Source organism: endosymbiont of unidentified scaly snail isolate Monju, from assembly GCF_000801295.1.
In the GTDB taxonomy this organism is placed as follows: domain Bacteria; phylum Pseudomonadota; class Gammaproteobacteria; order Chromatiales; family Chromatiaceae; genus MONJU.
On the sequence record NZ_AP012978.1, the window covers coordinates 111,415 to 222,519 of the forward strand.

The window sequence follows — 111,105 nt, forward strand, 5'->3', positions numbered from 1 at the left end:
CCTGCAGCTGGCCGTTGGCGGCGTCGAGCAGGGTCTGCTCGACTTCGCGTGCGCGCGTCTCGTCGGTGATGCTGAACTGTTCGAGCTTCTCGCCCTGGTAGCGGCTCAGCTTGGCGCTGAAGGCCTGCCCGTCCTTGGCGCAGTCGGCCTCGATGGTCCAGTACTCGCGCGAGACGAAGGCCTCGATCTCGTCCTCGCGCTCGCAGATCATGCGCAGCGCCGGGCTCTGCACGCGGCCGGCGGACAGGCCGCGGCGTACCTTCTTCCACAGCAGGGGCGAGAGGTTGAAGCCCACCAGGTAGTCCAGGGCGCGGCGCGCCTGCTGGGCATTGACCAGGTCCATGGACAACTCGCGCGGGTGCGCCACGGCGTCCTGCACCGCCTTCTTGGTGATCTCGTTGAACACCACCCGGTGCACCGGCTTGTCCTTGAGTACCTTGCGGTTCTTGAGCAGCTCGTAGAGGTGCCAGGAGATGGCCTCGCCCTCGCGGTCGGGGTCGGTGGCCAGGTAGAGGGCGTCGGCGTTCTTGAGCTTCTGGGTAATGGCCTTGACGTGCTTGTCGTTGCGCTCGATCACCTGGTACTTCATGGCGAAGCCGTGCTCGGGATCGACCGCGCCCTCCTTGGGCACCAGGTCGCGCACATGGCCATACGAGGCGAGGACATCGAAGTCCTTGCCCAGGTATTTCTTGATCGTCTTCGCCTTGGCTGGCGACTCTACGACAACGAGGTTCATGGGGTTTGGTCTGCTCTCCGGAAGGGTGAGGGGCGCCCCGGCGGGTTCCTTTTTTACCGATAGCCCCGGCGGCGAGCGGGTGTCAAGTCGGCAGTGAAGCGGGTCGGACCCGTCAGTGCAGGTGCGGTGGCTCGCCGTTGTAGACCAACTCCTCCATCAGGGCGAAGGCGTTTTCCTGCCCCGGCTGGTTGAGCAGCACCAGCAGCACCACCCACTTTACGTCCTCGGGGGTGAGTTCCTCGGTCTCGATGGCCATGCAGCGTTCGATCACCAGCTCGCGGCTCATGGGGTCGAGGATGCCACCCTGTTCCAGGCTGAGCAGCAGGCCCTGGATCTCGAGGTCCATCTTCTGCTGTTCCTCGGGGCTGAAGATGCGCATGCTGTAGCCGGGGCGGGCAGCGCCGTATTCGATCAGGCTGCCCTGGCGCCAGGCCAGTTCGTCCAGCCAGTTGAAGGCCTTGCGCACCTCGCCCTGCTGGAAGCCGGCCTGCAGCAGTTCTTCCTCGAGGGTGATCTGGTCCATGGGCACGGACTCTTCGCTGTCCATGTAGTTCTCGTAGATGTAGATGAGGACGTCGATGAGGTTTTCAGTCACGGCAGTTTTCCTGGACGGGGAGGGTGCAGGCTAGCAGGATCCCGGTGGATGGCCGGTCAAGGCGGGATACGGGTTCACGATAGCGGTTTTCCCAGTCGAGTGAACAATCCACCTGGTCCCGATGATACATGACCCTGCAATTCCAGCAACAGCAGCATGGAGGAGATTTCCGCGGCGGAAAAGCGGCTATTGGCCACCAGCCAGTCGCTGCTGACCGGGTCGAAGCCCATCAGTTCGAGCAGTTCCGCGTGATCGGGATCGAGGGCTGGCGTCTTGGCTGGCGGCTCCTCGGCCGGGGCGGTGGCAGGTGGGTTGAACAGGAGTAGCGAGAGCAGTTCCTCGATGACGTGCTCGCTGGTTTCGAGCAGCTTGGCCCCCTCGCGGATGAGGGCGTGGCAGCCGCGCGCCAGGGGGTTGTGGATGGAGCCGGGGATGGCGAACACCTCGCGCCCCAGCTCGGCAGCGAGGCGCGCGGTGATCAGCGAGCCGCTCTTGAGGACCGCCTCGACCACCAGGGTCCCGAACGTCAATCCGGCGATGACGCGGTTGCGCCGCGGAAAGTTGCCGGGCAGCGGCGGGGTGCCGGGCGGGAACTCGCTCACCAGCAGGCCCTGCTCCGCGATGCGATGGGCCAGCTCGCGATGCTGTGCGGGGAAGACCCGGTCCAGCCCGGTGCCCAGCACCGCCAGGGTATGACCACCTTCCAGCGCGCCCTCGTGGGCGGCCCCGTCGATGCCGGCGGCCAGGCCGCTGGTGATGGGAAAGCCTTCGCCCGCCAGATGACGGGCAAAGGCGCGGGCATTGTCCAGCCCGCCACGGCTGGCGTGGCGGCTGCCGACGATGGCGATCTGTTGCTGCCCCAGCAGCTGGGCGTCGCCGCGCAGGAACAGCAGGACCGGCGGGTCGGGCAGCTTGCGCAGCAGCTCGGGGTAGGCCGGGTCGGTGCAGGGCAGGGCCTGGTTGCCGCTCTCGCGCAGCCAGTCGAGGTCGCGCGCGGCCTGCTCCCGGTCGGCCTCGCGCAGGGCCTTGCGGATCTTCTCCGGGGTGTCGGGTGGCGGGGCGTCCAGCAGGGCCGCGGGATCAGGGCAGCGCTGCAACAGCGGCCAGAGGCCGCGTGGTCCCACGCCGGGCGCACGCAGCAGGGTGAGCCAGGCCAGCAGGGTCTCGTCGGAGGGGTTCACGGCATCCATGTCGTGATCATACCGGGTTGCAGGGCCCGCCCGGCTGGGGCGGGCGGCGGGCCTCAGGGGGTGCTTACCCGGTCGCGGAGGTGGATCGGGCGGATGGCGTTGAGCACCAGGCCGAAGCTCACGTGGTCGAAGGTACGAAACACCATCAGCAGGCCGGCCTCCTCGTCGGGCAGGCGAACCGTGTCGCTGGAGTCGGGGGTGACCACGTCGCGGATGGTCTCGCCCTTCTGGTCGATGCGCAGCACGTGCCCGGCCTCCAGGCCGTCCTGTGCGCCGCGGTCGATGACCACCACGTTGTACTGGCCGATCTGCGCCACGCCGTTCATCACGCTGATGATCGAACCCCGCACCTCGCCCTTGGGATGATGCGGTACGAAGTCGGTCCAGGCCGTTTCCTCGTTGACGGGGAGCAGGCGATCGCCGATGACCGCCTCGCGCTCGGAGCTGTTGAAGAACACCGTGGCCGGGTCGCCGGCACGCAGGGCCTCGACGGTGCCGACGTAGAGCGCCTCGTAGCCCAGGATCTCGCCGGTTTCCGCGTCGCGGTAGGGGTCGCCGGGGCGTACCACATGGTACTTGCCGCCCGATTCGGCGAGCGAGCGCACGTAGGCCCGTACCCCGGTGCCGCCCAGGATGTGGTCGTTGCCGAAGCTGACCAGGTAGGGAGCGCTGTCGGCCTGGCCCGGGTCGAGCACGTAGGGGCGGGTCAGGAAGGGCGCGATGTCGCCGATGGGGATGGTGGGGATGGCGCCGTCCCAGGGGCGGGAGCGCACGCGCGGTGACAGCCTCACCGGGCCGCGATTGAGCATCAGCCGGGGCTTGCCGTCGATGTACACCAGGTCCAGGCGGTCGCCGGGATAGATCAGGTGCGGGTTGGCGACCTGCGGGTTGACATACCAGATCTCCGGCCAGCGCCAGGGGCTGCGCAGGAACCGTGCGGAGATGTCCCAGAGGGTGTCACCCTTCTTCACCACGTAGTGGGCCGGATGGTCGGCGCGCAGCAGTTCTTCGGCAAAGGCCGTGGAGCCGGCAGCGAGCAGACCGAACACCAGCAGGATGACAGTACGGCGGATGAATTGGCTGGCTCTCTTCATGGGATTCCCTTGACGTTATCCTCGGTTCCTGTCGGTCGAATGCATGGACATTAAGGTATTATTGACCTCTCTGTCCGGCCGCCGATGTGGGCGCATGCCTCGAAAGTCTAGCGCAAACAGCGGCCTGGCGACGATTTTTGAAACTTTACTATAGAACGCGGACGGGCTCATGGCGATTCTCGACATTCTGCACTTTCCCGACCCGCGCCTGCGCAGCAAGGCCAGGCCGGTGACGCAAGTCGACGACAAGGTGCGCCGGCTGGTGGACGACATGTTCGAAACCATGTACGCCGCGCCCGGCATCGGCCTGGCGGCCATTCAGGTGAACGTGCCGCTGCGCGTGGTGACCATCGACATCTCCGAGGAGCGCGACCAGCCGTTGGCGCTGATCAATCCCGAGATCCTCGAGCGCGACGGTGTCGAAGAGATGAACGAGGGCTGTCTGTCGGTGCCTGGCGTCTACGAAAAGGTCAGGCGCGCCAACCACATCCGTTTCCGCGCCCTGGACCGCGAGGGCCGGCCGTTCGAAAGCGAGGCCGAGGGCCTGCTGGCGGTCTGTATACAGCACGAGATCGATCACCTCGACGGCAAGTTGTTCGTGGACTACCTCTCCAGCCTCAAGCGCCAGCGCATCCGCAAGAAGCTGGAGAAGGAGGCGCGCCAGGCGAGCACTCCTGCCTCGGCTGGCACCGCCATTTGAGATACTCCGGCCAGCTTAGTCGGCCTTTCATCCACGCTTTGTGATCCGGTTCCTACCTTCGCCATGACGACGCCTCTGCGAATTGTGTTTGCCGGCACCCCCGATTTTTCGGTGCCGCCCCTGCGCGCCCTGCTGGGCTCCTCGCACGAGGTGGTCGCGATCTACACCCAGCCCGACCGCCCGGCTGGCCGTGGTCGCAAGCTGGTTGCCAGCCCCGTCAAGGAGGTGGCGCTGGAGGCGGGCGTGCCTGTGGAGCAGCCGGCGAACTTCCGCGACCCCGACAGCGTGGCGAGACTGGCGGCATACCGGCCCGATCTGATGGTGGTGGTCGCCTATGGCCTGCTGCTGCCGCCCACGGTGCTGGCCGTGCCGCGCCTGGGCTGCGTCAACATCCATGCCTCCATCCTGCCGCGCTGGCGTGGGGCGGCCCCCATCCAGCGCGCCATCGAGGCCGGCGATTCCGAGACCGGGGTCTCGATCATGCAGATGGACGAGGGCCTGGATACCGGGCCGGTGTACCTAGTCGAGCGTACCCCCATCGCCGAGGACGAGACCGGTGGCAGCCTGCACGACCGCCTCTCGGAACTGGGAGCAACCGCCCTGATGAAGGCCCTGTCGGGTATTGCCGATGGTTCCCTGCAGCCCCGGCCCCAGGACGATGCCCAGGCCACCTATGCACACAAGCTGAGCAAGCAGGAGGCCTGGATTGACTGGACCCGACCGGCCGAGGCGATCGAGCGCCAGGTACGCGCCTTCAATCCCTGGCCGGTGGCGCAGACCCGTTACGAGGACGCCAACCTGCGCATCTGGGATGCCTGGGCCCTGCCCGGAGAGACCGGCGAGCCCGGCATGGTGATGGCCGCCGGGCGCGAGGGCATCGACGTATCCACCGGGGACGGCCTGCTGCGCATCACCGAGCTGCAACTGCCGGGCAAGCGCGCCATGAGCGCACAGGACTTCATCAACGCCCATCCCATCCAGGGCATGCTGCTCGGCAACCCGTGAGCACGCCCGATCCGCGTCTGCTCGCCGTGCGCAACCTGGCCGCCGTGCTCGATGGCCGCTCGCTCGACGAGGTGTTGGCGCTTCCCGTGCAGGGCCTGGACGGGCGCGACCAGGCCCTGGTGCGCGAACTCAGCTACGGACTCTGCCGTTGGTACCGGCAGCTGCACGCCCTGGTCGCATCGCGCCTGCGCAAGCCGCTGCGCGCACGCGATCGCGAGGTCCAGCTGTTGATGCTGCTCGGGGTCTACCAGCTGATGCACACCCGCATGCCGCCCCATGCCGCGGTAGCCAGCGTGGTCGAGGCGACCCGCCGGGCCGGGCAGAGCTGGGCGGTGAAGCTGGTCAACGGGGTGTTGCGCGGCATCCAGCGCGAGCTGGCCGACCCGCAAGCGTCCCTGCACGCCATGCTCGCGGAGGACCTGTCACTGCGCTTTGCCCAACCCAAGTGGTTCGTTCGCGCCCTGACCCAGGCCTGGCCGGGAGAGCACGAGGCCATTCTCGATGCCCTGCAACAACGTGCGCCCATGACACTGCGGCTGGACACCCGGCGCCTGTCGCGTGAGACCTATCTGGTACGGCTGCACGAGTCGGGTATCGAGGCGGCCGCACTCGAGGCGGTGCCGGACGCGGTGGTACTGGAGCGTCCCCTGCCGGTCGAGCGCCTGCCCGGCTTTGCCGAGGGGCTGGTCTCGGTGCAGGACGCCGGGGCGCAGCTCGCCGCCCGGCTGCTCGACCCGCGCCCCGGTCAGCGCGTGCTCGATGCCTGTGCCGCGCCGGGCGGCAAGACCGGTCATCTGCTGGAGCTGGTCGACGACCTCGATCTGACGGCGGTGGACGTGGATACGCGCCGTCTCGAGCGGGTGCGCGAGAATCTGCAACGACTGGGCCGGCATGCAACCCTGCAGGCAGCCGATGCCGGCGCGCCGCCACCGGCCTGGCGCGAGCACCCTTTCGACCGCATCCTGCTGGATGCGCCCTGCTCGGCCACGGGGGTGATGCGCCGCCACCCGGACATCCGCCTGTTGCGGCGGCGTGAGGACATCGAGGCCCTGGCCGTACGCCAGGCGCGCCTGCTCGAGGCCCTCTGGCCCTGCCTGCGCCCGGGGGGCAAGTTGTTGTACTGTACCTGTTCGCTGATGCCGCAGGAGAACGAGCAGGTGGTGACGGCGTTTCTGCGCGCCCACCCGGAAGCGCTGTCCCTGCCGCTGCCGGACACCTGGGGTCATGCGCGGGAGACGGGGCGGCAGACCCTGCCCGGGGAATCGACAATGGACGGCTTTTACTATGCCTTGCTGGAGAAGCAGGATGGCTGAATGGCGTCTCCCCTTGTGGATGACGTTGCTGGTGTTGTCTGGCCTCTCGCTGGCCGCTGCCCTGGACTTCAGCCAGGTCACCATCACCCTGGGCGAGGATGACCGTATCTATCTGGATGCACAGATCCGCTACGAGCTCACCTCCACGGTCAGCGAGGCCCTGGAGAACGGGGTGCCGCTGACCTTCGTCACCCGCGTGCAGATGCGCGACACCAAGGCCTGGATCTGGCAGCCGGACGTGGCGGAGTACCGTCTGCACAGCGTGCTGCGTCACCGACCGCTGTCCGGAGTGTACGAGGTACGCAATCTGGAGAACGACGACAAGCAGGTGTTCGCCACTCGCGAGGCGGCCCTGCGTTACATGGGGAGAATCCGCGACTTTGCGATCATCGAGCGCTCGCGGCTGGACCTCGACCGCGAATATCTGGTCCGCCTCGAGGCCTACCTGGACATCGAGGCGCTGCCGCTGCCGCTGCGGCCGCGCGCCTATCTTTCCGCCGAGTGGCACCTGGCGGCGGAGGCATGGGAATGGCGGATAAGACCCTGAATCGCCACAAGCGCCGGCTCGACCTGATCGCCACCATCATGCTGGTGGTGTTGCTGCTGGCCGCGCTGCACATCATGAGTGGTGCGGTACAGCGTTCCGAGGCGCTGGATGCCTGGTTCATCCCCCTGTTGGTGTTCACCGTCTCCGGCCTGGTGATTCTGGTCGGCCTGGTCGGCTGGAACCTCTGGACCCTGCTGCAGGACTACCGTCGCCAGGCTGCCGGCGCGCGTCTCAACCTGCGCCTGGTGGTGCTGTTCGTGGTGCTGGCCCTGGCGCCGGTGAGCGTGGTCTACATCTATTCGCTGCAATTCCTCTCCAAGGGCATCGACGGCTGGTTCGACGTGCAGGTGGACAGCGCCATGGACGATGCCCTGGCGCTGAGCAAGGTCTCGCTGGACCTGCACAAGCGCGAGATGCTGCGCCTGACGCGCAACCTGCTGGCCACCCTCGAGGAGCCGGAACAGGGTGGCCCGCTGAATGTGGGCAGCGTGCGCGAGGCGGCCGGCGCCTTCGAAGTATCGGTGTTCACCCGCGAGGGCAAGGTGCTGGGCCTCAGTCACCAGAACCCCGAGGTGCTCACCCCCAGCCCGCCCACCGCGCACATGATCAAGCTGGTGCGCGCGGGCAAGGACTTCGTCAGCCTGGTGCCCCTCAAGGACGGGCAGATGGTGGTGCGCCTGATGGTGGTGGACCCGCGCGGTCGCGACCTGGTGATGCAGGCCATCTTTCCGGTGCCCGAGCAGCTCAGCGAGCTGACCCGGCGCGTGCAGGCCGCCTACGAGGCCTACCGCGAACGTGCCTACCTGCGTGGCTCGATCAAGTTCAGTTTTGCACTCACCCTGTCGCTGGTCATGCTGCTGGGACTGTTCGCCGCCGCCTGGGCGGCGTTCTATACCTCGCGCCTGCTGGTGCGCCCGATCAAGCACATCGCCGAGGCCACCCGCTCGGTGGCCGCCGGGCACTACGACGTGCGTGTGCCGTTGCCACGGGTGCAGGATGAACTGGCCTTTCTGGTCGATTCCTTCAACCAGATGACCCGTCGCCTGGCGCAGGCGCACAATGTCGCCGAGGCCAGCCGCCGCGAGCTAGCGGCGCAGCACCAGTATCTCGAGACCGTGCTGGGGGCCATCTCCTCGGGAGTGATGGCGCTCGACGAGGGCGGCGTGGTGCGCACCGCCAACCCGGCCACCGAGGCCATCCTGCAGGTGCCGCCGGCGGACATCGAGGGCCGCAACCTGCGTGAGCTGGCGCAGATCGACGCCACCCTGGCGCCCTTTGTGGAGCGCACCCTCGAGGCGCTGGCGAGCGGCCAGCAGGAAGGCAAGATCGAGATCCGCCTGCAACGCGACGATCGCCGCCAGGTGCTGCTCTGCCAGTATTCCCGGCTGCAGCTGCACGAAGGCGAGAGTGGAGGCCACGTGCTGGTGTTCGACGATGTGACCGAGCTGGTGCAGGCGCAGCGCGATGCCGCCTGGGGTGAGGTGGCCCGTCGCCTGGCGCACGAGATCAAGAACCCGCTCACCCCCATTCAGCTGGCGGCCGAGCGCCTGCGCCGCAAGTACCTGAAGCAGATGAGCCCGCAGCAGGCCGACGTGCTGGAACGCGCGACCAAGACCATCGTGCAGCAGGTCGAGGCGCTGAAGACCATGGTCAACGAGTTCTCCGACTATGCCCGTCCCTGTCGCATGGAGCCGCGCTCCCTGGCCTTCGATGACTTTGTGGCCGAAGTGCTGGATCTCTACGATGGCGCCGGTCATGGTGTGCAGTTCACCGCCGGCGCGCCCGGTGCGGTGATCGAGGGCGACCCGGTGCGCCTGCGCCAGGTACTGCACAACCTGGTGAAGAATGCGCAGGAGGCGAGCGACGGCCAGGCCGCCGTGCAGATTGCCACCCGGGAGCTGGAGCGCAATGGTCGCCGCTGGGTGGAGCTGCGGGTGGAAGACGAGGGTTCGGGCTTCGACCCCGCGATCATCGACCAGGTGTTCGAGCCCTATGTCACCAGCAAGCACAAGGGCACGGGCCTGGGCCTGGCCATCGTCAAGCGTATCATCGGCGAGCACGGCGGCAGCATCCGTGCCGACAACCGGCCCGAGGGCGGCGCCCGGGTGAGCATCCTGCTGCCCATGCGCCCTGCCGGGGTCGGGGAGCCACCCGTGACGCCTTCTTCCGAACCGAAAATGCGAGGCAGCAAGTCATGAGCGCCCCTTACATACTGGTCGTGGACGACGAGCCGGACATCCGCGAACTGGTCAGCGAGATCCTGCAGGACGAGGGTTATCAGGTGGCCACCGCCGAGAACGGCGAGCTGGCGCGCCAGGCGCTGCGCGAGCGCCGGCCCGACCTGATCCTGCTGGACATCTGGATGCCTGATGTCGACGGCATCAGCCTGCTCAAGGAGTGGGCCGAGGCCGGCGAGCTGCCCTGCCCGGTGATCATGATGTCCGGGCACGGCACCGTGGAGACCGCGGTCGAGGCCACCTGCCTCGGCGCCTACGATTTCCTGGAGAAGCCGCTGTCGCTGGCCAAGCTGCTGCTCACCGTGGAGCGCGCACTCGAGGCGCATCGCCTGGCCCAGGAGAACATCCAGTTTCGTGCGCGTGATACCACCATGGTCGAACCGGTGGGCAACAGCCAGGTCATGGTGCGCCTGCGCGAGCAGGTCAAGCGCGTGGCCCAGCACGATACCTGGGTGCTGATCACCGGCGAGCCGGGCAGCGGGCGCGAGACCATCGCCCGCTACCTGCATGCGCACAGCGCCCGCCGTGACGGATCCTTCGTGGATGTGGGCGTGTCCGGCATCACCCAGGGCGGGGCGGCGCTGGAGCTGTTCGGCCGCGAGCAGGGTGGCCGCGTCGAATACGGCCGCCTGGAGCAGGCCGCCGGCGGCATCCTGTTCCTCGACGAGGTGGCCGACATGGACCTGGAAGTACAGGCGCAACTGGTGGCGGCGCTGGACACCGGTACCTTCCTGCGCGTCGGTGGCGCCGAGCCGGTGCGCCTGGACGCGCGGGTGATCGCGGCCACCCGGCACGACCTGGCCGAGAAGGTGGCCGCCGGCGAGTTCCGCGAAGACCTGTTCTTCCAGCTCAACGTGGTGCCGCTGCACGTGCCGCCGCTGCGCGAGCGCCGCGAGGACATCCCCCTGCTGCTGGCCTCGGCGGTGGATCGCCTGGTACTGCGCGAGAAGCTGCCCTACCGGCACTTCTCGGTGGCGGCGCAGAATTACCTGCGCAACCATGACTGGCCGGGCAATGTGCGCGAGTTGATCAACCTGGTGCAGCGGCTGCTGATCCTCGGTCATGAACCCGAGGTCAGCCTGGAAGAGGTCAAGGCCGCGCTGGGCCAGTTGCAGCCGGCCGGCGCAGCGCCGCAGTTTGCCGGGGTGGTGCTCGACCAGCCGCTGCGCGAGGCGCGCGAGGCCTTCGAGAAGGCCTATCTCGAGTATCACCTGGAACAGGCCGGGGGCAACATCGCGCGCATGGCGCAGACCGTGGGCATGGAGCGCACCCATCTGTACCGCAAGCTGCGCGACCGCGGCATCGAGATCAAGGGACGCTAGTCACCCCTCGAGCAGGGCCACGACGGCTGCGAACTCCGCCGGGTCGCGGTCCGTCTGGAAGGCTGTCCTTGTGCGATCGCCACCCTGACGGGGTGAAATCTGGGGGGGCGGCTGAAATATCCGGGCCGAGGCTGTCGCCGGCCGCCGTGACGCAATAGAATCGGCACCAGGATCAGGCGGGATACCGACATGAAGATCATCATTCTGGGGGCAGGTCAGGTAGGCACCTCGGTGGCGCACAACCTGGCCTCGGAGGCCAACGACATCACCGTGATCGATCAGAACGGCGAGCTGCTGCGCGATCTTGCCGACCGCCTGGACATCCGCACCGTGCAGGGACTGGCCTCGCATCCCGGCGTGCTCGCCCAGGCCGGCGCGGACGACGCCGACATGCTGATCGCGGTGACCAACAGCGACGAGGTCAATATGGTGGCCTGCCAGGCCGCCTGGACCCTGTTCCACACCCCGCGCAAGATCGCCCGCGTGCGCGCTCCGGAATACCTCAAGCACCCGGCGCTGTTCTCCCAGGGGGCCCTGCCCATCGACGTGCTCATCAGTCCCGAGCAACTGGTCACCGACTACATCATGCGCCTGATCGAACACCCCGGCGCCCTGCAGGTGCTCGACTTCGCCGGGGGGCGGGTGCGCCTGGTGGCGGTGCGCGCCTTCTACGGCGGGCCGCTGGTCGGCCACGAGATCCGCGACCTGAATGAATGGCTCAAGGGCGGCGAGGCGCGCATCGCCGCCATCTATCGCAAGGGGCGGGCCATCGAGCCGCAGGGCAACACCGTGATCGAGGCCGACGACGAGGTGTTCTTCCTCGCCGCGGCGCAGAACATCCAGGCGGTGCTCAAGACCCTGCGGCGCTCGGAAAAGCCCTTCCGTCGCCTGATCTTCGCCGGTGGCGGCAACATCGGTCGCCGTCTCGCCCAGGCATTGGAGGACAACTTTCGGGTAAAGCTGATCGAGCGTGACTCCGAGCGTGTGGAGAGCGCCGCCGAGAGCCTGCGCAACACCATCGTGCTGCATGGCGATGCGGCCGACGAGAACCTGCTGCTCGAGGAGAACATCGAGGAGACCGATGTCTTCTGCGCGGTGACCAACGACGACGAGGCCAACATCCTCTCGGCGATGCTGGCCAAGCGCCTGGGTGCGCGCAAGGTGATGGCCCTGATCAACCGGGCGGCCTACGTGGACCTGGTGCAGTCGGACGTGATCGACATCGCGATCTCGCCGCAGCACGCCACCATCGGTTCCCTGCTGACCCACGTGCGACGCGGCGACGTGGTGGTGGTGCACTCGCTGCGCCGGGGCGCGGCCGAGGCCATCGAGGCGGTGGCGCACGGCGACCGCAAGACCTCGCGCGTGGTCGGCCGCGCGATCGAGGACATCAAGCTGCCGAAGGGCACCAACATCGGCGCCATCGTACGCGGTGACGAGGTCATCATTGCCCACCACGACACCGTGATCGAGTCCGAGGATCATGTCATCCTGTTCCTCATGGACAAGCGCCGTATCCACGAGGTCGAACGCCTGTTCGCGGTGGACATCACCTTCCTCTGAAGTCATGCACCTGCAATCGGTCCAGCGCATCCTCGGCATCCTGATGATGCTGTTCAGCGTGACCCTGCTGCCGCCCATCCTGGTCGCCTGGGTGGCCGGCGACGAGGCCCTTTCTGGTGGTCTTTCTCATCATCCTCGGCAGCGGCCTGCTGATCTGGCTGCCGGTGGCGCGCAGCCGGCGCGAGCTGCGGGTGCGCGACGGTTTCGTGGTGGTGGTGATGTTCTGGAGTGTGCTGACCCTGATCGGTGCCCTGCCCTTCGTGCTCACCGAACATCCCCATCTGGGGCTCACCGACGCGGTGTTCGAATCGGCCTCGGGGCTGACCACCACCGGGGTCACGGTGATCGTCGGTCTCGATGCCCTGCCGCCGTCCATCCTCTACTACCGCCAGCAGCTCCAGTGGCTGGGCGGAATGGGTATCGTGGTGCTGGCGGTGGCGGTGCTGCCCATGCTGGGCATCGGCGGCATGCAGTTGTACAAGGCCGAGACGCCCGGCCCGATGAAGGACAACAAGCTGACTCCGCGCCTGGCCGAGACCGCCAAGGCGCTGTGGTACATCTACCTGGGCCTGACCGCGGCCTGCGCCTTCGCCTACTGGGCCGCGGGCATGAGTGCCTTCGATGCCCTGGGGCACGCGTTCTCGACCGTGGCCATCGGCGGTTTCTCCACCCACGACGCCAGCCTGGGGCATTTCGACAGCGTGGCCATCGACAGCATCGCCATGCTGTTCATGTTCCTCGCCGGCATCAACTTCTCGCTGCACTACGTGGCGATCCGCTCGCGTCATCCCGGCGGCTACTGGCGCGATCCCGAGCTGCGCTTCTACGCCGCACTGCTCGCCGGCATCACCGGGCTCACCATCCTCGGTCTGTATCTCAACGGCACCTACGAGACCTGGGGCGAGGCGGTGCGCAAGGGCGCCTTCCACGCCATCTCCATCGGTACCACCACCGGCTTCACCTCCGACAGCTGGCACGCCTGGCCGGGCTTCCTGGTGATCCTGCTGCTGTTCACCAGCACCGTGGGCGGCTGTGCCGGTTCCACCGGGGGCGGGCTCAAGGTGATCCGCGTGCTGCTGCTGGTGCGCCAGGGGTTGCGCGAGATTCGGCGCCTGATCCATCCCAATGCGCGCATCCCGGTGCGTTTGGGCGACAAGGTGGTGGCGCCGCGGGTGATCGAGGCGGTGTGGGGCTTCTTCGCCCTGTACGTGGCCAGTTTCACGCTCATGTACCTGGCGCTGGCCGCCTCGGGGGTGGACCTGATGACCGCCTTCAGCGCGGTGATGGCCTGTCTCAACAATCTGGGGCCGGGGCTGGAAGGGGTCGGGCCGCACTATGCCGACATGCCGATTCTCGGCAAGTGGATCCTGGTCTTTGCGATGTCGCTGCGAACGGTCAAGTCCGACAGGCTGCTAGGCGCGCCAGAATTCGGGGGTCATCAGCACCAGGATGGTGAAGATCTCCAGCCGTCCGAGCAGCATGGCGAACACGGCGATCAGCTTGCCCGGTTCGGACACCGAGCTGAAGCTGGTGGCCACTTCTCCCAGGCCGGGGCCCAGGTTGTTCATGGTGGCGGCAATGGCCGAGAAGGCGGAGACCTGGTCCAGCCCGGTGGCCATCATCAACAGCATCAGGATCACGAAGCTCACGACGTAGGCGGCCATGAAGCCCCACACCGCCTGTACCGTCTGCACCGAGACCACCTGATTGCCCACGTGGATCGGCAGTTGCGCGCGCGGGTGGATCAGGCGGCGCACCTCGCGCCAGCCCTGGTGGGTGAGCAGCACGATGCGCATCACCTTCATGCCGCCAGCGGTGGAGCCACCGCAACCGCCGATGAAGCTGATGAAGATCAGCAGCACCGGCACGAAGCTGGGCCAGTGCGAGAAGTCCACGGTACCGAAACCGGTGCTGGTGATCACTGAAACCACCTCGAAGATGCTGTTGCGCAGGGCGCTGTTATAGTCGGGGTAGGTCCCGGCGAAGTGCAGGAAACCGCCAATCACCAACACCACCGCGAGGATGATCAGCAGGAAGGTGCGGACTTCCACGTTGCCCAGGTAGGTGAGCAGGCTGCGTTGCCGCCACGCCAGGTAGTGCACGCTGAAGTTGATTGCGCCCAGGGTCATGAACAGGATGGCGATGCCCTCGATCAGCGGGTTGTCGAAGAAGCCCAGGCTGGCGTCGTGGGTAGAGAAGCCGCCGGTGGAGACGGTGGAGAAGGCATGTGACACGGCGTCGAAACCGCTCATGCCCGCCAGCCAGTAGGCCAGGGCACAGGCGCCGGTCATGCCCACATAGAAGCCCCAGAGATAACGGGCAGTCTGGTTCAGGCGCGGGGTGAGTTTTTCTTCCTTGAATGGCCCCGGGGCCTCGGCCTTGTACAGTTGCATGCCGCCGATGCCCAGCATGGGCAGCACCGCGATCGCGAGCACGATCATGCCCATGCCCCCCAGCCATTGCAGCAACTGGCGGTAGAAAAGGAGCGAGTGCGGCAGGTCGTCGAGGCCGCTGATCACCGTGGCGCCGGTGGTGGTGAAAGCCGAGACAGCCTCGAACAGGGCGTCCACCGGTCCGAGATGGGCGCTGAGCACAAAGGGCAGCGAGGCCAGGCTGCCCACGCCGGCCCAGAACAGGGCGACCACCAGGAAGCCGTCGCGGTTGTTCAGGTCGTGGCGCGCGCGCCCCCCGGCCAGCAGGAAGGCAAGGCCCGTGCCCAGGCTGGCGCCTATGGCCTCGAGAAAGTGCCCGATCTCGTCCTCGCCGTAGAGGGCCGCGACGGCCAGCGGCGCGAGCAGGATCAGACCGAAGCCGAGGGCGAAGAAACCGATGATGCGGGCGATGGTGCGGATGTGCATGACGGTCTTGTGCTGTCAGGGCCAGACGCCGCGTTCCAGGGTGGCGCAGCTCACCCGCTCGATGGCCAGGGTCAGTGCGGCGGTGCGCAACAGGCTGGCGTGCGGGTCATCGGGGTGGGCTTGGCGCATGGCCGCCTCGCGTTCGAGCGCCGAGTGCACCGCTTTCTGTATCTTGTTGCGGAGTTTGAGATTGACCTCGTCCTCGGTCCACTGCTGGTTCTGGATGTTCTGCACCCATTCAAAATAGCTCACGCAGACACCACCGGCATTGGCGAGGATGTCAGGCAGTACCGGGATGCCGCGTTCCTGCAGAAGATGCCGCGTTCCTGCAGAATCAGGTCGGCCTGCGGGGTGATGGGGTCGTTTGCCGCCTCGACCACCAGCCGCGCCTGGATGGCGCCGGCATTTTCTGCGTGCACCTGGCTGGCGGTGGCTGCCGGCACCAGGATGTCGCAGGGGCTGGTAAGCAATGCGGCGTTGTCGATGCTGGTGGTGCCGGGCATGCCCGCCAGGCGGCCCTCGGCGCGCTTGAAGGCGAGCGCCTGTTCCGGGTCGATGCCCTCCTCGCGATAGATGGTACCATGCGAGTCGCTCAGCGCCACTACGCGCGCCCCGGCGGCGGCAAAGGCGCGGGCCGCTGCCAGTCCCACGTTGCCGAAGCCCTGGATGGCCACGCGCAGATCTTGCAGATGGTGCTGGCCGTCGATGCCGCGCAGGCGCACGAAGTGCTCGGTGGCGAATACCACGCCGTTGCCGGTGGCGTCACGCCGGCCCAGCGAGCCCCCCTGGTCCACGGGCTTGCCGGTGACCACCGGGCGGTTGTTGCGGCCGGGGTGCATGGTGTCGTAGGTGTCGTACACCCAGGCCATGGTCTGGGCATTGGTGTACATGTCGGGGGCGGGGATGTCGGTGTGCGGACCGATGTTGTCGCCCAGTTCGGCGATGAAGCGCCGGGTGATACGCCGCAGCTCGCCTTCCGAGAGCTGCTTGGTGTCACAGGTCACTCCCCCCTTGGCTCCGCCGAAGGGAACGTCGATCAGGGCGCACTTCCAGGTCATCAGCGCGGCCAGCGAGGACACTTCTTCCAGGCTCAGGCTCGGATGGAAGCGCAATCCGCCCTTGCCGGGGCCGAGTACGTTGTTGTGCAGCACGCGGTAACCAAAGAAGCTGCGCACCGAGCCGTCGTCCATCTCTACCGGGAAGCAGGTGGTGATGGCGCGCTTGGGGTTGGCCAGGTGCGCGAGCAGGCCCTTCTTGAAGTCGGTGACATAGCGGCTGGCGTCCAGCACGCGTTGCAAACCCTGCTGGCGGGGCGAGGGGGTAGTCATGGTGGCAGTTATCCGGGTCGGTGTTCTTCGCAAAGCCGTGGTCCGATAGTATCCTACCATGATGGACAAGCAACCCCCCCTGATACTCGTCGACGGGTCTTCGTATCTGTTCCGGGCCTTCCACGCGCTGCCGCCGCTGACCAATTCGCAGGGCCAGCCCACTGGCGCTATCGTCGGTGTGGTGAACATGCTGCGCAAGCTGCGCAACGATTACCAGCCCACGCATTTCGCCGTGGTGTTCGACGCCCCGGGCAAGACCTTCCGCGACGACCTGTATGCCGAGTACAAGGCCAACCGCCCGCCCATGCCCGACGAACTGCGGGTGCAGATCGAGCGGCTGCACGAGATCATCCGTGCGATGGGGTTGCCGCTGCTGGTCATCGACGGGGTGGAGGCCGACGACGTGATCGGCACCCTCGCCCGCCAGGCCGCCGAGCAGGGCATGGATGTGCTCATCTCCACCGGCGACAAGGACATGGCGCAGCTGGTGGACGAACATGTCACCCTGGTCGACACCATGCAGGATACGGTGCTCGATCGCGAGGGGGTGATCGCCAAGTTCGGCGTGGCCCCGGAGCAGATCGTGGACTACCTGACCCTGGTCGGCGACACATCGGACAATATCCCCGGGGTGCCCAAGGTCGGTCCCAAGACCGCGGCCAAGTGGTTGCAGCAGTACGGTTCGCTCGACGAGCTGGTGGCGCATGCCGATGAGATCCGCGGCAAGGTGGGTGAGAACTTGCGCGCCAGCCTGGAACAACTGCCGTTGTCGAAGCAACTGGCCACCATCAAGCGCGATGTCGAACTGCCGCTGGCGCCACGGGACCTGGTGCCCGGTGAGGCCGACGTGGCGCGCCTGCGAGAGATCTACCGCGAGCTCGAGGCACGGCGCCTGCTCGCTGCGCTGGAAGAGGAGGCGGGCGAGGAGCCCGGTGACGATCCGTCGCCAGCGGTCGGGCAGAACTACCAGATCGTCACCGACGAGGCGGCTTTCGAGGACTGGTTGCAACGGCTGGAGGCGGCTGAACTGTTCGCCTTCGATACCGAGACCACCAGCCTGAACTACATGCAGGCCGAGGTGGTCGGCGTGTCTTTCGCGGTGGCGCCCGGCGAGGCGGCCTATGTGCCATTGGCGCACAACGACCCGGACACCCCGCAACAGCTCGACCGTGAGCAGGTGCTGGCGCGTCTGCAGCCGCTGCTGGCCTCGGGGCGGGCGCGGCTGATCGGTCAGCACATCAAGTACGACATGAACGTACTGGCCAACCATGGCATCGTGCTGGAGGATGTCGCCTTCGACACCATGCTCGAGTCCTACGTACTGGATGCCGCCGCCGGGCGTCACGACATGGACTCGCTGGCCGAGCGCTACCTGGGGCATCGCACCATCCGCTACGAGGAGATCGCCGGCAAGGGCGCGAAGCAATTGCGCTTCGACCAGATTCCCGTGGCCCAGGCCGGCCCCTATGCCGCCGAGGATGCCGACATCACCCTGCGCCTGCACCAGGCCCTGTGGCCGAAGCTCGAGGCCGAGCCGAAGCTGGCGGCCGTGCTGCGCGAGATCGAGTTGCCGCTGGTGCCGGTGCTCTCGCGCATGGAGCGCACCGGGGTGCGGGTCGATCGCGAGATGCTGGCGCGCCAGAGCCAGGAACTGGCCGAGCGCCTGCATGCCCTGGAGCAGCAGGCCTATGCCATCGCCGGGCGGCCGTTCAACATGGGCTCGCCCAAGCAGATCGGCCAGATCTTCTTCGAGGAGCTGGGCCTGCCGGTGATCCGCAAGACGCCCAAGGGGGCGCCCTCGACCTCGGAGGAGGTCCTGCAGGAGCTGGCCGAGCAGGGCTTCGAGCTGCCGCAGGTGATCCTCGAGCATCGGGGGCTGGCCAAGCTCAAGTCCACCTACACCGACAAGCTGCCGGAGATGATCGACCTGCGCACCGGGCGGGTGCACACCAGCTATCATCAGGCGGTGGCCGCCACCGGTCGCCTGTCCTCGTCGGATCCCAACCTGCAGAACATCCCGGTGCGCACCGAGGAGGGGCGGCGCATTCGCCAGGCCTTCGTGCCCGAGTCGGGCTGGATCATGCTGGCGGCCGACTATTCGCAGATCGAGTTGCGCATCATGGCGCACCTCTCGGGTGACGAGGGGCTGCTGCGCGCCTTCGCCGAAGGCCGTGACATCCACCGTGCCACCGCTGCCGAAGTATTCGGCGAAGGCGACCCCGAAAAGGTCAGCGACGAGCAGCGGCGCTCGGCCAAGGCCATCAATTTCGGTCTGATCTACGGTATGTCCGCCTTCGGACTGGCACGTCAGCTCGGTATCGAACGCGGCGAGGCGCAGCAGTATATCGACCGCTATTTCGAGCGCTATCCGGGGGTGCGCGCCTTCATGGAACGCATCCGCGAACAGGCGCGCGAGCAGGGCTATGTCGAGACCCTGTTCGGCCGTCGCCTGTACCTGCCCGAGATCAAGTCGCGCAACGGCGCGCGCCGGGCGGCCGCCGAGCGCACCGCCATCAATGCGCCAATGCAGGGCACGGCGGCGGATATCATCAAGCGCGCCATGATTGCGGTGGACGGCTGGCTGCAGCGGGAGGCCCCCGAGGTACGGCTGCTGATGCAGGTACACGACGAACTGGTGTTCGAGGTGGCGCCCGGAGCGCTGGAGTCGGCGCGTGAGCGCATCCGTGAGTACATGTCGGGGGCGGCCGAGCTGGCGGTGCCCCTGGTGGTGGATATCGGGGTCGGCGAGAACTGGGACCAGGCGCACTGAACCAGGCCCACTCGATGACTGGGAGGGGTGGAATGTACTGGTGGCAGGCGATCGTTGTGCTGGCCTGGGCGATGCTCAGTCTGGTCTTTGCCTGGGTACTGTGGGCCCTGGAGACCTTCTCCGATCCCGTGGCCTGGGGTGTGGTGATCGTTGCCGTCTTCGTCGCCGATGCCGGTTCCTACGTGTTTCATTATGTCGTCGATCACTATGGCCGTCCGCGGCCGGGCGGTGTGGTACACGCGTTCCAGCGCCATCACCTGATACCCGATGGTATCGTCCAGAAGCCGGTGGTCGAGGTGCTGTATCCGGCTGCGCGCATCGTGACGCCGCTGGAGGCCTTGTTGCTGCTGGGAGTGAGCGTCCGCGGGGAGGCCGGTTGGTGGGTCCTGGCGTTGCTGGTGCTGAGCGTCTTCTGGGTGCTGGCGCAACTCTGCCATCGCTGGTCGCATCGTCCGCCGGGGCGCCTGGTCAGGGGCTTGCAGGCTGCCGGGATACTGGTGTCCCCCTCGGCTCATCAGCGGCATCATGAGGCACCCTACGATTCGCACTTTGCGGTCATCACCGGGTGGTCCAATCCCCTGTTCGACGGGTTTGGGCTGCCCCGGCGGCTGGATCGCCTCATGCAGTGCCTGGGGTTAGAGAAACGTGGGCTGGTTCGCAATTTGCGCGAGCTCGAGGCTCGAGAGTGAAATCAGACTTGGAGCCCGTCCCGGAAGGTCGGTCCCCAGAGTTCGCCGGCCACGGATCGACCGGTCAGGTTCCCGGCTCGACAGCCCGCCGGGCTTCCATCCCTGACTTCCCAGCCGGAAGCAAGCTGACCCCGTCAGGCTCACCAGGCCGGCGGGATTTTTTTGCACACCCCTCATAAGCACCGGAACCCGGGGGGCAGGGTCTCGACGCCGTCCCGGCACACCGCCTTCGCCTCCTGACGCCTGTTCCTTGAGAACAGCCAGAAAAAAACCCCGCCGGGTCGGGCGGGGTTCGAGTGCCGGGTGTGCGTCCTTCAGATCTCGAAGGGCGGCAGTTTCTTCTCGACCGCAGCCAGCTTGAGGGTCACGTAACGCGGCATGCCGTTCTCGTCGTACTCGGGGTAGGCCTCGCCCTTGATCAGCGGGTAGAGGTATTCCTTGCACTTGTCGGTGATGCCGTAGCCATCCTCGGAGATGAAATCCAGGGGCATCATCTTCTCGACGTTGGCGACCTCGGACAGCGGGGTCTCGCCAATATGCCACTTGTAGGGCGAAGAGGATTCGCGTACCACGGTGGGCATGATGGAGTTCTTGCCTTCCAGGGCCTTCTCGACCGCGGCGGCGCCCAGCGCGTAGGCCTGTTCCACGTCGGATTCCGAGGCCAGGTGGCGCGCCGCGCGCTGCAGGTAGTCGGCCACCGCCCAGTGGAACTTGTGGCCCAGGGCGTCCTTGATCATGTTGGCGACCACCGGCGCGGCGCCGCCGAGCTGGGCGTGCCCGAAGGAGTCGCGGGTGCCCTGTTCGGCCAGGAACTTGCCGTCCGGCCAGTGGCAGCCCTCGGAGACCACCACGGTGCAGTAGCCGTATTCCTTCACCTTGGCGTCCACCGCGGCCAGGAACTTGTCCTTGTCGAACTCCACCTCGGGGAACAGGGTGACCACCGGGATGCCGTAGTCCTCGACCAGGGCGCCGGCGGCGGCGATCCAGCCGGCATGGCGGCCCATTACCTCGATAACGAAGATCTTGGTGGAGGTGGCGGCCATGGAACGCACATCGTAGCTGGCCTCCAGGGTGGAGACCGCGATGTACTTGGCGACCGAGCCGAAGCCGGGGCAGTTGTCGGTGATCGGCAGGTCATTGTCCACGGTCTTGGGTACGTGGATGGCCTGCACCGGGAAACCCATCTTCTCGGACAGTTGCGAGACCTTGTAGCAGGTATCGGCCGAGTCGCCGCCGCCGTTGTAGAAGAAGTAGCCGATGTTGTGTGCCTTGAAGACCTCGATCAGGCGCTCGTACTCGCGCTGGTTCTCTTCCAGGCTCTTGAGCTTGTAGCGGCAGGAACCGAAGGCGCCCGAGGGGGTGCTCTTGAGCGCCGCGATGGCTTCGTCCGACTCCTGGCTGGTGTCGATCAGCTCCTCGGTGAGCGCGCCGATGATGCCGTTGCGGCCGGCATAGACGTTGGCGATCTTGTCGGGGTGCTTGCGGCAGGTCTCGATGACCCCGCAGGCCGAGGCGTTGATGACGGCGGTCACCCCGCCGGACTGGGCGTAAAAGGCGTTCTTGGCGCTCATGTTCATCCTCCTGAGTTGCTTTAGGTATCCAGATCACCGCGCTCGCGGGCTGCGTGGTCGGCCTGGGCCTGCAACAGCGACACGGCACATTCGGTGAGATCGTCGTATTCGTGCACCCCGGTGCCGTATTGCTGGTAGCCCCGGTAGAAGAACTGGCAGCGGTAACGGTTTTCGCCGGTCTTGAAGATCACGAAGTGGCAGCCCTCGCTGTCTTCCCAGAAGAAGACGGGGCACAGGCTCAGCTCGCGGTCGGCGGGGCTGAGACGGATCTCGGCATCGGCGAACTCCAGCTTGGGCGGAGGGTCGCCGTAACGTTCCTTGAGCGTGGTCTCCACGATCCAGCGTTCGGTATCGGTGATGTCCGGGATATCGCTCATCGACTCGTCTCGAAAAAACGGGACACGGTTCTGTCCGGCGGGCCGCCGGCAGGGTGTGCAGCGCGTTGTGCGAACAATGCCGGTTCGGCAAAAAACGGCCTAAAAAACCGTAGAATTGCGGCGAAAGTGGCCGAAAAACCCGACTTTCGTTGACAACGCAAAAAATGTGCGATTAGCTTAGACAAGGAGGACGGGGCCAGCCAATGCAAAACACGCATGCCCCCATAGGAAATTCCTAATTTCCTGATCGAGGTTGCCGGTCTGCCGGCAGGCAGTGCCGGGAGGCGGGTCCTGCCGTATCGGTGAATCGTCTCGGAACGGACGAATAATAAAACAGGCGTGTTGCCAGGAGCCACCATGCGGATAGTTCTACTTGGCCCACCGGGGTCCGGCAAGGGCGAGTTGGCGGAAAGGATCGCCAGGACCTACGACATCCCCATCATCACCCAGGCCAGCATCGTCGATGCGGTGGCTGCCGAGCCGGGCGAGCTCGGGCGCCTGGCGGCCGAGGCGCGCGACGCGGCACGGGTCTCCGACGAGTTGCTGCTGGCCCTGTTGCGTATCCAGTTGCCCAAGCTCGACCTGAGCCGGGGCTACCTGCTGGTGGACATGCCGCGTGATGCCGGGCAAGCCGATGTGCTCGATGCCATGCTCAACGACCTGGGCAAGCCCATCGACCTGGCGATCAAGCTCGATGTGGACATGGACGAACTGATGGAGCGTCTGGTCGGCCGGGTCCAGTGCGATCATTGCGGCGCCCTGTACAACATGTACGTGAACCCCCCGCTGGTGGACGGCGTCTGCGACGAGTGCGGGGCTCGGGTGCGTCGGCGTCCACCCGACTACGAAGAGACCATCAGCAACCGCCTGCGTGTCTACGAAGGTCAGATGGGCCCCCTGCTGCAGTACTACCAGCAGGCAGGGAAGCTACACCGTTTCGATGCCACCGGCGAGGTCGAGCCCCTCTGGCAACAGGTGAAGGCGGTGATCGATGCCACGCCCAGCCTGGAGGTGGCGCCGGCACCTGGCGAGACCACCGAGGATGCAACCGGGGTGGACGATACAGAGCCGTCTGCCGCGAAGACCAAGAAGCAGGCGACGGTCAGGAAGGCCGCGAAGAAGACGGCGGCCAAAAAGGTTGCCAAGAAGGCCGCGAAGAAGACGGTGGCCAAGAAGGCCGCGAAGAAGACGGCGGCCAAGAAGGCCGCGAAGAAGGCGGCGGCCAAGAAGGCCGTGAAGAAGGCGGCGGTCAAGAAGGTCGCGAAGAAGACGGCGGCCAAGAAGGTTGCCAAGAAGGCCACGAAGAAGACGGCGGCCAAGAAGGCCACGAAGAAGGCGGCGGCCAGACGTCGTCGCTGACTTCCGTCGTATCACGGATGGCGAAGGCCCGGCGTTTCGTCGCCGGTTTCGACCGCCCCAACATCCGTTACAGCGTGCTCGAAAAGTACCGCCCCGCCGAGCAGCTGCGCGCCTTTCTCGAGCAGCGGCAAGGCGAGTCGGGCATCGTCTATGCGCTGAGTCGTCGCAAGGTCGAGGAGATTGCCCAGCGCCTGCGTGAGCAGGGCTTCTCTGCCGCTGCCTACCATGCGGGCCTGCCGCCGACGGAACGTGAGTCGGTGCAGAGCGCCTTCCTGCGCGACGAGTTGCGCATCGTGGTCGCCACCGTCGCCTTTGGCATGGGTATCGACAAGCCGAACGTGCGCTTCGTGGTGCATTACGACCTGCCGCGCCACATCGAGGGCTATTACCAGGAGACCGGCCGTGCCGGTCGTGACGGCCTGCCTGCCGAGGCCCTGCTGCTGTACGGGGCGCAGGACGTGGTTACCGCGCGTCGCCTGATCGAGAACAACGGCAACGAGACGCAACGGCGGATCGAGTCGCACAAGCTCGATGCCATGGTGGCGCTGTGCGAGAGTCCGACCTGTCGGCGCCGGGTATTGCTCAACTATTTCGGTGACTGGCTGGACGAGGATTGCGGCAACTGCGATGTCTGTGCCGATCCGCCGGCGCGTTTCGATGCCACCCGCGAGGCGCAGATGGCGTTGTCCTGCGTGTATCGCGTGGGGCAGCGTTTCGGTATCCGCCATGTCATCGAGGTACTGCGCGGGGCGGATACCGAACGCATCCGCCGGCTGGGTCACGATCGCCTGTCTACCTACGGTATCGGCCAGGAGCTGGGCGAGGCCGAATGGACCTCCATCCTGCGCCAGCTGATTCACCTGGGCTACCTGCGCCAGGACATCGCCAACTACTCGGTGTTGCAACTCACCGAGCGCGCCCGTCCCCTGTTGCGCGGCGAGATCCGCCTGGAGCTGGCCCGTCCCCGTTGTGCGGGAGGGGCCCGCGCGCAAGCGCCGCGCCCCCCTGGCCGCTGATGGCCCCTACGATGAGGTGTTGTTCGAGCGCCTGCGTGCCCTGCGCAAGCAGCTGGCCGACAAGCGCGGGGTGCCGCCCTATGTGATATTCGGTGATGCCAGCCTGGTGCAGATGGCGCGCCACAAGCCGGTCGACGAACGCGCCCTGCTGGCCATTCACGGTGTCGGGGTACACAAGCTCGAACAGTATGGTGCGGCCTTTCTGTGCGTCATCGCGGCGCACCTCACCGAGACGGTCTGAGGTCCGCCGGGTTCAGCGCGGGCGCAGAATCTCGCCGCAGCCGCGGCACTGGTATTGCCGTTGGCCGCGGCGGATGCGGTTGTGCCGGGTGGTGCTGAGCAGGTGCTCGCGGCAGGCGCAGTGGTAGGCCCAGCGGCGCTGGCGACGTGGGCTGTCGGTCTCCGCCAGGGCAAAGTCATGGCAGCGTTCGGGTTCGGCCCCCAGGTAGCGCATCATCGCCTGCCACTCGGGGCCGTGCGGGCGCACCCGCCGGTCGTACAGCCAGCCGACCAGCACGTGTGCCACTTCGTGCGGCACCGTTTGCGCCAGGAAGTCTTCAGGTTGGAGACGGGCGATGTCGAGGTTGTAGCGGATTTCGATGTGGCCGTCCGGACAGCGGCGCACCTGACCTGCCGCGCGGCCACGCAGGTCACAGCGTACCGGCACGGTCGGCATGCGCCGGCCGCGTTCGGCCAGCAGCGGTCGTGCCTGCCGCAGGCAGCCCTCGGTGGCCTGGCGCAGGCGCGCGCACAGCGGGTCGCTCATGTCTTCCTGCCGATCAGCTCGATGGGGTAGCCGTCCGGGTCCTCGACGAAGGCGATGACGGTGGTGCCGGCGTTCATCGGTCCGGGTTCGCGGGTGATCCTGCCGCCCAGCTTGCGGATGCGCTCGGCCGCCGCGTACACATCGTCCACTTCGATGGCGATGTGGCCAAAGCCGGTGCCCAGGTCGTAGTGGTCCACGCCCCAGTTGTAGGTCAGCTCGATGACGGTGTTCTCGGTCTCGTCACCGTAGCCCAGAAAGGCCAGGGTGAACTTGCCTTCGGGATAGTCCTTGCGGCGCAGCAGCCGCATGTCCAGCACCTCGGTATAGAAGGCGATGGCGCGCTCGAGGTCGCCGGTGCGAAGCATGGTGTGCAGGATACGCATGGGGTGTCCTCCCGGTTCGGATGGCGACCATTGTGCTGCCGAAGGGGGGCGGGTGCAATGTGGCTCAGGTCGTCGTTTCGGCGTCTTGCCGGGATGGCGAGAGGGGCTCCAGGGGGCGAGGTTTGCCGAACAGGTAACCTTGCAGCCAGTCGCAACCCTCGGCTCGCAGGAAGGCATGTTGTTCCGGGGTCTCCACGCCCTCGGCGACCACCTGCATGTCGAGGGTGTGGGCCAGGCCGATGATGGCGCGCACCAGGGTGGCGTCCTGTTTGTCGTTGACCACCTCCTTCACGAAGGAGCGGTCGATCTTCACCATGTCGAAGGGGAAGGCGCGCAGGTGGCTGAGCGAAGACTGGCCGGTGCCGAAGTCGTCCAGGGCGATGCGCACTCCCAGTACCTGGATGTCGGACAGTTGCAGGGTGATGCGCTCCAGGTCGCGCGCCAGGGTGTCCTCGGTGATCTCCACGATCAGGCGGTCGGCCTGCAGGCGATTTTCGGTGATCCGCTGTCTCAGTCCCTCCAGGAACCCGGGGCTGTGCAGCAGGCGGGCCGATACATTGATCGAATAGGGGGTGGGATCACCGTGCCGGGCCTCGAGCTGGTCAAGCAGCCAGTCGGTGATGCGAGGCATCAGTCCCATCTCTTCGGCCAGGGCGAGGAACTCTGCTGGCGCCAGCAGGCCCCGTGTCGGGTGTTGCCAGCGCAGCAGGCACTCGCAGGCATGCAGTTGCCGCCCCTCGATGTCGAGGATCGGTTGCACGAATACGCGCAGTTGCTCTTCCGACAGGGCCTGGTGCAGCTCGCGTTCGAGTTGCAGGTTGTGACGGCTGTTGCGCAGCATCTCGTGATGGAAGCGCGCCACGCCCGCGCGGCCTCCCGTCTTGGCCTGGTACATGGCGGTGTCGGCATGCTGGATCAGCTTGTCGGCGGTGGTGCCGTGTTCCGGGGCGATGCTGATGCCGATCGATGCGCTGGTGTGAAAGCGGATGCCATTGATTTCGAAGGGATGATCCAGGGTGTCCAGTACCTTCTGTGCCAGGTGCGCGGGTTCGCTGCGGTGCCCGAAGCGGCCGAGCAGTACCGCGAACTCGTCACCGCTCAGGCGGGCCACCAGGTCATCGTGGCGCAGTACGCCGCGCAGGCGCCGTGCTACCTGGATCAACAGCTGGTCACCGGTGAGGTGCCCGTGACTGTCGTTGATCTGCTTGAAGCGGTCCAGGTCGAGAAACAGGATGGCAATCTGGTGTCCCTTGGGCAGCTCGCTGCGCAGCGCCTCGTCCAGCCGCTCATGAAACAGGCGCCGGTTCGGCAGGCCGGTGAGCGCATCGAGGTAGGCCAGGTAGTCGAGCCGCTGTTCGCGCGCCCGTACCTGCTCACGCATGGCGCTGAAGGCCTCGACCAGGTGTCGGGTCTCGTCGATGGGTGGCAGGGCGATCTCGTCGCCGCTCTCGCCGCGCGCCTCGCGATGAAGTTGTTCGGCGATCTCGCTGATCGGACGCAGCAGCCAGTACTGGAAGGCAAGATAGCCGAGTGCCAACAGCAGGATGATGCTGCCGGCCAGCCAGCCGATGCCGCTGGCCAGGCTGTCACCGGGTTGCAGCAGGCGTTCCAGCAGGCGGCTCAGTACCGGGGTGATTTGATGTTCGAGGATCACCAGGTCCTGTCGCCAGGCCTGGCCATTGAGCATGACTCGCAGCTGATGATAACCGTCGGTCCACTGGTGCAGCGCCTCGTCGATTTCGTCCATTTCAGCGACCAGGGGATACTCGTCGGCCGCTGCGAGCCTTTCGCGCAGCGAGGCGAGTCGTCGCCGAAAGATCTCCAGGCGATCTTCGATGTTGTTCACCCGGGCCTGCATGGCGCGGTGCGCATCGGTGTCGAAGATGCCGAAGCGATTGGCAACCAGCAGGCGCAGTTCGCCGATGATGTGCTGCCAGTACAGGCGCAGCCGCAGGGTCTGGTCGTGGAGCCTGCTCGAGGGTGGAAGGGCGTCGAGTTCTGCATCCAGGTGTTGCAGGATGCCGGCGATGGTCAAGGTTGCCGGCACCATCTGCTCGCGCATCAGGTGGCTGGCGGGGATCCACGCGTTGGTATCCTGGCGCACCCTGGTCAGTTGGCGTGCGTGCCGGGCGAGTGTCTGCACATCATCGATCAGGGTGCGCACGACCTCCGGGTTGCCACTCAGTGCGTAAGAGCCCTGTCGTGCCAGGCGTTCCACCGTGAGTCGCAGGCGTCGGATCAGGATTTCCAGGGCGTCGGTCGGTATCTGTTGCGGGTCGAGGCTGAAGGCGAGCAGCGCTTCCTTGAGCTGGTGTGCCGCCTGTTCGGCATCGATGAGGGTGCTGATGACGGTGCCCTGTCGCGCGGCCAGCGAGGTGTTGGTCTCGCCGACTTCACGTACCTGGTGTTGTCCCCAGAGGACCAGTCCGACCAGGACCAGGCCAATCAGCAGTGACAACCAGAAGTAGCGGCCACGGTAACTGTCCAGGCCGAGGTTGGGGGCTTGTCGTTGGTAGGCGTCTTTGGTCATGGGCTTGTCAGTAGTGTTCGCCCAGTACGCGTGCGACGATCTTCCGCACCGAGTCGTACTCCGCATCGTTGGCAGGCCGCAGGCCGGTGAGATGGGCCAGCCCGAGCACGATGCGCCCGGCCGGGTCATCGTTGAGTGCCAGCAGAATGTTGCGTATTTGGTTGGCCAGGGTGTCGGGGACCCAGGCGGCGACAGCCCAGGGGAGTTGTGCGATCGGCGAGCTCAGGGCGATTACGCGCAGGGCGTTTGGGGGTTCCGACCAGGGGGTGTGCGAGAGCCGTACCAGGGTATCCCCGGCCCCGGCGGCGTCGGCCTGGCCGTAGTAGAGTGCGTTTACCGCGTCGATTGGCGTGCGCGCAAAACTCTCCAGGTAGTCGCCCTCGTACAGCCCCCCCCCGCGCGCAGCAGGTCACGTGCCAGGATGTGGGTCACCATGGCCCCTTTGCCACCGCCGAACAGGATCTTCATCCCACGCAGTTGAGCGATATTCCGGATGTGGCTGTCGGCAGGCACCAGGAAGGTGGCGCGTATCTGTGAGCGGCCCAGTTCCTCGTTCTTGAGGATGACGCGATGGCCAAACTCCCGGTGAGCGCGGATATAGTGGTACTGGTTGTAGTGGATCAGGGCGTAGCGCTCTGCCTTCACGCGTTCCCAGAAAGCCGCAAAGTCGGGCGCGCTCTCGAGCACCACTTCGCGTCCCAGGTGCCGGCCAAGCCACTCGGCCAGTGGCTGGAACTGGCGCAGTGTCTTGTCCTGGTTCAGGCGTGGGAAGACGCCGATGCGAAATGGTGTGGTGTCGGCAGCCACTGTCCCCAGCAGACAGCTGGTCAGCAACAGTGTGCTGATGAAAATTCTGAGCGTACGCAATGTGTCTCCCTGGAGGTGCCGATGTGGGCAGCAGGGTTATCGACAGGTCGGGTTCTCTCTTTAGGCCCCGGGTTTTCAGCCGGCGGCGCCGCCTTTGCCGCCACCCGGTCCGCGGTCGCGCGAGCGTCGACGTGGCCGCCCCTTGCTGCTCCCCTTGCCGCGTGGAGGGCGGCGCTTGCGTTCGATGTGCACGCGGCTGGCCGGATCTACCTCGGCGAGCAGCTCGCGGGTGACAGGCTTCATCGGGATCTTGTGGCCGATGTAGTCCTCGATGTCGGGCAGTGAGAAGGCATAGGTCTCGCAGATGAAGGCCACCGCGTCGCCCTCGGCGCCGGCGCGCGCAGTGCGGCCGATGCGGTGCACATAGTCCTCCGGGTCATCGGGCAGGTCATAGTTGAAGACGTGCGTCACGCCCGGGATGTGCAGGCCGCGCGCGGCCACATCGGTGGCCACCAGCACCGAGACCTCGTCGTCGGCAAATTGCTTGAGCAGGCGTTCGCGCTTCTTCTGCGGCACGTCGCCCGAGAGGATGGCCGCCTTGTGCCCATTGCCCTCCAGATAGCCCCAGACACGCTCGGCCTCGCGCTTGGTGTTGACGAAGACGATGCTGCGCGCGTCCTCGAGGCGGTTGATCAGCCCCAGCAGCAGCGGGATCTTCTCCTCGTTGGCCACCATGTAGCCGGTCTCGCGCACCCGGTCGGCGGTGATCTGCTCGGCCTCAACCTCGACCTTCTGCGGGTTGTTCATGTGCTCGTAGGCCAACTCGAGGACGCGCCAGGAGAGGGTGGCCGAGAACAGCATGCTCAGCCGTCGCTCGGGCGGTGGGCAGCGCCGCAACAGGTAGCGGATGTCCTTTATGAAGCCCAGGTCGAACATGCGGTCGGCCTCGTCGAGTAGCACTGCCTGGATGGCGCGCAGGTCGAACACCCGTTGCTTGAAGTAATCGATCAGGCGGCCCGGTGTGCCGATGAGGATGTCCACCCCGGCCTCCAGGTCCTTGCGCTGTTTCTCGTAGGCGGTGCCGCCATAGACCACGCGCACGTGGTGGCCGGTGTGGCCCGCCAGCACCTCGGCGTCGCGGTGGATCTGGATGGCCAGCTCGCGGGTCGGCGCCACGATCAGCGCACGCGGCTGGTTGGCGCGGCGGCGCTGGTCGGCCGGTTCCTGGTCGAGCAGGTGCAGGATCGCCAGCAGGAAGGCCGCGGTCTTGCCGGTGCCGGTCTGTGCCTGGCCGGCCACGTCCTGGCCGTCAAGCGCCAGCGGCAGGGTGGCCGCCTGGATGGGCGTGCAGTACTCGAAGCCGGCATCGTGGATGCCGTCGAGAAGAGCCTGAGAAAAGGGGAAGCTGTCGAAACGGGTCTTGGTCAGGTGCTTGTCGCTCATGGCTGCCAAGGATACCCCAAAAGGGCCGATCGGGCTTGAAATGCGCTGGGCATTGGGCTCAAATTGGGGTTCGTTCCGTTATTGCAGAGCCCCAGGCCCTCACCTCACGCGTTCCGGCCGACGCATTGGCTGCATGACGAATTCCGTTTCAGGTTGCTGGAGAATCTCAAGTGAGTGACAAGATCGTTCATGTGACGGACGACACCTTCGAGAGCGAGGTGCTGAAATCCGACATCCCCGTGCTGGTGGACTACTGGGCCGATTGGTGCGGCCCCTGCAAGATGATCGCGCCGGTGCTCGACGAAATCGCCGAGGAATACGACGGCCGGCTCAAGGTTGCCAAGCTGAACATCGATTCCAGCCCCAACACGCCGCCGCTGTATGGCATTCGCGGCATTCCCACGCTGATGCTGTTCAAGGACGGCGAGGTGGAGGCCACCAAGGTCGGCGCTGTCTCCAAGTCGCAACTGACCGCCTTCATTGACAGCAATCTCTGAGCGGTTTGGTCTGATCGAAAGTCCGGTCTCGCGCGCCGGGACTGGACCTTCGCGGAACCCATGCTAGAATTCCATCAACTGCCGGTTCCGGCCGTATTCCCCGTTCCTGCGCCATGACGCCCCGCGCGGCGTTCCGTTCTTTTTCGTCCAATCCCTGATTTAGCACGCCACAGGCTGTTTGTAATGAACCTCACTGAACTCAAGAAGATGCCCGTTCCCGAGCTGCAGGCTCTCGCCAGCTCGATGAAAATCGACAACATGGGTCGCTCGCGCAAGCAGGACCTGATATTCGCCATCCTCAAGGCGCATGCCAAGAAGGGTGAGGACATCTATGGTGATGGCGTGCTCGAGATCCTGCAGGATGGCTTCGGTTTCCTGCGCTCGGAAGACTCGTCCTACCTGGCCGGGCCCGACGATATCTATGTCTCGCCCAGCCAGATCCGTCGTTTCGGCCTGCGTACCGGCGACACCATCTCCGGCAAGATCCGTCCGCCCAAGGACAACGAGCGCTACTTTGCCCTGCTCAAGGTCGACGAGATCAACTTCGATCGTCCCGAGAACGCCAAGAACAAGATCCTGTTCGAGAACTTCACCCCCCTGTTCCCCAACAAGAAGTTCAACCTGGAACTGGGCAATGGCAGCACCGAGGACATTACCGCGCGTACCATCGAGCTGGTGGCGCCCATCGGCAAGGGTCAGCGCGGCCTGATCGTGGCCCCGCCCAAGGCGGGCAAGACCATGCTCATCCAGAACATCGCCCAGTCGATCGCCATCAACCATCCCGAGTGCTATCTGATCGTGCTGCTGATCGATGAACGGCCGGAGGAGGTCACCGAGATGGCCCGCTCGGTGCGCGGCGAGGTGATCTCGTCGACCTTCGACGAGCCGGCCACCCGCCACGTGCAGGTCGCCGAGATGGTCATTGAAAAGGCCAAACGCCTGGTCGAGCACAAGCGCGACGTGGTGATCCTGCTCGACTCCATCACCCGCCTGGCGCGTGCCTACAACACCGTGATCCCTTCGTCCGGCAAGGTGCTCACCGGCGGCGTGGACGCCAATGCCCTGCAGAAGCCCAAGCGCTTCTTCGGCGCGGCGCGCAACGTCGAGGAGGGCGGCTCGCTGACCATCATCGCCACCGCCCTGGTGGAGACCGGCTCGCGCATGGACGACGTGATCTACGAGGAGTTCAAGGGCACCGGCAACATGGAGGTTCACCTCGACCGGCGCATTGCCGAGAAGCGCATCTTCCCGGCCATCCACATCAACCGCTCCGGCACTCGCCGCGAGGAGCTGCTGATTCCCGAGAAGGAACTGCAGAAGATCTGGATCCTGCGCAAGATCCTGCACCCCATGGATGAACTCGCGGCCATGGAATTCCTCTACGACAAGCTCAAGGCGACCAAGACCAACCAGGAATTCTTCGACGCCATGAAGTCCAAGGCCTGACCTTCGCGTTCTTTGTGGTGGCCCCTTCCCGGCGCGGGCTTGCGCTTTCCGGCCTGCCCGGCACAATGCCGCCATGTCCGACGCCTTCCGTCCCCGTACTGCCATGATCCTCGCCGCCGGGCGCGGCGAGCGCATGCGCCCGCTGACCGATCACACCCCCAAGCCGCTGCTGGCGGTCGGTGGGCAGCCACTGATCGTCTGGCACATCGAGCGCCTGGTGGCGGCCGGGATCCGGGATCTGGTGATCAACCACGCCCATCTGGGCGGGCAGATCGAGGCGCGGTTGGGCGACGGTGCGGCCTGGGGAGCGCGTATCCGCTGGTCGCGCGAGGGGCAAGGCCGGGCGCTGGAGACTGGCGGCGGGATCTGCAAGGCGCTGCCGTTGCTCGGCGAGGCGCCCTTCCTGGTGGTCAACGGCGATGTCTGGTGCGATGTCGATTTCGCGACGCTGGCCCTGCCGGCCGGTGAGCTGGCCCACCTGTTGCTGGTGGACAATCCGCCCCACCATCCCGAAGGCGATTTTGTGCTCGATGGCGAGCGGGTGCGTGAGAACGGCGGAGTGCGTCTGACCTTTGCGGGGATCGGCGTCTATCACCCGGCGCTGTTCGCCGGTTGCCGGCCCGAGCCCTTTCCACTCGCCCCCCTGTTGCGCCGTGCCATGCGCGAGGGGCGGGTTTCCGGTACCCACCACCGGGGGCGCTGGGTGGACGTGGGCACGCCCGGGCGTCTGGTGGCGCTGGATCAGGCATTGTCCTAGACAGTTGGCCGATTCCGGCGCGGAGGGGGAGATGCGGGAGGCCCCGTGATGGCTTGCGGAGGACAAAACCCCATGCATTCGGGCACAGCATCTACCCTTTACAGGCATGGGACAGGAAATCCACTCCATCGACTTCACGCCCGAGGCCTTCGAGGAATATCGCCGCCGACTGCGGACCGAAACCGAGCTGCTGGTCGCATGGGAGCACCAGGGTCGCTTGCGCAGTGCGCCCTTCCGCCTGGGCTTCGAGCTGGAGGGCTGGCTGGTGGACGAGGCCGGTGAGCCGGCCGCGCGCAATGCCGAGTTTCTGGCCGAACTGGCCGACCCCCAGGTGGTGCCGGAGCTGGCGCGCTTCAATTTCGAAATCAACGACGACCCGCTGCCCTTCACTCCCGGCATGTTCGATTGCATGCATGCCTCGTTGCAGGCACGTTGGGCGCGTTGCGAGGAGGCGGTGCGTGCCTTCAATGCCGCCAAGGTGGTTTCCGCGGCGACCGTTGCGGTCGGTGCCAATTCGCCTTTCTTTCTGCAACGCCGCCTCTGGGAGGAGACCCGTATCCCGCTGTTCGAGCAGGCGGTGGCGGTCGGCGGTTCGGACTATTCGCGGCGCGTGACCTTTGGTATCCGCTACGCCCACGAGAGCCTGCTCGAACCCTTCATCGCCAACCTGGAGCGCTATCCGGTGTTGTTGCCCGACCTGATGGACGAGCCGCCCGAGCATCTGGCCCACTTGCGCCTGCACAACGGCACCATCTGGCGCTGGAACCGCCCTCTGGTCGGCTTCGACGAGCAGGGACGGCCGCATTACCGTATCGAGCATCGCGTGGTGGCGGCCGGCACTTCGGTGGCCGATCTGGTGGCCGACACCGCCTTCTTCGCCGGCCTGGTGCATGCCCTGATCACGGAGATCCCGCCGCCCGAGACACGACTGTCCTTCGCGCTGGCGCGCGAGAACTTCTACCGCGCGGCGCGCCATGGCCTGGCGGCGCGGGTGCGCTGGCTGGAGGATGGCGAAGGTCCACTGGATCGCCTGGTCGTGGAACGGCTGTTGCCGCTGGCACGTGACGGCCTGCACGCGGTCGGACTGGACGATGAGGAGATCGCCCGTTGGCTGGGTATCGTCGAGGCAAGGGTGCGCAGCGGGATCACCGGCTCGGCCTGGCAGCGGCACTGGATCGACGCCCATGGGCCCGACTGGCCAGGGCTGGTGATGGCCTATGCCGAGCGCCAGGCCACGGGCCGGCCGGTGCACGAGTGGCCGCCATGAGCCTGTTGCGCATCCACGAAGGCCTGCCCGAGGGACTGCTGGCGCTGGACGCCACCCAGCTGCATGAGCGCCTGGGTGGTCCAACCCTCATCCACCTGCCGGGACGGCGCGAGCCGCCCCTGTTCGTCGCGGTGTTGATGCACGGCAATGAGACCACCGGCTGGGATGTCATCCGCCGGGTGCTGCAACGTTATCTGGTGGACGGTGGCCTGCCGCGTGCGCTCAGCCTGTTCGTGGCCAACACGGCGGCTGCCGCCGAGGGCGTGCGTCACCTGTCGGACCAGCCCGATTTCAACCGCGCCTGGCCGGGTGGTGAGATCGCCGACGGCCCAGTGCCCGCGACCCTGCGCGATGTGGTCGGAGAGATGCGCGCGCGCGGCCTGTTCGCGGCGGTGGACGTGCACAACAATACCGGCCTGAACCCGCACTATGCCTGTGTCAACGTGCTCGACGAACAGGCCTTGCACCTGGCCGTCCTGTTCTCGCGCACCGTGGTGTATTTCATCCGCCCGCGGGGAGTGGCCTCGATGGCGATGGCCGCGCTCGGGCCCTCGGTCACGCTCGAATGTGGCAAGGTCGGGCAGGCGCACGGGGTACACCATACCGAGGAATATCTGGACGCCTGCCTGCACCTGGCAGCCCTGCCCGCGCACCCGGTGCCGGCGCACGACCTCGACCTGTTCCACACCGTGGCGGTGGTCAAGGTGCCGCCCGAGATCTCCTTCGGCTTCGGCGAGCAGGGCTACGACATCGATTTTCTGGTCGACCTGGAGCGTTACAACTTTCGCGAACTGCCGCCCGGCAGCGTGTTTGCCCGCGTGCGTGCTGGCGGGGTGGTGCCGCTGCGGGTACGTGACGAACAGGACGCCGAGGTGGCCGATCGCTACTTCGTGGTCGAGGACGGCGAGCTGCGTACCCGCCGCGCGGTGATGCCGTCCATGCTCACCCGCGACACCGCGGTGATCCGCCAGGACTGCCTGTGCTACCTGATGGAGCGTTACCCGCTCGATTCAAGCCGGAGAGGGGGCTGCCGTTAACCCCGGTACACAGGCAGAGGACAGCGACATGACGCCCATCATCATCGACATCCTGGCTTCGGGCCAGGATCGCGAGGCGTATCCCATCGAGGTCGGGCTGGTGCTGGCCGACGGCACCCGGCATTGTCACCTGGTGGCGCCGGCGCGCAGCTGGCGCCAGTGGGATCCGGCGAGCGAGAAGGCACATGGCCTGAGCCGTGCTCTGCTCGAGGCACATGGTCGCCCGGTCGGCGACATCGCCTGGCGCCTGAATGCCCTGCTCGGTGACAGGACGGTGTATTGCCTGCATGCCGGTCTGGTCACCGCCTGGCTGGACCGCCTGTTCGCCGCCGCCCACAGTGAGCGTACCTTCGGCGTCGCTGCACTGTCCGGCCTGCTCGCCCCGCAGCAGCAGGCGCAGTGGGATGCGGTGCGGCGCGAGGTGAGGGAGGCGTTGGCCCTGCCTCGCCGGCGCGCCAGCGGCAATGCCTGGATAGTGCAGGAGGCCTGGAAGCGCCTGAACGCACGCAAAGCGGCTTGAACCCTCGGGGCTAGCCCGGATGTTTCACCGGCATCCCGAGAGCTGGCGGAATTCGCAGCCGCTGTGGCGCCGGTTTGGAGCGAAAGCGATAGCCTGCGCTATCGCTTGAGTGAAAACCAAGCCACAGCGAGCGAGAAACCGCCGGAATCGGGATAGAAAAACGCGGGAGACAAACCGTAACCGGCGACTGGCCTTCCTTTTTGCCATTTTTGCTCGATCATTCAGCCTCTTAGGGCTAGAGCGTTGTTCGGCCGGTGAAATATTCGGGCTAGGCCTTTTTCACGAACTGTGACTTCAGGCCCATCGCGCCGATGCCGGGGATGCGGCAGTCGATGTCGTGATCGCCTTCCACCAGGCGGATGTTCTTGACCTTGGTGCCGACCTTCACCACCTGCGAGGAGCCCTTGACCTTCAGGTCCTTGATCACCGTCACGGTGTCGCCATCTTGCAGCACATTGCCCACCGCGTCGCGTACCACGGGGGCCTCCTCGGTCGCCGTTTCGGCTTCCGGAGACCATTCGTGGGCGCATTCCGGACACACCAGCAGCGGCCCGTCCTGATAGGTATAGGGCGACTGGCATTGCGGGCAGGGAGGCAGTTCGGTCATCAGTTCGTTCTCCGGGCTTCAGGTCTTGCCGAGCAGCGGGTTGGCCTGCAGGTCGGCGTGGTAGGAGGAGCGCACCATGGGCCCGCTGGCCACGCTGGAGAAGCCCATCGCCTCGGCCCGGGCGCGCAGGGCGTCGAACTCCTCGGGGGTGACGAAGCGTTTCACCGGCAGGTGGTCGCGGCTGGGTTGCAAGTACTGGCCCAAGGTGAGCATGCTCACCCCGTGCGTGCGCAGGTCGTGCATCACCTGTTCCACCTCTTCCAGGGTTTCGCCGATACCGAGCATGATGCCCGACTTGGTCGGCACCCCGGGGTGTTGTTCGCCGAAGCGCGCCAGCAGCTCCAGTGACCATTGGTAGTCGGCCCCGGGGCGGGCCTGCCGGTACAGGCGGGGGACGGTCTCGAGGTTGTGGTTGAACACGTCCGGCGGGGCCTCGGCCAGGGCGGCCAGCGCCGGCTCCATGCGTCCGCGGAAATCGGGAGTGAGGATCTCGATGGTGGTCTGCGGCGCCTTGGCACGCACTGCGCGGATGCAGGCGGCGAAGTGTCCGGCGCCGCCGTCGCGCAGATCGTCGCGATCCACCGAGGTGACCACCACGTACTTCAGCGCCATCTCGGCGATGGCCTCGGCCAGTTGCCGGGGCTCATCGGGGTCGGGCGCGAGCGGCTTGCCGTGGGCCACGTCGCAGAACGGGCAGCGGCGGGTACAGATGTCACCCAGGATCATGAAGGTGGCGGTGCCGTGGCTGAAGCACTCGCCCAGGTTGGGGCACTGCCCCTCCTCGCACACCGAGGACAGGCCGCGGCTGCGCAGGATGCGCTTGATGCGGGTCACTCCGGGGCCGGAGGGCACGCGTGCGCGGATCCACTTCGGCTTGCGCAGCATCTCGGTGGTGGGTTCGACCTTCACCGGGATGCGCGCCACCTTGTCGCGGCCGCGCTGGTGGGTTTCGGGTTGATGACGCGAGGGGGCGTCGAGATCATGCTTGTTCATCGCTGCATTGTAGCGTCTCCGGCGAGCTGGTGGTGTCCCGGCAGGTCCTGGGTGTTTCGAAACGCCCCTGATGGGTATGTCGAGGATGGGCGGGAGCGGCGCCCCGCCGCGAACGATCCGCATAGCCCGTAGGATGGGCAAAGCGCAGCGTGCCCATCAATGGTCAGGTGTCGATCGCGAGTCCGGGAGGCAGAGGCTGGTGGGCAAGGTATCGTCGGCGGCCTCCACGGCATAGCCCAGGCGGGCTGCCAGGGCGGCGACCAGGCGCTCGGCGCAGGCGTCCATGCCGAGGTCCACGCCCAGGTCGCGCAGCCGGGTCACCGGCATGCCGGCGTAGCCGCAGGGGTTGATGCGCGAGAAGGGTTCAAGGTCGAGATCGACGTTGAGCGCCAGGCCGTGGTAGCTGTAACCGCGGCGCACACGCAGGCCGAGCGCGGCGATCTTGGCCTCGCCGACATAGACGCCAGGGGCCTCGGGGCGGGCGTGCGCGACGATGCCCAACCCGTCGAGCAGGTCGATGACAGCCTGCTCCAGCGTCGAGACCAGGGCGCGCACCCCGAGCCCGGCCTCGCGCAAGGAGAGCAGCACGTAGACCACGAGTTGCCCGGGTCCGTGGTAGGTGACCTGGCCGCCGCGATCGGTCTGCACCACCGGGATGTCGCCGGGGGCGAGCAGGTGCTCGGTACGCCCCGCCTGCCCCTGGGTGAACACCGGGTCGTGCTCGACCACCCACAGCTCGGAGGGTGTGTCGGAGGTGCGCCCGTTGGTGAAGGCGCGCATCGCCTCCCAGGTCTCGCGGTAGGCGCGGCGGCCCAGGCGGCGCAGGCGCAGGACAGGAAGCGTGCTCACAGGCGCATCAGCACCTTGTCGTGGGCGGTGAGTGCATCGTAGATGGCGTCGAGCTGCTCGCGGCTCTGTGCCTCGATGGTGATGCTCACCGACAGGTACTTGCCGTTGGCACTGGCGCGGCAGCTGACGTGACGGTCGTCGATGCGCTCGCAGTGGCGGCCGACGATCTCCACCACGGTGTCGCGGAAGCTGCCGTCGTCCAGCCCCATGGCCTTGATCTGGTACTGGCAGGGGAACTCGAAGCCCGGGGCTTCGGTGTCGCCCTGCGTCTTGCGGTGCTCAGTCATCTTGCGTTTCCTCTGCCGGTCGGTTGCGCGCGGCCAGGCGGATGCGTTCCTTGGCGGCCTGGAACAGGCCGTCCATGTGGCGCCAGCACGGCCCCGGGCGACCGTCACCCACTGCCTGGCCGTCGAGCTGCACCACTGGCGCGATCTCGCGCGTCGAGCTGGTCAGCCAGATCTCCTCGGCGCGTCGCAGCTCGCTCTCGGCGATGGCCGCCTCGGCATGTGCGATGCCGGCATCGCGAGCCAGTTCCAGCACCAGGTCGCGGGTGATGCCGGGCAACAGGCATTCGCTGTTGGGCGGGGTGATCAGCAGGCCGTCGAGCACGATGAACAGGTTGCTGGCGGTGCCTTCCATGGCCTGGCCGTCACGCACGAAGATGGCGTCGTCCGCGCCGCTTTCAAGCGCCTCGGCCTGGGCCAGCACGTTCGGCAGCAGGGTGGTGGCCTTGATGTCGCAGCGTGCCCAGCGGGTGTCGGCCAGGGTGATCGCGGTGATGCCCTGTTCCGCGATGCGCGGATCGCGCGCGGTGATGGGGCTGGCGAAGGCGATCACCGTGGGTTCGACCGGCTCGGGAATGCGGTGTGCGCGTGCGCGATAGGCTCCGCGGGTGATCTGGATGTAGATCGAGAGATCCTCGCCATCGGCATCGGCGCACAGTTCGGCGATGATGGCGCGCCAGTGGGCGTCGTCGAGCGGGTCTTCCATGCGGATGGCGGCGAGGCTGCGGCGCAGGCGTGCCAGGTGTTGCTCCAGCCGGAAGGGCAGGCCGCCATAGGCCGGAATCACCTCGTAGACGCTGTCAGCGAACAGCAGGCCGCGGTCGGTGATCGGCACGCAGGCCTGCTCGGCGGGGAGAAAGCGGCCGTTGAGGTAGACCTTGTCCATCAGAAGGGCAGCCAGCGTTGCACGGTGTCCACGGCCTGGCGCCAGAGTCCCCCCTCGGGAATCTCGCGCAGGGCCACCAGCGGCACCCTGGCGATCGTCTCGCCCTCCAGTTCGACGACGACCTCGCCGAGTGCCTGCCCCTTGTGTACCGGCGCCTGGATGTCCGGTTCGATCTCGCTGCGTGCGCTCAGCTTGTCGTACTGGCGGCGGGGGATGGTGAGATACAGGTCCTCTGCCAGGCCCAGCGCGACCTTCTCCTGTTCGCCCATCCACACCCGGGCCTCGGTCAGGCGGCTGCCGCCGGCATACAGGCGATGGGTCTCGAAGAAGCGGAAGCCGTAGTTGAGCAGTGCCTGGCTGGCCTCGATGCGCGCCTTGTCGCTGGGGGTGCCCATCACCACCGAGATCAGCCGCATGTCGTCACGCCTGGCCGAGGCCACCAGGCAGTAGCCGGCGGATTTCGTGTGCCCGGTCTTGACCCCGTCCACCGTGGGATCGCGCCACAGCAGGCGGTTGCGGTTGTGCTGGCGGATCTTGTTGTAGGTGAACTCCTTCTGCGAGTACAGGCTGTAGTACTCGGGGTAGTCGCGAATGGTGGCGATGGTCACCCGGGCGATGTCGCGGGGCGTAGTGTAGTGGTCGGGATGCGGCAGGCCGGTGGCATTGGCGAAATGGGTGCCCTGCATGCCCAGCCGCGCGGCGTGTTCGTTCATCAGGTTGGCGAAGGCGTCCTCGCTGCCGGCAATGTGCTCGGCCAGGGCGACGGCCGCATCGTTGCCGGACTGGATGATCAGGCCCTTGAGCAGGTCAGCGACCGACACCCGGCTGTTGACCTCGATGAACATGCGCGAGCCCTCGGTCTTCCAGGCCTTCTCGCTGACGGTTACCAGGTCGTCCGGCTTGAGTGTGCCGTGCGCCAGTTCCTCGAACACCACGTGCGCGGTCATGATCTTGGTCAGGCTGGCCGGTTCCAGGCGCTGATCGGCATTCTTCTCGGCCAGGACCCGTCCGCTGTGCATGTCCAGCAGCAGGTAGCCAGTGGCGTCGATGTTGGGTGGCGCGGGTACGGGCGCTGCGCCAGCGAAGGGGGTGAGAAAGAACAGGATGAGGGGAATGACCAAGACAACCCCAATCAAAGTCTCACTTAGAGCGGCCCGGATGTTGCGGATCAAGGCGCGGCTCGCAGGGAATGGCAGGCCCTTGCCAAGAGCCGCAACGCGGAGCCGGGACATCCGGGCCGCTCCCTGCGGGCGGGCTTCCGGGCGTCCATCCACTGCGTTACGCCGACTTGACATAGAGTGACTATGCCTGCGCCGGCGTACCTTGTGGCCGAACGCCCAGAAGCCCGCTGAGCGTGGCTTTGATTGGGGTTGTCTTGGTAGGCACGACTTCATCGGTGGCAGGGTCCTCATCTGGGGATCGGGGTGACTGCTTGGATGCCGCAGACCGCCACGGGTTCCGCGAGCGGCCATCTTACACCTGGCCCGGTCTGGCGGGCATCAGCGGATCAGTATTCGGCTGTCGTGGATACGCAGGCGCTCGAGGGTCGCGGTGACCTGGTCGGCGACCTCGACCGAGGCCAGGGGGCCGATCTGCACCCGGTGTACCTGACCATGCCGCGAGGTTGCACGCTGGATGCGTACCTCGCGCTGCAACAGCCGGCTCAGGCGTGCGGCCAGGCGCTCGGCATTGCGACGCACGCCGAAGGCTCCCACCTGGATGTAGATGCGGGGCGCATGGTCGGGCGTGCCGGTCGGATGCCGGGCGCTGCGTTCGGGGTGCCGCGGGTCGATGGCTGCGACCTCGACCAGCGCGGTCCCCTTGCCGAGCATGCCGATCTTGCTGGCCGCGGCATAGGACAGGTCGATGATGCGGTTGCCGTGGAAGGGGCCGCGATCATTGACCCGAACCACCACGCTGCGGCCGTTCTCGAGATTGGTCACTCGCACGTAGCTGGGCAGTGGCAGGGTGCGGTGCGCGGCGGTCATGGCGTACATGTCGTAGCGTTCGCCCGAGGCGGTAGGCCGCCCGTGGAACTTGCTGCCGTACCAGGAGGCGATGCCGCGCTCACGGTAGCCGCTGGCGCTGCGCAAGGGCCGATAGGTGCGACCTGCCACGGTGTAGGGGCGCATGTTGGCCCGGCGATAGGGCTCGGCGCGCGGCACGGCATCCGGCACATGGCTGAGGTCGGGGTAGCCCGGTGGTGCGCTGTCGCGTCGTGCCCCTCCGCCGCCGCATCCGGCGAGCACCAGGACCAGCAGGGTGATGAGCAGACGATGGATCATGGCATCTTGCGATCGTGCAGGCGGCGCAGGGCGTCGGCCAGCTGGAACACGGCCATGGCATACAGCGGGCTGTGGTTGTAGCGGGTGATGACGTGGAAGTTGTTCAGTACCAGCCAGTGCTCGGTGCGTTCGCCGTCGTGCAGGGCCAGCAGTGCGGCGGGCAGGTCGTCGGGCAGGGACCGGGCAAGACGAACGCCCGCGCCACGCAGGCGGCCCACGGTGGTGTGCGGCTTGTACCCCCGGTCGATGACGGCCTGCAGCGAGGTATCGACACCCTGGATTCGCCGCGTGACGGGCTGGCCGCGCTGCCAGCCGTGGCGGGCGAAGTAGTTGGCCACGCTGCCGATCACGTCGGCGTCGTTCTCCCAGATGTCGCGCCGGCCGTCGCCGTCGAAGTCCACCGCGTAGGCGCGGAAGCTCGAGGGGATGAACTGCGGCTTGCCCATGGCCCCGGCGTAGGAGCCGAGCAGTGCGGTGGGGTCGGCATCTTCCTCGCGCGCGAGCAGCAGGAACTCGCGCAGCTCGCCGCGAAAGAAGGCCGCGCGTGGCGGGTAGTGGAAGCCCAGGGTGGTCAGGGCGTCGAGCACGCGGTAGCGTCCGGCGTGTCGACCGTAGCGGGTCTCCACGCCGATGATGGCGACGATGATCTCGGGCGGCACGCCGTATTGCTGCTCGGCGCGCGCCAGGACCTCGGCGTTGTCGCGCCAGTAGCGCAGGCCGCCGCGGATGCGTTCGCGGGTGAGAAAGATCTTGCGGTACTTGCCCCAGTCGAGGCGTTTCTCGGCAGGGCGTGCGATGGCCTCGAGAATGGATTGCCGAACCTCGGCCTGCTCGAGCAGGCGGCCGAGCGCCTGGGCGTCGAAACCGTACCGCGTCGCCATTTCGGTGATGAATTCCTGCTGCAGCCTGCCGGGGTCGGCGGCGCCTGCTGCCAGGGCGGGCAGCAGCAGGATCAGGCTCAGCAGGTATGGCTTCATCTCGGCAACAGCTTGCGGTGGGTGTGGATGGACATGAGCATACCGAAGCCGGCCATCAGGGTCACCAGCGAGGTGCCGCCGTAGCTGATCAGCGGCAGGGGCACTCCGACCACCGGCAGCAGGCCCGAGACCATGCCGACGTTGACGAACAGGTAGACGAAGAACACCAGGGTGAGGGCGCCGCCGAGCAGGCGGCCATAGGTGTCCTGGGCGCGGCTGGCGATGTACAGCCCGCGCAGGATGACGAACAGATACAGCGCCAGCAGTACGGTGACGCCGACCAGGCCGAGTTCCTCGGCGAGCACCGCGAAGATGAAGTCGGTATGGCGCTCGGGCAGGAAGTCGAGCTGCGACTGGGTGCCGGCCAGCCAGCCCTTGCCCCAGATGCCTCCCGAGCCAATGGCAATCTTGGACTGGATGATGTGATAGCCGGCACCGAGAGGGTCCTGTTCCGGGTTGAGGAAGGTGAGCACGCGCTGTTTCTGGTAGTCGCGCATGAAGTGCCAGAGTATCGGTGCGGCCGCGGCCGCCGCGCCCAGCAGGCCGAAGATCAGGCGCCAGGAGATGCCCGCCAGGAACAGCACGAAGACCCCGGCGCTGGCCACCAGCAGCGCTGTGCCCAGGTCGGGCTGGCGGGCGATCAGCAGCACCGGCACCATCATCATCAGCGCCGAGGCGAGCAGATGCTGCCAGGCGGGGGGCAGCGGCTTGTCGGCCAGATACCAGGCCAGCATCATGGGCACGGCCAGCTTGACCATCTCGGAGGGCTGGAAGCGGATCAGGCCCAGGTCGAGCCAGCGCTGTGCGCCCTTGCCCACGTCGCCGATCAGCAACACCAGCACCAGCATCAGGGTGCCGACCAGGTACAGCCAGGGGCTCCATCGCATGAGTTGTTCTGGGCGTACCTGGGCGATGCCGATCATCACCCCGAAGGCGAGCCCGAAGCGCAGGAGCTGGCGTTCCACCTGGCCCATGTCCTGGCCGCTGGCGGAATACAGCACCAGCAGGCCATAGCCGCTGAGCGCCAGCAGGCCGAGCAGCAGCGGCAGGTCGAGATGGAAACGCGCCAGCAGGCCCTGCCGGCGGTTGGGGTCGGTGGGGGTGAGGTCGCCGAGATCGGCCGGGTGCAGGCTCATGAATCGTCGTTCCCGTGGTTGGCCCCGGGGCCGTAGAGGCGCGGCAGCAGCCAGGCGTCCATCACCTTGCGCGCCACCGGTGCGGCGGTGGCCCCGCCGTGACCCCCGTTCTCGACCACCACCGCGATCGCGATCTGCGGGTCGTCGGCGGGCGCGTAGCCGATGAACAGCGCGTGATCGCGGAACTTGTGGGCCACGTTCTCCTCGTCGTACTCCTCTTCCTGGCCGACGGTGAATACCTGGGCGGTACCGGTCTTGCCGGCGATGGCGTAGAAATCGGTGCGGATGCGCCGCGCGGTGCCGCGCAGGCCCTCGACGACATGGCGCATGGCGCGCCGCACGTCGTCCCAGTTGACCTGTGAGGCGATGGGGATGGTCGTCTCCCGCGGCGGGATGGGGTAGCGCTCGCCGCTGCCCCGGTTCTGCAGGTAGTCCACCACGTGCGGGGTCATCAGGTGCCCGTTGTTGGCGATGGCCGCGGTGGCGACGGCCAGTTGCAGGGGGGTGGTGAGGAAATACCCCTGGCCGATGCCGGCGATGACGGTCTCGCCCGGGTACCAGGGTTGGTGTCGGGTGCGGCGCTTCCATTCGCGTGAAGGCAGGATGCCACGTGACTCGCCATTCAGGTCCACACCGCTGCGGCGGCCAAAGCCGAACTGGCCGAGGTAGTCGCTCAAGGCGTCTATGCCCAGGTTGAAGGCCAGCTTGTAGTAGTACACGTCACACGACTGGGTGATGGCGGCATCGAGGTCCATGGGGCCATGTCCGCCCTTTTTCCAGTCGCGGTACTTGTGCTCGTGTCCCGGCAGCTGGAAGAAGCCCGGGCAGTAGTAGCTGGTGTCGTAGCGGATCACGCCGGTTTCCAGGCCGGCCAGGCCGATGAAGGGTTTGACCGTGGAACCCGGCGGGTACTGGCCGCGCAGGGCGCGGTCGTAGAGCGGGCGGTGGCGATCGGTCTGCAGGGCCTTGTAGGCGCGCCGGCTGATGCCCTCGACGAACAGGTTGGGGTCGTAGCCCGGCTTGCTGGCCAGTGCGAGGATGCCGCCGCTGCGCGGGTCGATGGCCACCACCGCGCCGTTGTAGTCGCCCAGGGCCTCCAGAGCGATCTGCTGCAGGTCGATGTCCAGGTGCAGGTGCAGGTCCTGCCCGGGCTGTGGCGGGGTTTCCTCGAGGATGCGCACCACCCGTCCCACCGAGTTCACCTCGACCTGCTGGACGCCCACCGCGCCGTGCAGCGCGGCCTCGTAGCTCTTTTCGATGCCGGTCTTGCCGATGTGGCTGGTGCCGGCATAGTTGGAGGTGTCGATGGTCTTGAGGTCGCGGCTGCTGATGCGTCCCACGTAACCCAGCAGGTGCGAGGTGGCCTCGGCAAAGGGGTAGTGCCGCAGCAGCTGGGCCTTGATCTCGACGCCAGGGAACTGGTGACGCACCACCGCGAAGCGTGCGGCCTCCTCGAGGTCGAGGTTGACGCGGATGGGAATGCTGTCGAAGCGCCGCTTGCGCCGGCGCAGGCGGTTGAAGCGCTCGCGGTCGTCGGCGTCGATGGCGATGTAGTGCGACAGGCGCTCCAGGGTGGCATCGATGTCCTTCACCTGTTCCGGTACCAGTTCCAGGCTGTAGGCGGGTCGATTCTGCGCCAGCAGCACGCCGTTGCGGTCGTAGATCAGGCCGCGGGTGGGTGCGAGCGGGATCAGCTTGACCCGGTTGTCCTTGGACAGGGTGGTGAAGTGCTGGTGTTCGATCATCTGCAGCTGCACCAGGCGTGCGCCCAGGCCCAGCAGGGCCAGCATGACCAGCAGGGCGGCAATGATGGCGCGCCCGAGAAAGGCCTGCTCCTCGCGGATGTGGTCCTTGATCTGCATGGCCTCAGGTCACCTTGAAGCGGCGACGGACGTTGCGCAGGGTCACGAATACCCAGGGCCAGAGCAGGGCGCTCACCAGCGGGATGGCCCAGTAGCGCAGCGCCGGGGGCGCCTGCCCGGTCGCCGCCATCACCCACAGCGACAGCATGTGTTCCATGACCAGCAGCACCAGTACCGCGAAGGCCTGTTGCCACAGCGGAAAGACGCGGATCCGCGCATGCAGTTGCACCGTGAGATAGGCCACCAGCGACAGCCCCAGCGCGTGCTGCCCCAGCAGCGTGCCGGTGAGCACGTCGAGCAGCAGGCCCAGGACGAAGCCGGTGCCCACGCTGATGCGGTGCGGCAACGCCAGGCACCAGTAGATCAGCACCAGCACCGCCCACTGCGGGCGGAAGGTGCGTGCCCACTCCGGCAGGGGCAGGATCATCAGCAGCAGGGCCACGCCCAGTGACATCCAGACCACGCTGATGCCGCGTCCGTTCATGGCTGTTTCTCCGGGGTGCCCGCGGCGGGTGTCTCCGGGGTCGCATCGGGTGCGGGCGAGCGGACGGGGGCCGCCGGCACCGGCCACACCAGCAGCACTTCGCGCGAGCGGTCGAGGTGCGCCGTGGGGGTGGCGACGATCTCGGCGAAGGCATTGTCCGGCGAGCGGTTGATGCGGGTCACCGTGGCGACCGGGTAACCGGCAGGAAATTTGCCGCCGAGTCCCGAGGTGACCAGCTTGTCACCCACCTGGATGTCCGAATTGGTTGGCAGGTAGGGCAGGCTCAGCTCGTTGATGCGCCCGGTGCCCAGGGCGATGGTGCGCAGGCCGTTGCGCAGCACCTGTACCGGGATGGAGTGACTGGGGTCGGTGATCAGCAGTACCGTGGACGAGAAGGGCGTGGTCTGGATCACCTGGCCCATCACCGCGTTGGCATCCAGCACCGGCTGACCGATGAACACCCCCGAGGTGGAGCCCTTGTCGATCACCACCTGCTGCCGGTAGGGGTCGAGATCCACCGCCGAGAGCTCGGCGATGAGGATGCGGTCGCCGACCTTGTACGAGGCGTCCAGCAGGTTGCGCAGGTGCAGGTTCTCTGCGCGCAGGGCCTCGAGCTTCTGCAGCTCGGCGCGGGCACGCAGGATCTCCTCGCGCAGGCGGTGATTCTCGGCCTGCAACTCCTCGCGGGTGGTGGTGGCCTCGTCAATCCAGCGCATCAGGCTCACTGGCAGGTCGGCCAGCACCTGCAGGGGGTAGGTGACGAAGGCCAGCATGCTGCGGATCTGGCGCAACTGCTGGAACTGATGATCCACCACCATCAGGGCGATCGACAGCACGATGGCGAGCACGACCCGCGTGGTCTGGGACGGGCCCTGTGCGAAGATCGGCTTGATGCTCGTGCCCTCCGGCCGGCTGACCCCGTCTCTGCCTACTCGACGGTGAAGGCGTCACCGCCGCGCTCGTCCATCAGTTCGAGCGCGCGTCCGCCTCCCCGGGCGACGCAGGTCAGGGGGTCTTCGGCGATGATCACCGGCAGGCCGGTTTCTTCCTCGATCAGGCGGTCGAGGTCACGCAGCAGGGCGCCGCCACCAGTGAGTACGATGCCGCGCTCGGCCACGTCCGCGCCGAGCTCGGGCGGGGTCTGCTCGAGCGCCTTCTTGACCGCGTCCACGATGCCGGTGAGTGGTTCCTGCAGGGCTTCGAGTACCTCGTTGGAGGTCATGGTGAAGCTGCGCGGTACGCCCTCGGCCAGGTTGCGGCCCTTGACCTCCAGCTCGAGCACCTCGTTGCCCGGATAGGCCGAGCCGATCTTCTGCTTGATGCGCTCGGCGGTGGCCTCGCCGATCAGGGTGCCGTAGTTGCGGCGGATGTAGTTGATGATGGCCTCGTCGAACTTGTCGCCGCCGATGCGCACCGAGTTGGAATAGACGATGCCGTTGAGCGAGATGATGGCGACCTCGGAGGTGCCGCCGCCGATGTCCAGCACCATGGAACCGCGCGGCTCGTCCACCGGCAGGCCGGCGCCGATGGCCGCGGCCATGGGCTCTTCGATGAGGTACACCTCGCGCGCGCCCGCGCCGGCCGCCGACTCCTTGATGACGCGGCGCTCGACCTGGGTGGAGCCACAGGGCACGCAGATCAGCACGCGCGGGCTGGGGCGGATGATCTTCGATTCGTGGACCTTGTGGATGAAGTACTGGAGCATCTTCTCGGTTACGGTGAAGTCCGCGATCACGCCTTCCTTCATCGGCCGGATGGCGGTGATGTTTTCGGGCGTGCGGCCGAGCATGCGCTTGGCCGACTCACCGACCGCCGCCACCGACTTGTGGCCGCCGCGTCCGCGATCGTGGCGGATGGCCACCACCGAGGGCTCGTTGAGCACGATGCCCTGGTCGCGGGCATAGATCAGGGTGTTGGCGGTGCCCAGGTCGATGGAGAGGTCATTGGAGAAGAGTCCACGAATACGGCGTAGGAACATGCGATGTCATCCAGTGGCGAGCCCGTGCCCAGGCGGGGCGGGGGATTGGGATCGGTCGAGCAGCCTCCTGGCTGCGATTCAGGCGCGTTAATCTAACAAGTGCCTGCAGCCGGGGGCAAGCGAGTATGCCTCGTTTCGGGGCGCCCGTGCGCCGATGGGGGTCATCGCCGGCTGGCCGGAGCCGGGGCGGATGTGGTAATTTCCCGCCTTCTCCGAGCTGTCCCAAGGCAGATTCATGTCCCTGAGTTCCGACGACGTCCACAAGATCGCCCACCTGGCCCGCCTGGCGGTGAGCGACGAGGAGGCCGAGGCGCTGCGCCGCGACCTGTCCAACATCCTCGGCCTGGTCGAGCAGATGGCGGCGGTGGACACCTCGGCCATCGAGCCCATGGCCCATCCGCTGGCCATGCATCAGCGCCTGCGTCCCGACGAGGTCACCGAGAGCGACCGGCGTGATCTCTACCTGCGCAATGCCCCGGCGGCCGAGAACGGCCTGTTCCTGGTGCCGCGCGTGATCGAGTGAGGCGGGAGCGAGGCATGCACCACAAGACCTTGGCCGAACTGTCCGCCGGGCTGGCCGCCGGCGAATTCTCCAGCGTCGAGCTGACGCGGCATTTTCTCGAGCGCATCCGCGCCCATGACGAGCGCCTCAACAGCTTCATCACCGTCACCGAGGAGCAGGCGCTGGCTGCCGCCGAGGCCGCCGAGGCCGCCGATGCGCGCCGTGCCGCCGGCGAGGCCGGCCCGCTGACCGGCATCCCGCTGGCGCACAAGGACATCTTCTGCACCCTGGATGTGCGCACCAGCTGTGGCTCGCGCATGCTCGACAATTTCGTCTCGCCCTACGACGCCACCGTGGTCGAGCGGCTGGCCGCCGCCGGCATGGTGATGCTGGGCAAGACCAACATGGACGAGTTCGCCATGGGCTCGTCGAACGAGACCAGTTACTACGGCCCGGTGCGCAACCCCTGGGACACCGAGCGGGTGCCGGGCGGCTCCTCGGGCGGCTCGGCCGCGGCGGTGGCCGCCCGGCTCACCCCGGCGGCCACCGGTACCGACACCGGCGGTTCCATCCGCCAGCCCGCTGCGCTCACCGGCATTACCGGGCTCAAGCCCACCTACGGCCGCTGCTCGCGCTGGGGCATGATCGCCTTTGCCTCCTCGCTGGATCAGGCCGGCCCCATGGCGCGCACCGCCGAAGACTGCGCCCTGCTGCTGTCGGGCATGGCCGGTTTCGACCCGCGCGACTCCACCAGCGCCGAGCGCCCGGTGGACGACTACCTGGCTGCGCTGGACCGCCCCCTCGACGGTCTGAAGGTCGGCCTGGTGCGCGAGTTCATGGCGCAGGATCGTCTGCACTCCGGCGTGGCCGCGGCCACCGAGGCGGTGCTCGAGGAACTGAAGCGCCAGGGCGCCGAGGTGGTCGAGGTGAGCCTGCCGCATGCGCATCTCTCGGTGCCGGCCTATTACGTGGTGGCACCGGCGGAATGTTCGTCCAACCTGTCGCGCTTCGATGGCGTGCGCTTCGGTCATCGCTGCGAGGATCCGAAGGACCTCGAGGACCTGTACAAGCGCTCGCGCTCCGAGGGTTTCGGCGCCGAGGTCAAGCGGCGCATCCTGATCGGTGCCTACGCGCTGTCGGCCGGCTACTACGACGCCTATTACCTGAAGGCGCAGCAGGTGCGGCAGCTGATCGCGCAGGACTTCCGCGCCGCCTTCGAGCAGGTGGACCTGATCGTCAGCCCCACCGCGCCGGACGTGGCCTTCCCGCTGGGCGCCAAGACCGATGACCCGGTGGCCATGTACCTGCAGGACATCTACACCATCGCGGTCAACCTCGCCGGGTTGCCGGCCATCTCCATCCCCGCGCCGGCCGCCGACGGTCTGCCCACCGGTTTCCAGATGATCGGCAACCACTTCGACGAGGCCCGCCTGCTCAACGTGGCGCACCGCATCCAGCAGGCGACCGACTGGCACCGGCACGCCCCGGAGGGATTCTGAGATGCAATGGGAAGTCGTCATCGGCCTGGAGATCCACACCCAGCTGGCCACCCGTTCCAAGATCTTCTCGGGTTCGTCCACCGCCTTCGGCGCCGAGCCCAACACCCAGGCCTCACTGATCGACCTGGGTATGCCCGGCACCCTGCCGGTGCTGAACCGGCGCGCGGTGGAGTACGCCGTGCGCTTCGCGAAGGCCATCGGTGCCGAGCTGGGCGAGCGCTCGGTGTTCGCGCGCAAGAACTACTTCTACCCCGATCTGCCCAAGGGCTACCAGATCAGCCAGTTCGAGCTGCCCATCGTCGGCCGTGGCCAGGTGGAGATCGTGCTCGATGATGGCAGCGTGAAGACGGTCGGTGTGACCCGCGCCCACCTCGAGGAAGACGCTGGCAAGTCGCTGCACGAGGATTTCCACGGCATGACCGGCATCGACCTCAACCGCGCCGGCACCCCGCTGCTCGAGATCGTCTCCGAGCCGGACATGCGCTCGGCGAAGGAGGCGGTGGCCTATGCACGCAAGATCCACCAGATCGTCACCTGGCTGGGTATCTGCGATGGCAACATGCAGGAGGGCAGTTTCCGCTGCGACGCCAACGTCTCGGTGCGTCCGCTGGGCGAGGAGAAGCTGGGCACCCGTACCGAGCTGAAGAACATCAACTCCTTCCGCTTCCTCGAGCGCGCCATCGACTACGAGATCGAGCGTCAGATCGACATTCTCGAGGACGGTGGCCGGATCGTGCAGGAGACGCGGCTGTACGACGCCGAGCGCGACGAGACCCGCTCCATGCGTTCCAAGGAAGAGGCCAACGACTACCGCTATTTCCCCGACCCCGACCTGCTGCCGGTGGTGCTGGACGAGGCCTTCATCGAAGAGGCCACCCGCGACATGCCCGAACTGCCGGACGCACGTCGCGCGCGTTTCCAGGAACAGCACGGCTTGTCGGCCTACGATGCGAACGCGCTCACCGCCACCCGCGCCCAGGCCGATTACTACGAGGCCGTGGTGGCCGCCTGTGGTGATGCCAAGCTGGCCGCCAACTGGGTGATGGGGGAGCTGGCCGGCGCGCTCAACAAGGCCGGCTGCGGCATCGAGGACTGCCCGGTCCCGGCTCCGGCGCTGGGCGGGCTGCTGGCGCGCATCCTCGATGACACCATCTCGGGCAAGATTGCCAAGCAGGTCTTCGAGGCCATGTGGGCCGGCGAGGGGGATGCCGACACGGTGATCGAGGCCAGGGGCCTCAAGCAGATCACCGACTCCGGGGCCATCGAGGCGCTGGTGGACGAGGTGATCGCCGCCAACCCGCAGCAGGTGGAGAACTACCGCAATGCCGATCCGGCCAAGCGCCCGAAGATGATCGGTTTCTTCGTCGGCCAGGTGATGAAGAAATCGCAGGGCAAGGCCAATCCGCAGCAGGTCAATGCGTTGCTGCGCGAGAAACTGGGCGGCTGAGAAGGCTTTGCTCAGGCGGTGTTGGGCACGCTCTGGGTGTTCATGTCCACTGCCAGTTGGTTGCGTCCGCTCTGCTTGGCCTTGTACAGCGCCTGATCGGCGCGGTTGAGCAGTTCCATGGGGTCTTCTCCAGGCTGGCAGGTGGCCACGCCGATGGACACGGTGATGCGCCCCAGCGGCTGCTTGTTGTCGGAGCGCACCAGTTTGGCGTCGGCCATGGCGGCGCGGATCTTCTCGGCGACCACGGCTGCACCCTTCAGCCCGGTGTCGGGCAGCATCACCACGAACTCCTCGCCACCGTAGCGCGCCGCCATGTCGCTGCCCTTGGTGTGCTGCCTGAGTACCTGGGCGAGGAAACGGATCACTCGGTCTCCGATCAGGTGGCCGTGCGTATCGTTCACGTTCTTGAAATGATCGATGTTGATCATCAGCAGCGCCAGCGTATCGGGTGCCGGTCCCGACTCGGCATGCCGGGCGAGCGCCTCGGTGAAGGCGCGACGGTTGGCCAGGCCAGTGAGCGGGTCGCTGGAGGCCCGCTTGCGCTCCAGTTCCAGCTCCTCCTGCAGCAGGGTGATCTCCTGCGACTTGGCCTCCAGGTGTTCGTGCAGCAACTGGGTGGAGCGGCGCATGCTGCGGGTCTCCTCGACCAGTGAACGCAGCAGTTCGCGGATGTCCTCCAGGCTGGAGCTGCGCTGCACGTTCTCGACCACGGTGTCGAGATGGCCGCCGAAGCGGCGGGTGTCATCGTCCACGTCGCGCAGCGAGCCGGCCACGTCTTCTATCAGGTCGGTCATCTCGTTGCGGATCTTCAGAAACTGATCGACGTTGCAGCCGCTGGCGTATTTCTCGAACAGTTGTTCGTTGAGTTGGGCAGTGAAGCGGGTGCCGGCGTCGATCAGGCTCTGCAACTCGGCCTTGAGCTCGGGGTTGTCGCCACGCACATACTCGAACCACACAGCGTAGTTGCGCGGGGTGACAGGCACGTTGTGCTTGCTCATGAGCGGCAAGGTAAGGCGAAGGAGTTCAGCGGACTGCTCGGGCGTCACTTCGCTGGTCTCGGGGCGACTCATTGCGGCGATCCTGCTCGTTCGATGTTCTCTCGAGGCAGTAACGGCCGGGGAGGCCAGGACTTTAGGCGGCTTCCGGTCGAGTGCCTTCCTCGCTTGCGGGGGGGCAGGAGGAGGACTGCCCCTGCACGTGGGGAGAGAGGAGAGCGGGGTGCCTTTCTCAAAGGCCCCCGGCGCCTGCCTGGCAGTCAGCGTTTCTCGGCCATCGCCACGGTGTACTGCCGGCCCTGTTTGACCTTGGTGTGGTTGCCGAAGACTTCGCCGAAGGCGCGTTCGATGAAGCGTCGCAGGCCGCTGATCACCACCACGTAGCAGCGGCCACCGGGTTCGAGGCGATCGTGGATGTCGTGGAAAAACAGGTAATAGTGTTCCTTGCTGGTCTTGGCCGGCAGGTTGGTGGCGGCCAGGGTGAAGCGCTGGTCGGCCGGGACATGGCGCAGGCCGTCGCTGAGCATGGCCTCGGCATTGTCGATGCCGTTGCGCCGCAGGTTGGCGTTGGCATAGTCGACAGCGACGAAGTCCTTGTCCACCATCAGGCAGTGCCCCTGGGGGGCGCTGCGCGCAATCGCCATGCCGATGGGGCCGTAGCCGCAGCCGAGGTCGATGGCATGCTCGTCCGGACGGACGGCCATGTGCCGCAGCAGCAGGCGGGTGCCCTCGTCGATGCCCCTGGGTGAGAACAGCCCCCAGGTGGTGTGGAACACGAAGTGGTGTCCCATCAGTTCGTCCTCGAAGACGATGTCCTGGCGCAGGCGGTCGAGGTCAAGCGGAGCGCGGGGTGGCTTTGGCATGGCGTTCGAACCAGTGCGCGATGCGCGGCAGGTAGTCGGGGAAACAGGTAAAGCGATGGTCGCCGCCCGGGTGGACGATCAGTTCCTGGCCGGCATAGTAGTCGGCGGCGATACGCCAGTCGAGCACCTCGTCGCCTTTGGCCAACAGCACCAGGTAGCGCTCGTGGTCCCCCAGCCGTTCGCGGTGCAATGCGCGCAGTTGCGCCAGGGTGTTGCGGGTGACTTCGAAGGGTCGGTCATGACAGTCGCGGTGCCAGCCCAGCCAGTCCTCGAGCAGCAGGTACGGCGCCACGGCGGGATTGACCAGTACCGCCGGGATGTCGTGCCGCCGCTTCAGCCAGGTGGCGTAATAGCCGCCGAGCGAGGCGCCGACCAGTGCGCGCACCGGGTGCCGCTGCAGCAGGTCCTCGAGCAGGGCGATCGCCTCGGCAGGCCGGTGCGGCAGGTCGGGGGTGAGTACCCGTTCGGCGCCGAAATGTTCGCGCAGGGCGCGCGACTTGTTGCTCAGCCCGCAACTGCGAAAGCCGTGGATCCACAGGATCATGGCGAGCCGCACACCGGGCAGGCGGGGTCCGGGCGCAGGCGCAGTTCGCGCCACTGGCTGTGCAGGGTGTCGACCAGCAGCAGGCGGTTGCGCGGCGGATCGCCGGCACCGGCCAGCAGTTTGAGCGCCTCGAGCGCCTGCAGGCTGCCGATCACGCCGACCAGCGGTGCTGCCACGCCGTTCTCGCTGCAGCGTTCATCTATTCCGCCCTCCTCGCCGTACAGGCAACGGTAGCAGGCCTCGTCCTCGCTCCAGGTGAACACCGCCACCTGGCCTTCCCAGCGGATCGCCGCGCCAGAGACCAGCGGCGTGCGCCGGGCGTGGCAGGCGCGGTTGACCGCGAAGCGGGTACCGAAGTTGTCGGAGCAGTCGAGCACCAGGTCGACGGCGGCGACCTGCTGGTCCAGCCCGGCCTCGTCGAGGCGCTGCGGCAGGGTGGTGACCTGGCAGTCGGGATTGATGCGCGCCAGGCGCGCGGCCGCCGAGGCGACCTTGGCCTGGCCGATGGTCTCGGTGTCATGCACGATCTGGCGCTGCAGGTTGGACAGGTCCACCCGGTCGTCGTCCACCAGGGTGAGCCGGCCCACCCCGGCGGCGGCAAGGTACAGGGCCACCGGTGAGCCCAGGCCGCCTAGGCCGATGATCAGGGCGTGGGCATCGCGCAGACGCTGCTGGCCCTCGATGCCGATCTCGGGCAGCAGGATCTGGCGGCTGTAGCAGAGCAGGGTCTGGTCGTCCATGGGACTATTGTAAGCAGAGAGCCCGGTGTCTGCGCGACTGTGCTGGCGAAATCCGGGGGTGTTTCACCCTGACAGGATCATGGACGGCCCCTGTCTGGGTGAAGAACACACTGGCGCGGTCTTCGGAGCGGGCCGTGGCCTGCGGATTTTACAGATAACGTCGCCAATGCTGGGGGCGGTCGTCGCGGCAGCCATGGGTGCGATGAAGGTAGCGGTTGATGAAGATCTTGACGGTGCAGTTGCTCTCTCCGCCCTCGCAGCCGAGGTTGATGCACTGAGTCTCCTCGGTGTACTTGATCAGTGCGCGGCGCATGCGCGAGAGCAGGCTGTTGTCGAGATGGAAGCCGAAGCCCTAGAGGAGCTCCTCGATGGCGGCCAGGGTGGCGTGATGAATGTCGTAGGCCACGCGCAGCTGGGTATCGTCGATGCGCTCGGCCAGCAGGATGCCCTCGCAGTCACGCAGCAGCTGTGCTGCGGTGCCGGCCTGATTGCGGTCGGGGTGCAGGTGGCAGAAGCTGATTTCGCGGAGCTTCAGCGGATTGTCGGGATTGGAGCGCATGGCCAGTCCGTCACGGGGGATTCATTGTCAATCGTGGTCCCGCAAGACGGGGTCGTCAATAGGGGAATCCCTCATGTACGGCGGCGGCCGTGCGAGAAACGCGACAGGCCGGCCAGGTCGAGACCGGTGGCCACCTCGGTGTAACCGGCCTGTTCGAGCAGCTCCCGGCAGGCGGCGCCCTGGTCGTGGCCGTGCTCGAAGGCCAGCAGTCCGCCGGGGCGCAGGCGGGGCTGGGCCTGGGCGACAAGGCGACGAATGGCATCCAGGCCGTCGGGGCCGGCGGTCAGTGCCCCGCGCGGCTCGAAACGCAGGTCGCCCTGTTCGAGGTGGGGGTCGCCTTCGGCCACGTAGGGCGGGTTGCTGATGATCAGGTCGAAGGGCCCGACGATGCCCGCCAGCCAGTCGGCGTGCAGAAAGGTCACGTCCAGGCCGAGTCGTCGGGCGTTGTCGCGCGCCACCGCCAGGGCGCCTCCGCTGCGGTCGCTGGCGAGGATTTCCCAGTGCGGGCGCTCACGGGCCAGGGCCAGGGCAATGGTGCCGCAGCCGCAGCCCAGGTCGATGACCCGCTGCGGGGGCTCGGCTGGCAGCCGTTCGAGCACGAACTCGACCAGGTGCTCGGTCTCGGGGCGTGGGATCAGGGTGTGCCGGTCCACGCGCAGCGGCAACGACCAGAATTCGCGCCAACCGGTGAGGTGGGCCACCGGTTCGCCGGCGAGGCGGCGCGCGAGCAGGGCCTCGAAGCGGCCCTGTTCCTGCGTCGTGGGCGGATGCTCGGGGTGGGCGTACAGCCAGGCGCGCTCGCGCCCCAGGGCGTGCGCCAGCAGGATCTCGGCCTCTGCCGGGTCGGCAAGGCGTCGGCGCGCGTCGCGCAGCAGGTCGCCGACGGTCTTCATGCCTCCTCGCCCAGGTGGGCGAGCTGCGCGGCCTGGTGCTCTTGCATCAGCGGCTCGATCAGCGGATCGAGGTCGCCCATCAGGATCTCGTCGAGCTTGTAGAGGGTGAGGTTGATGCGGTGGTCGGTGACCCGGCCCTGCGGAAAGTTGTAGGTGCGGATGCGCTCGGAGCGGTCACCGCTGCCGACTTGCAGGCGGCGGTCGGCGGCCTCGGCGGCGCGGGCCTCGCGCTCGGCGGCGTCCTTGAGACGGGCGGCCAGCAGGGCCAGGGCGCGCGCCTTGTTCTTGTGCTGCGAACGTTCGTCCTGGCACTCGACCACGGTGCCGGTGGGCAGGTGGGTGATGCGCACCGCCGAGTCGGTCTTGTTCACGTGCTGGCCGCCGGCGCCGGAGGCGCGGAAGGTGTCGATGCGCAGTTCCTGCGGGTTGATCTCGATCGCCTCGACCTCATCGGCCTCGGGCAGGATGGCCACGGTGCAGGCCGAGGTATGGATGCGCCCCTGGGATTCGGTTTCGGGCACGCGCTGTACCCGATGGGTGCCCGATTCGAATTTCAGCCGCGAGTACACCTCCGGGCCGCTCACCCGGGCCACCACCTCCTTGTAGCCGCCGTGTTCGCCGGGGCTCTCGCTGAGGATCTCGGTGCGCCAGCCGCGCTGCTCGGCATGGCGCAGGTACATGCGCAACAGGTCACCGGCGAACAGTGCTGCCTCGGCGCCGCCGGTGCCGGCGCGAATCTCGAGGAAGACGTTGCGGTCGTCGTTGGGGTCGCGCGGCAGCAACAGGCGCTGCAGCTCGGGCAGCAGCTGCTCGGCGCGCTCGCGGGCCTCGCGCAGCGCCTCCTCGGCCAGTTCGGCCATCTCCGGGTCGTCGAGCATGGCCTCGGCCTGCTCGCGTTCGCGTTCGTTGTCCAGCCAGTCGCGCCAGGCAGCGGCGACCGGTTCGAGGCGGGCGTATTCGCGGCCCAGCTCGCGGAAGCGGTCGTTGTCGTTCTGTACTTCGGGGTCGGCGAGCAGGGCCTGGACCTCGGCGAAGCGCTCGGCGATCTGCTCGAGCCGGCGGCGGATGCTGGGTTTCATGGCTGGCTCAGGACTTGTTGCGGTCGTGGCCGAGCTGGAACAGGGTGTTGGCCGCGTCCAGCAGCTCGTGCCGGCCGCTGCTGCCGGCCAGGCGCAGCTGGGTGCTGGGGGTGTGCAGCAGCTTGTTGGTGAGGGTGTGGGCCAGGTAGTCCAGCACCTCGTGCGGGTCGCGCCCGGCTTCGATCATGCGCCGTGCCCGGGCCAGCACCTCGTCGCGCAGGCCCTCGGCATGGGCGCGGTAGTCCTGGATGAGATCCACCGCGTCCAGCGAGCCCAGCCAGGCGCGGAATTCGCGGACCTGGAAGTCGATGATCTCGCGCGCCTGCTCGGCCGCCTCCTGGCGCGAGCGCAGGTTCTCCTGGATCACCTCCTGCAGGTCGTCCACGGTGTAGAGATAGACGTCGCGCAGCTTGGCTACCTCGGGTTCGATGTCGCGCGGCACCGCGATATCGACCATGAACACCGGGCGGTGCCGGCGCTGCTTGAGCGCGCTCTCGACGGTGCCCTTGCCCAGTACCGGCAGCGGGCTGGCGGTGGAGGCGATGACGATGTCCGCCTCGGCCAGGTGTGCAGGCAGCTCGGTCAGGCCGATGGCATAGCCGCTGAACTCCTCGGCCAGCTCGCGCGCGCGAGAGACGGTGCGGTTGGCGACGATGATGCGGCCGATGCCATGCTGGTGCAGATGGCGGGCGGCCAGCTCGATGGTCTCGCCGGCGCCGATCAGCAGCGCGGTCTGGTCGGCCAGGTCGGAGAAGATCTGTCGCGCCAGGCTCACCGCGGCGAAGGCCACCGATACCGGGCTGTCGCCGATGGCGGTGTCGGTGCGCACCTGCTTGGCGGTGTTGAAGGCATGCTGGAACAGGCGCTTGAGGGTCTTGCCGGTGTGTCCGGCATCGGTGGCGGTCTGGAAGGCCGCCTTCACCTGGCCGAGAATCTGCGGCTCGCCGAGCACCATGGAATCCAGGCCGCAGGCCACCGACAGCAGGTGGGCCACCGCCTCGTCGTCACGGTGTTCGTACAGGTAGGGGGCGATATCGTTGACCACCAGGCCGTGGAACTCGGCGATCCAGCAGCGCACCTGCTCGACCTGGTCCTCGTCCACGTTACAGTACACCTCGGTGCGGTTGCAGGTGGAGAGGATCACCGCCTCGTTCACCCCGGGGCGCTCGCGCAGGTTGCGCAGGGCGCCGACCACGATGTCGGGCCCGAAGGTCACCCGTTCGCGGATGGCAACCGGCGCGCTGGTGTGATTGAGACCGACGGTGAGCAGGGTCATGGCGGGGCGGGAATGTCTCTGGCTACGGCCTTGGGACCGGAAATTTTGGATTATCAATGAGTTGAATGCAAGGCAATGTCCGATGTGTGTGATGCCGGACGCGCGATCCCTGCCGTGTGTTCGGCGTTTGTGTGAGCGGGAATGCGTGGGGGAGTGATGGTCATCGACCGACCGGAGGGGCTCCGGCCGGTCGGTGCTATGGTTCATGCCTGAAAGTCGTTGCGGGGTGGTGGAGGGGGCGGGGAGTCATTGTCCTCGCAGATCAGGTTCTGGGTCAGGCAGAGGGTGCCACCGATGATGGCACCACCCAGCAGCAGGGCCGCGCCGGTGCCGATCTCCGTGCCGCCGAGGGTCAGGTCGTTGCTGCGCGGGTCCCGCACCAGCAGGGTCATGCCGTTGAACCGCAGGTTGTGCAGCTGGCCTTCCTGGAAGCGGAAGTCGACCAGGTTGCGCTGCAGTACGGGCTGGCCAGGTCCGGTTCGCAGGGACTGGTCCAGGCTGAGGCCATAGCTTGCCGGGTGGTGGGCGCCGCCGTCGAAGGGCAGTCGATAGTAGATCGAGACCCGTGAGTCGTCGAAGCCGGCGGCCAGGCTGGCGCCGCCGAGTACGGTAGCCAGGGTGGCCGCCAGCAGTCGGGTTCCTTTCATCCTTGGTCCTCCTCACCTTGATGGTGGTTGTCGTGTTGTCGGGGCCGGGTAATCGCGCAAAAGGCGAACGCCCGTCGGGAGCCTAGCACCATTTTTTCTTCGAGGCGGGGCTTCGCGGGTCTCCCGGCCGATCGTCTCGTGAGGCCTTCGCGTTGCTTTATGGTTTCCTTCCGGTAATCTTGATCCGATGAAGTCCCCCTGCCGTCTTTTGCCGATCACCCTGTCCCTGGTGCTGAGCGCCTGTGGCGGGGGCATGCTGTCCAAGCGTCCCGATGTTTCGTCCGAAGCCGCGACAGCTGCACGGCAGGCTCCGAAGGCACTGCCGTTTCCCGCGCCAGAGCGCCCCGCGGTGTCGCTCGACCAGGATCTGTTGCTCGACTACCTGGTCGGCGAGATCGGTGCGTGCCTGGGGGATTTCGGCAAGTCGGCCAGGGCCTACCTCGAAGCGGCGGAGCGGGCCCGCGACCCTTATGCCGCCGAGCGCGCCACGCGTATCGCCTGGCATGTGCAGGATATGGGGCTGGCGCAGCGAGCGGCCCGTCTCTGGGTCGAACTCGCGCCCAACAGCCTGGCGGCCCGTCAGTTTCTAGGGCTGGCCCTTTTGCGCGCGGGCCAGTCTGCCGGCGCCCTGGTTCAGTTCCGCGCCATGCTCGAGATCGCCCATGCCCTCGGCAAGGACGGTTATCTGCTGGTGGCCGGCGCCCTGGCGCGCGAACAGGACAAGGGTCGTGCCCTGGCGCTGATGCGCCAGCTGGCCGGCGAGACGCCGGACGCCGCGGGTGCGCGTTACGGTCTGGCTCTGCTGCTGACCTCACAGCATCGCTATCCCGAGGCCGAGAGCCTGTTGCGGCAGGTGCTGCACCGAACGCCGGAACGGGCGGAGGCCTGGTCCCTGCTGGCTCGGGTGTTGATCGCCCGGGGGCAGCGCGATGCGGCGTTGGATGTGCTGGAGCAGGCGCTGGATCACCATCCGGGCAATCGCCGCCTGCGGCTCAGTCGTGCCCGCCTGCTGGTGGCTGCCGAGCGTTACGAAGACGCGCTGGCGCAGTTTCGCGAACTGTACCGGCGAGACCCGAAGGATCTCCAGGTGCTGTTTGGTTACGCCATGCTGGCCACGCAGCAGCAGCGCTGGGAAGAAGCGCGGCGGCTGTGGCAGGCGTTGCGGGGCAGCCCGCGATTCGCCAACGACGCGACCTATTTCCTGGGGCAGGTCGAGGAGGCCAGCGGCAACAAGGTCACGGCGATCGGGCTGTATCGCAGCGTAAATCAGGGTGATCTGCGGGCCGACGCGACCATTCGCGCCGCCGTCCTGATCGCGGAAGACGTCAAGCGCCTGGACGAGGCTCGTCAGCTGCTGCGGCGCGCGCGCGAGGCGGTGCCCAAGCGCAAGGCCGATCTCTATCTTGCCGAGATCGAGCTGCTGCGGCAGCACGGCGCGAATCGTGCGGAAATTCTTGGTCTCTACGAGGAGGCTTTGAAAGCCCTGCCTGGTAACACCGACTTGCTCTACGGGCGTGGGCTCTACTATTCCGAGGTCGGCGACCATGCGGCCATGGAACGCGATTTTCGGCAGGTGCTGAAGCAGGACCCGCAGCACGCCGATGCCCTCAACGCCCTGGGCTACATGCTGGCCCAGCGGAACGTCCGTTTGCAGGAGGCGCGGCGCTATATCGAGCAGGCCCTGCAGCTCAAGCCGGACTCGCCCGCAGTGCTCGACAGCATGGGCTGGGTGTTGTACCGCCTGGGGCAGCTCGAAGCTGCGCGCGACTACCTGCAACGTGCCTGGCAGCGGGATCACGATGCCGAGATCACCGGTCACCTGATCGAGGTGCTCTGGGCGTTGGGCGAACGCCGCAAGGCGCGCCGGTTGCTCGAGGAGGCCCTGCGGGAAGGCGCCTCCGACGAATATCTGTCGCGCCTGCGGCAGCGCCTGCTCGAATCCGGGTCATGAGCGACTGGTCGCGCGGCTGGCCGGCGCCGGCCAAGCTCAATCTCATGCTGCGCATCACCGGCCGCCGCGCCGACGGCTATCACGAGCTGCAGACGGTGTTCCAGTTTCTGGATCTGTGCGATGAGCTGGACTTCCGGGTGCGGAAAGACGGAAAGGTTCGGCGGCTCGACCCGCTGCCGGGGGTCGCTCCCGAGGCTGACCTCACGGTGCGCGCGGCGCGCCTGTTGCGGAACTACGCCGGTGTGGCGCCAGGTGTGGATATCGCCCTGCGCAAGCGATTGCCCATGGGGGGCGGCCTGGGCGGCGGCAGTTCCAATGCCGCCACCGTGCTGCATGCGCTCAATCATCTGTGGGGCTGCGGTCTGGACGACGCCGAGCTGGCCGTCCTGGGTCTGCGCCTGGGGGCCGACGTGCCCATCTTTGTGCACGGGCACGCCGCCTGGGCCGAGGGCGTGGGGGAGCGCCTGCGCCCCATCGCGTTGCCCGAGCCCTGGTATCTGGTGATCGCACCCGATTGCCACGTGGCGACCGGCGAAGTATTTTCCGCCCCGGAATTGACAAGAAATTCCCGCCCGATCATAATACGCGCCTTTATTGCGGGCGACCGGCGCAACGATTGTCTTCCCGTCGTCCGCGAGCGCTATCCGGCAGTATCGCAAGTCATTGAATGGCTTGAAGAACGTGCCGAGGCTCGGCTGACTGGCACCGGTGGCTGCGTGTTCGCCGAGTTTGCCTCGGCCAGTGCGGCAGAACAGGTCCGGCAGCAGGTGCCGGCCGACTGGCAGGCCTGGGTGGCGCGCGGGTGTAACCGCTCTCCCCTGCGAGGGCGGCTTGAGCACGACTGAACAACTGGGGTGTCGCCAAGCGGTAAGGCACCGGACTTTGACTCCGGCATGCGCAGGTTCGAATCCTGCCACCCCAGCCATATTTGGAAACGGCCGCGTAGCGGCCGCGCTGGGAGTATCCTGGTGGCAGGGTTCGAACCGTAGGGGTTCGACAGAGGCGCGCAGCGCCGGAGCGCGCCGCCGCAGGCGGCGGCCCGAAGGGCCGGGGCGAAGCCGAGCCATCCTGCCACCCCAGCCATACTTTGAAGGGTCGCAGCGCAGGCCGGCAGCGACAGCACAAGCAGACAGGGCGGCTGCGGGGCCGCCACAAAAGAGAGGTCGCCGGGGCGCGGCCTTCTTCGTCTCTGATACCTAGCGGAGAACGACATGCCCGCCAGCAGCATGATGGTGTTTTCGGGGAACGCACATCCCGAACTGTCGGTCGATATCACCGACTATCTGAGCATCCCGCTGGGCAAGGCGGTGGTCGGCCAGTTCAGCGACGGCGAGGTGATGGTCGAGATCGAGGAAAATGTGCGCGGCCGCGACGTGTTCGTGGTGCAGCCGACCTCGGAGCCGACCAACGACAACCTGATGGAACTGCTGGTGATGATCGATGCCCTGCGCTGGGCCTCGGCGCGGCGCATCACTGCGGTCATCCCCTACTTCGGCTATGCGCGGCAGGACCGGCGGCCGCGCTCGGCCCGGGTGCCGATCACCGCGCGCCTGGTAGCGAAGATGATTGCCACCGCCGGTGCCGACCGGGTGCTGACCATGGATCTGCATGCCGACCAGATCCAGGGTTTCTTCGACATCCCGGTGGACAACGTGTACTCGTCGCCGATCCTGCTGGGCGACATCTGGCGCCAGCAGTATCCCTATCTGATCGTGGTCTCGCCGGACGTGGGTGGCGTGGTGCGGGCCCGCGCGCTGGCCAAGCGCCTGGACGACGCGGATCTGGCGATCATCGACAAGCGCCGGCCCAAGGCCAACGAGGCGCAGGTGATGAACATCATCGGCGACGTGGCGGGACGCACCTGCGTACTGGTGGACGATCTGGTCGATACTGCTGGCACCCTGTGCAAGGCCGCCGGTGCACTCAAGGCCGCGGGGGCGGCCAAGGTGGTGGCCTATTGCACCCACGCGGTGCTGTCGGGACCGGCGGTGAGCAATATCCAGGCCTCCGACCTGGACGAGCTGGTGGTGTCCAACACCATCCCGCTGCGCAAGGAGGCGAAGGCCTGCAGCAAGATCCGGCAGCTCTCGATCGCCGGCCTGCTGGCCGAGACGATCCGCCGCATCAGCAACGAGGAATCGGTCAGTTCGCTGTTCGTCGATTGAGCAGCGGGCGGATCAAGGCGCAGGCGCGAGCCTGCATTCAGGGGTCCTGTCCAGTGCCTGGTCGCGGGCGGACAGGGCCGTTACACGAGAACGGGAGTTCGCAATGAGCAATACAGTCGATTTGAAAGCCGTCACTCGCGAGGTGCAGGGCAAGGGTGCGAGCCGCCGCCTGCGTCGCGAGGGCATGGTGCCCTGCATCCTCTATGGTGGGGGCAAGGAACCACAGATGATTGCCACCCGGCACAACGAGCTGGTGCACGAACTGGAAGACGAGAGCTTCTTCTCGCGCGTGCTGACCATCGAGATCGACGGCACGCCGGTCAAGGCCGTGCTCAAGGACCTGCAACGCCACCCGGCCAAGCCTTTTGTCCTGCACGCCGATTTCCAGCGCGTGTCCGAGCACGACGCCATCCGCATGCACGTGCCGCTGCACTTCATCAACGAGGACAAGGCGCCGGGCGTCAAGGCCGGTGGTGAAGTCTCGCACATGCTGGCCGATGTCGAGGTCATCTGCGAGGCCGGCAGCCTGCCTGAGTACATCGAGGTAGACCTGAGTGGCATGCAGATCGGTGACATGTTGCACCTGAGCGACCTCAAGTTGCCTGAAGGTGTGGAACTGGCCGCCCTGTCGCACGGCGAGGAGTCCGAGAACATGGCCGTGGTCAACATCCACGCTGCGCGCGGCGCTGCTGCCGAAGAAGGTGGTGAGGAAGAAAGCGAGGCCGAAGGCGAGTAATGCGCCGACAGTTTGGCTGAGAGAGCGGCGGCCCCTGGCCGCCGTTTTCATATCCGGCGAGGAAGCAGAAGATGAAAGGCGATGCCATCCAGTGCGTGGTGGGCCTGGGCAACCCCGGCCCCCGGTATGCAGATACCCGGCACAATGTGGGTTTCTGGTTCGTCGATCGCCTGGCCAGGCGTTATGGCGCGGTGCTGCGTGCCGAGAACAAGTTTTCCGGCGAAGTGGCGCGCATTCGCACCGAGACGGGTGAGTGCTGGCTGCTCAAGCCCATGACCTACATGAATCACAGTGGTCGCGCGGTCGGCGCCTTCGCTCGTTTCTACCGGATCCCGCCAGAGCGCCTGCTGGTCGTCCATGACGATCTGGACCTGGCGCCAGGGACCTTCCGCCTGAAACGCAGCGGGGGACATGGTGGCCACAATGGCCTGCGTGACATCATCGCTGTGCTCGGCAGCAAGGACTTTGTGCGTGCCCGTATCGGCATCGGTCACCCGGGGCACCGGGATGCGGTGACCGATCATGTCCTCTCCCGCCCGGGCAAGATCGAGCAGGAGGCCATCGAACGCGGTCTCGACGAGCTGGAGCGTCACTGGCCGCTGGTGCAGGCCGGAGACCTGCAAACGGCCATGCAGGCGATCCATTCCACGACCTGAGGACGTCGCGGCGAGGGAGCTGATTCGGTGTGCAGGAGGCCCTTCACTGGACCGAATTGTTCGCGGAGAGGTGGCTCGCGGCGGGGGCGCCGCTCCTGCAGCTGTATTTGATGCGAGGTGATGCGGTAGGGGATCCGTCCCCGAGCCGAACCGCAGACAACAAAAAGGCCCGCCGAGGCGGGCCGAACGGTCGCAAGCCCCGGCAGGGCCGGGGCGTTCTTGTTATCCCTGGAACACGTATCTCGGCTTGAGCCACTTCACCAGCAGCGGCAGCACCATCAGGGCGGTGATCACGTCGATGACCAGCGCCTCGCTGATGTAGACCGCCAGGCCCCAGGTGTTGGCCAGGTCGGTGCCGACCAGCGGGATGAAGCTGCCGAGCAGCACCACCACCGAGAGGATGACCGCCGAGCCGGTGGTGTTGAGCGTGTTGCTCAGGGCATCGGCCCAGCGTCCGCCGGTGGTGGTCATCTCTTCACGCAGGCGCGAGATCATGTAGATCCCGTAGTCCACGCCCAGGCCCATGGCGATCGACAGGGTCACCAGGAGGTGGAAGGCGAGGTTGCCCGACCATTTCTCCACTGAGGTGAAGTAGCCGCCCAGGCCGTACTGCGCATACAGCGTCACCATCAGGGTGGCGACAAGGATGGCAGCCACGGGCACCGAGCGGAACATCAGGGTGGTGATGACGAACACTGCCAGTGCGGTCTGCAGCGGGCTGATCAGCCAGTTGTCCATGGCCACTTCGCGGGTGGCCTCGGTGGCGCCGAGGAAGCCGCCGATGCCCGGCTTGACGTAGTTCGACCCTTCCTGGCCGAGGCGCTGGTCGCATTCCTCGTACTTGGCCTGATCGCTGGCCGGCCCGCAGCGCAGGCCGAAGTTGACCAGGCGGAAGCCCGGGCCGTTCTTGTGCTCCTCGATGTAGTTCTGGATGTCCATGGTGACCTCGTGGGTCTCGCGCGGGTCCATGGTGTTGATGAAGCCCAGCACCACACCTTCGTTCCAGGTCTGGGTGTTGACGAAGGAGTCCATCTCGCCTGCGCCGGTCATGGATTCCAGCAGGCCGTTGTACATCTCGATGATCTCGTCCGGGCTGCGGTCGTCATCGGGATCGATGGCCTTCAGGTAGGCCTCGTTGGGCACGCGCAGGTCCTTGACGTCGGGCTTCTCGCCCTGCTCGGCCGCCAGCAGCATGTTGATCAGGCGGATGTACTGGGTGTACGAGCCGGTATAGCCGACGTACTTGTGGGCACGCAGCCAGTTGTCGAACTTCTCGATGTCGGTATGCAGTGCGGCCTTGTTGAACACGCCCTGCTGGCCGCAGGCCTCTTCGTCCCAGCAGCCCATCTTCTGCTTGTACAGGGCGCATTGCTGGGCCTTCTCCTTCGGGTCCTCGATGTCGTAGACCTCGTCCGGGAAGTAGTTGTCCACACAATCGGGGGCGACAGGTTCCTTGCCCCGGATGGGGATCGACACCGAGATCACGCCGGGCATGATGCTGTTGAGCACCACCAGGTCCTTCCAGGTCTGCGAACTGCCCTTGAAGGCGGCGCGGGCGTAGTTGATGCCCTTCTCCACCCCCGGCATGATGTCGCCTTCCTGTTCCAGCTTGACCTGGTCTTCGGGGATGCCCTTCCAGTTGAACAGGTTGGTGTAGTAGGTCGAGACCACCATGATGGCAGCCACTGCGCCGATGGGGATCCACTTGCCCGGGCCGCTGATCAGCCGGGTGATGAAGCCGCCCACCGATTTCTCCCAGCTGTGGCCTTCGAGGTTCTTGCATTCCTCCTGCGAAGGCGGGAACTGGGTGAGCAGCAGCGGGGTCAGGGTGGTGGTGGTCACCAGCAGCGTGAGCATGCCGAACATCCCGAAGTAGGCGTAGGCCTTGTAGAAGGAGATGTCCACCGTGGCCAGAGTCGCGAAGCCGACCATGTCGGTGACGATGGCCAGGGTCGCCGGGATGATGGTGTGCCCGATGGCAATGCGCGCTGCCGCGTCACAGTCACCGCTCTTGCCGTGCTCGAGCAGGAAGCGCCGCGTGACCTGTACCGAGTGGCCGATGCCGATGGCCAGCAGCAGCATGGGGGTGAGCTTGAAGGCGGACAGGCCCATCAGGCCCAGGGTCATGATGATGGTCATGAACACGCCGATCAGCGGGAAGATCGCGCCGCGCCAGTTGCGGAACTCGATCCACAACACCGCGACCACGATCAGGATGGACAGCACGAACAGCCACCACTTGTTGACCAGGTCCTGCAACATCCAGGCGAGGAAATAGGGCTCGCCGGCAACGTACAGCTCGACGCGGTCGTCCTGGGCTACCTCGTCCATGATGGCGCGCACCTGACGCACCCAGGGCGGGTACATCTCCTTCACCTCGTCGGTGTAGTCGGCGATCACGTAGGCCGCCTTGGCCACGCACTCGTCCTTGTGGTAGTCCTCGTAGGCGCAGCGTTTGCCGTCCGGTCCCCACATGGACACCAGCATGGGGGCCATCACCGGGTTGGTCTTGACGCCCTCGCGCAGGAAGGCAAGTTGTTCCTTCGCTACCTCGGGGTCGTTGCTGATGCCTTCCACCGGGATCAGGCGCTTGAACACCAGGCCGTTCTCGTCGGTGCTCATGTACTTGATCTTCTGCGCCGCGATGTCGATGAAGTTCGCCGGGCGCGAGGTCGGCAGGGCCTCCAGCTTGTTGTGGATCTCCTGGATCTTGTTGATGAACCAGGGCTGCCAGATGTCGCCTTCCTTCACCTTGAGGGCGAACACCATCAGGTTGCCCATGCCGAATTTCTCTTCGGCATAGGCGTTGGTCGCCACGTAGCGGTTGCTCGGGGGTAACAGGGTGTCGGGGTCGTTGCGGATGTCCAGATTGGGAATCTGCAGCGCCGCGAGCACCGTGACCACGATCAGGCCGATGATCAGCACCCAGCGGTTTCTCAGCATGAAGTCCGCGTAGCGGTCCGCAAACTTGTATTCGTTGTCAGTACTCATGCGTCTCTACTCGTTGTTGTCTTTACTGCACCCGTCCAGGTGGGGGCAGGTCCTTCCTCCGATGCAGGGGCAAAAAGGGCGGCGCCAGCCGAAACCGTGCGCCGCCCTCGAATGCTCAGGCGAGCTGCGGCCGCATCATTCGATGATGTACTTCAGGCCCACCTGGATGTTGGACGAGTTCTTGAACTGGCCGAACATGGTGTCCTGGTCGCCCCAGTACATGTTGATCTCGCCGGTCACCACCAGCTCGTCCGACAGCGAGTACTCGGCGTCCAGGCGATCCCAGAAGCCGCCCCCTTCCTCGTACATGACGATGTTGTTCCAGCGGCCCAGATCCGATTCGCCGAAGGGCCGGGAGAGGAAGAAGGAGTAGAACTCCTGGGTCTTGCGGCCCTTCTGCAACCCGTTGGTCAGGTGCATGGTGGCCGGGTTGGCGGTGTAGCGTCCGCAGTTGGCAGTAGTGCAGGGAGACCCATTTCCATCGACCTTTTTGTCAACGAAGTCCAGATTGATGAACTGGATGAACTGGATGAACTGGATGAACTGGATGAACTGGATGAACTGGATGAACTGGATGAACTGGATGAACTGGATGAACTGGATGAACTGGATGAACTGGATGAACTGGATGAACTGGATGAACTGGATGAACTGGATGAACTGGATGAACTGGATGAACTGGAAGCTGGTAAACAGGTTGGTCATCACCGTGGTGTCTACACCGATCACGTACTTGACGAAGTCGCTCGGCTTCGTGGTCAATGCAGCGGTCAGGTTGCCGCGGGCCAAGGCGTTGCGATCCACGATTGGTTGGTGCACGTCTTTCTGATAAAGGAATTCACCGCGCAACACCACCGGTTGGTCGGCGTTGTCGAAAGCGTAGTCGAAGGAGCCGCCAATATTATGGACGCGCGTGAGTTTTTCTTCGAATACCAGAATTGGTGCGCCACCATTCGCAATAGCGGTGCCGACATCGTAAGGCATGTCTACGCCAGGGGTGCCAGTAGCATAATTGCCGGGTGTGTATTGGACGTTGGCCCCATATCCCGTTGTCGCAGCAATGCCGGGTAGATCTGTGAGCTGCACAATAGTTGTACCGGCGTTTGTCGTATACTCGTTAACAGCCAGTCTTTTTCCCGTGCCATCTTCCCAGTGAATGTTTACTACAGGGTTGGGGTCGTAAGCGTACAGATAGTTGATGCCGAAATTCAGGCCGTTATCCAGACTGCTCCGGTAGCGAATACCGAAGTTGGCATCCGTGCTCTTCGGTTCCTTGCGGTGATAACGGGTTGTCATGCCCACGTAGGTGTTGAATGTGGCGAACGTGGCGTTTGTCATATATTCCCAAGTGGAATTGGGACTGGCTGGATTCCAGCCGGCGCCGGTAGTGCCGATCACCGTCCCTGTTTGATCAACTACAGTAGAGGTGTCAACTAGATTTGTTATGAACTGGTTTGTGGCTTGGGTGAATTGAGAAAGGCAGTTTGCACCGCTAACCGTGACAGCGTTTGGATCACCCGTGGTTCCTGCTGGAGCAGCACAGTTATAGCTGTTAAAGGGATTGGTAGCGTCCCAATCATATGACCCGGAAGTGTAAGCGCCAACAGTTGCAAATTCTGGTTGGGCAGGATTGGCGCCCGCTAGGGGGTTTGTAAAAGTGCCGGTTGTTCCATTGCCATAGAAAGTTGCGGTTACTGCGCCCATAGCGGCTCCAATATTGAAGAAGCCGTTGACCCGGCCGATGATGGTATCCACGCCCTTCATGATGAAGGGGTGGCCGCTGGCGGAGCCACGCAGTTGAGAATTGTCACTGGGAGTTGGAGGAACAGTTCCTGGTGGATTGCCAGGACCTCCAGTGCCAAAGGGGTCGTTGTAGATTACCGCTGCACCACGATTTCCACTGTTGGTCAGGCCGGGGATCTTGCTGGATTCGGACTGAGCGACAATGAACTGCACGTTACCGTTCTCGCCCACGTTGCGCTCGGCGTTGATCATCCAGACCGGGATGCGCGAGTCTTCCATGGTGTTCTGCACGAACTCGCGCCAGTCGGTGGGGTTGATGATGTCGAGCAGCTTGATGCCGTCGGCGGTGCCCCAGACCACCTGCTGCTTGCCCAGACGCAGGTCCCAGCCGCCGGCGGTGCCCCAGACCACCTGCTGCTTGCCCAGACGCAGGTCCCAGCCGCCGGCGGTGGTGTCGACGTAGAGCTCGCGGAACCAGTCGTTCTGGGTGTAGTTCTTGTGTCCCTTGTAGCCCGACTCGGCGGCGGCGTCATACACGAGGTTCAGCTCGCCGTGCCAGCTCGATTCCTCGCCGATGTCACCGTTGAAGAAGATCTTGGCGGAGTTCTCGAACTTGCCGATCTTGCGCCCGTCCCCCTTGTTGTCGAGGGTCGAGGGTCGAGGTGGCTTCACCGGTGCGAATGCCTTGCTTGAAGAAGACGGCGGTCTCGTTTTTCAGGATGACCGAGGTCTCGACCTCGGCGGTGGCGATGTTCGGGAGGGCGATCGCAAGGGCGACCGCGCTGCCCAACAAGGACTTCTTGAACATGTGATTTCTCTCCCTTGGCGCTGGGCGCCGTGGTTGTGTGGTGTCGTGCGTCACGAAGTTATCGGGTCGCGGGGGCGGGAGATCCGCCCCGGCAACCGCTTGTTGTCTCAGCGCTTGAGCTTGCGCAGGGTCTTCTCTGACCACCAGTCCTTCTTGTACTTGGCGTTCACCTGGTTGACCTCGGACGGGATCACGGCCCAGGTCTCGTGGCCGGTGGCCAAGGTGGTGCCGTACCAGTAGCCCCAGCCCACGGCGCGCGGGTCGTCGCCCTTGCCCAGCGGGACCCAGTCGCGGTCGATGACCTTGATCTTGTTGCCGTCCTTGAAGTATTCGGTGCGGTAGTCGGCAAAGGTCCTGGTGTCGATGTAGCTGATGCGGTAGTCGTACCACCAGTTCTTGAACTTGGTGGTGCTCTTGACCTTGTAGACTTCCTTGCCCTTGGGGGAGCAGGAGCCCTGCTTGGGCACGTTCCGGGTGTAGCGGGTCTGCTCGTTGTCGGCGATCTTCATGAAGCCCAGGCAGTCGCCGAAGGTCTCCTTGCCCAGCAGTTCGTGGGTCTCGTGGAAGGGCTTGCGCAGCACCACGTCACCGAAGGTAAAGTCGGAGCCGCCCCAGGCGTCATCGTGCGCGGGCTGGGCGAAACGGCGGATCTTGCGCAGTGCGGGCAACCAGATCATGTAGCTCTGGCTCTTGTTGTCATCGACATAGTCGGTGACCAGCATGCCGGTGCCCTTGAGTTTGCCGGAGCGGAAGATAGCCATGTCGCGGGCCTTGATGACCCCGTCGTTGTATTCGTTGTTGAGATAACGCTCCAGGCTGGTCGCTGTCGGCTTCTTGCCCTTGACCTTGTTCAACAACACCGTGATCTTGCGCCCCTTCTTGACGATGGCGTAGTTCTTGAAAGCATAGAAATGGTTGACGAAATAGGTCTGCTCGATGATCTGGTCGGCGGTCAGGTTACCGCCGCTGGGATATGGCAGATCCTTGGTGACGCTGGCATTGGCCATGGTGGTTACGGCAATGAGAGCGCAGGCAGTGGCTGCGCGGATGCGAATGGGGTGACCCATGGCGCTTCCTCTCCAGGTTTGTTGTGATACGACAGGGTGTTGCGCCGGTGGTCAGCGCGGTTGCGGGTCCGGCTTCTTGTGGCCGTTGCCGCACGCAAGGCGGAAGCCGCTCGTGCGCGATCCAAAGAATAGCGGAAGCCTGGAGGGCTCCAATAGAGGGTTTTTACCTAGTTGGGGTTATCCCGGGGATGGTATTTTTTATAGATGTAGCAAAGTGCTTTTATGACCCCGGGCCATTGTTCCTCTGGCCCGGGATGTGAGAACGGGGTCAGGTAGAAGTGATCGGACGGCGCCCAATGCTGTAGTAGGCAAGTCCTGCTGCCCGTACCGTCTCGGGCTTGTAGATGTTGCGGCCGTCGAACAGGGCGCGCGCGGCCAGCCGGTCGGCGAGTACCTCGAAGTCGGGGCTGCGAAACTCGATCCATTCGGTAACCACGGCAAGGGCGTCGGCGCCTTCCACGGCCTCGTCTGCGGTCTCGCAGATCACCAGGTCTTCACGGTCGCCGTAGATGCGCCGTGCCTCGTCGCGTGCCACCGGGTCGAAGGCGCGTACGCGGGCGCCCGCGGCCCACAGGGCCTCCATCAGGGTGCGGCTGGAGGCCTCGCGCATGTCGTCGGTGTTGGGTTTGAAGGCAAGGCCCCACACGGCGATGGTGCGCCCCGCGAGATCGCCGCCGAAGTGTTCGCTGATCTTGCGGAACAGCACCTGTTTCTGGCGCGCGTTGACGTCCTCCACTGCCTGCAGCAGCTGCGGATCGTAACCGACCGAGCGCGCGGTATTGACCAGGGCCTTGACGTCCTTGGGGAAGCAGGAGCCGCCATAGCCGCAGCCCGGGTAAATGAACTGGTAGCCGATGCGCGGGTCCGAGCCGATGCCGACGCGCACCGATTCGATGTCCGCACCCAGGATCTCCGCCAGGTTGGCCAGCTCGTTCATGAAACTGATCTTGGTTGCCAGCATGGCATTGGCGGCGTACTTGGTCAGCTCGGCGGAACGCACGTCCATAAACAGCAGGCGTTCATGGTTGCGGTTGAAGGGGCCATAGAGCGAGCGCATGGCCTCGATGGAGCGGGGGTTCTCGGTACCCACCACGATACGATCGGGTTTCATGAAGTCGTCGATGGCGGCCCCTTCCTTGAGAAATTCAGGGTTGGAGACCACATCGTACTCTATTTGTACTCCGCGCCGGGTCAATACCTCGCTGATGCGCTCCCGAACCTTGTCCGCCGTGCCAACCGGAACAGTGGACTTGTCCACGACGATCTTGAAGTCATCCATGTGCTGCGCGATGGTCTCGGCCACCGCCAGCACGTACTGCAGGTCGGCCGAGCCGTCCTCGTCGGGCGGGGTGCCCACGGCGATGAACTGGAACAGGCCGAAATCGACCCCCTTGGCTGCGTCGGTGGTGAAGTGCAGGCGCCCGGCGGCGCGATTGCGTGCCACCATCTCGTCCAGTCCCGGCTCGTAGATCGGCACTCCCCCGTTGTTGAGCAGATCGATCTTTGCCGGATCCACGTCCACACACATCACCTGGTTGCCGACCTCCGCCAGGCAAGCCCCGGTGACCAGGCCAACGTAACCACTGCCAAAGATGGCGACTTTCACTCTTGTACTCCTGTATGCTTCACACCCCTCGATGGCGCGCGCGCATGCTAGCACAGAGCGTGATACGGTTGGTGGCGAGCGAAAAATCGAGCAGCGGCTGTTGACAAGGCGCGAAGCTTCCCCGAGAATACCGCCTCTTTTTCGGGAGGGGTTCCCGAGTGGCCAAAGGGATCAGACTGTAAATCTGACGGCTCAGCCTTCGGTGGTTCGAATCCACCCCCCTCCACCAGATTGCGAGCCATCCCCGTGATTTGAGGGGGGTGGGTTCGGACCACCGAATCGGGGTGGGTGGTTCGAGCAGCGCGGGCAACGGATTGCTGCGCGCAAGGCGCGAAGGCGGCGCCGATGGGCGAATCGGTTTCAGCGCGGGTGTAGTTCAATGGTAGAACTTCAGCCTTCCAAGCTGACTATGTGGGTTCGATTCCCATCACCCGCTCCAGCTTTCAGGGCGGTCAGGCGCGCCGTCCCAGGTTTTTGGCCCAGGTAGCTCAGTCGGTAGAGCACACCCTTGGTAAGGGTGAGGTTGGCAGTTCAAATCTGCTCCTGGGCTCCATTGTTTGCCGTTAGCTGCGGGTCAGCGCGGTTGGTGTTGTTAGTCAACTTGATTTCGAGAGTAGCGAAATGTCCAAGGAAAAATTCGAACGTACAAAGCCGCACGTCAACGTCGGCACCATTGGTCACGTTGACCATGGCAAGACGACGCTGACCGCGGCGATCACCACCCACCAGGCGAAGAAATTCGGCGGTGAGGCGCGGGCGTACGACCAGATCGACAACGCCCCGGAAGAGCGCGAGCGCGGCATCACGATTGCGACGGCCCACGTGGAATACGAGTCGGACAAGCGCCACTACGCGCACGTCGACTGCCCGGGCCACGCGGACTACGTGAAGAACATGATCACCGGCGCGGCGCAGATGGACGGCGCCATCCTGGTGGTGTCCGCGGCCGACGGTCCCATGCCGCAGACGCGCGAGCACATCCTGCTGTCACGCCAGGTCGGCGTGCCGTACATCATCGTGTACATGAACAAGGCCGACATGGTCGACGACGAAGAGCTGCTGGAGCTGGTGGAGATGGAGATCCGCGAGCTGCTCGACTCCTACGACTTCCCGGGCGACGACACGCCTGTGATCATCGGCTCGGCGTTGAAGGCGCTGGAAGGTGACGACTCCGAGATCGGCACCAAGTCGATCGACAAGCTGGTCGAGGCGCTGGACACCTACATTCCGGATCCGGAGCGCGCGATCGACGGTGACTTCATCATGCCGATCGAAGACGTGTTCTCGATCTCGGGTCGCGGTACCGTGGTGACCGGTCGTGTGGAGCGCGGCAAGATCCACGTTGGCGACGAAGTCGAGATCGTGGGCCTGCGCGAGACCCAGAGCACGACCTGCACGGGCGTGGAGATGTTCCGCAAGCTGCTGGACGAAGGCGTTGCCGGCGACAACGTGGGCGTGCTGCTGCGCGGCACCAAGCGTGACGAGGTGGAGCGCGGTCAGGTGCTGGCGAAGCCGGGATCGATCAAGCCGCACACGCACTTCGAGGCCGAGGTTTACGTGCTGAGCAAGGACGAGGGTGGCCGTCACACGCCGTTCTTCAACGGTTATCGTCCGCAGTTCTACTTCCGCACCACCGACGTGACCGGGGCCTGTGAGCTGCCGGAAGGCGTGGAGATGGTGATGCCGGGCGACAACGTGAAGATGACGGTGAAGCTGATCGCGCCGATCGCGATGGAAGAGGGCCTGCGCTTCGCGATCCGCGAAGGTGGCCGCACCGTCGGCGCCGGCGTGGTTTCCAAGATCATCGAGTGATCGCCTGAGCGGAAATCCGCGGTGTGCGAGTCGGCCCTGGACGGGGCCGGCTCGTTTATGTTTACGAGCGGTCTGCTGGCGATCTTGCCGGCCGGCCGACAGAACGTTAGGCCAGTAGCTCAATTGGTAGAGCAGCGGTCTCCAAAACCGCAGGTTGGGGGTTCGAGTCCCTCCTGGCCTGCCATATTCGGCAGAGCATGAGCGCAGAAGCAAACAACGAGGGCGGTTCAGTCGCCGATACCCTGAAGCTGGTCCTGGCCATCGCCATCCTGGTGGTCGGTATCGTCGGCTTCTACCAGTTCCAGGATCAGCCTACCTGGATGCGGCTGCTGGGGCTGCTGGTGGCTGTCGGGGTGTCGGGGCTGGTCACGGTGCAGACGCGTGTTGGTCGCGAGGTCTGGCGCTTCGCCGTCGATTCGCGCACCGAGGTGCGCAAGGTCGTCTGGCCCACCCGCCAGGAGACCCTGCAGACCCTGCTGATCATCGTGATCTTCGTGTTGGTGATGGCGCTCTTCCTGTGGGCAGTCGATTCCATACTGTTCACCATCGTGCGTTACGCGACGGAGCGGGGTTGATATGGCCAAGCGCTGGTATGTGGTACACGCCTACTCGGGCTTCGAGTCGCAGGTCAAGCGTTCGCTGGAAGAGCGCATCAAGCGCGCGGGCATGGAGGACCTGTTCGGCGAGATTCTGGTGCCCACCGAAGAGGTGGTCGAGATGCGCGGCGGTACCCAGCGGCGCAGCGAGCGCAAGTTCTTCCCGGGCTACGTGCTGGTGCAGATGGAGATGACCGATGACACCTGGCACCTGGTCAAGGATGTGCCCAAGGTGATGGGTTTCATTGGTGGCACTGGCGATCGCCCCGCGCCGATTACCGACAAGGAGGCCGAGGCCATCCTGCAGCGCATGCAGGAGGGCGTGGAGAAGCCGCGTCCCAAGGTCATGTTCGAGCCGGGCGAAGTGGTGCGCGTCATCGACGGCCCCTTCAACGACTTCAATGGCGTGGTCGAAGAAGTGGACTACGACAAGAGCCGCCTGAAGGTCTCGGTGCTGATCTTCGGTCGCTCCACGCCGGTCGATCTGGAATTCGGTCAGGTCGAGAAGACCTGACGGCGGGCGCCCTCGGGCGTCGATACGAGGAGGCCGGGTGAGAACCCCGGCCGTTTGAACTCACCACGAAGAGGTGCCTCATGGCAAAGAAAATCCAGGCTTATATCAAGCTCCAGGTGCCGGCGCAGTCGGCCAACCCCAGTCCGCCGGTCGGTCCGGCTCTGGGTCAGCACGGTGTGAACATCATGGAGTTCTGCAAGGCGTTCAACGCGCAGACGCAGAACATCGAGAAGGATCTGCCGATCCCGGTGGTGATCACCGTCTACAACGACAAGTCCTTCACCTTCATCATGAAGACGCCGCCGGCGGCGGTGCTGCTGAAGAAGGCGGCCGGCATCGCCAAGGGCTCGGGTCGCCCCAATACCGAGAAGGTCGGCACGGTGACCCGCGAGCAACTCGAAGAGATTGCCAAGACCAAGGCGCCCGACCTGACCGCCGCCGACATGGACGCCGCTGTGCGTACCATCGCCGGTTCTGCGCGCAGCATGGGTCTGAATGTCGAGGGGGTTGAGTGATGGCCAGGATGAGCAAGCGCATGAAGGCGATCGCCGAGAAGGTCGATCGCAACCGTCAATACCCGGCCGAAGAGGCCTTTGCCCTGCTCAACGAGCTGGCCTCGGTGAAGTTTCCCGAGAGCATCGATGTGGCAGTGAACCTGGGCGTCGATCCGCGCAAATCCGACCAGGTGGTGCGGGGTTCGGCCATCCTGCCCGCGGGCAGCGGCAAGGATGTGCGTGTGGCGGTGTTCGCCCAGGGCCCGGCGGCCGAGGCCGCGAAGGAGGCCGGTGCCGACATCGTCGGCATGGACGATCTCGCCGAGGAGGTCAAGAAGGGCAATCTGGACTTCGACGTGGTCATCGCCGCGCCCGACGCCATGCGCGTGGTCGGCCAGCTGGGTCAGATCCTGGGTCCGCGCGGTCTGATGCCCAACCCCAAGGTGGGCACCGTGACCCCCGATGTGGCCACCGCGGTGAAGAATGCCAAGGCTGGTCAGGTGCGTTTCCGCACCGACAAGGCAGGTATCGTGCATGCCTCGATCGGCAAGGTGGGCTTCGAGCCCGCGTCGCTGATCGAGAACCTCGAGGCCCTGGTCAACGAGATCAAGAAGCTCAAGCCGGCCTCGTCCAAGGGCGTGTACCTGAAGAAGATCACCGTGTCCTCGACCATGGGGCCGGGGCTGGTGATCGACCAGAGCTCGCTCAAGATCAGCTGATTTCGGGCCTTCGGGCCCAAGAGAACTTTGGAGCAGCCGCGCCTGGCGCGGTCGCTGTCAAAGACCGCAGGTGCTTCCAGGGAGGCTCCGATTGCATCCGTATCGTGCCGATTGCTGTGGCAAATCGTGCGATACAAGGCGGGAATCGCGCGTAATGGTCAGCTGTTGCGAAGATTCCCGGCGCCGTAGCGCGTGATCTCACGCGCCAAGGTGCCGATCCGCGATGTGATCAGAGAGTCCTTGTTGGCTTAATTTCCTGCGTAGATGGCGCTCCGTAATCGGACATGGCTTCCGGTGACGGCGCACCACCCCATGCGGGGCCGGATGGGCCGGCTTCGTGACGTTCAACGGGACGCAAGTCCCAAGTAGTCGGGAGGTGACGACCTTGGCACTCAATCTCGAGCAAAAGAAAGCCATCGTCGCCGAAGTTGCTGAGGTGGCAGGCAGTGCCTTTTCCGCCGTGGCGGCCGAGTACCGTGGCCTGACGGTCGAAGAAATGACCCAGTTGCGCAAGGAAGCCCGCAACAACGGCGTCTATCTTCGGGTGATCAAGAACACGCTGGCTCGCCGCGCGCTGGAAGGTACTGAATTCGAATGTCTGTCCGACGGGCTGACCGGTCCGCTGGTGCTGGCATTCTCCCAGGAAGATCCTGGTGCCGCCGGACGTGTGATCAAGGACTTCGCCAAGGAGCACGAGAACCTGAAGGTGACCATGCTGGCCATCGGTGGCCAGCGTCTGGATGCCTCGCAGCTCGACGTGCTGGCGAAGATGCCGACCTACGATCAGGCGATCTCCATGCTGATGTCGGTGATGAAGGCACCGATCACCAAGCTGGCGCAGACCCTGAACGAGGTGCCGGGCAAGCTGGTTCGCACCGTTGCAGCAATTCGCGACGCCAAGGATGCCGCCTGAGCGGGCGTGCATTCGCCAACCCTATTCGAGTACAGACTGTTAACTGGAGAGTAAGATGTCCAAAGACGAAATCCTGGAAGCCATTGCCAACATGTCCGTGATGGAAGTGGTCGAGCTGATCGAGGCAATGGAAGAGAAGTTCGGCGTGACCGCCGCTGCCGCCGTTGCCGTGGCCGCTCCGGGCGCTGGTGGCGACGCCGGTGGCGCCGCTGAGGAGAAGACCGAATTCGACGTGGTGCTGACCGGCTTCGGCGACAACAAGGTTGCCGTCATCAAGGCCGTTCGTGCCCTCACCGGCCTGGGCCTGAAGGAGGCCAAGGAAGCGGTGGAAGGTGCACCGTCCACGCTGAAGGAAGGTGTTTCCAAGGAAGAGGCCGAAGAGGCCAAGAAGGCCCTGGAAGAGGCGGGTGCTACTGTCGAAGTCAAGTAAGACTTGGTCGTAGCAGACGTCAAGCGGGATCAGGCTGGTGGCCCCGGGGCCGCCGGCCTGATCCCGCTTGTTCGTTGTTGTCGAGCGGGCGCGCAAGGTCCCGCTCTTCGTCCCCAACCCGTGTTGTTGCGGGGGCCGGGCACGTTACAGCGTTAGAGATGAGGGAAGGCAAGCATGGCCTATTCGTTCACTGAGAAGAAGCGTATCCGCAAAGACTTCGGCAAGCGACCGAGCATTCTGGAGGTGCCGTTCCTGCTGGCGACCCAGATCGACTCCTACCGTCACTTCCTGCAGGCCGATGTCGCGCCCGACGAGCGCGCCGACCAGGGTCTGCATGCGGCGTTCAAGTCTGTCTTCCCGATCGTGAGTTATTCCGGTAACGCCGCGCTCGAATATGTGCACTACCGCCTGGGCGAGCCGGTGTTCGACGTGCGCGAGTGCCAGCTGCGCGGTGCCACCTATGCGGCGCCGCTGCGCGTGCTCGTGCGCCTGGTGATCTATGACAAGGACGCCCCGGCCGGCGCTCGGCAGGTCAAGGACATCAAGGAGCAGGAAATCTACATGGGCGAACTGCCGCTCATGACCGAGAACGGCACCTTCATCATCAACGGTACCGAACGGGTCATCGTCTCCCAGCTCCACCGTTCGCCGGGTGTCTTCTTCGATCATGACAAGGGCAAGACCCATTCCTCGGGCAAACTGCTGTTCTCCGCGCGGGTGATCCCCTACCGTGGTTCCTGGCTCGACTTCGAGTTCGATCCGAAGGACCTGGTGTACGTCCGCATCGACCGTCGCCGCAAGCTGCCGGCGACCATCCTGCTGCGCGCGCTCGGTTATGACACCGAGGAGATCCTGGACGTCTTCTTCGAGACCGATCACTTCACTCTGGGCGCCAAGAAGATCCAGCTTGATCTGGTGCCCGCGCGCCTGCGTGGCGAACTGGCCACCTTCGATATCAAGGCCAAGAAGGAAGTCGTGGTCGAGACCGGCAAGCGCATCACCGCGCGCCACATCAAGCAGCTCGAGAAGGCCGGGATCAAGAAACTCGAAGTGCCGCGCGAGTACCTGGTGGGCAAGACCCTGGCGCACAACGTGGTCGACACCGAGACCGGCGAGCTGATCGCTGCGGCCAACGACGAGATCACCGAGGAGCTGATCGAGACCCTGATCGAGAAGGGGGTGAAGGAGATCAACACTCTGTTCACCAACGACCTGGATCACGGTTCCTTCATCTCGGAGACCCTGCGCATCGACCCCACCAGCAACGCACTGGAGGCCATGGTCGAGATCTACCGCATGATGCGTCCGGGCGAGCCGCCGACCAAGGAGGCCGCGCAGAACCTGTTCCACAACCTGTTCTTCACCTCCGAGCGCTACGACCTCTCGGCGGTCGGCCGCATGAAGTTCAATCGTCGCCTGGGGCGCGAGAACCCCGAAGGTCCCGGCGTGCTGTACGACGCCAAGTATTTCGGCGCGCGTGACGACGAGGAATCGAAAGCGCTGATCGAGCAGTGCGGCGAGATGTCCGACATCCTCGACGTGCTCAAGACTCTGGTGGATATCCGCAATGGCAACGGCACCGTGGACGACATCGACCACCTGGGCAACCGCCGCGTGCGCTGCGTCGGCGAGATGGCGGAGAACCAGTTCCGCATCGGCCTGGTGCGCGTGGAGCGTGCGGTCAAGGAGCGCCTGAGCCTGGCCGAGTCCGAGGGCCTGATGCCGCAGGAGATGATCAACGCCAAGCCGGTCTCTGCGGCGATCAAGGAGTTCTTCGGCTCCAGCCAGCTCTCACAGTTCATGGATCAGAACAACCCGCTGTCCGAAGTGACCCACAAGCGCCGCGTTTCGGCACTGGGACCGGGTGGCCTGGCGCGCGAGCGTGCCGGCTTCGAGGTGCGCGACGTGCACCCCACCCACTATGGCCGGGTGTGTCCCATCGAGACGCCGGAAGGTCCGAACATCGGCCTGATCAACTCGCTGGCCGTATATGCACGCACCAACCGCTATGGCTTCCTCGAGACGCCCTATCGCAAGGTCGAGAACGGCCGGGTGACCGATCAGGTGGATTATCTGTCGGCCATCGAGGAAGGGCGCTTCGTGATCGCCCAGGCCAACGCCAACCTGGACGAGAACGGCAAGCTCACCGACGAGCTGGTCTCCTGCCGTCACCAGAACGAGTTTACCCTGGCTCGTCCCGAGGACATCGACTACATGGATGTCTCGCCCAAGCAGATCGTCTCGGTGGCGGCCTCGATCATTCCGTTCCTCGAGCACGATGACGCCAACCGCGCATTGATGGGCGCCAACATGCAGCGCCAGGCCGTGCCCACCTTGCGTGCCGAGAAGCCGCTGGTCGGTACCGGCATGGAGCGTACCGTGGCGGTGGATTCCGGCGTGACCGTGGTGGCGCGGCGCGGCGGTGTCATCGAATCGGTGGATGCCGCGCGTATCGTGGTGCGTGTCAACGACGACGAGACCGTGCCGGGCGAGCCGGGCGTGGACATCTACAACCTCACCAAGTACACCCGTTCCAACCAGAACACCTGCATCAACCAGCGTCCGCTGGTGATGGTGGGCGACAAGGTCGAGCGTGGTGATGTGATGGCCGATGGTCCGTCCACCGACATGGGCGAGCTGGCGCTGGGCCAGAACCTCCGCGTGGCCTTCATGCCCTGGAACGGCTACAACTTCGAGGACTCCATCCTGATCTCCGAGCAGGTGGTGAAGGAAGACCGCTTCACCACTATCCACATCGAGGAGATCACCTGCATGGCCCGCGACACCAAGCTGGGCCCCGAGGAGATCACCGCCGACATCCCCAACGTGGGCGAGGCCGCGCTGGCCAAGCTCGACGAGTCGGGCATCGTGTACGTGGGCGCCGAGGTCAAGGAAGGCGACATCCTGGTCGGCAAGGTCACGCCCAAGGGCGAGACCCAGCTCACCCCGGAAGAAAAGCTGTTGCGCGCCATCTTCGGCGAGAAGGCCTCCGACGTGCGCGACACCTCCACCCGGGTGTCGTCCAGCACCGCCGGTACCGTGATCGACGTGCGCGTATTCACCCGCGACGGCGTGGAGAAGGACGCGCGTGCCCTGCAGATCGAGGAAGAAGAACTCCGGCGCGTGCGCAAGGACCTCGACGACCAGCTGCGCATCATGGAAGAGGACACCTTCGCGCGGGTCGAAAAGATGCTGCTGGGCAAGGTCGCCGAGGGTGGCCCCAACAAGCTCAAGGCCGGTGCCAAGATCACCAAGGCCTACCTGGCCGACCTGGAGCGCGACCAGTGGTTGCAGATCCGTCTGCGCAACGAGGAGGCCGCGGCCCAGCTCGAGGCCATCGCCAAGCAGGTCGAGACCATGCGCGAGGAGTTCCGCAAGCGCTACGAAGAGAAGAAGCGCAAGCTCACCGCCGGCGACGACCTGGCGCCTGGCGTGCTCAAGATGGTCAAGGTCTACGTGGCGGTCAAGCGCCGCATTCAGCCCGGCGACAAGATGGCTGGCCGTCACGGCAACAAGGGCGTGATCTCGCGCATCGTCCCCGTCGAAGACATGCCCTTCGACGAGGATGGTCGCCCGGTGGATATCGTGCTCAACCCGCTGGGCGTGCCCTCGCGGATGAACATCGGTCAGATCCTCGAGACCCACCTGGGCTTTGCCGCCAAGGGTCTGGGTGAGCGCATCGGCGAGATGCTCGACCGCCAGGCCAAGGTCTCCGAACTGCGCAAGTTCCTCGAGAAGATCTACAACACCAGCGGCAAGAAGGAAGACCTCGACAGCCTCAACGATGAGGAGCTGGTCGAGATGGCCGAGAATCTGCGTGGCGGCGTGCCCATGGCCACGCCGGTCTTCGACGGCGCGCACGAGGACGAGATCCGCAGCATGCTGGAGCTGGCCGGGTTGCCCACCAGTGGCCAGGTGCAGCTCTACGACGGCCGAACCGGCGAGCCCTTCGAGCGCCTGGTCACCGTCGGTTACATGTACATGATCAAGCTCAACCACCTGGTTGACGACAAGATGCACGCGCGCTCCACCGGTCCCTACAGCCTGGTCACCCAGCAACCGCTGGGCGGCAAGGCCCAGTTCGGTGGCCAGCGCTTCGGCGAGATGGAAGTGTGGGCGCTCGAGGCCTATGGTGCGGCCTACACCCTGCAGGAGATGCTGACGGTCAAGTCCGACGACGTGAATGGCCGTACCCGCATGTACAAGAACATCGTGGACGGTGACCACCGCATGGAGCCGGGCATGCCCGAGTCCTTCAACGTGCTGGTCAAGGAGATCCGGTCCCTGGGTATCAATATCGAACTGGAGCAGGATTCATGAAAGATCTGCTGAAGATTCTCAAGCAACAGGGTCAGAACGAGGAGTTCGATGCCATTCGCATCGGCCTGGCCTCCCCCGAGATGATCCGCTCCTGGTCCTACGGCGAGGTCAAGAAGCCGGAGACCATCAACTACCGCACCTTCAAGCCGGAGCGCGAAGGCCTGTTCTGCGCCAAGATCTTCGGCCCGGTGAGCGACTACGAGTGCCTGTGCGGCAAGTACAAGCGTCTCAAGCACCGCGGTGTGGTGTGTGAAAAGTGCGGCGTCGAGGTCACGCTGGCCAAGGTGCGCCGCGAGCGCATGGGGCACATCGACCTGGCCAGCCCGGTGGCGCACATCTGGTTCCTCAAGTCGCTGCCCTCGCGCATCGGTCTGCTGCTGGACATGACCCTGCGCGACATCGAGCGCGTGCTCTACTTCGAGAGTTACGTGGTGGTCGATCCGGGCATGACCGCGCTCGAGCGCTTCCAGCTGCTCACCGACGAGCAGTACCTGGAGGCGGTCGAGGAGAACGGTGACGAGTTTGACGCGCGCATGGGTGCCGAGGCGGTCTACGAACTGCTGCGCACCCTCGACATTCCGCGCGAGATCGCCAAGCTGCGCGAGGAGATGGAGCAGACCAAGTCCGAGACCAAGATCAAGAAGATCTCCAAGCGTCTCAAGCTGCTCGAATCGCTCGAACAGTCGGGCAACCGTCCCGAGTGGATGATTCTCACCGTGCTGCCGGTGCTGCCGCCCGAGCTGCGTCCGTTGGTGCCGCTCGATGGCGGTCGCTTTGCCACCTCGGATCTCAACGATCTGTACCGCCGGGTGATCAACCGCAACAATCGTCTCAAGCGCCTGCTCGATCTGGCCGCGCCCGACATCATCGTGCGCAACGAGAAGCGCATGCTGCAGGAGGCGGTGGACGCGCTGCTCGACAACGGTCGCCGCGGCCGCGCCATTACCGGCACCAACAAGCGCCCGCTCAAGTCGCTGGCCGACATGATCAAGGGCAAGCAGGGGCGTTTCCGCCAGAACCTGCTGGGCAAGCGGGTGGACTACTCCGGCCGTTCGGTCATCGTGGTCGGTCCGACCCTCAAGCTGCACCAGTGCGGCCTGCCCAAGAAGATGGCGCTCGAGTTGTTCAAGCCGTTCATCTTCTCCAAGCTCCAGTTCCGTGGCCTGGCGACCACCATCAAGGCCGCCAAGAAGCTGGTCGATCGGGGTGCGCCCGAGGTGTGGGACATCCTCGAAGAGGTGATCCGCGAGCACCCGGTGCTGCTCAACCGCGCCCCCACCCTGCACCGTCTGGGCATCCAGGCTTTCGAGCCGGTGCTGATCGAGGGCAAGGCCATCCAGCTGCACCCGCTGGTCTGTGCCGCCTTCAACGCCGACTTCGACGGTGACCAGATGGCGGTCCACGTGCCGCTGTCGATCGAGGCGCAGCTCGAGGCGCGCACCCTGATGATGTCCTCGAACAACGTGCTTTCGCCGGCCAACGGCGAGCCGGTCATCGTGCCCACCCAGGACGTGGTGCTGGGTCTCTATTACATGACCCGCGAGCGCATCAACGCCAAGGGCGAGGGCATGTTGCTGGCTGGCGTGGACGAGGCCAAGCGCGCCTACGAGACCGGCGCGGCCGATCTGCACGCGCGCGTCAAGGTGCGTCTGACCGAGGTGCAGATCGACGAGGACGGCAACCAGACCGAGATCACCAAGGTGCGCGACACCACCGTGGGTCGTGCCATCCTCTGGGGCATCGTGCCGCGCGGCCTGTCCTTCGAGCTGATCGATCAGCCGATGAAGAAGAAGGCCATCTCGCGCCTGGTCAATGCCTGCTATCGCCAGCTCGGCCTGAAGGCCACCGTGGTCTTCGCCGACCAGCTCATGTATCTGGGCTTTGCCCAGGCGGCCAAGGCGGGTGCTTCCATCGGTCTGGACGATATGGTCATTCCTGACGAAAAGGCCGAGATCCTCGCCGAGGCCGAGGCCGAGGTGAAGGAGATCCAGGATCAGTACGCCTCGGGCCTGGTGACCAACGGCGAGCGTTACAACAAGGTGGTGGACATCTGGTCGCACACCAACGACCAGATCGCCCGTGCCATGATGAACAAGCTCGGCAAGGAAAAGGTTGTCGACAAGGAGGGCAACGAAGTCGAGCAGGACTCGTTCAATTCCATCTTCATGATGGCCGACTCCGGTGCGCGGGGTTCTGCGGCGCAGATTCGTCAGCTCGCCGGCATGCGTGGCCTGATGGCCAAGCCCGACGGTTCCATCATCGAGACGCCGATCACCGCCAACTTCCGCGAGGGCCTGAACGTACTTCAGTACTTCATTTCCACCCACGGTGCGCGCAAGGGTCTGGCCGATACCGCGCTGAAGACCGCCAACTCGGGTTATCTCACCCGGCGCCTGGTGGATGTGGCGCAGGACCTGGTGATCACCGAGGACGACTGCGGCACCACCAACGGTCTGCGCATGGTGCCCATCATCGAAGGGGGTGACGTGGTCGAGCCGCTGCGCGAGCGCATCCTGGGTCGGGTGGCCGCGGTGGACATTCTGCGTCCGGGCAGCGACGAGGTGCTGGTCGAGGCCGGCACCCTGCTCGACGAGAAGCTGGTGGATGTGCTCGAGCAAGCCGGCGTGGACCAGGTCTGGGTGCGCTCGGCGATCACCTGCGAGACCCGCCAGGGCATCTGCTCCAAGTGCTACGGACGCGATCTTGCGCGCGGTAACCGCGTCAACATCGGCGAGGCCGTGGGTGTGATCGCGGCCCAGTCGATCGGCGAGCCGGGTACCCAGCTCACCATGCGTACCTTCCACATCGGGGGTGCTGCCTCGCGGGCCGCGGCGGTCAACAGCATCGAGCCCAAGAACGCGGGCACGATCAAGCTGCACAACATCAAGACCATCGAGAACGCGGCCGGCAAGCTGGTGGCGGTCTCGCGATCCGGTGAGGTGGTCGTCGTCGACGAGATCGGCCGCGAGCGCGAGCGTTACAAGCTGCCCTATGGCGCCGAGTTGCAGGTGCGCGAGGGCGAAAAGGTCGAGGGTGGCCAGACCGTGGCTACCTGGGACCCGCACACCCACCCCATCATTACCGAGATGGCGGGCATCCTGCGCTTCGTCGACTTCATCGATGGCGTCACCGTGCAGAAGCAGACCGACGAGGTCACCGGTCTGTCCTCGGTGGTGGTCATCGATCCCAAGCAGCGGCCGAGCGCCGGTAAGGACCTGCGGCCGATGGTCAAGCTGGTCGATGAGAAGGGCAACGACATCAACCTGGCCGGCACCAGCCTGCCCGCGCACTATTTCCTGCCGGGTGGTGCCATCGTCAACGTTGCCGACGGCACCCAGGTGAAGATCGGTGATGTCATCGCACGGATTCCGCAGGAATCCTCCAAGACCCGCGACATCACCGGCGGTCTGCCGCGCGTGGCCGACCTGTTCGAGGCGCGCAAGCCCAAGGAGCCGGCGATCCTCGCCGAGGCCACCGGCACCGTGTCCTTCGGCAAGGAGACCAAGGGCAAGCAGCGGCTGGTGATCACCGACGCCGAGGGCGAGACCCACGAGCTGCTGATTCCCAAGTGGCGGCACGTCAACGTGTTCGAGGGCGAACACGTGGAGAAGGGCGAGGTGATCGCCGATGGCGAACTCAACCCGCACGACATCCTGCGCCTGCGCGGGGTGACCGACCTGGCCGAGTACCTGGTCAAGGAGATCCAGGACGTCTACCGTCTGCAGGGCGTGGGCATCAACGACAAGCACATCGAGGTGATCATTCGCCAGATGCTGCGCAAGGTCGAGGTCACCGACCCGGGCGAGACCAAACTGCTGCGCGGCGAGCAGGCCGAGAAGGCCCGCGTGCTCGAGGCCAACGAGGAGGCCGAGAACCGGCACCCGGCGAAATGGGAGCCGCTGCTGCTCGGCATCACCAAGGCCTCGCTGGCGACCGAGTCTTTCATCTCGGCGGCCTCCTTCCAGGAGACCACCCGGGTGCTCACCGAGGCGGCGGTGCGCGGCATGCGCGACCCGCTCAACGGCCTGAAGGAAAACGTCATCGTCGGTCGCCTGATCCCGGCCGGCACCGGTCTGGCGCACCACAAGGAACGCAGGGCGCGCCGAGCCGCCGAACGGGCCGGTGGCCGGGTCGAGATGGCCGCGGACGAGCTCGAACAGGCTATCAAGGAGGCGCTCAACACCTCCGACGACGAGTGACAGGCAAAAAACTGCGCGATCCCTGTTGACAGGGGTCGCGCAGATGCCTAGAATTCGCGGTCTTCCAAACGGGCAGGCCCTTGGGTCGGCCTGTTTTTCTGCGGCAAAACAGTCGTTCGAAGACAGCTTTGGATTCGGGTAGTCGAACCGGTCGGCCTGGGGTTGCCCAGGGCAGCCGGCAGGGGCGGCTACCCCCAATTTATTGTGGTGGCGGGCGCCGAGGTGGTGCCCCTAGGCGGAAGAACCAAATGGCAACGATCAACCAACTTGTACGCAAGCCGCGCAAGCGCAAGCCCGAGAAGAGCAACGTGCCGGCGCTGGAGGCCTGCCCGCAGAAGCGTGGCGTCTGCACTCGCGTGTATACCACCACGCCGAAGAAGCCGAACTCGGCGCTGCGGAAAGTGGCGCGTGTGCGCCTGACCAACGGTTACGAGGTGACCAGCTACATCGGTGGCGAGGGTCACAACCTGCAGGAGCACGGCGTGGTGCTGATTCGTGGCGGCCGGGTCAAGGACCTGCCGGGTGTGCGTTATCACGTGGTGCGCGGTGCGCTGGACACCTCGGGCGTCGAAAAGCGTCGCCAGGGTCGTTCCAAGTACGGTGCCAAGCGGCCCAAGTCCTGATCGCACTGATCGAAACATCAGAGTATCTCCGGCGACATGCCGAGTAACGAGAGAAGAGAGCAATGCCAAGAAGACGGGTAGTAGCGAAGCGCGAGGTCCTGCCGGATCCCAAGTTCGGCAGCCAGGTGCTGGCCAAGTTCATCAACATGGTGATGGTCGACGGCAAGAAGTCGGTCGCCGAGCGCATCATGTACGGTGCGTTGGACATGGTGGCCGAGAAGCGCGATGGCGATCCCATGGAGTTGCTGGAGCAGGCGCTGGACAATGTGCGCCCCATGGTCGAGGTGAAGTCCCGTCGTGTCGGCGGCGCCACCTACCAGGTGCCCGTCGAGGTGCGGCCCGTGCGCCGCAATGCGCTGGCCATGCGCTGGCTGATCGAGGCGGCGCGCAAGCGCAGCGAGAAGTCCATGGCGGCGCGCCTGGCTGGTGAGCTGATGGATGCCGCCGACCAGAAGGGCGCGGCCGTCAAGAAGAAGGAAGACACGCACCGCATGGCGGAAGCCAACAAGGCCTTCTCCCACTACCGCTGGTGATTCCGGGTGCCCCAGGGGCGCCGTGACAAGACGACAAGGGTGTAGACCGTGGCGCGCAGCACGCCCATCGAACGGTATCGCAACATCGGCATCATGGCGCACATCGATGCCGGCAAGACGACGACCACCGAGCGGGTGCTGTACTACACCGGGGTATCTCACAAGATCGGTGAGGTGCACGAGGGCGCCGCGACGATGGACTGGATGGAGCAGGAGCAGGAGCGGGGTATTACCATTACCTCGGCGGCCACCACCTGCTTCTGGTCTGGCATGGCGAAACAGTACCCGCGGCACCGTATCAACATTATTGATACGCCGGGTCACGTGGACTTCACCATCGAGGTGGAGCGTTCGCTGCGGGTTCTGGACGGGGCGGTATTTGTCCTCTGTGCCGTCGGTGGGATCGAGCCTCAGTCCGAGACGGTGTGGCGCCAGGCCAACAAGTACGAGGTGCCGCGACTGGCGTTCGTCAACAAGATGGACCGGGTCGGGGCCGACTTCTTCCGGGTGGTCGAGCAATTGCGTGATCGCCTGGGCGCCAATCCGGTGCCGGTGCAGGTGCCGATCGGCGCGGAAGACGAATTTACCGGGGTGGTCGACCTCGTCAAGATGAAGGCGATCATCTGGTCGGAAGAAAACATGGGTGTCGAGTTCAGCTACCAGGAGATCCCTGGCGAGCTGAAGGATCTCTGCGAGGAATGGCACGAGCGTCTGCTCGAGGCTGCCGCCGAGGCTGACGAGACCCTGATGGACGCCTATCTGGAAGACGGCGATCTGTCCGAGGAACAGATCCTCGAGGGGCTGCGCAAGCGCACCCTGAGTCTGGAGGTGGTGCCGGTCTGTGCCGGTTCGGCCTTCAAGAACAAGGGTGTGCAGGCGCTGCTCGACAAGGTGATCGAGCTGCTGCCGTCGCCGGGGGATGTGCCGGCGATCAAGGGCGAGCTCGAGGATGGGAGCGAGGGTGAGCGGCATCCGTTGGACGACGAGCCCTTTGCCGCGCTGGCGTTCAAGATTGCCACCGACCCCTATGTGGGCACCCTGACCTTTCTGCGGTGCTACTCGGGGGTGCTGAAGTCCGGGGACATGGTGTTCAACCCGCTCAAGGGCAAGAAGGAGCGGATTGGTCGGTTGCTGCAGATGCACGCCAACCACCGCGAAGAGATCGACGAGGTGCTTGCGGGCGATATCGCCGCGGCGGTTGGTCTCAAGGATGTCACCACAGGGGAGACTCTGTGTGACCCGAAACACGTGATCACGCTGGAACGCATGGAGTTCCCCGAGCCGGTCATCTCGGTGGCGGTGGAGCCCAAGACGAAGGCGGATCAGGAAAAGATGGGCATCGCCCTGGGCAAGCTGGCCCAGGAAGACCCGTCCTTCCGGGTGCGTACCGACGAGGAGTCGGGGCAGACCATCATCTCCGGGATGGGTGGGCTGCACCTGGAGATCATCGTCGACCGCCTGCAGCGGGAGTTCGGTGTCGCGGCCAACGTGGGTGCGCCCCAGGTGGCCTACCGCGAGACCATTCGCAAGGCGGTCGAGGTGGAGGGCAAGTTCGTCCGGCAGTCGGGCGGGCGCGGGCAGTACGGCCATGTCTGGCTGAAGCTCGAGCCGCTCGGCGAGGATGCCGAGACGACGTTCGAATTCGTGAATGCCATCGTCGGTGGCGTGGTTCCCAGGGACTACATCCCGGCGGTGGAGAAGGGCGTGAAGGACGCCATGGAAGGGGGCGTGCTCGCCGGCTACCCGCTGGTGGGCATCAAGGCCACCCTGTTCGATGGCTCCTATCACGAGGTGGATTCCAGTGAGCAGGCCTTGCGGGTGGCCGGCTCGATGGCGCTGCGCAACGGGGCGCGCGATGCCGATCCGGTGCTGCTGGAGCCGATCATGAGGGTCGAGGTCACCACGCCCGAAGAGTACATGGGCGACGTGATGGGCGACCTGAATGCGCGCCGGGGCATGATCTCCGGCATGGAAGACGCGCCGGCCGGAAAGATCGTCCGCGCCGAGGTGCCGCTGGCCGAGATGTTCGGGTACGCCACGGCACTGCGCAGCGCGACCCAGGGTCGCGCGAGTTACAGCATGGAATTCGCCAAGTACCAGGCGGTGCCTGCGGCCATTGCCGACAAGGTCATCAACCGGTACTAGGCGGCGAACAACAATTCGGTAATCACTCCGCAAAGATTTGTCAGGCAAATCAGTTAAGGGGCCAGAGAAGATGTCCAAGGAAAAATTCGAACGTACAAAGCCGCACGTCAACGTCGGCACCATTGGTCACGTTGACCATGGCAAGACGACGCTGACCGCGGCGATCACCACCCACCAGGCGAAGAAATTCGGCGGTGAGGCGCGGGCGTACGACCAGATCGACAACGCCCCGGAAGAGCGCGAGCGCGGCATCACGATTGCGACGGCCCACGTGGAATACGAGTCGGACAAGCGCCACTACGCGCACGTCGACTGCCCGGGCCACGCGGACTACGTGAAGAACATGATCACCGGCGCGGCGCAGATGGACGGCGCCATCCTGGTGGTGTCCGCGGCCGACGGTCCCATGCCGCAGACGCGCGAGCACATCCTGCTGTCACGCCAGGTCGGCGTGCCGTACATCATCGTGTACATGAACAAGGCCGACATGGTCGACGACGAAGAGCTGCTGGAGCTGGTGGAGATGGAGATCCGCGAGCTGCTCGACTCCTACGACTTCCCGGGCGACGACACGCCTGTGATCATCGGCTCGGCGTTGAAGGCGCTGGAAGGTGACGACTCCGAGATCGGCACCAAGTCGATCGACAAGCTGGTCGAGGCGCTGGACACCTACATTCCGGATCCGGAGCGCGCGATCGACGGTGACTTCATCATGCCGATCGAAGACGTGTTCTCGATCTCGGGTCGCGGTACCGTGGTGACCGGTCGTGTGGAGCGCGGCAAGATCCACGTTGGCGACGAAGTCGAGATCGTGGGCCTGCGCGAGACCCAGAGCACGACCTGCACGGGCGTGGAGATGTTCCGCAAGCTGCTGGACGAAGGCGTTGCCGGCGACAACGTGGGCGTGCTGCTGCGCGGCACCAAGCGTGACGAGGTGGAGCGCGGTCAGGTGCTGGCGAAGCCGGGATCGATCAAGCCGCACACGCACTTCGAGGCCGAGGTTTACGTGCTGAGCAAGGACGAGGGTGGCCGTCACACGCCGTTCTTCAACGGTTATCGTCCGCAGTTCTACTTCCGCACCACCGACGTGACCGGGGCCTGTGAGCTGCCGGAAGGCGTGGAGATGGTGATGCCGGGCGACAACGTGAAGATGACGGTGAAGCTGATCGCGCCGATCGCGATGGAAGAGGGCCTGCGCTTCGCGATCCGCGAAGGTGGCCGCACCGTCGGCGCCGGCGTGGTTTCCAAGATCATCGAGTAATTCGGTGATTTCGCATTTCGAGTGATTTAGCAATGACCAATCAACGTATTCGAATTCGTCTCAAGTCGTTCGATCATCGACTGATCGACCAGTCGGCCAAGGAGATCGTCGAGACCGCCAAGCGCAGCGGCGCCCAGGTGGTCGGTCCGATTCCCCTGCCGACCCGGAAAGAGCGCTACACCGTGCTGATCTCGCCGCACGTCAACAAGGACGCGCGCGACCAGTACGAGATCCGTACCCACAAGCGCCTGATGGAGATCGTTGATCCGACCGACAAGACCGTCGATGCGCTGATGAGGCTGGATCTGGCCGCCGGTGTGGATGTCCAGATCAAGCTGAACTGAGGTGAGAGCAATGGCGATTGGAATCGTAGGGCGCAAGGCCGGCATGACCCGCATCTTTACCGATGAGGGCCAGTCGGTGCCCGTCACCGTCATCGAGGTCGACCCGAACCGCGTCACCCAGGTGCGCACCGTCGAGAACGACGGCTATGCCGCCATTCAGGTGACGACCGGCAGCAGGAAGGCCTCGCGTGTCAACAAGCCGATGGCTGGCCACTTTGCCAAGGCCGGTGTCGAGGCCGGGCGCGGCCTGTGGGAATTCCGTCTGGATGACCACGAGGGTGAGGCGCCGGAAGTGGGCGGCACCGTGGATGTGAGCATCTTCGAAGCCGGCCAGAAGGTCGACGTGCGTGGCGTCTCCAAGGGCAAGGGCTTCCAGGGCGGGGTCAAGCGGCACAATTTCCGCACCCAGGACGCCACCCACGGCAACTCCCTGTCGCACCGTGCGCCGGGCTCCATCGGCCAGTGCCAGACCCCGGGTCGGGTGTTCAAGGGCAAGAAAATGGCCGGCCACATGGGCGCCGAAAAGGTCTGCGTGCAGAACCTCGAGGTGGTGCGCGTGGATGCCGAACGCAACCTGCTGCTGGTCAAGGGCGCCGTCCCCGGCGCGCGTGGCGGTGATGTGATCGTCACCCCGGCCATCAAGCTGAAGAACAAGGGGTAAGACATGGATCTGAACGTACAGGGTGGCTCGAGCATCCAGGTGTCTGACGCCGTGTTCGGGGCCGACTACAAGGAGGCGCTGATCCTCCAGGTGGTCACCGCCTATATGGCTGGCGCGCGCGCCGGCACCAAGGCGCAGAAGAACCGCTCCGCGGTCAGCGGCGGCGGTGCCAAGCCCTGGCGCCAGAAGGGCACCGGCCGTGCCCGCGCCGGCACCATCCGCAGCCCGCTGTTCCGCCACGGAGGCGTGACCTTCGCTGCCTCGCCGCGCAACTACGAGCAGAAGGTCAACAAGAAGATGTACCGCGGCGCGCTGCGCTCCATTCTCTCCGAGCTGGTGCGTCAGGAGCGCCTGGTGGTGGTCGACAGCTTCTCGGTCGATGTGCCCAAGACCAAGCAACTGGTCGGCAAGCTCAAGGAGCTGGGTATCGACGAGGCCTTGATCGTGGTCGAGGAGCTGGACGAAAACCTGATGCTCGCGGCCCGCAATCTGTATCACGTGGATGCCCGTGGTGTGCACGAGCTCGATCCGGTCAGCCTGATCGGCTTCGACAAGGTGATCATCACCGCCGGTGCCCTCAAGCAGCTCGAGGAGAAACTGGCATGAGCAAGTTCAGCAAAGAGCGCCTGATGCAGGTCCTGCTCGCCCCGGTGGTGTCCGAGAAGAGCGTGACCGCTGCCGAGAGCGGCAACCAGTTCGTGTTCCAGGTCGCGCGTGACGCCACCAAGCCCGAGATCAAGGCTGCGGTCGAACTGCTGTTCGAGGTGGACGTCGAGAAGGTGCAGGTCCTCAATGTCAAGGGCAAGCGCAAGCGCTTCGGTCAACGTCCGGGCAAGCGGGCGGACTGGAAGAAGGCCTATGTGCGCCTGAAGGAAGGCCAGGACATCAATTTCGGCGAGGGCGCCTGAGCGCTCCAGCCCCAGTCAAGCGGACAAGATCATGGCGATAGCTAAAGCAAAACCCACTTCTCCCGGTCGACGCCACGTCGTCCAGGTCAAGCGCGAAGGTCTGCACAAGGGCGGCCCGCTGCGCGCGCTCGTGGACAAGAAGAGCAAGACCGGCGGACGCAACAACAAGGGCCGCATCACCACCCGGCACAAGGGGGGTGGCCACAAGCAGCGTTACCGCATCATCGACTTCAAGCGCGACAAGGACGGCGTGGTTGGCACCGTCGAACGTCTTGAGTACGACCCGAACCGTACCGCCAACATCGCGCTGATCAAGTACGAGGACGGCGAGTACCGGTACATCATCGCACCGGCGGGCCTCAAGGCCGGTGACTGGGTCCAGTCGGGCGAAGATGCCCCGATCTCGGTCGGCAACTGCATGAGCCTGCGCAACATGCCCATCGGTTCGGTCGTGCACTGCGTGGAACTGAAGATCGGCAAGGGTGCGCAACTGGCGCGCAGCGCCGGCACCTCGGCCCAACTGGTTGCGCGCGAGGGCGATTACGCCACCCTGCGCCTGCGGTCCGGCGAGATGCGCAAGGTGCACGCCGATTGCCGTGCCACCCTGGGCGAGGTGAGCAACTCCGAGCACAACCTGCGCAAGCTGGGCAAGGCCGGCGCCTCACGCTGGCGTGGCATCCGCCCGACGGTACGCGGTGTGGCCATGAACCCGGTCGATCACCCTCACGGCGGTGGCGAGGGCCGTACCTCCGGTGGTCGTCACCCGGTCAGCCCCTGGGGTGTGCCGACCAAGGGTCACAAGACGCGCTCGAACAAGCGCACCGACAAGTTCATTGTTCGCGACCGTCGTCGCAAGTAACCGGTGGAGTAGAAAGGCATGCCACGTTCCATTCGCAAAGGACCTTTTATCGACTTCCACCTGCAGAAGAAGGTGGAAGCCGCGCGCGCCAGCAACGATCGCAAGCCGATCAAGACCTGGTCGCGCCGCTCGATGATCAGCCCCGACATGGTCGGTCTGACCATCGCGGTCCACAACGGCAGGCAACACGTTCCGGTGCTGATCACCGAGAACATGGTCGGCCACAAACTCGGTGAGTTCGCTCTGACCCGCACTTATCGCGGTCACGACGCGGACAAGAAGACCAAGAAACGGTAAGGAGAGAAGCGATGCAAGCTGTAGCCAAACTGCGCTTTGCGCGCCTCTCGGCACAGAAGGGTCGTCTGGTGGCAGACCAGATCCGCGGCCTGCCTGTGGAGCAGGCGCTCAACGTTCTTGCCTTCAGCAAGAAGAAGGGCGCTGCGCTCATGAAGAAGGTGCTCGATTCGGCCATCGCCAACGCGGAGAACAACGAAGGCGCCGATGTCGACGAGCTGAAGGTCAAGACAGTGTACGTGGACGAAGGCCCGACCATGAAGCGGCTCCGTGCACGTGCCAAGGGACGCGGCACCCGCATCCTGAAGCGCACCAGTCACATTACCGTCATTGTGGCGGACGAATAAGCGGGCATAACTATGGGCCAGAAAGTACATCCGACAGGCATCCGTCTCGGCATCGTCACCGATTGGAACTCCAAGTGGTATGCCGACAACAAGAACTACGCCGATCTGCTGATCACCGACTTGGCGGTGCGCGATTTTCTCAAGGAGCGCCTCAAGCAGGCCTCGGTGAGCCGCATCCAGATCGACCGGCCGGCGAAGAACGCGCACATCACCATCCACACCGCGCGGCCGGGCCTGGTGATCGGCCAGAAGGGCAAGGACATCGACGAACTCCGCAAGGAGGTCTCGGCACGCATGGGTATCCCGGTGCGCATCAGCATCGAGGAGATCCGGAAGCCCGAGCTGGATGCCCAGCTGGTGGCCGAGAGCATCGCCCAGCAACTCGAGCGTCGCATCATGTTCCGCCGTGCCATGAAGCGCGCCGTGCAGAACGCCATGCGCCTGGGCGCCCTGGGTGTGAAAGTAAACGTTGCCGGCCGCCTGAACGGCGCCGAGATCGCGCGCAGCGAGTGGTACCGCGAGGGCCGCGTGCCGCTGCACACCCTGCGTGCGGACATCGACTACGGCTTTGCCGAGGCGCTGACCACCTACGGCATCATCGGTATCAAGACCTGGATCTTCAAGGGCGAGGTCTTCGGTGACGAGCAGAAGGATGCCGGCAAGGGTGAGTCCGGCAAGAAGGGCAAGAGCGCAGGCGCTCGGGGGTAAGTCATGCTGCAACCAAAACGCACCAAATTCCGCAAGCAACACAAGGGCCGCAACCGCGGCCTGGCGCATAGCGGCAACAAGGTCAGCTTCGGCGAGTATGGCCTCAAGGCCACTGGCCGCGGACGCCTCACCGCGCGCCAGATCGAGGCGGCCCGTCGTACCATCACGCGCACCGTGAAGCGGGGCGGCAAGCTGTGGATCCGGGTGTTCCCGGACAAGCCGATCACCAAGAAGCCGCTCGAAGTGCGGATGGGCAAGGGCAAGGGTAACGTGGAGTACTGGGTCGCGCAGATCCAGCCCGGTCGTATGCTCTACGAGATTGAAGGTGTCTCCGAGGAACTGGCGCGTCGCGCCTTCGAGCTGGCCTCGGCCAAGCTCCCCGTGAGCACCACTTTTGTTAAACGGACGGTCCTCTGATGAAAGCGAACGAACTTCGTGAAAAGTCCCAGGCCGAATTGCGTGAGACGCTGCACGAGCTGCTCAAGGAGCAATTCAACCTGCGCATGCAACAGGGCACGGGTCAGCTGGCCCGTCCCCATCTGATGAAGGCAGTGCGCCGCAATATCGCGCGCGTGAAGACGATCATGAACGAAAAGCGTCGGGCAGGTGAAGCATGAGCGAGCAGGCAGGTAACCGGACTCTCCAGGGGCGCGTCGTCAGCGACAAGATGGACAAGACCATCACGGTGCTGATCGAGCGCCGGGTCAAGCACCCGCTGTACGGCAAGTTTGTGCGCCGTTCCACCAAGGTGCATGCGCACGACGAGAACAACGAGTGTCGCGTGGGCGACGTGGTGGTGGTCGAGCAGTGCCGGCCACTGTCCAAGACCAAGAGCTGGCGTTTCGTCAAGCTGGTCGAACGTCCGAACTGAATCGAACTGAACTCAAACTGATTGGGGTAGTGTCATGATCCAGATGCAAACCATGCTGGACGTTGCAGACAACAGCGGGGCCAAACGCGTCCAGTGCATCAAGGTGCTGGGCGGTTCGCACCGCCGGTACGCCGGAATAGGCGACATCATCAAGGTGTCGGTTAAAGACGCTATTCCGCGCGGCAAGGTCAAGAAGGGCAACGTCTACAACGCCGTCGTTGTGCGTACCCGCAAGGGGGTGCGTCGTCCCGACGGCTCGGTGATCCGCTTCGACGGTAACGCTGCGGTGCTGTTGAACAACGCCCTGGCGCCGATCGGCACCCGTATCTTTGGCCCGGTAACGCGCGAACTGCGCAGCGAGCGCTTCATGAAGATCGTCTCGCTCGCACCGGAAGTACTCTGAGGAAATCGCCATGGCACGACGCATTCGTAAAGGCGACGACGTGATCGTTCTCGCCGGCAAGGACAAGGGCAAGCGCGGCACCGTCCTGGCCGTGCTCGAGGATCGTGTGATCGTCGAGAACATCAACCTGGCCAAGAAGCACATGAAGCCGAATCCCAACAAGGGGGAGCCCGGCGGCATCGTGGACAAGGAGATGCCCCTGCACATCTCCAATGTGGCTTTGTTCAACCCCGCGACCAACAAGGGCGACCGCGTCGGATTCAAGATCCTCGAGGACGGTCGCAAGGTGCGCGTATTCAAGTCCAACGGCGAAGTCGTGGACGTCTGAGGCAGATATCGATGGCACGTTTGCACGATCACTACAAAGAAAAGGTCGTTCCGCAGCTGATGGAGAAGTTCGGCTACAAGAGCATCATGGAGGTGCCGCGGATCGAGAAGATCACCCTCAACATGGGTGTCGGCGAGGCCGTGGGCGACAAGAAGAACATGGAGTTCGCCGTCGGTGACATGGCGCGTATCGCCGGTCAGAAGCCGATTGTCACCCGCGCGCGCAAGTCGGTTGCCGGCTTCAAGATCCGCGAGGGGTGGCCCATCGGTTGCAAGGTGACCCTGCGTCGCGAACGCATGTACGAGTTCCTCGATCGCCTGGTGAACATCGCCCTGCCGCGGGTGCGCGACTTCCGTGGTCTGAGCTCCAAGTCCTTCGATGGCCGGGGCAACTACAGCCTGGGTGTGAAGGAACAGATCATCTTCCCCGAGGTGGAGTACGACAAGGTCGATACCCTGCGTGGCATGGATATCACCATCACCACCACGGCGCGTACCGACGAGGAAGGCCGCGCCCTGCTCGACGGCTTCAATTTCCCGTTCAAGTAATCGGACTAGAGAACATGGCAAAAAAGAGCATGTGGGCCCGCGAGGCCAAGCGCCAGAAGATGGTTCAGAAGTACGCCGCCAAGCGCGCCGAACTGAAGGCCATCATCAATGACCGCAGCCGTTCGTTCGAGGAGATCGACGCCGCCGTGGCCGCCCTGCAGAAGCTGCCGCGCGATGCCAGCCCGGTGCGCCAGCAGCGTCGCTGCCGAGTGTCCGGCCGGCCGCACGCGGTCTATCGCAAGTTCGGCCTGTGCCGCAACAAGCTGCGCGAAGCGGCCATGCGGGGTGACGTGCCCGGCCTGAAGAAGGCCAGCTGGTAACGGTTTGCCCGTCCGGGCTGGATTTCTGGTCCGGATTTGTATATAGTGCGCGGCTCCCTGAATCCCGGGGCCGTGTTTCGTTACACATTCGGGTATCGCATCGCGAGACGATGGCTGACCCAGAGGAGACTCATCATGAGCATGTCGGATCCGATTGCGGATATGCTTACGCGCATCCGCAACGGCCAGGCGGCGAACAAGCCGTCTGTGCAAATGCCTGCTTCCAAGAAGAAGCTGGCCGTCGCCAAGGTCCTTAAGGACGAAGGCTACATCATCGATTATCAGCAGATCGAGGTCGATGGCAAGCCCGTGCTGGAGATCCAGCTCAAGTACTTCCAGGGCCGTCCGGTCATCGAATACATCAAGCGCGTGAGCCGTCCCGGCCTGCGGATCTACAAAGGCCGCGATGAACTGCCGCGCGTGCGCGGAGGCCTGGGTATCGCCATCGTTTCCACTTCCAAAGGCGTGATGACCGACCGCGAAGCCCGCAAGCTGGGCCATGGCGGCGAAGTCATCGCCTACGTCGCGTAAGGGAGGATCTGGCATGTCACGCATAGCGAAAGCGCCGATCACCGTCCCGTCCGGCGTCGAGGTCAAGATCGACGGTCAGCACGTGAGCGTCAAGGGCCCCAAGGGGGCGCTGGAAATGGACGTGCATCCGGATGCCGTGGTGAGCATCGAAGATGGGGTCATCTCGGTGCGTCCGGCCGATGGCGTCAAGAACGGCTGGGCCATGGCCGGCACCATGCGCGCACTGGTCAACAACATGGTGGTGGGTGCCAGCCAAGGCTTCCAGAAGAAGCTGGAACTGGTCGGCGTCGGTTATCGCGCCCAGGCCAAGGGCAAGGTGCTCAACCTGACGCTCGGTTTCTCGCACCCGGTCGACTACCCGGTGCCCGAGGGCATCACCATCGAAACGCCCTCGCAGACCGAAGTGGTGGTCTCCGGCAGCGACAAGCAGAAGGTGGGCCAGGTGGCTGCCGAGATCCGCAGCTTCCGTCCGCCGGAGCCGTACAAGGGCAAGGGTGTTCGCTACGCGGATGAGCGCATCATCCGTAAAGAAGCGAAGAAGAAGTAAGGGGTTAGCACGATGGATAAGAAAGCATCTCGTCTGCGTCGCGCCAAGCGGGCGCGCGCCAAGATCCGCGAGTTGGGCGTGCACCGCCTGACGGTTCATCGCACCCCGCGCCACATCTATGCCCAGGTGATCGCCCCCAACGGCGCCGAGGTCATCGCAGCGGCCTCGACCGTCGACAAGGAGGTCAAGGCCGGCATCGAGGGCAGCACCGGCAACGTTGCCGGTGCTGCCGTGGTGGGCCGTGCGATCGCTGAACGCGCGAAGGCCAAGGGCATCGAGCGCGTGGCCTTCGATCGTTCCGGGTTCCGTTATCACGGCCGCGTGAAGGCCCTGGCCGACGCCGCGCGTGAAGCCGGCCTTGAGTTCTGAGGAGTCTGCATCATGGCAAATTATGAAACCAAGTCCGCCGGCGACGATCTGATCGAGAAGCTGATCGGCGTCAACCGTGTCGCCAAGGTGGTCAAGGGCGGTCGGGTGTTCGGCTTTGCCGCCCTGGTGGTCGTCGGGGACGGCAATGGCCGCGTCGGCTTCGGTACCGGCAAGTCCAAGGAGGTCCCGGTGGCCATCCAGAAGGCCATGGAGGCCGCGCGCCGCAACATGATCGAGGTCAAACTGAAGGACGGCACCCTGCAGTACCCGCTGGTCGGCCGCCATGGTGCTGCCAAGGTCTACATGCAGCCGGCCTCGGAAGGTACCGGTATCATCGCCGGCGGCGCCATGCGCGCCATCTTCGAAGTGGTGGGCGTGCACAACGTGCTGGCCAAGTGCATTGGCTCGAACAATCCCATCAACGTGGTTCGCGCCACCCTCAATGGCCTGGCCAACATGAGCGACGCCGAGTATGTCGCGGCCAAGCGTGGCAAGACCGTCGAAGAGATTCTGGGGTAATCGCCATGGCTGACAAGAAGATGATGAAAGTGAAGCTGGTGCGCAGCATGCACGGCCGCAAGAAGGGCCACAAGGAGTGCGTCCTGGGGCTGGGCCTGCGGCGCATGCACCAGGTTGTCGAAGTCGAGGACACGCCTTCCACCCGCGGCATGGTGAACAAGGTGTGCTACATGGTTCAAGTCGTGGAGGAAGCCTGAGATGCGTCTGAATACGCTCAAACCCGCCGAAGGCAGCAAGCGCGCGCGCAAGCGTGTCGGCCGGGGCATCGGCAGCGGCTTCGGCAAGACTGCCGGTCGCGGCCACAAGGGCCAGAAGGCCCGTTCCGGCGGCAAGGTGCAGATCGGCTTCGAGGGCGGCCAGATGCCGCTGCAGCGGCGCCTGCCCAAGGTGGGCTTCCGCTCGCGCAAGGCCAAGCTGACCGCCGAGGTGCGTCTCGACGAGATCGCCAAGGTCGAGGGTGAAGTGGTGGACATGGAGGCCCTGCACGCGGCCGACATCCTGCCGCGCAACAAGACCCGGGCCAAGATCATCCTGTCCGGTGAGATCAGTCGCGCGGTGACGGTCAAGGGGCTGCGTGTGACCAAGGGCGCCCGCGCTGCCATCGAGGCGGCCGGCGGCAAGGTCGAGGACTGAACGACCCATGGCCCAGAACCCCGCCGCCGGTATCGCCTTCGGTCAGCTTACCGAGCTGAAGCGCCGCCTGCTGTTCGTGCTGGGTGCGATCATCGTGTATCGCATCGGCACCTTCATCCCGGTACCCGGGATCGATCCGGCGGCGCTGGCGGCGCTGTTCGACCAACAGCAGGGCACCATCCTGGACATGTTCAACATGTTCTCAGGGGGCGCACTCAAGCGTGCCAGCCTGTTCGCCCTGGGGATCATGCCCTACATCTCGGCCTCGATCATCGTGCAGCTGATGTCCGCGGTGATCCCCAAGCTGGAACAGCTCAAGAAGGAAGGCGAGGCCGGTCGGCGCAAGATCACCCAGTACACCCGCTACGGCACCCTGGTGCTGGCGACCTTCCAGGCGATCGGCATCGCGGTGGCCCTGCAGGGGCAGTTTGGCGAGGGACTGGTGGTGGCCAAGGGGCCGGGGTTCGTGTTCACTGCGACTGTGTCGCTGGTGACCGGCACCATGTTCCTGATGTGGCTGGGTGAACAGATCACCGAGCGCGGCCTGGGCAACGGCATCTCGCTGATCATCTTCGCCGGTATCGTGGCTGGCATGCCGGCCGCGTTCGGTTCGGTGGTCGAGCTGGTCAGCAATGGCGAGATGAATGCGCTGTTTGCCCTGTTCCTGTTCATCCTGGCGATCGGGGTGACCGGGTTCGTGGTGTTCGTGGAGCGGGGGCAGCGGCGCATTACGGTCAACTACGCCAAGCGCCAGCAGGGTCGCAAGATGTTCGCCGCGCAGAGCAGCCATCTGCCGCTGAAGCTGAACATGGCCGGGGTGATTCCGCCGATCTTCGCATCGAGCATCATCCTGTTCCCGACCACGCTCGCGCAGTGGGCGGGTAACACCGAGAACATGCGTTGGTTGCAGGACATCATCGCGCTGGTGTCGCCGGGTGAGCCCCTGTACATGGTGGCCTATGCGGCGGGCATCATCTTCTTCTGCTTCTTCTACACCGCGCTGGTGTTCAACGCGAAGGAGACGGCAGAGAACCTGAAGCGGTCCGGCGCCTTCATCCCCGGCATCCGTCCGGGCGAGCAGACTGCGGCCTACATCGACAAGGTGATGTCGCGGCTGACCCTGGCCGGCGCGTTGTACATCACTGCGGTCTGCCTGCTGCCGGAGTTCCTGCGCGCGGGCTGGAACGTGCCCTTCTACTTCGGCGGCACCTCGTTGCTGATCGTGGTCGTGGTGGTGATGGACTTCATGGCCCAGGTGCAGGCGCACATCATGTCGCACCAGTACGAGGGCCTGATGAAGAAGGCGAATTTCAAGAACGTTGGCGGCGCGGGTTCGCTGCGCTGAGCGACGGTTTCATTCGGAGTTGGAGCTATGAAAGTCAGAGCATCGGTCAAGAAGATGTGCCGCAACTGCAAGATCATCAAGCGCCACGGCGTGGTGCGCGTGATCTGCACCGACCCGCGCCACAAGCAGCGCCAGGGTTGATCGGTCGCCGTTCGTGGCGTTGAACAGGCGCCTGGATTTTGATATAGTGCCGCGCTTTCGCGCGTCATTTGCCGAGAGAGTTTTCAGGAGAATTTGAGCATGGCCCGTATTGCTGGTGTCAACATTCCCGATCGGAAGCACGTGGTGATCGCGCTGCGTTCGATCTACGGCATTGGCCCGACGCGCGCAGCAAGCATCTGTGATGCCGCCGGTGTCGAGCCCAGCCGCAAGGTGATGGAGCTGAGCGACGAAGAACTCGAGAAGCTGCGTACCGAAGTGGGCAAGTACACGGTCGAGGGTGACCTGCGTCGCGAGGTGTCGATGAACATCAAGCGGCTGATGGACCTGGGCTGCAACCGTGGCATCCGCCATCGTCGTGGCCTGCCGGTACGCGGCCAGCGCACCAAGACCAATGCCCGCACCCGCAAGGGTCCGCGCAAGCCGATCAAACGTTAAGCAAACGCGAAGTTTTCAGGAATCAGGCAGATGGCCAAGAACACCACCCGTAAAAAGGTCAAGAAGGTCGTTACCGACGGCATCGCCCATGTGCATGCCTCGTTCAATAACACGATCATCACCATTACCGATCGCCAGGGCAATACCCTGTGCTGGGCGACCGCCGGCGGTTCCGGCTTCCGTGGTTCGCGCAAGAGTACGCCCTTCGCTGCCCAGGTGGCCGCGGATCGCTGTGGCGAGATGGCCAAGGAGTACGGTGTCAAGAACCTGGATGTGAATGTCAAGGGCCCGGGGCCGGGGCGTGAGTCGGCCGTGCGTGCGCTGAACAACGCCGGATTCAAGATCACCAGCATCTCGGATGTCACCCCGATTCCCCACAATGGCTGCCGCCCGCCCAAGAAGCGCCGCGTGTAACTGGAGTTAGATCATGGCACGTTATCTCGGACCAAAATGCAAACTGATGCGCCGTGAGGGCACCGACCTGTTCCTCAAGAGCCGCGTCCGCTCCATCGACACCAAGTGCAACATGGAAAAGGTGCCGGGTCAGTCCGGTGACCGTCGCCGGCGCCTGTCCGACTACGGCGTTCAGCTGCGCGAAAAGCAGAAGGTTCGCCGTCTGTACGGTGTGCTCGAGCGCCAGTTCCGCAACTACTACAAGGAAGCAGACCGGGTCAAAGGCCCCACCGGCGAGAACCTGCTGCGCCTGCTGGAGTCGCGCCTGGACAACGTGGTTTATCGCATGGGCTTCGGCTGCACCCGAAACGAGGCGCGCCAGCTGGTCAGCCACAAGGCCATCGAGGTCAACGGCAAGGTGGTCAACATCGCTTCCTACCGGGTCAAGCCCGAAGACGTGATCAGCGTGCGCGAGAAGGCCAAGAAGCAGGAGCGCATCAAGGCCTCCCTTGCACTTGTCGAGCAGTATGGCTTCCCCGAGTGGGTGGAAGTGGACACCAACGCCATGAAGGGCGTGTTCAAGCGTTATCCGGACCGTGCCGAACTGCCGGCCGAGATCAACGAGCAGCTGATCGTCGAACTGTATTCGAAGTGATCGGTATCTTCCGGACAGAGAACAGAAGAGGGTAATCCATGGCGGGTTCGGTCAACGAGTTCCTCAAGCCACGCATCGTCAACGTCGAGACGATCAGCGATCGTCACGCAAAGGTGTCCCTGGAGCCGCTGGAGCGGGGCTTCGGCCACACCCTGGGCAATGCGCTGCGCCGCATCCTGCTCTCGTCCATGCCCGGTTGCGCGGTCACGGAGGTGGAGATCGAAGGCGTGCTGCACGAGTACAGCGCCACCGAGGGCGTGCAGGAAGACGTGCTCGAGATCCTGCTCAACCTCAAGGAGCTGGCCATCGTCATGGAAGACCGTGACGAGGCCATGCTGGCTTTGAACGCCAAGGGTCCGGGTACGGTGACCGCCGGCGACCTGCAGCTCCCGCATGGCGTGGAGATCGCCAACCCCGAATTCCTGATCGCGCATCTCACCGACAAGGGCGAGCTGAGCATGAACATCAAGGTCGAGCGTGGTCGCGGCTACGAGCCCGCAGCCAACCGCGAGGGTGCGGCCGGCGAGGACCGCCCCATCGGTCGTCTGCAGCTCGACGCCTCCTACAGCCCGATCCGTCGCGTCGCCTACAGCGTCGAGGCCGCCCGCGTCGAGCAGCGTACCGACCTCGACCGCCTGGTGCTGGATATCGAGACCGATGGCACCATCGACCCGGAAGATGCCGTGCGTCACTCGGCGACCATCCTGCAGGATCAACTCAGTGCCTTCGTCAATCTCGACCAGACCACCACGGCCACCGGTGCTGACGAAGAAGAAGGCAAGGGCCCGGCGGTCGATCCCATCCTGCTGCGCCCGGTGGACGATCTGGAACTGACGGTACGTTCGGCCAACTGCCTGAAGGCCGAGAACATCTTCCTCATCGGTGACCTGATTCAGCGCACCGAGGTGGAGTTGCTCAAGACCCCGAATCTGGGCAAGAAGTCCCTGACCGAGATCAAGGACGTACTTGCCACCCGTGGCCTGTCGCTGGGCATGCGCCTGGAGAACTGGCCGCCGGAGAATCTCGAAGAACTGATGGCACGCTGAGAAGCGTTCCCCGTAGTAACCTTTTTGCATAGGAAGTCGACCCATGCGTCATCGCAAATCCGGACGGCAGCTGAACCGTAACAGCGCACATCGCAAGGCCATGTTCCGCAACATGGCCAACTCGCTGTTCGAGCATGAACTGATCAAGACCACTCTGCCCAAGGCCAAGGAACTGCGCCGTGTGGCCGAGCCGTTGATCACCCTGGCCAAGGAAGACAGCGTGGCCAAGCGTCGCCTGGCCTTCGCCCGCCTGCGCAATCAGGCCGCTGTGGCCAAGCTGTTCAACGAGCTGGGCCCGCGCTACAAGGAGCGTCCGGGCGGCTATCTGCGTATCCTCAAGTGTGGTTATCGCCCCGGCGACAAGGCACCCATGGCCTACGTCGAGCTGGTCGATCGCCCGATCGTCGAGGCCGCCGAGGGTGACGACATGGAAGCGGCCGTCGAGACCGAATGATCGCCCGCTGCGCGAGCGACAGGCCGGGCATTGCCCGGCCTTTTGCGTTTCGGGGGTGCGGGCTGGCATGAGTGGCCCGCTCGTCCTGTTTACCGACTACGGGCTCGATGGCCCCTGGGTCGGCCTGCTGCATGCGGTGATACGCCAGGCCCGGCCAGGGGCCGGGATCATCGACTTGCAACACGACCTGCCCCCTTTCGACCGCGTGGCGCCGGTGTCCTGCTCGCCGCTCTGCGCCGCTGGGTGCCGCTGGGTGCCGCGGGGTGCCACCGTGGTGGCAGTGGTCGACCCCGGGGTCGGTACCGCGCGCGGCGGATTGCTCGTCGAGTGTGACGATCTGCGCCTGATCGGTCCCGACAACGGCCTGTTCGCCCCCTTTTTCGCGGGGGCGCTGCGCATCCGGCGTATCGACTGGATGCCCGGTGACATCCCCGCCACCTTCCATGGCCGCGACTGGTTCGTGCCCGCTGCGCTGCGCCTGCTCTCGGGTGAGGCGCTGGAGACTACCGAACTACGCCCTGCAGATTGCGTCGGCCATGACTGGTCCGGGCGGCTCGACGAGATCGTGTACATCGATCGTTTCGGCAACCTGGTGACCGGCATTCCGGCCCCGCTGGCCCCGGATGGCGGTCCGTGGTGCCTCGCCGGGCACGAATTGCCGCATGCCCGCACCTTTGCCGAGGTGTCGCCGGGCACGGCCTTCTGGCACCTGAATGCCCTGGGCCTGGTCGAGATCGCGGTCAATCTCGGCAGTGCCGCCGAGCAGCTCGGGTTGCGCGTCGGCGACCCGCTCTGAACTTGCAGCGCATGGGCTAAGTCCCGCTCCAGGACGACATGCAAGGCCCCCGGCACGACGCTTATCCCCTGCTAGCGGGGCCAGTGCTTGTCCTGGAGGAAGCGTCTCCCGGCCTCTCCTGTACAAGGGGAGGGCAGGTATCTGTGCCGGGTTTCACCCGTTCAATCGAACAGGCCGAGCTGCCCGCTGGGTGAGGGCGCGCGAAACTTGTTGCAACGCAGCGGCGGCAGACCGGGGAAGCCCAGCGCCCGATACCGCTTTCGAAAGCGCGCGGCGATCAACTCGGCGAAAGGCCCTTCACCGACCATCCGGTGGCCGAAGCGGCTATCGTAGAGCCGGCCACCGCGGCTGTCGCGGATGCGGGCCAGCACCCGTTCGCGGCGTTCGGGATAGTGCACGGCCAGCCATTCGTCGAACAGGGGGCCGACCTCGTGGGGCAGGCGCAGCAGGACGTAGCCGGCCTCGTGCGCCCCGGCAGCATGCGCGGCATCCAGCAGGGCCTCGAGTTCGCTGTCGGTAAGAAACGGGATCACCGGGGCGATGAGCACGCCCACCGGGATACCCTGGGTGGCGAGCCGCTCGATCACCCGCAGGCGGCGCTGCGGGGCGGCAGCGCGCGGCTCCATGCGCCGTGCCAGTCTGCGGTCGAGGGTGGTCAGCGATACGTTCACCTGTACCAGGCCATCACGCGCCAGCTCGGCGAGCAGGTCGACATCGCGCTCGATCAATGCCGACTTGGTGACAATGCTCACCGGGTGCCGGGCCTCGCACAGCACCTCGAGCAGGGCGCGGCTGATGCCGAACTCGCGTTCTATCGGCTGCCAACCGTCGGTGTTGATCCCCAGCGCGATGGGCTGGCAGCGGTAGCCCGGGCGTGCCAGTTCCTCGCGCAACCGCATGGCGGCGTCGGGTTTCCAGTGCAGCCGGGTCTCGAAATCCAGCCCCGGGGAATAGCCCAGCCAGGCGTGGCTGGGCCGCGCGAAGCAGTAGATGCAACCGTGCTCGCAGTCGCGGTAGGGGTTGATCGACTGGCGGAAGGGCACGTCCGGTGAGTCGTTGCGGGTAATCACCGAGCGGCTGGTATCGCGTACCAGCTCGCGATTCAGCGGCGGCAGCTCCTCGCTGCTGCCCCAGCCATCGTCGAAGGTCTCGACGTGGTGTGCCTCGTATCGGTTGGCGGGATTGGAGCATGCGCCCCGTCCCCGGCGCGCCTCAGACCGCTGCATAATGCACCTTTTCGCCCAGCCAACGGCGGATCAGCGGCGCGGCCAGCTCGGGGTGTTCACGCAACAGACGGTCGGCCAGCGCCTGCACTTGCGGGATCAGCGCCTCGTCGCGCACCAGGTCGGCGATGCGGAACTGTACCTCCCCGGTCTGCCGGGTACCCAGGACCTCGCCGGGACCACGCAGCGCCAGATCCTTGCGGGCGATGGCAAAGCCGTCGCTGCTCTCTCGCAGCATGCCGAGGCGCTCACGCGCCAGTTGCCCGAGTGGGGGGTGATACATCAACACACAGTGGCTCTCGGCCGCGCCCCGCCCGACCCGGCCGCGCAACTGGTGCAGCTGCGCCAGTCCCAGGCGTTCGGCATTTTCGATGATCATCAGGCTGGCGTTCGGCACGTCCACGCCGACCTCGATCACGGTGGTCGCCACCAGGAGGTCGAGCTCGCCGGCCTTGAAGGCCTGCATCACCCCTTCCTTGTCAGCGTCCTTCAGGCGTCCGTGTACCAGCCCGACCCGCAGGTCCGGGAGGGCCTCGGCCAGCTCGCGTGCGGTGTCCTCGGCGGCCTGGCATTGCAGGGCCTCGGACTCCTCTATCAGGGTGCAGGCCCAGTAGGCCTGGCGTCCCTGGCGACAGTTTTCACCCACCCGGGCCACCACCTCGCTGCGACGTTCGTCGCTGATCACCACCGTCTTCACCGGCTGGCGGCCGGGTGGCAGTTCGTCGATCACCGACAGGTCGAGATCGGCATAGGCTGTCATCGCCAGGGTGCGCGGGATGGGTGTCGCGGTCATGATCAGCTGGTGCGGCACCAGTCCGTCGCCCTTGTTGCGCAGCGCCAGCCGCTGGTGCACGCCGAAGCGGTGCTGCTCGTCCACGATCGCCAGGCCCAGGCGGGCGAAGCGCACATCCTCCTGGAACAGGGCATGGGAGCCGACCACCAGCGCCAGCTCGCCGGCGGCCAGGTGCTCGAGCACCGCCGCGCGTCGGCGCCCCTTGTGACGGCCGGTGAGCCAGCCTACCTCGATGCCCAGCGGCGCGAACCATTGCGCCAGGTTCTGCCGGTGCTGCTCGGCCAGCAGCTCGGTCGGTGCCATCAGCGCCACCTGCCAGCCGTCCTCCAGCGCACGCGCTGCAGCGAGCGCTGCGACCAGGGTCTTGCCGCTGCCCACGTCGCCCTGCACCAGGCGCAGCATGGGGCGGCCCGAGGCCAGGTCGCCGGCGATCTCCTCTGCCACTCGCCGCTGAGCACCGGTCGGTTCGAAAGGCAGTGTATCCAGCAGGCGACGCTCCAGTTCGCCGGCGACGATGACCCGCGGCGCGGCATGCGCGCGCGCGCGGCGGCGCAGCATGCGCAGGCTGAGTTGGTGGGCCAGCAGCTCCTCGAAGGCCAGGCGCTGCTGCGCGGGGTGGCCGTTCTCCGACAGCAACTGGGTGGAAACATCCGGCGGGGGCCTGTGCAGCAGCGCTACCGCCTCGGGCAGAGAGGGCAGCCGGTGTTCGCGCAACACCGCCTCGGGCAGCAGTTCCTGCAGGGCACGGCCTTCGTGCAGCAGCGCCAGGGCCTGCCCAGTGAGATCCCGCCAGCTCAACTGGTGCAGGCCCTCGGTGGTGGGATAGATCGGCGTCAGTGCCTCCTCGACGGGGGCTGGCGCGTCGTCGCGCAGCAGGGTGTACTCGGGATGCACCAGTTCGAGCATCGCCGGGCCATTGCGTGCCTCGCCGAAGCAGCGCAGGCGTACGCCGCGCGCGAAGGCCTGTTTCTGCGCGGCGGTGAAGTGAAAGAAGCGCAACATCAGGGCGCCGCTGCCGTCGGACACCCGTACCAGCAGTGAACGCCGCCGGCCGAAGCGCACCTCGGCATGATCGACGGTGACCTCGATCACCGCCTGGTCGCCGGCGCGCAGGCTGCCCACCGGCACCACCCGAGTGCGGTCCTGGTAGCGCAGCGGCAGGTGGAACAGCAGGTCCTGCACCGTGTCGATGCCCAGCCGCGCCAGTTGTTGTGCGCGTCTTGGCCCCACCCCGCGCAGCGCGGTCACTGGTATCGTCGCCAGACTGTCCGCTTTGGCGTTCATGGGACGAGGATACTGGAGGAGGGAGAACGTAACAAGAACACAGGGGTAGGCGGGAGAACCGCCAAGGACGCGAAGGTTTCAGAAGGGGGGACCACAAAGGGCACGAAGGACACGAAGATTTCCTATGTGATGCTGGCCGATGAGCACAAGGCCGTCACATCAATAGCCTTTGTGTCCTTTGTGGTTATCCCCCGCTTGTCACCCCGTCGGGAGGCCTTCGCGATTCCATCCTTGCATCGGAACCCGGGCAATGGCTGCACGCAGCGCGACAAAGGCCCTACACTATCGTCTTCATCGCAGGACCGACGCCATGTTTCAGGAGATGCTCGAATTCGATACCCGCGGACGCGGGACCCTGGATATTACCCGCGAGGTGCAGGGGGTGGTGGCACGCAGCGGAGTGCACACCGGTCTGTGCCACGTATTCGTGCAGCACACCAGCGCCTCGCTGATCCTGTGTGAGAACGCGGATCCCGATGTGCGGCACGACCTGGAGACCTGGTTCCAGCGCAGCGTGCCGGATGGTGATCCGCGATACCGGCACAGCCTGGAGGGGCCGGACGACATGCCGGCACACATCCGCTCGATACTCACCAACATGGACCTGACCCTGCCGGTGCGCGAGGGGCGCTGTGCGCTGGGGACCTGGCAGGGGGTCTTTCTCTACGAGCACCGCCATCATGGCCACCGGCGGCGGGTGCTGGTGACCGTGAGCGGTTGATTCAGGCGAGCGTCATTTCTTGTTGAGCGCGATGTAGGCGCGGGTAAAGCCCTTGAGGGAGACCGGCAGGGTGAGCACCTGGCGGTTGAGCAGGGCCACGCGCACCGCGGCCTTCTGGGCCTTCTTCATGGCCTTGAGCAGCTTGTCGTCGATGACCTGGCCCACGGTGGTGCAGCCCTCGGGCGCGCATGCCAGGAAGGGCAGCTTGAGCGGTTCCTTTTCGTGGCCCTCGACCACGAAGGCCGCGCCCGGAGGCAAAAGAACCCCCAGCGGCAGGGTCACGATCAGGACCGGCTTGCCGTTCTGCGGCGCCATGCCGATGCGCATCTGCATCACCAGCTTGCCGTTGTCCTTGTTGCTCACGTTCTGGAAGATGTAGCAGACCTCCGGTCCCTGCTTGCCCTTGTCGTCGGCCATCCCCTTCTCGCAGGCCTTACCCCAGTCGCCGAAGGTAGGCACCGATTTCTTGTCCTCTGCCAGTGCGGGTTGGATGATGCCCAGGAGGAGTACGGCCAGGATCAGTTTTTGCATCGTGAATTTCCGTTTGTCAGTGGATCAGGGCATCCGGCGGAAAAACCCCGCCTGGCTTCAGTCAAGCGACAGCCGATCAGCCGCCGAGTTCCATGATGGCGTCCATTTCGACACCAGCGTCCCGCGGCAGCGCCGCCACGCCGATGGCGGCGCGCGCCGGATAGGGTTGCTGGAAGTACTCGGCCATCACCTCGTTGACCTTGGCGAAGTGACCCAGGTCGGTGAGGAAGATGTTCAGCTTGACCACGTCGTTCAGGCTGCCGCCAGCGGCCCGGGCCACGGCGGCGAGGTTGTCGAACACGCGTCGGATCTGCGCCTCGATGTCGCCGTCGACCATCTCCATGGTCTCGGGTACCAGCGGGATCTGGCCCGACAGGTACACGGTGCTGCCCACCTTGACCGCCTGGGAATAAGTGCCGATGGCCTGCGGGGCCTGATCGGTGGCAATGATTTCTCTGCTCATCTGGACTAGTCTCCTGCAAGGGTGAGATGGCAATGCACGCACTCTATACAAAGGGCCCCCGGCTGCCCAGCCCCCTGGCGCTGGCAGGTGCCCTGCTGCTTTCCGCCTGCAGCGACCCGCCGGAGGCGCCGCGGCTGTCGCCCGAGCCCTGGTCCGACGAGGCCGAGGCGACATTCCAGCACGCCGAGGTGCTGCGCTACAGTGTCGAGCAGCAGCGGCTGGAA

Annotated in this window: 114 protein-coding genes, 5 tRNA genes, 1 other RNA gene and 3 pseudogenes (2 of these 123 cut by a window edge); 76 read left to right on the top strand and 47 right to left on the bottom strand. The window is 65.4% G+C overall.

The features are described 5' to 3' along the window. The 4 genes from topA to EBS_RS00560 all read right to left on the bottom strand — a co-directional run. Positions 1-736, bottom strand: partial view of a type I DNA topoisomerase gene (gene topA, locus EBS_RS00545; RefSeq protein ID WP_043106819.1) — the 5' portion only. 1,574 nt of this gene lie to the left of the window's left edge; 736 of the gene's 2,310 nt are visible here — the first part of the coding sequence; its start codon is at positions 734-736; the stop codon falls past the left edge of the window. Between the two features lie 112 nt (positions 737-848). Continuing rightward, positions 849-1,331 carry a DUF494 domain-containing protein gene (locus tag EBS_RS00550; protein WP_043106820.1) on the bottom strand — a complete coding sequence of 161 codons (483 nt, stop codon included), beginning with the start codon at positions 1,329-1,331 and terminating at the stop codon, positions 849-851. A 74-nt stretch (positions 1,332-1,405) separates the two neighbouring features. Further along, a complete protein-coding gene (gene dprA, locus EBS_RS00555) occupies positions 1,406-2,521 on the bottom strand; it encodes a DNA-processing protein DprA (RefSeq protein ID WP_043106821.1) in 1,116 nt (371 codons plus the stop codon). Between the two features lie 53 nt (positions 2,522-2,574). Further along, positions 2,575-3,615, bottom strand: a complete 1,041-nt coding sequence (locus tag EBS_RS00560; RefSeq protein ID WP_043106822.1) for a LysM peptidoglycan-binding domain-containing protein — start codon at positions 3,613-3,615, stop codon at positions 2,575-2,577. A gap of 169 nt (positions 3,616-3,784) precedes the next feature. On the opposite strand from EBS_RS00560, the gene def reads away from it, so the two are divergent. From def to EBS_RS13360, 8 genes and pseudogenes are all read left to right on the top strand, one after another. Next, a complete protein-coding gene (gene def, locus EBS_RS00565) occupies positions 3,785-4,315 on the top strand; it encodes a peptide deformylase (RefSeq protein ID WP_043106824.1) in 531 nt (176 codons plus the stop codon). 63 nt (positions 4,316-4,378) lie between these two features. Further along, positions 4,379-5,320 (top strand): methionyl-tRNA formyltransferase, encoded by a 942-nt coding sequence (gene fmt, locus EBS_RS00570; RefSeq protein ID WP_043106825.1) that lies wholly within the window; start codon positions 4,379-4,381, stop codon positions 5,318-5,320. Continuing rightward, positions 5,317-6,633 (top strand): 16S rRNA (cytosine(967)-C(5))-methyltransferase RsmB, encoded by a 1,317-nt coding sequence (rsmB, locus tag EBS_RS00575; RefSeq protein WP_043106827.1) that lies wholly within the window; start codon positions 5,317-5,319, stop codon positions 6,631-6,633. Before fmt ends, rsmB begins: the two co-directional genes overlap by 4 nt. After that, the gene (locus EBS_RS00580) at positions 6,626-7,180 is read left to right on the top strand and encodes a DUF4390 domain-containing protein (protein ID WP_043109003.1); all 555 of its coding nucleotides are present in this window, start codon (positions 6,626-6,628) and stop codon (positions 7,178-7,180) included. Before rsmB ends, EBS_RS00580 begins: the two co-directional genes overlap by 8 nt. Beyond that, positions 7,162-9,378 carry a sensor histidine kinase gene (locus EBS_RS00585; protein ID WP_070104696.1) on the top strand — a complete coding sequence of 739 codons (2,217 nt, stop codon included), beginning with the start codon at positions 7,162-7,164 and terminating at the stop codon, positions 9,376-9,378. The genes EBS_RS00580 and EBS_RS00585 overlap by 19 nt, the downstream gene beginning before the upstream one ends. Next, the gene (locus EBS_RS00590) at positions 9,375-10,739 is read left to right on the top strand and encodes a sigma-54-dependent transcriptional regulator (protein ID WP_043106828.1); all 1,365 of its coding nucleotides are present in this window, start codon (positions 9,375-9,377) and stop codon (positions 10,737-10,739) included. The genes EBS_RS00585 and EBS_RS00590 overlap by 4 nt, the downstream gene beginning before the upstream one ends. 189 nt (positions 10,740-10,928) lie before the next feature. Continuing rightward, on the top strand, positions 10,929-12,302 hold the full coding sequence (gene trkA / locus EBS_RS00595; protein WP_043106829.1) for a Trk system potassium transporter TrkA: 1,374 nt from the start codon (positions 10,929-10,931) through the stop codon (positions 12,300-12,302). A gap of 4 nt (positions 12,303-12,306) precedes the next feature. Continuing rightward, a pseudogene (locus EBS_RS13360) lies at positions 12,307-13,717 on the top strand (TrkH family potassium uptake protein); the annotation flags it as partial. Here the strand turns inward: EBS_RS13360 and EBS_RS14435 are convergent. The 3 genes from EBS_RS14435 to EBS_RS00605 are packed head-to-tail and all read right to left on the bottom strand — an operon-like array spanning position 13,715 to position 16,488. Continuing rightward, positions 13,715-15,160, bottom strand: a complete 1,446-nt coding sequence (locus EBS_RS14435; RefSeq protein ID WP_043106830.1) for a TrkH family potassium uptake protein — start codon at positions 15,158-15,160, stop codon at positions 13,715-13,717. The pseudogene EBS_RS13360 and the gene EBS_RS14435 overlap by 3 nt on opposite strands. Positions 15,161-15,175: 15 nt before the next feature. Next, positions 15,176-15,412 carry a hypothetical protein gene (locus EBS_RS14130; RefSeq protein ID WP_052199162.1) on the bottom strand — a complete coding sequence of 79 codons (237 nt, stop codon included), beginning with the start codon at positions 15,410-15,412 and terminating at the stop codon, positions 15,176-15,178. Beyond that, positions 15,409-16,488, bottom strand: coding sequence for a Glu/Leu/Phe/Val family dehydrogenase (locus EBS_RS00605; RefSeq protein ID WP_052199163.1), 1,080 nt, complete (start codon positions 16,486-16,488; stop codon positions 15,409-15,411). The genes EBS_RS14130 and EBS_RS00605 overlap by 4 nt, the downstream gene beginning before the upstream one ends. Before the next feature lie 61 nt (positions 16,489-16,549). Here EBS_RS00605 and polA point away from each other — a divergent pair, with 61 nt between their 5' ends. After that, entirely contained in the window at positions 16,550-19,258 is a 2,709-nt protein-coding gene (gene polA / locus EBS_RS00610) for a DNA polymerase I (protein ID WP_043109005.1), read from the top strand. 32 nt (positions 19,259-19,290) lie between these two features. Beyond that, a complete protein-coding gene (locus EBS_RS00615; RefSeq protein ID WP_043106831.1) occupies positions 19,291-19,947 on the top strand; it encodes a fatty acid desaturase CarF family protein in 657 nt (218 codons plus the stop codon). A 314-nt stretch (positions 19,948-20,261) separates the two neighbouring features. On the opposite strand, the gene EBS_RS00620 is transcribed toward EBS_RS00615, so the two are convergent. Continuing rightward, entirely contained in the window at positions 20,262-21,518 is a 1,257-nt protein-coding gene (locus EBS_RS00620) for a 6-phosphofructokinase (RefSeq protein ID WP_043109006.1), read from the bottom strand. A 20-nt stretch (positions 21,519-21,538) separates the two neighbouring features. Continuing rightward, on the bottom strand, positions 21,539-21,895 hold the full coding sequence (locus EBS_RS00625) for a hypothetical protein (RefSeq protein WP_043106832.1): 357 nt from the start codon (positions 21,893-21,895) through the stop codon (positions 21,539-21,541). Positions 21,896-22,252: 357 nt separating this feature from the next. Between EBS_RS00625 and EBS_RS12605 the strand changes: the two genes are divergently transcribed. Beyond that, on the top strand, positions 22,253-23,254 hold the full coding sequence (locus tag EBS_RS12605; RefSeq protein WP_081999745.1) for an adenylate kinase family protein: 1,002 nt from the start codon (positions 22,253-22,255) through the stop codon (positions 23,252-23,254). Positions 23,255-23,292: 38 nt separating this feature from the next. Continuing rightward, positions 23,293-24,511, top strand: a pseudogene (locus tag EBS_RS00640) (RecQ family ATP-dependent DNA helicase); the annotation flags it as partial. Between the two features lie 12 nt (positions 24,512-24,523). On the opposite strand, the gene EBS_RS00645 reads toward EBS_RS00640, so the two are convergent. The 6 genes and pseudogenes from EBS_RS00645 to rhlB all read right to left on the bottom strand — a co-directional run bounded on the left by EBS_RS00645 (position 24,524) and on the right by rhlB (position 30,199). Further along, a complete protein-coding gene (locus tag EBS_RS00645; protein WP_043106833.1) occupies positions 24,524-25,036 on the bottom strand; it encodes a SprT family zinc-dependent metalloprotease in 513 nt (170 codons plus the stop codon). Further along, entirely contained in the window at positions 25,033-25,419 is a 387-nt protein-coding gene (gene gloA / locus EBS_RS00650; RefSeq protein ID WP_043106835.1) for a lactoylglutathione lyase, read from the bottom strand. The genes EBS_RS00645 and gloA overlap by 4 nt, the downstream gene beginning before the upstream one ends. A gap of 64 nt (positions 25,420-25,483) precedes the next feature. Beyond that, positions 25,484-27,949 (bottom strand): putative bifunctional diguanylate cyclase/phosphodiesterase, encoded by a 2,466-nt coding sequence (locus EBS_RS12615; protein ID WP_052199167.1) that lies wholly within the window; start codon positions 27,947-27,949, stop codon positions 25,484-25,486. A 115-nt stretch (positions 27,950-28,064) separates the two neighbouring features. Beyond that, a pseudogene (locus EBS_RS14920) lies at positions 28,065-28,337 on the bottom strand (PhnD/SsuA/transferrin family substrate-binding protein); the annotation flags it as partial. After that, positions 28,283-28,783 (bottom strand): phosphate/phosphite/phosphonate ABC transporter substrate-binding protein, encoded by a 501-nt coding sequence (locus tag EBS_RS00660; protein ID WP_043106836.1) that lies wholly within the window; start codon positions 28,781-28,783, stop codon positions 28,283-28,285. The gene EBS_RS00660 and the pseudogene EBS_RS14920, both read right to left, overlap by 55 nt. A 108-nt stretch (positions 28,784-28,891) precedes the next feature. Next, the gene (gene rhlB / locus EBS_RS00665) at positions 28,892-30,199 is read right to left on the bottom strand and encodes an ATP-dependent RNA helicase RhlB (RefSeq protein WP_043106837.1); all 1,308 of its coding nucleotides are present in this window, start codon (positions 30,197-30,199) and stop codon (positions 28,892-28,894) included. A 170-nt stretch (positions 30,200-30,369) separates the two neighbouring features. On the opposite strand from rhlB, the gene trxA reads away from it, so the two are divergent. From trxA to EBS_RS00695, 6 genes are all read left to right on the top strand, one after another. Then, the gene (trxA, locus tag EBS_RS00670) at positions 30,370-30,696 is read left to right on the top strand and encodes a thioredoxin TrxA (RefSeq protein ID WP_043106838.1); all 327 of its coding nucleotides are present in this window, start codon (positions 30,370-30,372) and stop codon (positions 30,694-30,696) included. A 183-nt stretch (positions 30,697-30,879) separates the two neighbouring features. Further along, positions 30,880-32,142, top strand: a complete 1,263-nt coding sequence (gene rho, locus EBS_RS00675; protein ID WP_043106839.1) for a transcription termination factor Rho — start codon at positions 30,880-30,882, stop codon at positions 32,140-32,142. A 103-nt stretch (positions 32,143-32,245) separates the two neighbouring features. Continuing rightward, entirely contained in the window at positions 32,246-32,899 is a 654-nt protein-coding gene (murU, locus tag EBS_RS00680) for an N-acetylmuramate alpha-1-phosphate uridylyltransferase MurU (RefSeq protein WP_043109010.1), read from the top strand. A gap of 106 nt (positions 32,900-33,005) precedes the next feature. Next, the gene (locus EBS_RS00685) at positions 33,006-34,166 is read left to right on the top strand and encodes a glutamate--cysteine ligase family protein (protein WP_043106840.1); all 1,161 of its coding nucleotides are present in this window, start codon (positions 33,006-33,008) and stop codon (positions 34,164-34,166) included. Next, a complete protein-coding gene (locus EBS_RS00690; RefSeq protein WP_331711237.1) occupies positions 34,163-35,203 on the top strand; it encodes a M14 family metallopeptidase in 1,041 nt (346 codons plus the stop codon). The genes EBS_RS00685 and EBS_RS00690 overlap by 4 nt, the downstream gene beginning before the upstream one ends. Positions 35,204-35,231: 28 nt before the next feature. Further along, a complete protein-coding gene (locus EBS_RS00695; RefSeq protein WP_043106841.1) occupies positions 35,232-35,723 on the top strand; it encodes a hypothetical protein in 492 nt (163 codons plus the stop codon). A 268-nt stretch (positions 35,724-35,991) separates the two neighbouring features. Here the strand turns inward: EBS_RS00695 and EBS_RS00700 are convergent, their stop codons facing one another. From EBS_RS00700 to EBS_RS00760, 13 genes are all read right to left on the bottom strand, one after another. Continuing rightward, positions 35,992-36,330 (bottom strand): zinc ribbon domain-containing protein YjdM, encoded by a 339-nt coding sequence (locus tag EBS_RS00700; protein WP_043106842.1) that lies wholly within the window; start codon positions 36,328-36,330, stop codon positions 35,992-35,994. Between the two features lie 18 nt (positions 36,331-36,348). Then, complete coding sequence (gene lipA, locus EBS_RS00705; RefSeq protein ID WP_043106843.1) at positions 36,349-37,323, bottom strand: lipoyl synthase; 975 nt, start codon at positions 37,321-37,323, stop codon at positions 36,349-36,351. 156 nt (positions 37,324-37,479) lie between these two features. Continuing rightward, entirely contained in the window at positions 37,480-38,103 is a 624-nt protein-coding gene (lipB, locus tag EBS_RS00710; RefSeq protein ID WP_231892889.1) for a lipoyl(octanoyl) transferase LipB, read from the bottom strand. A gap of 65 nt (positions 38,104-38,168) precedes the next feature. Next, positions 38,169-38,459: an HP0495 family protein gene (locus EBS_RS00715; protein ID WP_043106844.1), complete on the bottom strand. Its 291-nt coding sequence runs from the start codon at positions 38,457-38,459 to the stop codon at positions 38,169-38,171. Then, on the bottom strand, positions 38,452-39,342 hold the full coding sequence (locus tag EBS_RS00720; RefSeq protein WP_052199168.1) for a D-amino acid aminotransferase: 891 nt from the start codon (positions 39,340-39,342) through the stop codon (positions 38,452-38,454). Before EBS_RS00720 ends, EBS_RS00715 begins: the two co-directional genes overlap by 8 nt. Beyond that, positions 39,342-40,463, bottom strand: coding sequence for a D-alanyl-D-alanine carboxypeptidase family protein (locus tag EBS_RS00725; protein WP_231892821.1), 1,122 nt, complete (start codon positions 40,461-40,463; stop codon positions 39,342-39,344). Before EBS_RS00725 ends, EBS_RS00720 begins: the two co-directional genes overlap by 1 nt. Before the next feature lie 378 nt (positions 40,464-40,841). Next, a complete protein-coding gene (locus tag EBS_RS00730) occupies positions 40,842-41,627 on the bottom strand; it encodes a septal ring lytic transglycosylase RlpA family protein (protein WP_043106845.1) in 786 nt (261 codons plus the stop codon). Then, positions 41,624-42,604, bottom strand: a complete 981-nt coding sequence (gene mltB / locus EBS_RS00735; RefSeq protein WP_043106846.1) for a lytic murein transglycosylase B — start codon at positions 42,602-42,604, stop codon at positions 41,624-41,626. The genes EBS_RS00730 and mltB overlap by 4 nt, the downstream gene beginning before the upstream one ends. Further along, positions 42,601-43,740 (bottom strand): rod shape-determining protein RodA, encoded by a 1,140-nt coding sequence (gene rodA / locus EBS_RS00740; protein ID WP_052199169.1) that lies wholly within the window; start codon positions 43,738-43,740, stop codon positions 42,601-42,603. Before rodA ends, mltB begins: the two co-directional genes overlap by 4 nt. Continuing rightward, positions 43,737-45,602 carry a penicillin-binding protein 2 gene (gene mrdA, locus EBS_RS00745; RefSeq protein WP_052199170.1) on the bottom strand — a complete coding sequence of 622 codons (1,866 nt, stop codon included), beginning with the start codon at positions 45,600-45,602 and terminating at the stop codon, positions 43,737-43,739. The genes rodA and mrdA overlap by 4 nt, the downstream gene beginning before the upstream one ends. Positions 45,603-45,606: 4 nt before the next feature. Then, the gene (gene mreD, locus EBS_RS00750) at positions 45,607-46,086 is read right to left on the bottom strand and encodes a rod shape-determining protein MreD (protein ID WP_043106847.1); all 480 of its coding nucleotides are present in this window, start codon (positions 46,084-46,086) and stop codon (positions 45,607-45,609) included. After that, the gene (gene mreC, locus EBS_RS00755) at positions 46,083-46,979 is read right to left on the bottom strand and encodes a rod shape-determining protein MreC (RefSeq protein WP_148307593.1); all 897 of its coding nucleotides are present in this window, start codon (positions 46,977-46,979) and stop codon (positions 46,083-46,085) included. The genes mreD and mreC overlap by 4 nt, the downstream gene beginning before the upstream one ends. A gap of 35 nt (positions 46,980-47,014) precedes the next feature. Beyond that, positions 47,015-48,064, bottom strand: coding sequence for a rod shape-determining protein (locus EBS_RS00760; protein WP_043106848.1), 1,050 nt, complete (start codon positions 48,062-48,064; stop codon positions 47,015-47,017). Positions 48,065-48,299: 235 nt separating this feature from the next. Here EBS_RS00760 and gatC point away from each other — a divergent pair, with 235 nt between their 5' ends. From gatC to gatB, 3 genes are read left to right on the top strand one after another with little or no spacing between them, the layout of a single operon-like run. After that, positions 48,300-48,587 carry an Asp-tRNA(Asn)/Glu-tRNA(Gln) amidotransferase subunit GatC gene (gene gatC / locus EBS_RS00765; protein WP_043106849.1) on the top strand — a complete coding sequence of 96 codons (288 nt, stop codon included), beginning with the start codon at positions 48,300-48,302 and terminating at the stop codon, positions 48,585-48,587. 14 nt (positions 48,588-48,601) lie between these two features. Beyond that, on the top strand, positions 48,602-50,065 hold the full coding sequence (gatA, locus tag EBS_RS00770; RefSeq protein ID WP_043106851.1) for an Asp-tRNA(Asn)/Glu-tRNA(Gln) amidotransferase subunit GatA: 1,464 nt from the start codon (positions 48,602-48,604) through the stop codon (positions 50,063-50,065). Between the two features lies 1 nt (position 50,066). After that, positions 50,067-51,512, top strand: a complete 1,446-nt coding sequence (gatB, locus tag EBS_RS00775; protein ID WP_043106852.1) for an Asp-tRNA(Asn)/Glu-tRNA(Gln) amidotransferase subunit GatB — start codon at positions 50,067-50,069, stop codon at positions 51,510-51,512. 11 nt (positions 51,513-51,523) lie between these two features. Here the strand turns inward: gatB and EBS_RS00780 are convergent, their stop codons facing one another. The 10 genes from EBS_RS00780 to EBS_RS00820 all read right to left on the bottom strand — a co-directional run bounded on the left by EBS_RS00780 (position 51,524) and on the right by EBS_RS00820 (position 59,108). Further along, positions 51,524-52,582: a GGDEF domain-containing protein gene (locus EBS_RS00780; RefSeq protein ID WP_052199171.1), complete on the bottom strand. Its 1,059-nt coding sequence runs from the start codon at positions 52,580-52,582 to the stop codon at positions 51,524-51,526. A 185-nt stretch (positions 52,583-52,767) separates the two neighbouring features. Then, positions 52,768-53,370: a class I SAM-dependent methyltransferase gene (locus tag EBS_RS00785; protein WP_043106853.1), complete on the bottom strand. Its 603-nt coding sequence runs from the start codon at positions 53,368-53,370 to the stop codon at positions 52,768-52,770. Continuing rightward, entirely contained in the window at positions 53,342-53,914 is a 573-nt protein-coding gene (locus tag EBS_RS00790) for a YqiA/YcfP family alpha/beta fold hydrolase (protein ID WP_043106854.1), read from the bottom strand. The genes EBS_RS00785 and EBS_RS00790 overlap by 29 nt, the downstream gene beginning before the upstream one ends. Continuing rightward, entirely contained in the window at positions 53,911-54,654 is a 744-nt protein-coding gene (locus tag EBS_RS00795; protein WP_043106855.1) for a HesA/MoeB/ThiF family protein, read from the bottom strand. The genes EBS_RS00790 and EBS_RS00795 overlap by 4 nt, the downstream gene beginning before the upstream one ends. A 148-nt stretch (positions 54,655-54,802) precedes the next feature. Then, complete coding sequence (locus tag EBS_RS14445) at positions 54,803-54,967, bottom strand: hypothetical protein (RefSeq protein ID WP_231892822.1); 165 nt, start codon at positions 54,965-54,967, stop codon at positions 54,803-54,805. A gap of 39 nt (positions 54,968-55,006) precedes the next feature. Beyond that, entirely contained in the window at positions 55,007-55,213 is a 207-nt protein-coding gene (locus tag EBS_RS14450) for a hypothetical protein (protein ID WP_231892823.1), read from the bottom strand. Positions 55,214-55,284: 71 nt separating this feature from the next. After that, positions 55,285-56,106, bottom strand: a complete 822-nt coding sequence (gene prmC / locus EBS_RS00805; protein ID WP_043106856.1) for a peptide chain release factor N(5)-glutamine methyltransferase — start codon at positions 56,104-56,106, stop codon at positions 55,285-55,287. Then, a complete protein-coding gene (prfA, locus tag EBS_RS00810) occupies positions 56,103-57,185 on the bottom strand; it encodes a peptide chain release factor 1 (protein ID WP_043106857.1) in 1,083 nt (360 codons plus the stop codon). The genes prmC and prfA overlap by 4 nt, the downstream gene beginning before the upstream one ends. 7 nt (positions 57,186-57,192) lie before the next feature. Beyond that, positions 57,193-58,461 carry a glutamyl-tRNA reductase gene (hemA, locus tag EBS_RS00815; RefSeq protein ID WP_043106859.1) on the bottom strand — a complete coding sequence of 423 codons (1,269 nt, stop codon included), beginning with the start codon at positions 58,459-58,461 and terminating at the stop codon, positions 57,193-57,195. Positions 58,462-58,664: 203 nt separating this feature from the next. Continuing rightward, positions 58,665-59,108 (bottom strand): hypothetical protein, encoded by a 444-nt coding sequence (locus EBS_RS00820; RefSeq protein WP_043106860.1) that lies wholly within the window; start codon positions 59,106-59,108, stop codon positions 58,665-58,667. Between the two features lie 187 nt (positions 59,109-59,295). Between EBS_RS00820 and EBS_RS00825 the strand changes: the two genes are divergently transcribed. From EBS_RS00825 to pth, 7 genes are all read left to right on the top strand, one after another. Next, positions 59,296-61,059, top strand: a complete 1,764-nt coding sequence (locus EBS_RS00825) for a tetratricopeptide repeat protein (RefSeq protein ID WP_081999750.1) — start codon at positions 59,296-59,298, stop codon at positions 61,057-61,059. After that, entirely contained in the window at positions 61,056-61,904 is an 849-nt protein-coding gene (ispE, locus tag EBS_RS00830; protein ID WP_043106862.1) for a 4-(cytidine 5'-diphospho)-2-C-methyl-D-erythritol kinase, read from the top strand. The genes EBS_RS00825 and ispE overlap by 4 nt, the downstream gene beginning before the upstream one ends. 5 nt (positions 61,905-61,909) lie before the next feature. After that, positions 61,910-61,984 (top strand) — tRNA-Gln (locus tag EBS_RS00835). A gap of 30 nt (positions 61,985-62,014) precedes the next feature. Next, positions 62,015-62,142, top strand: a non-coding RNA gene (locus EBS_RS13240) — RtT sRNA. Positions 62,143-62,270: 128 nt separating this feature from the next. Further along, the gene (locus EBS_RS00840; RefSeq protein ID WP_043106863.1) at positions 62,271-63,224 is read left to right on the top strand and encodes a ribose-phosphate diphosphokinase; all 954 of its coding nucleotides are present in this window, start codon (positions 62,271-62,273) and stop codon (positions 63,222-63,224) included. Between the two features lie 103 nt (positions 63,225-63,327). After that, positions 63,328-63,960 carry a 50S ribosomal protein L25/general stress protein Ctc gene (locus tag EBS_RS00845; protein WP_043106864.1) on the top strand — a complete coding sequence of 211 codons (633 nt, stop codon included), beginning with the start codon at positions 63,328-63,330 and terminating at the stop codon, positions 63,958-63,960. 71 nt (positions 63,961-64,031) lie between these two features. After that, positions 64,032-64,616: an aminoacyl-tRNA hydrolase gene (gene pth / locus EBS_RS00850; RefSeq protein ID WP_043106865.1), complete on the top strand. Its 585-nt coding sequence runs from the start codon at positions 64,032-64,034 to the stop codon at positions 64,614-64,616. A gap of 222 nt (positions 64,617-64,838) precedes the next feature. Here pth and EBS_RS00855 read toward each other — a convergent pair whose 3' ends face one another. From EBS_RS00855 to EBS_RS00875, 5 genes are all read right to left on the bottom strand, one after another. Continuing rightward, positions 64,839-67,607, bottom strand: coding sequence for an efflux RND transporter permease subunit (locus EBS_RS00855; RefSeq protein ID WP_043106866.1), 2,769 nt, complete (start codon positions 67,605-67,607; stop codon positions 64,839-64,841). 135 nt (positions 67,608-67,742) lie between these two features. Next, positions 67,743-70,022 (bottom strand): DUF1302 family protein, encoded by a 2,280-nt coding sequence (locus EBS_RS13795; RefSeq protein WP_148307594.1) that lies wholly within the window; start codon positions 70,020-70,022, stop codon positions 67,743-67,745. Further along, entirely contained in the window at positions 69,928-70,158 is a 231-nt protein-coding gene (locus tag EBS_RS13800; RefSeq protein WP_148307595.1) for a hypothetical protein, read from the bottom strand. The genes EBS_RS13795 and EBS_RS13800 overlap by 95 nt, the downstream gene beginning before the upstream one ends. A 107-nt stretch (positions 70,159-70,265) precedes the next feature. Next, the gene (locus tag EBS_RS00870; protein WP_052199172.1) at positions 70,266-71,225 is read right to left on the bottom strand and encodes an outer membrane lipoprotein-sorting protein; all 960 of its coding nucleotides are present in this window, start codon (positions 71,223-71,225) and stop codon (positions 70,266-70,268) included. 268 nt (positions 71,226-71,493) lie between these two features. Then, the gene (locus EBS_RS00875) at positions 71,494-72,831 is read right to left on the bottom strand and encodes a UDP-glucose dehydrogenase family protein (protein ID WP_043106869.1); all 1,338 of its coding nucleotides are present in this window, start codon (positions 72,829-72,831) and stop codon (positions 71,494-71,496) included. 144 nt (positions 72,832-72,975) lie between these two features. Here EBS_RS00875 and EBS_RS00880 point away from each other — a divergent pair. From EBS_RS00880 to EBS_RS01105, 46 genes are all read left to right on the top strand, one after another. Beyond that, positions 72,976-73,060, top strand: a tRNA-Tyr gene (locus EBS_RS00880). 136 nt (positions 73,061-73,196) lie between these two features. Beyond that, positions 73,197-73,270: transfer RNA gene (locus EBS_RS00885), tRNA-Gly, on the top strand. A 38-nt stretch (positions 73,271-73,308) separates the two neighbouring features. Further along, a tRNA-Thr gene (locus EBS_RS00890) sits at positions 73,309-73,384 on the top strand. A gap of 68 nt (positions 73,385-73,452) precedes the next feature. Further along, complete coding sequence (gene tuf, locus EBS_RS00895) at positions 73,453-74,643, top strand: elongation factor Tu (protein WP_043106870.1); 1,191 nt, start codon at positions 73,453-73,455, stop codon at positions 74,641-74,643. A 108-nt stretch (positions 74,644-74,751) separates the two neighbouring features. Then, a tRNA-Trp gene (locus EBS_RS00900) sits at positions 74,752-74,827 on the top strand. A gap of 13 nt (positions 74,828-74,840) precedes the next feature. Next, positions 74,841-75,218, top strand: a complete 378-nt coding sequence (gene secE, locus EBS_RS00905; RefSeq protein ID WP_043106871.1) for a preprotein translocase subunit SecE — start codon at positions 74,841-74,843, stop codon at positions 75,216-75,218. Position 75,219: 1 nt separating this feature from the next. Beyond that, entirely contained in the window at positions 75,220-75,753 is a 534-nt protein-coding gene (gene nusG, locus EBS_RS00910; RefSeq protein ID WP_043106872.1) for a transcription termination/antitermination protein NusG, read from the top strand. Between the two features lie 80 nt (positions 75,754-75,833). Continuing rightward, a complete protein-coding gene (rplK, locus tag EBS_RS00915) occupies positions 75,834-76,268 on the top strand; it encodes a 50S ribosomal protein L11 (protein WP_043106873.1) in 435 nt (144 codons plus the stop codon). Continuing rightward, positions 76,268-76,966 carry a 50S ribosomal protein L1 gene (gene rplA / locus EBS_RS00920; RefSeq protein WP_043106874.1) on the top strand — a complete coding sequence of 233 codons (699 nt, stop codon included), beginning with the start codon at positions 76,268-76,270 and terminating at the stop codon, positions 76,964-76,966. The genes rplK and rplA overlap by 1 nt, the downstream gene beginning before the upstream one ends. A 385-nt stretch (positions 76,967-77,351) precedes the next feature. Further along, positions 77,352-77,879 carry a 50S ribosomal protein L10 gene (rplJ, locus tag EBS_RS00925; RefSeq protein WP_043109020.1) on the top strand — a complete coding sequence of 176 codons (528 nt, stop codon included), beginning with the start codon at positions 77,352-77,354 and terminating at the stop codon, positions 77,877-77,879. A gap of 55 nt (positions 77,880-77,934) precedes the next feature. After that, the gene (gene rplL, locus EBS_RS00930; RefSeq protein ID WP_043106875.1) at positions 77,935-78,309 is read left to right on the top strand and encodes a 50S ribosomal protein L7/L12; all 375 of its coding nucleotides are present in this window, start codon (positions 77,935-77,937) and stop codon (positions 78,307-78,309) included. A gap of 174 nt (positions 78,310-78,483) precedes the next feature. Continuing rightward, complete coding sequence (rpoB, locus tag EBS_RS00935) at positions 78,484-82,629, top strand: DNA-directed RNA polymerase subunit beta (protein WP_043106876.1); 4,146 nt, start codon at positions 78,484-78,486, stop codon at positions 82,627-82,629. After that, positions 82,626-86,828, top strand: coding sequence for a DNA-directed RNA polymerase subunit beta' (gene rpoC / locus EBS_RS00940; RefSeq protein ID WP_043106877.1), 4,203 nt, complete (start codon positions 82,626-82,628; stop codon positions 86,826-86,828). The genes rpoB and rpoC overlap by 4 nt, the downstream gene beginning before the upstream one ends. Positions 86,829-87,076: 248 nt before the next feature. Further along, entirely contained in the window at positions 87,077-87,451 is a 375-nt protein-coding gene (gene rpsL, locus EBS_RS00945) for a 30S ribosomal protein S12 (protein ID WP_043106878.1), read from the top strand. 62 nt (positions 87,452-87,513) lie between these two features. Next, a complete protein-coding gene (gene rpsG / locus EBS_RS00950; RefSeq protein ID WP_043106879.1) occupies positions 87,514-87,984 on the top strand; it encodes a 30S ribosomal protein S7 in 471 nt (156 codons plus the stop codon). A gap of 48 nt (positions 87,985-88,032) precedes the next feature. Further along, positions 88,033-90,129 (top strand): elongation factor G, encoded by a 2,097-nt coding sequence (gene fusA, locus EBS_RS00955; protein ID WP_043106881.1) that lies wholly within the window; start codon positions 88,033-88,035, stop codon positions 90,127-90,129. A 70-nt stretch (positions 90,130-90,199) separates the two neighbouring features. Then, positions 90,200-91,390, top strand: coding sequence for an elongation factor Tu (gene tuf / locus EBS_RS00960; protein WP_043106870.1), 1,191 nt, complete (start codon positions 90,200-90,202; stop codon positions 91,388-91,390). Between the two features lie 32 nt (positions 91,391-91,422). Continuing rightward, positions 91,423-91,734 (top strand): 30S ribosomal protein S10, encoded by a 312-nt coding sequence (rpsJ, locus tag EBS_RS00965; RefSeq protein ID WP_043106882.1) that lies wholly within the window; start codon positions 91,423-91,425, stop codon positions 91,732-91,734. Positions 91,735-91,744: 10 nt separating this feature from the next. Beyond that, positions 91,745-92,395 (top strand): 50S ribosomal protein L3, encoded by a 651-nt coding sequence (gene rplC / locus EBS_RS00970; RefSeq protein ID WP_043106883.1) that lies wholly within the window; start codon positions 91,745-91,747, stop codon positions 92,393-92,395. 3 nt (positions 92,396-92,398) lie between these two features. Then, positions 92,399-93,001 carry a 50S ribosomal protein L4 gene (gene rplD / locus EBS_RS00975; RefSeq protein ID WP_043106884.1) on the top strand — a complete coding sequence of 201 codons (603 nt, stop codon included), beginning with the start codon at positions 92,399-92,401 and terminating at the stop codon, positions 92,999-93,001. After that, on the top strand, positions 92,998-93,303 hold the full coding sequence (rplW, locus tag EBS_RS00980) for a 50S ribosomal protein L23 (protein ID WP_043106885.1): 306 nt from the start codon (positions 92,998-93,000) through the stop codon (positions 93,301-93,303). Before rplD ends, rplW begins: the two co-directional genes overlap by 4 nt. Before the next feature lie 31 nt (positions 93,304-93,334). Then, positions 93,335-94,162, top strand: coding sequence for a 50S ribosomal protein L2 (rplB, locus tag EBS_RS00985; protein ID WP_043106886.1), 828 nt, complete (start codon positions 93,335-93,337; stop codon positions 94,160-94,162). An 18-nt stretch (positions 94,163-94,180) separates the two neighbouring features. Then, positions 94,181-94,459 (top strand): 30S ribosomal protein S19, encoded by a 279-nt coding sequence (gene rpsS / locus EBS_RS00990; protein ID WP_043106888.1) that lies wholly within the window; start codon positions 94,181-94,183, stop codon positions 94,457-94,459. Positions 94,460-94,470: 11 nt separating this feature from the next. Continuing rightward, entirely contained in the window at positions 94,471-94,803 is a 333-nt protein-coding gene (gene rplV / locus EBS_RS00995) for a 50S ribosomal protein L22 (protein WP_043106889.1), read from the top strand. 12 nt (positions 94,804-94,815) lie between these two features. After that, positions 94,816-95,511 carry a 30S ribosomal protein S3 gene (rpsC, locus tag EBS_RS01000; RefSeq protein ID WP_043106890.1) on the top strand — a complete coding sequence of 232 codons (696 nt, stop codon included), beginning with the start codon at positions 94,816-94,818 and terminating at the stop codon, positions 95,509-95,511. Between the two features lie 3 nt (positions 95,512-95,514). Beyond that, positions 95,515-95,928: a 50S ribosomal protein L16 gene (gene rplP, locus EBS_RS01005; protein ID WP_043106891.1), complete on the top strand. Its 414-nt coding sequence runs from the start codon at positions 95,515-95,517 to the stop codon at positions 95,926-95,928. Beyond that, on the top strand, positions 95,928-96,128 hold the full coding sequence (rpmC, locus tag EBS_RS01010) for a 50S ribosomal protein L29 (protein WP_043106892.1): 201 nt from the start codon (positions 95,928-95,930) through the stop codon (positions 96,126-96,128). The genes rplP and rpmC overlap by 1 nt, the downstream gene beginning before the upstream one ends. After that, the gene (gene rpsQ, locus EBS_RS01015; protein ID WP_043106893.1) at positions 96,125-96,382 is read left to right on the top strand and encodes a 30S ribosomal protein S17; all 258 of its coding nucleotides are present in this window, start codon (positions 96,125-96,127) and stop codon (positions 96,380-96,382) included. Before rpmC ends, rpsQ begins: the two co-directional genes overlap by 4 nt. Positions 96,383-96,416: 34 nt before the next feature. Then, positions 96,417-96,785, top strand: coding sequence for a 50S ribosomal protein L14 (rplN, locus tag EBS_RS01020; RefSeq protein WP_043106894.1), 369 nt, complete (start codon positions 96,417-96,419; stop codon positions 96,783-96,785). A 10-nt stretch (positions 96,786-96,795) separates the two neighbouring features. Then, positions 96,796-97,113: a 50S ribosomal protein L24 gene (gene rplX / locus EBS_RS01025; protein WP_043106896.1), complete on the top strand. Its 318-nt coding sequence runs from the start codon at positions 96,796-96,798 to the stop codon at positions 97,111-97,113. 11 nt (positions 97,114-97,124) lie between these two features. Next, positions 97,125-97,661, top strand: a complete 537-nt coding sequence (gene rplE, locus EBS_RS01030) for a 50S ribosomal protein L5 (RefSeq protein ID WP_043106897.1) — start codon at positions 97,125-97,127, stop codon at positions 97,659-97,661. Positions 97,662-97,675: 14 nt separating this feature from the next. Beyond that, positions 97,676-97,981, top strand: a complete 306-nt coding sequence (gene rpsN / locus EBS_RS01035; protein WP_043106898.1) for a 30S ribosomal protein S14 — start codon at positions 97,676-97,678, stop codon at positions 97,979-97,981. Positions 97,982-98,116: 135 nt separating this feature from the next. Next, the gene (gene rpsH, locus EBS_RS01040; RefSeq protein WP_043106899.1) at positions 98,117-98,512 is read left to right on the top strand and encodes a 30S ribosomal protein S8; all 396 of its coding nucleotides are present in this window, start codon (positions 98,117-98,119) and stop codon (positions 98,510-98,512) included. A gap of 13 nt (positions 98,513-98,525) precedes the next feature. Further along, on the top strand, positions 98,526-99,059 hold the full coding sequence (rplF, locus tag EBS_RS01045; protein ID WP_043106901.1) for a 50S ribosomal protein L6: 534 nt from the start codon (positions 98,526-98,528) through the stop codon (positions 99,057-99,059). Positions 99,060-99,071: 12 nt separating this feature from the next. Next, entirely contained in the window at positions 99,072-99,428 is a 357-nt protein-coding gene (rplR, locus tag EBS_RS01050) for a 50S ribosomal protein L18 (protein WP_043106902.1), read from the top strand. A 12-nt stretch (positions 99,429-99,440) separates the two neighbouring features. Continuing rightward, on the top strand, positions 99,441-99,947 hold the full coding sequence (rpsE, locus tag EBS_RS01055; RefSeq protein ID WP_043106903.1) for a 30S ribosomal protein S5: 507 nt from the start codon (positions 99,441-99,443) through the stop codon (positions 99,945-99,947). 5 nt (positions 99,948-99,952) lie between these two features. Continuing rightward, positions 99,953-100,144 (top strand): 50S ribosomal protein L30, encoded by a 192-nt coding sequence (rpmD, locus tag EBS_RS01060; protein WP_043106904.1) that lies wholly within the window; start codon positions 99,953-99,955, stop codon positions 100,142-100,144. A gap of 1 nt (position 100,145) precedes the next feature. Next, positions 100,146-100,580 (top strand): 50S ribosomal protein L15, encoded by a 435-nt coding sequence (gene rplO / locus EBS_RS01065; protein WP_043106905.1) that lies wholly within the window; start codon positions 100,146-100,148, stop codon positions 100,578-100,580. A gap of 7 nt (positions 100,581-100,587) precedes the next feature. Further along, positions 100,588-101,925, top strand: coding sequence for a preprotein translocase subunit SecY (gene secY, locus EBS_RS01070; RefSeq protein ID WP_043106906.1), 1,338 nt, complete (start codon positions 100,588-100,590; stop codon positions 101,923-101,925). 27 nt (positions 101,926-101,952) lie between these two features. Next, entirely contained in the window at positions 101,953-102,066 is a 114-nt protein-coding gene (rpmJ, locus tag EBS_RS01075; protein ID WP_043106907.1) for a 50S ribosomal protein L36, read from the top strand. A gap of 99 nt (positions 102,067-102,165) precedes the next feature. Then, the gene (rpsM, locus tag EBS_RS01080) at positions 102,166-102,522 is read left to right on the top strand and encodes a 30S ribosomal protein S13 (protein ID WP_043106908.1); all 357 of its coding nucleotides are present in this window, start codon (positions 102,166-102,168) and stop codon (positions 102,520-102,522) included. Between the two features lie 30 nt (positions 102,523-102,552). After that, complete coding sequence (gene rpsK / locus EBS_RS01085; protein WP_043106910.1) at positions 102,553-102,936, top strand: 30S ribosomal protein S11; 384 nt, start codon at positions 102,553-102,555, stop codon at positions 102,934-102,936. Positions 102,937-102,949: 13 nt separating this feature from the next. Continuing rightward, positions 102,950-103,570, top strand: a complete 621-nt coding sequence (gene rpsD, locus EBS_RS01090) for a 30S ribosomal protein S4 (protein ID WP_043106912.1) — start codon at positions 102,950-102,952, stop codon at positions 103,568-103,570. 38 nt (positions 103,571-103,608) lie between these two features. Further along, on the top strand, positions 103,609-104,616 hold the full coding sequence (locus EBS_RS01095) for a DNA-directed RNA polymerase subunit alpha (protein ID WP_043106914.1): 1,008 nt from the start codon (positions 103,609-103,611) through the stop codon (positions 104,614-104,616). A 43-nt stretch (positions 104,617-104,659) separates the two neighbouring features. Beyond that, positions 104,660-105,070, top strand: a complete 411-nt coding sequence (rplQ, locus tag EBS_RS01100; protein WP_043106917.1) for a 50S ribosomal protein L17 — start codon at positions 104,660-104,662, stop codon at positions 105,068-105,070. Between the two features lie 67 nt (positions 105,071-105,137). Then, positions 105,138-105,866, top strand: a complete 729-nt coding sequence (locus tag EBS_RS01105) for an SAM hydrolase/SAM-dependent halogenase family protein (RefSeq protein ID WP_043106918.1) — start codon at positions 105,138-105,140, stop codon at positions 105,864-105,866. A 161-nt stretch (positions 105,867-106,027) separates the two neighbouring features. Here the strand turns inward: EBS_RS01105 and EBS_RS01110 are convergent, their stop codons facing one another. Both EBS_RS01110 and recG read right to left on the bottom strand, forming a co-directional pair. Next, the gene (locus tag EBS_RS01110; RefSeq protein ID WP_043106919.1) at positions 106,028-107,092 is read right to left on the bottom strand and encodes a PA0069 family radical SAM protein; all 1,065 of its coding nucleotides are present in this window, start codon (positions 107,090-107,092) and stop codon (positions 106,028-106,030) included. Next, positions 107,079-109,166 carry an ATP-dependent DNA helicase RecG gene (recG, locus tag EBS_RS01115; protein WP_043106920.1) on the bottom strand — a complete coding sequence of 696 codons (2,088 nt, stop codon included), beginning with the start codon at positions 109,164-109,166 and terminating at the stop codon, positions 107,079-107,081. Before recG ends, EBS_RS01110 begins: the two co-directional genes overlap by 14 nt. Before the next feature lie 310 nt (positions 109,167-109,476). Between recG and EBS_RS01120 the strand changes: the two genes are divergently transcribed. Continuing rightward, a complete protein-coding gene (locus tag EBS_RS01120; RefSeq protein WP_043106921.1) occupies positions 109,477-109,887 on the top strand; it encodes a secondary thiamine-phosphate synthase enzyme YjbQ in 411 nt (136 codons plus the stop codon). Positions 109,888-109,899: 12 nt separating this feature from the next. Here EBS_RS01120 and EBS_RS01125 read toward each other — a convergent pair whose 3' ends face one another. Beyond that, positions 109,900-110,418 carry an invasion associated locus B family protein gene (locus tag EBS_RS01125; RefSeq protein WP_043106923.1) on the bottom strand — a complete coding sequence of 173 codons (519 nt, stop codon included), beginning with the start codon at positions 110,416-110,418 and terminating at the stop codon, positions 109,900-109,902. A gap of 76 nt (positions 110,419-110,494) precedes the next feature. Further along, positions 110,495-110,881 (bottom strand): RidA family protein, encoded by a 387-nt coding sequence (locus tag EBS_RS01130; RefSeq protein ID WP_043109021.1) that lies wholly within the window; start codon positions 110,879-110,881, stop codon positions 110,495-110,497. A 26-nt stretch (positions 110,882-110,907) separates the two neighbouring features. Here EBS_RS01130 and EBS_RS12620 point away from each other — a divergent pair, with 26 nt between their 5' ends. After that, positions 110,908-111,105, top strand: the 5' portion of a protein-coding gene (locus tag EBS_RS12620) for a hypothetical protein (RefSeq protein ID WP_148307596.1). It continues 78 nt past the right edge of the window; only the first 198 of its 276 coding nucleotides appear in the window; the start codon lies at positions 110,908-110,910; the stop codon falls past the right edge of the window.

Bases quoted from the DNA above. Each gene is read 5' to 3' on its own strand.
- dprA (WP_043106821.1), bottom strand. From the start codon at position 2,521: ATGGATGCCGTGAACCCCTCCGACGAGACCCTGCTGGCCTGGCTCACC.
- EBS_RS00560 (WP_043106822.1), bottom strand. From the start codon at position 3,615: ATGAAGAGAGCCAGCCAATTCATCCGCCGTACTGTCATCCTGCTGGTG.
- def (WP_043106824.1), top strand. From the start codon at position 3,785: ATGGCGATTCTCGACATTCTGCACTTTCCCGACCCGCGCCTGCGCAGC.
- fmt (WP_043106825.1), top strand. From the start codon at position 4,379: ATGACGACGCCTCTGCGAATTGTGTTTGCCGGCACCCCCGATTTTTCG.
- EBS_RS00580 (WP_043109003.1), top strand. From the start codon at position 6,626: ATGGCTGAATGGCGTCTCCCCTTGTGGATGACGTTGCTGGTGTTGTCT.
- EBS_RS00585 (WP_070104696.1), top strand. From the start codon at position 7,162: ATGGCGGATAAGACCCTGAATCGCCACAAGCGCCGGCTCGACCTGATC.
- EBS_RS00590 (WP_043106828.1), top strand. From the start codon at position 9,375: ATGAGCGCCCCTTACATACTGGTCGTGGACGACGAGCCGGACATCCGC.
- trkA (WP_043106829.1), top strand. From the start codon at position 10,929: ATGAAGATCATCATTCTGGGGGCAGGTCAGGTAGGCACCTCGGTGGCG.
- EBS_RS14435 (WP_043106830.1), bottom strand. From the start codon at position 15,160: ATGCACATCCGCACCATCGCCCGCATCATCGGTTTCTTCGCCCTCGGC.
- EBS_RS00605 (WP_052199163.1), bottom strand. From the start codon at position 16,488: ATGACTACCCCCTCGCCCCGCCAGCAGGGTTTGCAACGCGTGCTGGAC.
- polA (WP_043109005.1), top strand. From the start codon at position 16,550: ATGGACAAGCAACCCCCCCTGATACTCGTCGACGGGTCTTCGTATCTG.
- EBS_RS00615 (WP_043106831.1), top strand. From the start codon at position 19,291: ATGTACTGGTGGCAGGCGATCGTTGTGCTGGCCTGGGCGATGCTCAGT.
- EBS_RS00620 (WP_043109006.1), bottom strand. From the start codon at position 21,518: ATGAGCGCCAAGAACGCCTTTTACGCCCAGTCCGGCGGGGTGACCGCC.
- EBS_RS00625 (WP_043106832.1), bottom strand. From the start codon at position 21,895: ATGAGCGATATCCCGGACATCACCGATACCGAACGCTGGATCGTGGAG.
- EBS_RS12605 (WP_081999745.1), top strand. From the start codon at position 22,253: ATGCGGATAGTTCTACTTGGCCCACCGGGGTCCGGCAAGGGCGAGTTG.
- EBS_RS00645 (WP_043106833.1), bottom strand. From the start codon at position 25,036: ATGAGCGACCCGCTGTGCGCGCGCCTGCGCCAGGCCACCGAGGGCTGC.
- gloA (WP_043106835.1), bottom strand. From the start codon at position 25,419: ATGCGTATCCTGCACACCATGCTTCGCACCGGCGACCTCGAGCGCGCC.
- EBS_RS12615 (WP_052199167.1), bottom strand. From the start codon at position 27,949: ATGACCAAAGACGCCTACCAACGACAAGCCCCCAACCTCGGCCTGGAC.
- rhlB (WP_043106837.1), bottom strand. From the start codon at position 30,199: ATGAGCGACAAGCACCTGACCAAGACCCGTTTCGACAGCTTCCCCTTT.
- rho (WP_043106839.1), top strand. From the start codon at position 30,880: ATGAACCTCACTGAACTCAAGAAGATGCCCGTTCCCGAGCTGCAGGCT.
- murU (WP_043109010.1), top strand. From the start codon at position 32,246: ATGATCCTCGCCGCCGGGCGCGGCGAGCGCATGCGCCCGCTGACCGAT.
- EBS_RS00685 (WP_043106840.1), top strand. From the start codon at position 33,006: ATGGGACAGGAAATCCACTCCATCGACTTCACGCCCGAGGCCTTCGAG.
- EBS_RS00690 (WP_331711237.1), top strand. From the start codon at position 34,163: ATGAGCCTGTTGCGCATCCACGAAGGCCTGCCCGAGGGACTGCTGGCG.
- EBS_RS00695 (WP_043106841.1), top strand. From the start codon at position 35,232: ATGACGCCCATCATCATCGACATCCTGGCTTCGGGCCAGGATCGCGAG.
- EBS_RS00700 (WP_043106842.1), bottom strand. From the start codon at position 36,330: ATGACCGAACTGCCTCCCTGCCCGCAATGCCAGTCGCCCTATACCTAT.
- lipA (WP_043106843.1), bottom strand. From the start codon at position 37,323: ATGAACAAGCATGATCTCGACGCCCCCTCGCGTCATCAACCCGAAACC.
- lipB (WP_231892889.1), bottom strand. From the start codon at position 38,103: ATGCGCGCCTTCACCAACGGGCGCACCTCCGACACACCCTCCGAGCTG.
- EBS_RS00715 (WP_043106844.1), bottom strand. From the start codon at position 38,459: ATGACTGAGCACCGCAAGACGCAGGGCGACACCGAAGCCCCGGGCTTC.
- EBS_RS00720 (WP_052199168.1), bottom strand. From the start codon at position 39,342: ATGGACAAGGTCTACCTCAACGGCCGCTTTCTCCCCGCCGAGCAGGCC.
- EBS_RS00730 (WP_043106845.1), bottom strand. From the start codon at position 41,627: ATGATCCATCGTCTGCTCATCACCCTGCTGGTCCTGGTGCTCGCCGGA.
- mltB (WP_043106846.1), bottom strand. From the start codon at position 42,604: ATGAAGCCATACCTGCTGAGCCTGATCCTGCTGCTGCCCGCCCTGGCA.
- rodA (WP_052199169.1), bottom strand. From the start codon at position 43,740: ATGAGCCTGCACCCGGCCGATCTCGGCGACCTCACCCCCACCGACCCC.
- mrdA (WP_052199170.1), bottom strand. From the start codon at position 45,602: ATGCAGATCAAGGACCACATCCGCGAGGAGCAGGCCTTTCTCGGGCGC.
- mreD (WP_043106847.1), bottom strand. From the start codon at position 46,086: ATGAACGGACGCGGCATCAGCGTGGTCTGGATGTCACTGGGCGTGGCC.
- EBS_RS00760 (WP_043106848.1), bottom strand. From the start codon at position 48,064: ATGTTCCTACGCCGTATTCGTGGACTCTTCTCCAATGACCTCTCCATC.
- gatC (WP_043106849.1), top strand. From the start codon at position 48,300: ATGTCCCTGAGTTCCGACGACGTCCACAAGATCGCCCACCTGGCCCGC.
- gatA (WP_043106851.1), top strand. From the start codon at position 48,602: ATGCACCACAAGACCTTGGCCGAACTGTCCGCCGGGCTGGCCGCCGGC.
- gatB (WP_043106852.1), top strand. From the start codon at position 50,067: ATGCAATGGGAAGTCGTCATCGGCCTGGAGATCCACACCCAGCTGGCC.
- EBS_RS00780 (WP_052199171.1), bottom strand. From the start codon at position 52,582: ATGAGTCGCCCCGAGACCAGCGAAGTGACGCCCGAGCAGTCCGCTGAA.
- EBS_RS00785 (WP_043106853.1), bottom strand. From the start codon at position 53,370: ATGCCAAAGCCACCCCGCGCTCCGCTTGACCTCGACCGCCTGCGCCAG.
- EBS_RS00790 (WP_043106854.1), bottom strand. From the start codon at position 53,914: ATGATCCTGTGGATCCACGGCTTTCGCAGTTGCGGGCTGAGCAACAAG.
- EBS_RS00795 (WP_043106855.1), bottom strand. From the start codon at position 54,654: ATGGACGACCAGACCCTGCTCTGCTACAGCCGCCAGATCCTGCTGCCC.
- EBS_RS14445 (WP_231892822.1), bottom strand. From the start codon at position 54,967: ATGCGCCGCGCACTGATCAAGTACACCGAGGAGACTCAGTGCATCAAC.
- EBS_RS14450 (WP_231892823.1), bottom strand. From the start codon at position 55,213: ATGCGCTCCAATCCCGACAATCCGCTGAAGCTCCGCGAAATCAGCTTC.
- prmC (WP_043106856.1), bottom strand. From the start codon at position 56,106: ATGAAGACCGTCGGCGACCTGCTGCGCGACGCGCGCCGACGCCTTGCC.
- prfA (WP_043106857.1), bottom strand. From the start codon at position 57,185: ATGAAACCCAGCATCCGCCGCCGGCTCGAGCAGATCGCCGAGCGCTTC.
- hemA (WP_043106859.1), bottom strand. From the start codon at position 58,461: ATGACCCTGCTCACCGTCGGTCTCAATCACACCAGCGCGCCGGTTGCC.
- EBS_RS00820 (WP_043106860.1), bottom strand. From the start codon at position 59,108: ATGAAAGGAACCCGACTGCTGGCGGCCACCCTGGCTACCGTACTCGGC.
- EBS_RS00825 (WP_081999750.1), top strand. From the start codon at position 59,296: ATGAAGTCCCCCTGCCGTCTTTTGCCGATCACCCTGTCCCTGGTGCTG.
- ispE (WP_043106862.1), top strand. From the start codon at position 61,056: ATGAGCGACTGGTCGCGCGGCTGGCCGGCGCCGGCCAAGCTCAATCTC.
- EBS_RS00840 (WP_043106863.1), top strand. From the start codon at position 62,271: ATGCCCGCCAGCAGCATGATGGTGTTTTCGGGGAACGCACATCCCGAA.
- EBS_RS00845 (WP_043106864.1), top strand. From the start codon at position 63,328: ATGAGCAATACAGTCGATTTGAAAGCCGTCACTCGCGAGGTGCAGGGC.
- pth (WP_043106865.1), top strand. From the start codon at position 64,032: ATGAAAGGCGATGCCATCCAGTGCGTGGTGGGCCTGGGCAACCCCGGC.
- EBS_RS00855 (WP_043106866.1), bottom strand. From the start codon at position 67,607: ATGAGTACTGACAACGAATACAAGTTTGCGGACCGCTACGCGGACTTC.
- EBS_RS13800 (WP_148307595.1), bottom strand. From the start codon at position 70,158: ATGTTCAAGAAGTCCTTGTTGGGCAGCGCGGTCGCCCTTGCGATCGCC.
- EBS_RS00870 (WP_052199172.1), bottom strand. From the start codon at position 71,225: ATGGGTCACCCCATTCGCATCCGCGCAGCCACTGCCTGCGCTCTCATT.
- tuf (WP_043106870.1), top strand. From the start codon at position 73,453: ATGTCCAAGGAAAAATTCGAACGTACAAAGCCGCACGTCAACGTCGGC.
- secE (WP_043106871.1), top strand. From the start codon at position 74,841: ATGAGCGCAGAAGCAAACAACGAGGGCGGTTCAGTCGCCGATACCCTG.
- nusG (WP_043106872.1), top strand. From the start codon at position 75,220: ATGGCCAAGCGCTGGTATGTGGTACACGCCTACTCGGGCTTCGAGTCG.
- rplK (WP_043106873.1), top strand. From the start codon at position 75,834: ATGGCAAAGAAAATCCAGGCTTATATCAAGCTCCAGGTGCCGGCGCAG.
- rplA (WP_043106874.1), top strand. From the start codon at position 76,268: ATGGCCAGGATGAGCAAGCGCATGAAGGCGATCGCCGAGAAGGTCGAT.
- rplL (WP_043106875.1), top strand. From the start codon at position 77,935: ATGTCCAAAGACGAAATCCTGGAAGCCATTGCCAACATGTCCGTGATG.
- rpoB (WP_043106876.1), top strand. From the start codon at position 78,484: ATGGCCTATTCGTTCACTGAGAAGAAGCGTATCCGCAAAGACTTCGGC.
- rpoC (WP_043106877.1), top strand. From the start codon at position 82,626: ATGAAAGATCTGCTGAAGATTCTCAAGCAACAGGGTCAGAACGAGGAG.
- rpsL (WP_043106878.1), top strand. From the start codon at position 87,077: ATGGCAACGATCAACCAACTTGTACGCAAGCCGCGCAAGCGCAAGCCC.
- rpsG (WP_043106879.1), top strand. From the start codon at position 87,514: ATGCCAAGAAGACGGGTAGTAGCGAAGCGCGAGGTCCTGCCGGATCCC.
- tuf (WP_043106870.1), top strand. From the start codon at position 90,200: ATGTCCAAGGAAAAATTCGAACGTACAAAGCCGCACGTCAACGTCGGC.
- rpsJ (WP_043106882.1), top strand. From the start codon at position 91,423: ATGACCAATCAACGTATTCGAATTCGTCTCAAGTCGTTCGATCATCGA.
- rplC (WP_043106883.1), top strand. From the start codon at position 91,745: ATGGCGATTGGAATCGTAGGGCGCAAGGCCGGCATGACCCGCATCTTT.
- rplD (WP_043106884.1), top strand. From the start codon at position 92,399: ATGGATCTGAACGTACAGGGTGGCTCGAGCATCCAGGTGTCTGACGCC.
- rplW (WP_043106885.1), top strand. From the start codon at position 92,998: ATGAGCAAGTTCAGCAAAGAGCGCCTGATGCAGGTCCTGCTCGCCCCG.
- rplB (WP_043106886.1), top strand. From the start codon at position 93,335: ATGGCGATAGCTAAAGCAAAACCCACTTCTCCCGGTCGACGCCACGTC.
- rpsS (WP_043106888.1), top strand. From the start codon at position 94,181: ATGCCACGTTCCATTCGCAAAGGACCTTTTATCGACTTCCACCTGCAG.
- rplV (WP_043106889.1), top strand. From the start codon at position 94,471: ATGCAAGCTGTAGCCAAACTGCGCTTTGCGCGCCTCTCGGCACAGAAG.
- rpsC (WP_043106890.1), top strand. From the start codon at position 94,816: ATGGGCCAGAAAGTACATCCGACAGGCATCCGTCTCGGCATCGTCACC.
- rplP (WP_043106891.1), top strand. From the start codon at position 95,515: ATGCTGCAACCAAAACGCACCAAATTCCGCAAGCAACACAAGGGCCGC.
- rpmC (WP_043106892.1), top strand. From the start codon at position 95,928: ATGAAAGCGAACGAACTTCGTGAAAAGTCCCAGGCCGAATTGCGTGAG.
- rpsQ (WP_043106893.1), top strand. From the start codon at position 96,125: ATGAGCGAGCAGGCAGGTAACCGGACTCTCCAGGGGCGCGTCGTCAGC.
- rplN (WP_043106894.1), top strand. From the start codon at position 96,417: ATGATCCAGATGCAAACCATGCTGGACGTTGCAGACAACAGCGGGGCC.
- rplX (WP_043106896.1), top strand. From the start codon at position 96,796: ATGGCACGACGCATTCGTAAAGGCGACGACGTGATCGTTCTCGCCGGC.
- rplE (WP_043106897.1), top strand. From the start codon at position 97,125: ATGGCACGTTTGCACGATCACTACAAAGAAAAGGTCGTTCCGCAGCTG.
- rpsN (WP_043106898.1), top strand. From the start codon at position 97,676: ATGGCAAAAAAGAGCATGTGGGCCCGCGAGGCCAAGCGCCAGAAGATG.
- rpsH (WP_043106899.1), top strand. From the start codon at position 98,117: ATGAGCATGTCGGATCCGATTGCGGATATGCTTACGCGCATCCGCAAC.
- rplF (WP_043106901.1), top strand. From the start codon at position 98,526: ATGTCACGCATAGCGAAAGCGCCGATCACCGTCCCGTCCGGCGTCGAG.
- rplR (WP_043106902.1), top strand. From the start codon at position 99,072: ATGGATAAGAAAGCATCTCGTCTGCGTCGCGCCAAGCGGGCGCGCGCC.
- rpsE (WP_043106903.1), top strand. From the start codon at position 99,441: ATGGCAAATTATGAAACCAAGTCCGCCGGCGACGATCTGATCGAGAAG.
- rpmD (WP_043106904.1), top strand. From the start codon at position 99,953: ATGGCTGACAAGAAGATGATGAAAGTGAAGCTGGTGCGCAGCATGCAC.
- rplO (WP_043106905.1), top strand. From the start codon at position 100,146: ATGCGTCTGAATACGCTCAAACCCGCCGAAGGCAGCAAGCGCGCGCGC.
- secY (WP_043106906.1), top strand. From the start codon at position 100,588: ATGGCCCAGAACCCCGCCGCCGGTATCGCCTTCGGTCAGCTTACCGAG.
- rpmJ (WP_043106907.1), top strand. From the start codon at position 101,953: ATGAAAGTCAGAGCATCGGTCAAGAAGATGTGCCGCAACTGCAAGATC.
- rpsM (WP_043106908.1), top strand. From the start codon at position 102,166: ATGGCCCGTATTGCTGGTGTCAACATTCCCGATCGGAAGCACGTGGTG.
- rpsK (WP_043106910.1), top strand. From the start codon at position 102,553: ATGGCCAAGAACACCACCCGTAAAAAGGTCAAGAAGGTCGTTACCGAC.
- rpsD (WP_043106912.1), top strand. From the start codon at position 102,950: ATGGCACGTTATCTCGGACCAAAATGCAAACTGATGCGCCGTGAGGGC.
- EBS_RS01095 (WP_043106914.1), top strand. From the start codon at position 103,609: ATGGCGGGTTCGGTCAACGAGTTCCTCAAGCCACGCATCGTCAACGTC.
- rplQ (WP_043106917.1), top strand. From the start codon at position 104,660: ATGCGTCATCGCAAATCCGGACGGCAGCTGAACCGTAACAGCGCACAT.
- EBS_RS01105 (WP_043106918.1), top strand. From the start codon at position 105,138: ATGAGTGGCCCGCTCGTCCTGTTTACCGACTACGGGCTCGATGGCCCC.
- EBS_RS01110 (WP_043106919.1), bottom strand. From the start codon at position 107,092: ATGCAGCGGTCTGAGGCGCGCCGGGGACGGGGCGCATGCTCCAATCCC.
- recG (WP_043106920.1), bottom strand. From the start codon at position 109,166: ATGAACGCCAAAGCGGACAGTCTGGCGACGATACCAGTGACCGCGCTG.
- EBS_RS01120 (WP_043106921.1), top strand. From the start codon at position 109,477: ATGTTTCAGGAGATGCTCGAATTCGATACCCGCGGACGCGGGACCCTG.
- EBS_RS01125 (WP_043106923.1), bottom strand. From the start codon at position 110,418: ATGCAAAAACTGATCCTGGCCGTACTCCTCCTGGGCATCATCCAACCC.
- EBS_RS01130 (WP_043109021.1), bottom strand. From the start codon at position 110,881: ATGAGCAGAGAAATCATTGCCACCGATCAGGCCCCGCAGGCCATCGGC.